The following is a 111,755-nucleotide window of genomic DNA, read 5'->3' as shown; positions in this document are numbered from 1 at the left end:
GGCGTGGCGTGGCCCGCGGCGCGAAGGTTTTCCGACAGCCTCTCGATGTCCTTCGCGGTCCCCGGCGCGTACGCGTCATCGTTGTCTGGATCGCCGGCTGGCTCGGCGTCGCCGTAGCGGCCGTCATATGTCTTCATGCGCTCGGCGCGTTCTTCGTCGGTCATCTGTCGGCCTTTCCGGGTTCTCACGTGGTAAATGTGAGCGTACGCCTGGTTTGGATCATCGACGTTGTGATGGTCCAGACAGGAACTTCTCAGCCCGTTGAAGGCTCTGGCATCTCTCCGGTCACCAGGTAGACGACCCGGCGGGCGACCGACACGGCTGGTCGGCGAACCGCGTATAGAACCGGTCGAGCTCGGCGGCCATGAGTTGTCAGCCAGTGGGCACTCGACGTGCCGAGCGATGGTGATCGGCCAGAGACTCAAGCGGCCCGGCCGAATCCGCGGGTGCCGATGATGACCAACGCGGCGTGCGTGTACGGGTGGACCAGCTCGGCCCTCAGCTGGAGAGGCACACGAACGGCCGTCCCGATCACGGTCACGGTAGTGGAGCGCGGTCCCGTCGACCCGAGGTCACGAATGGCATGGGCCTCATGGTTTCAACGGGGAAGTGCGTGCCTGCTTTCGCGACCCAGGGGAGGGTGGCAGTACCTGGGAGGTGGTGAAGCTCTTTTTCCTGCCACGACACGGGTAGTGCTCACTCGTGGCGCCGTCGGCTCCGCCGTATCTGATGCGTTTGACCTACCGCTGTTTGCGTCGCGCGATTGGCGCGGTCGTAGGGGAAGGCTCGTCATTTTCCAGTCGAAGACAGAGTGCACTGAGCACGCGATCGGCCGTCTCAAGATCGGCGATCGTGATGTCAGCGCCCAGTTCGTTCGCCCATTTGGCTTGACGGCGGTCGATATTCGCGTACGCCGTTCGACCGGTCGAGGTCAACTGCACGACTGGCGAGCGGCGGTGATCGGCGTTGGGTAAGAGCTCGACAAGTTTCTGCTCGGCAAGGCGCCGTACTGTGGCGTGCACACTTTGCCTGGTCAAGCCCATGCGTCGAGCGATCTGCGCGACGGTAAGGGATCGGCCCGCCAAGGCGATCGCGCCGAGGACCTGCCAACGTGCGGGCGTGAGCGACTCGCGGCGCGCGATCCGATCACCTGCGGCCAGTATCAGCCCATGCGTACGGAACAGCGTCAGGACAAGGCGAGTGGTCGCCTCTCCTGCAGATGTCCGACTCGCATCGTCCACCGAGCCATCCTCGCACTTCGGGAAGCATATCGTCAAGGTCATGACAAATTGTCAGGGCGCTGACTATACTCATCCAGGATCGGGGCCGACTGAAGGAGCGTCATGATCACGTTGGATGGCTTCGATGGCGCGTTGCCGCTGCCCGCGCAACTCGATGCGCTTGACATCGATCAGCTCGGCGGAGCCGTGACCGTTGTCAACGTCTTCGTCGCGCCCGAAGGCAAAAAGGAGGAGGTGGTTGCCGCCTGGACCCTCGATGCCAAGATAATGCAAGCCCAGCAAGGCTACGTACGGGCACAGCTGTATTCTGCTCCCGGAGATAGCCCGGTCCTGGTCAACGTCGCGGTGTGGGAATCCGCGGCCGCGCTCGCGACAGCGATAAACAACATCGAGTTCCGGCAGACGTTGGCCCGCTATCCAGACGGCACGATTTCCCATCCGCAAATGGTGCAGCCGGTCGCGATTCCGGGTGTTTGTGGGACGTAACTCCACACAGGACGGGAAACCTGATGGGCCGACTGCCCACTGAGCCACGGCCACCCGGAGCAGCCGACCGTGACAGTGCAGACATCGGCCGCCCTCGACGGCATAGACGCATAGTGCAGTTGGTGGCACAGGCAGTTTGATCCACCACCAAAACTGCCATCAGCGATCCGCACGAGATCCGTACGATCTTCAATTTTCCGGCGCTCATCACCGACCGGTCGCTGCCCGCCACGCGCGACCACGGCCGCCGCTGGATCGGCGGTTCCGTCGGCCAATGGGTCGAGGAACTGACCGGCAACATGAATGGTCCAGCGCTTGGTAGCTGAGCGACTCTGACCGCACGGGAGGTTACTCGTTACAGCTTCTTGAAATAGCGAGCAACCGGCAGTTGAGTGAATCCGGCTTGTTCGTAGAGTCGGCGGGCAGGAGCGTGTCCGTCGTCGCCGCCGGTCTCCACCATCGCCACCCGCATGCCGCTGTTCTTGATCTGGTCCAGCGCGAAGGACGTCAACAAGCCTCCGACACCGGTGTGCTGGTGGCTGGGGTCGACGGCCAGCATCGAGATCTCGCCTATGCCAGCGTCGTGGTGTTGCGTGACGGCGACGAAGCCGATGACGGACGCATTGGCATCAGCGACCCACACCTGCTGGTCAGCCGAACGACACACATTGATCACAGCTTCCCGTTGACTGACGCGCCAGTCGGGGTGGAGCCGTGTATAGACGCCCGAGGATTCCAGGACCTTTGCCAGCGAAGCGAAGACCGGCGCCCAGGCGCGGAGCGACAGCGCGATCACCGCTTCCTGGTCACCATCGTCGAACGCCCGGATCACGGGTTGCATCCCGCCATGATGGCAGGCGGGGCGTGCCCGCGTGGGCGAGGGGGAGATCGAGGCGGTCCCACCTACCGGCCGTGTCTCTCGGTCCGTGTGCTCATCGCTAGCTCAAACTCCTGGACCGTCCGGCCAGTCTGGGAGGCCGATGATTGCGGGCCAGGGGGCTGTCGTCGTTACGAGGAAGCAACATCAGCGCCGGGATCGGGATCGCGGTGAGCAGAGCTGTCGGCGCGTACGAAATGACCAAACTGATCAGCAACGCGCGCGGGGCGAATGCCGAGCGGGGCGCTCCAGCGGCGACCGTTGTCGCCCGTGAGCGGCGTTGCGTCACGGCCTCGGGGACAGGCAGTTCGGCGTCACGAACTGCCGCCCAGATTTCGTCGTCGACACTTTGTCGCGGGTGAAAGCCTGTTGCTCTTCTCGCCGCGTCACCATACGGCTTCGAGGGGACGATCTAATGAGAAGTCTGCCGCGATCGGTCGTCGTCGCGCTGTCCGTGGCCGCGTTGCTGTTCGTGGTCCAGCAGAAGATCAACATGGCGCGCAGCACCGACGAGCCGACCTGGAGCGACTTCCGAGACGTCGTCAACACCGGCGTTGGTGACCGGCCCGGCATGCCAAACATTCGGTGGCTGCCGGGCGGCAGCTAATCATGAGCTACGAATACTGTGGGGCCGGCAACTGTGCGCCTATCGCGTCACCAGTTCCACCTTCGTCGCCGACGGTTGCACCGGGCTGGAGCAACCCGATTCGGGGGACTGCTGACAACGAGGGCGTGTTGCAGCTCGCCGCGGTCCGGGATGGTGAGAGTTGCCGGCAGCGTCGTCGGACATCCCGTGACCATGGTTTTTGGTAACGAACAACATGTTTTCTCTCGGTCAACCAGTGATTCGATCGAACATCGATGGTGGGATCCGGACACCGGCGACCATCATGACACGTGGGTGACCAGCGCCGCGGCCGCGGATCCAGCGGCACTCCTCGACGGCCAGCAACAACACATTTTCTGGACTGACACCAACGGATCCTTGCGGCACAAATGGTGGCAGCCCAGCAGGGAGCCAGGGAATCCGCGCCGTAGGAGGCGCGGATTCCCTGGACATGCCGCGTTCGTCAGGCCGCGTAGATCCGGAACGAATGGATCTTGTCATTCATGTCCGGTCCGACGTTGGGCACGTCGCCGAAGTACATCTTGCTGGTGCCGCCGTAGTTGTCACTGCTGTACGCCTCGGTGGTGTGGCAGTTGTTCCACACCCTGAAGGAGGAGATCACCTCGTTCCACGGCCAGCCGATGCTGGCGATGCCGTAGCCGGTGCTGTCGCAGGGACCGCCGTCGGCCCGGATCTCGGTGCTGCCGGGGCCGTAGTTCACCTGGTTGTAGAGCGTCATTATCAGCGTCTTGCCGCCGTCCGCGGCGGCCGCCCGCAGCCTGCCGGGGCTGTCGGCGCAGACGTACGACCTGACCCTGGAGGCGGCCTCGCCGGCTTTGATCGGCGCGATGGTGACCGAGCAATACGCGCCATGGCCGGCGGCGTGTGCCGGGGCCGCCATAGCCGCGTTCGCGCTGAGCGCGCAGATCCCCGCGACGGCCGCGCTGAGCAGCCGCCGACCGGTTGGGTTGGCGATCATTCCGATCCTCCGTCCACGACGTAGCGGAAAACGACCTTCACGAAGATCGTGCCGCCGCTGCGCGCGTTGAAGGTGCAGCCGCCGTTCGCCTGTTCGTTGGTGCCAATCGGGTTGCGCGGAAAGGTCCAGTGCCACCGGTAATCGAGTGGGATGTCACCGTGGTGGTCGTGCGCGTCGTGCGTCCCGTTGGCGAACTGGTCGATCGTGCAGGACATGTGGCCGGTGCCCGCTGCCTGCAGCGCACTGCTCATCGTGAACGAGAACGCGACCGGCAGCTCCTGCTGGCCGTTGGCCTGGTAGGAAACCTGCGCGGTGAATCGTCCGTTGTTGTCGGTCAGGTCGACGTTTGTGTTGTCCGGGTAGAAAATCTTGCTGCCGTAGTCGCCGGAAGCCGCCGCGGCCGGTGAAACCAGGCCGATGATCAGCGCCGCCGCCATCGCGAGCACCGACGTCACGCGCAGCAGGCGACCTTTCTTGTCCGTCATATGTTTCTCCTCAAAATGCGAAGGCTGTCGCCCTCGGGGCGGCCGGGTCAGGCCGGTGACCGGGTACGGAAGGAATTGATCTGGTCGTTCATCGCCGGACCGACGTTGGCGACATTGCCGTTGTAGGTCTGGCTGCGACCGCCGTAATTCGTACCGGTGTAGGCGGTGGTGGTATAACAGTCGTTCCACACCTTGAACGAGGAGATGGCGTTGCCCCAGGTGAATCCGAAGGGGCCGGCGCTGACGTCGGAGATGCCGTATCCCTGCCCGTCGCACGGCGCGCTGCCCTGCGCCCGAATGTCCGTGCTGTCGCCGTTGTAGTTGTCGTCCTTGTACCAGGTCATGATGAGGATCCGGGTGTCTTTCGCGGTCGCCGGACTCGCCGAGCATTCGCGTGAAACCACCTTGGAAGTGGACTCGCCGGCGGCGATCGGGGCGAGCACGATGGTGCAATGTTTGGTGGCGGTGGTGCTTGCCGACGCGGTGGCGGGTGAGGCGAGTCCACCGGCGGCAATCAGTGCGACGGTGCCGGCACCGACAAGCGCGATTGCGAAGCGCTTTCGTTGCATTGAGATTCCTTTCCGGAAATGATCCTTTGCCGGAAAGACGCTACCTACTTATGTAGATACGAACCAGGAACATTTGCTGGCAGTTCTTCCTGTTGCCAGTTTTTTCCCGGTGTAAGCCGAACGTTTCGATAGCATATAGCAAATTCAAACGTCAGGAGTTACGCTGCGTGATGACGGGTTGTCGAGGGTGGAACACTGTTCCTGATGTCGCTCCGCTCACGGCCGTCTAATCAGCGGTTCAGCTGCGGAAGGTCACAGCCGGCGACAGACACTGCCTGGCGTGCTGCCGCAGACGTAGAGCCGCGGCGGCGAAACAGGCCCGGCTCGGCCGCGAGCGACCCGGGTTGCCATCAAATGGCAAATGTCTGGACAGCCGCCGGGCGTGACCTATCAGATCGTCGCGTGGATGAATCGCTTTCGGGACACCGGCGCCCTACTGAATCTGGCCAAGACGGCTGGGGCCGCGCTGGATCCGTATTTTGCCGGCGTACCGTCGTCAATCTCGGACATCTGGAACTATCTGTGGGCGTACCGTGCCGACATCGTTTCCGCGAACCGGCGCGACATCGGATACGACAACCAGGCCGGTCGTGCCGCCCTGCGACACATGAAGGCAGGTTCGTCGTTGGACTGGAACCTGGTACGCCAGGTGAGCGGTTCGGTTCTCGATCGTCTGCCAGCCTGGCTGGCTGTGCGGCAGCGCCGATATACCCTGTCCGATCCTGGCTGACGGCGAGGACGACAACTGCGGCGTGTCCGGTGCCGGCGGTCTTTGTAGGTGTTGGTCGGGTAGACCGCAGCCGGCCGCCAAGATCAGCACCGTGGTGGCCACCGCCGACGTTGTCAATGTGCACGTTCTCATTCTGAGACGCTCCTCAACCAATACAGCCATGTCCGGCCGACGAATCGGCCCTTGTTCCGCCGCCCCGAATCGGCGCCTGCCGCGGCAGCGGGGACGACGTCGACTACGTACGCGGGTCTCTCGGTTTTCTCGTTCGCTGCCGTCAGAATGCTGATCGACCGCGCTAGCTTGGCGCTAGCGCGGACTGCGAACCGGCCGGCGCATCAAACGAGTTGGATGGGCAAGAGGATTTCTCCCAAGCCGAGTCAGGGTTGTTATGGTTGAAGTGATCATTTGCCGGCAAAAGGTTGTTCGCTCACTCGGCATGCACGTACGCAGCATTGAGGTGATGGACCTGCCGGACCGGTTCTCGCGGCGGGCACGAAGGACAAGCTCGGCGACCATTCCGCCGGCCATGACCTCAGCAATACACTCCGCTATCAGCTACGCGGCAAATTTTGGGAGAAGGTCGACCAAAGCGAGAACGCCGGTGTTGATGACTAGGCTTGGTGGACCGTGCCGTCGTCGCATACGGCGTACACCGTGATCCGCAAGGCGTTGCGGACATGGGTGGGAACACGTAACGCCGCTCGTACGAAACGCACATCATCGGGGTGGATGAGATCTGTCCGCCGACAGCTCCGTCAGCACCCACACTGGCCCGGGGGCGGGTGCAGGCCGTATGTCCCGCGCGCGAAAATGGGGGCTGGGCAAGCCCAGGTGGACCGGGTCCGCCGGTCGGCGATCGCGGATTCGATCGTGACCACCGGCCATTCCTCAGCGCGAGGTCACCGGCCGTACGCGCGCAGGAAAAGCTCGGCCGTGTCCTTGGCGATCGTCCGGATCTCGTCGTCGGTGAGTGGCTGACTGCCGTAAAGCGAGCGGACGCGAGCATGCGCGGCCAGCAGCGTGGTGAAGTGGCTGGCGGCCAATGCCGGGTCTGGTACGGCAAGGTCGCCACGTCGGTCGCAGGTGGCGAAGTAGTCGGCCATCGCATCGTCCAGATGCACTTGTGTGTCGTCGCCGTCGCGCCAATAGCGCTGCAGCTGCGGATGGTGCCCGTGCTCCGCGATGGTGAGGCGATGTAGTGCCGCGACCTCGGGGGCGAGGAGGGCACGTACCAACCGCTCGCCGGTCGCGGGCAGGTCGGCCGTCACGTCGCCGGTGTCGACGATGAGGCCGGCGCCGCCGTCGGCGCCAAGTCCGGCGGCCGCTCTGGCGTGATCGACCGCGGCCAGGAACAGTCCCTCCTTGCTGGCGAAATGCTTGTAGAGGGTCTCTTTGCCGACGCCGGCGCCGGTGGCGATCGCCGCCACGCTGGCCCGCGCGTAGCCGTCGCGGAGAAAGATCCGCGTCGCCGCTCGCAGGATCGCCTCGTGCTTGACCGACGACCGTCGATCCGTGTCGCGCACCGCCATGCCGGCAGCCTAACAGTTGTTCGAACCGAACCGTTCGGTCTAGAATCGAAAAGCAGAACCGAACCGTTCGGTTCGGATTGAGAGAGGTGCCATGAGACCGTCGATGGAACGTCTGGATCCGGGCCTGGTCCGGCTCGCTTTGGTACTCATGTTGGGAAGCGTGGCGATCGGCCTGGACATGACGGTCGTATTGGTCGCGCTGCCGTCGCTGACCACCCAGTTCGGAGCGACCGCGGCGACGATCCAGTGGGTGACGACCGGCTACGTACTGGCGTTGACCGCCGTGGTGCCGTTGTCCGGATGGCTGGTGGGCCGTTTCGGTGCGCGTACGTCGTGGCTCGTGGCGCTCGCGGTCTTCCTTGCCGGCTCACTGCTGTGCGGGCTCGCCTGGTCGATCGACGCCCTGATCGCCTGCCGCGTCGTGCAGGGCCTCGGCGGTGGGCTGTTGATGCCGCTGGTGCGTACGATCCTCGCGCAGGCCGCCGGACCGGCGCGGATGGGACGAGCGATGGTCTTCGTCGCGGTCCCCGGCAGTCTGACACCGACGCTGGGACCGGTACTTGGCGGCGTCGCCGTCGGAACACTCGGATGGCGCTGGGTTTTCGTCCTGCAGGTCCCGTTGTGCCTGATCGCGCTGCTGCTCGCCTGGCGTACGGTCCCGGTCAATCGCGCGACCGTCAGTGGCGTGCGGTTGGACGCCACCGGACTCGCGCTGCTGTCATCGGGCCTGGTCGCGCTTGTCTATGGACTGTCCGACAGCGGCAACAACGGCTTCACCGTCGCCTCGGTCTGCGGTGCGGTCCTCGGGGTTGGTCTGCTGGTCGGATACGCGTGTCATGCCTTGCGTACCACCACTCGGCCCATCATCGACCTGCGGTTGCTGCGCTATCGATCCTTCGCCGCGTCCAGCGCTCTGCTGTTCCTGCTTGGCGGCTCCCTGTTCGGCTCGTTCTTCCTGTTGCCGCTGTACTTCCAACAGGCTCGTGGTGTCGGCACGCTGGAGACCGGTTTCCTACTGGTCCCCCTCGGCCTCGGGATGGCCGTGTCGATGACGTACGCCGGACGCCTGATCGACCGCATCGGCACGGACAAGCCGGTCGTCGTCTGCGGGATGCTGATCACCGCCGCGGGCCTGGCGCCGTACGTGGCCGCCGGCCCGAACCTCAGCCTGTATTTCCTCGCCGGAGCACTGCTGGTCGTCGGCCTCGGTGTCGGCGCCGTCATGCTGGCCGCGATGACAGCCACCTATCGTGGCGTACCCGACCGGCACACGGCCGCCGCGACGAGCGCCAGTCGCATCGCACAGCAGATCGGCCAGGTCATCGGCACCGCGCTGCTCGCGTTCACCCTCCAACGCGGGATCAGCACGGCCGAACAGACCACCGCCTTCCACGTCGCATTCGGCTGCGCGCTCGGACTCAGCGCTCTCGCCTTCATCCCGGCCATGCTTTTCCCGCAAGTGGGGGAAAAGAAGGTCCAGCAGCCGGCCGGCGCCGTACGCCGCTGACGCCTGGCGACTCACCATCCGAAAGGCTCGCGGTTTTCTCCCATCACCTACTTGCGCTCCTCCAGGCCGGTCACTGAGATGACGGTCCAGGTCGTGGTGTCGCATCAAGGATTGCACCAACCATGAGTCCCACAGAAATGCGACGAGTGGACTTCGCGGTGTGCCGGTAGGTGGCGAAAAGGGTCCACTCAATGGGACCCACAGAAGCACTGCGACAGCCCACGCGATCACGACCCAGGACCTGCCATGCGGCTGCGGCACTCCGGCACCGACCCAACAACGCCAGCCTCCTTCGCGGCGATCCTGCTGATGATCAACAAAGCGGGGAACAAAGGAAACCAGTAACGGTCCGATGACGGAAACCGATGTTTCCTTGCCGCTGGCCAGGTATCGAATTCGGCATCTCCCGACTGGACAGACCGCGGGCGAGTGACGGTCATGAGCTGGTTGCGCGGATGTTGTTGTGGTGTCCCCAGGCCGCTGCCTCGAGTCGGGTGGTGAGCGAGAGCTTGGCCAGGATGTGGGATACGTGGACGCCGGCGGTCTTGGTCGAGATGAACAGGTGCTCGCCGATCTGCCGGTTGCTGAACCCGGCGGTGAGCAGCCGCAGGACCTCCAACTCGCGGTCGGTGAGACCCGCCGGGTTGCTCGGCTTGGGGGTGGCGGCGACTGCCAGTCTGGCCCGCTTGGCCAGCCGGTCGATGTCGGCCAGAAGTGGTCGTGCGGCAAGTGTCGTGGCGATCGTCGCCGCCTCGGTCAGGTAGTCGTCTGCCGCGGTCCGGCGGCGGGCCGACAAGGCCGCTCGGGCGGCGGCGGTCAATGTCTCGGCGAGAGTGTAGGGCTGGTCCAGCTCGCGCCAGGCGGCGATGGCTGCCACCCAGGCGTCGTGTCCCGTGAGGTGGGCTGCCACGGTGACGGCGTACGCCTGTTGTAGGCGACCGCTGACCTGCAGTCGACGGCTCCAGTCGGCGAGCGCGTCACGAAGCCGGCGGGTGTGCTGCCGGCGGGTCAGCGCCTGAATGCCGGCGAGCAGCAGCGGCCAGCCATATCGCGGACTTTCGCTCAGATCGTGGGTTGTGGTGGCGTGTTCGATGATCGCCGCGGCGGCTGCGCGGTCATCGTTGGCGTTGGCGAGGCGGCACTCCAGCAGATCCGGTTCCAGGCAGGACTCCACCCCTCTCACCTGGCCGCGCATGGCGGCTCTGGCCTGCTCGGCGATGGCGGCGACCTGCTCGACGCGACCGCGTCGAAGCCCGATGGTCGCCTGGTTGAGGTGCAGGTAGGCGCGATAGAGCGGTGGTGGCGCGAGCGCCAACGCTGCGTGGTTGATACGACTGGCGTCGTCCCATTGGCCGAGAGATAGCAGCGACTCCGTGAGATTCGGTGTCAGCAGGGTCCCTCGGGTGCGAGCCAACCCCAGCTCGTCGGCCAGCGTGATCCCGGTACGCGCGATCCGCGCCGCCGCGGCGTGCTCTCCGGCGGCTTCCAACGCGTCTGAGGCCGTTGCCGCGACCAGCAGGCGCGTGTCGTGCGCACCGGCGTCTTCGGCCGCGGCGGTTGCTCTGGAGAACAACCTGGCGGCCGTGGACAGTTCAGCGTCTCGTGCGGCGAGCGCGCCAAGGGTGAGCAGGGCTTCGGCTTCTGCCTGCCGATCGCTGATCTGCTGCGCGATAGCCAACGCCTGCTTGGCGTGGTCCTGCGCTTCGGCGGACCGACGCTGGTTGCGTTCGACAGTTGCCATCGCCGCCAGCACTCTCGCGCGTACCGGCATCGCCGGCTCCAACCGCAGTGCGTTTCGTAGGTCCGGCAGGGGATCCTCGCCACCGCGATCGGCCAGCTCCGCACGGATGACCAGCATGGACGCCGCACGATCGGGTTGGCGGATCTCGGTGAGCGCCGCGGTGGTCATGGCGAAACCGCCGGCCACCTCGCCGGCGCTCAGCGCGGCCGCGGCGGCCGTCTCCATGACCGTGACCCGGTCGCTCGGCCATGGGTTCGGCCGTGGTCGCGGCAGGTGATGCCACAGCTGAAGGAGCCGGCACAGCATTCGGAACTGTTCGGCATAGGCGTACGCGCGTCGCGCCGACTCCGCCGCGTGCCATGCGGCCTCCGCCGCACGCGCGTGTTCGCCGGCGGCCGACCAGTGGTGCGCGATCGCGGCTGGTGCATCGTGACCGGATGCCAGCCGCGGGTTAGCCGCGATGGCCTCGGCGCAGCGGCGATGCAGGCGAGCGCGCTCACCGGGCAACAGGCTGCCGTACACGGCTTCGCGGATCAGCTCGTGCCTGAACGCGTATCCGTCCTCGACGACCAGGAAGTGGCGCCGGCGTACCAGTGGCCGCAGCGCCGCCTCCAAGGACAGGTCGTCCATGCCCTCCCCAGCGGCGACGGCGGCTAACAGGTCGTGGTGAACCGGGCTGCCCGCCACGGCCGCCGCGCGTACGATCCGCCGGCTCTGTTCGCCAAGCCGGTCGACATCGCCGAGAAGCAGGTGTCCCAGCGATCCGGCGGGTGCCTCGGTCGCCGCGACGAGCGCCTCGATGAACAGCGGATTTCCCTCGCTACGCTGAAAAATCCGGTCGATGGTCGGCGAGTCGGGTGGCTGCCCCAGCAGCTCGCCGACCTGCTGGCCGACCGCGGCTCGATCCAAGCCGGCCAGCGTGATCTGCCGGACTCGTTCGTTGCCGTGCGCGACCGACCACAACGGATGCGCGGCGTCGACCTCGTCGGGTCGGTACGTCCCCAGCAGCAGCAGACCCGGCGTGCTCAGGTTGTCCGCGAGAAAGGTCGACAACTCGCTGGTCGACCGGTCGGCGCGATGCAGGTTCTCCAGCAGGACGAGCAGCGGTCGGTCCGCCGCCCGGTGCTCAAGCAACGTCAACACGTCCTCGTACAACCACGCACGACCCAGCCCCGGATCCAGGTCCGGTCGCGGGTCGGGCTGACCCGCCTCTCGCGCGATTTCCGGCAAGAGCCGCGCGAGGCCGCGGGTGCCGCGTTCGGGCAGCGACGCGGTCGCCTCCGCCACGCCGACCGCGCGTACCAACCGGCGCAGCACCGGGATGAAAGGTTCGTACGGCAGCCGGTCAGGGCCGAAATCACGGCATGCACCCTCGACCACCAGCACCTCGTCGCCGAGATCGCCGATGAACTCGCGTACCAGCCGGGTCTTGCCGATGCCGGCCGGCCCGGCGACCAGGACGACGACAGCCGCTTGGGCCGCGGCAGCGTAGGCGGCCCGCAGTTCGGCGCGCTCGTCTTCGCGTCCGATCAGCCTCGTCGTCACCAGTCGATGATGCATCGCCGGATAGGGACTTTGCCCAATGTGTCGCCGGCGGCGGGATGTGAGGCTATGGAGGTGTCTGAACAGGTTGTGGAACCGGCGAGGCCGCTGCTGCACGTCCGGATGGTGTTGCTGCTGACGATGATCGTCACCGCGATGGCCAGCTTCTACCTGCTGCTGTCGGTGGTGCCGCTGTACGGATCGACGTACGGCACAGGTGTCGCCGGTATGTCGACCGCGACGATGATGCTGGGAACCGTCCTGGTCGAGCTCATCGCTCCGGCCGTACTGAGCCGCCTCGGTCCGCGCACGTCCATCCTGATCGGCGTTGGCCTGCTCGGTGTTCCGGCGCTCGCGCTGACCATCACGCTCGACGGTGTCGCCGGTCTGGTCCTTCTGCTGGTGGTCTGCCTAGCACGGGGAGGTGGGTTGGGGATCGTGGTGGTGGCCGGCGCGGCGCTCGCCGCCGAACTCGCGCCGGCCGGCCGGCGCACCGAAAGCATCGGGCTTTACGGGTTGGCGTCGGCGGTTCCGTCCATCGTGGCGTTGCCACTGGGCCTGTGGGCCGTGCCGCAGATCGGCTACGTGACACTGTTCATCGCCGCCGCGGTGGTGGCCGTACCCGCCCTGTTCGCCGCCGCGGGCCTGCCGTCGACGACCACGACACCCGAACGCCACGCAGGTGTCGCCAGCGCACTGCTGGTCGGCGGCCTGGCCAGGCCGGCGATCGTCTTCGCCGCCACGACGCTGGCCGCCGGCGTGTGCGTCACGTTCCTGCCGTTGGCAGTGCCGGCCGACCAGCGGCACTGGGCCGCTGCCGGCTTGTTTGCCCAGTCGATCGCGACGCCACTGGCGCGTTGGTGGGCCGGCCGGTACGGCGACCGCGTCGGCGCCGGCCGGCTGCTGTGGCCGGCCCTGATCGCATCCGCGGTCGGCATCGCGGCCTTGTGCTGGACCGGTTCACCGGTCGCCGTCATCGCCGGGATGTGCGTCTTCGGGATCGGCTTCGGAGTCGCGCAGAACGTCACCCTGGCCCTGATGTACGAGCGGGTGCCCCGCGAGCAGTACGGCCGGGCGAGCGCGCTGTGGAACCTGGCGTTCGATGGTGGCATGGGGCTAGGTGCGGCCGGTTTTGGCACCGTGGTTGCCTTTTCCGGCTATCCGGGTGCGTTCGCCATCACCGCGGCGGCCGTTTTCGCCGCGCTGTTCCCGGCATTGCTGGACCTACGGAGGAAATGATGTCTGTCGTACGCGACGCGGTGGAACGCCTCGTCCGCATTCCCAGCGTCGACGGCGCCGCGGTCGTGCAATCGGCCCAGCTGACCGCCGACCTGTTCGGCGCCGCCGGCGCGGCCGAGGTCGACATCGTCGCTGCCGGCGGTGCGCCAGCGGTCATCGCGCATTTCCCCGGCCCGCCGGAGAGCCGCAGAGTTTTGTTGTACGCACACCACGACGTGCAACCGGCGGGTGACGGTTGGCGTACACCACCGTTCGTTCCCACCGAGATCGACGGCCGGCTGTACGGAAGAGGCACCGCCGACGACAAGGGTGGCATTGCCGTCCATCTGGCCGCACTACACGCCCACGGTGGACGGCCGCCGGTGACCGTCACCGTTCTCGTCGAAGGCGAGGAGGAAACCGGATCGCCGACACTGCCCCGGCTCCTTCGCGAACACCGCGACCGGCTGGCCGCCGACCTGGTCGTCCTGGCAGACGGCGACAACTGGGAAACCGGTCGACCGGCACTGACCGTCGGACTGCGTGGCCTGGTCGACTGCACAGTCTCGGTCCGTACGCTCGCCGCGAACGTCCACAGCGGAATGTACGGCGGTGTCGCACCGGACGCCGTGACCACGCTGTGCCGGCTGGTGGCAAGCTTTCATGACGACACCGGCCAGATCGCGATCGCCGGACTCAGCCGCGGATCGCTGCCAACGCTGGCGATCAGCGAGGACCGGATCCGCGCCGAGGCCGGAATCCTGCCTGGCATCCGACCAAGCGGACAAGGTCCGATCGCCGACCGACTGTGGAACCAGCCGGCGGTCAGCGTGCTGGACATCGACGCGCCGCCGGCCGGCAACGTCCTGCATGCCAGCGTACGCGCCAAAATCGGGCTGCGAGTGCCACCAGGCGGCAGCGCCGCCGCGGCGTACGCGGCGCTGCGGCGCCACATACTGGAACTCGCACCTGAAGCAGCGCGGATCCACCTCGAGCCGGGGGAATTCATCGAGCCGTACCAGCTCGACACCGCCGGCCCCGGCTACACGGCGGCGCGCACGGCGTTCGCCCAGGCATGGGGAACCCCGCCGGTACAGGTCGGGTCCGGCGGCTCGATCCCACTGGTCGCGCAGTTCGCCAACACGTATCCCGACGCGGAAATCATCGTCACCGGCGTCGCCGACCCGGCCTCCCATCCCCACGGGCCCAACGAAAGCGTCGAGCTCGACGACCTACAGAAGGCAGCCGCGGCCGAAACAGCGCTACTGACCGCGTTCGCCGTCTCCTAGGCACTGGCTGCCGATGGTCCACAGTCGTACGACGGGAACTGGACCACCGCAGTGGTCCGGAATTGGCTCGGTACCTCCGCCCCAAACGGTTTTATCCTGAGCACGTCGTTAACAGGGAGGACCGAGAATTATGCGCATTCTTTTGGCCGGCGCAACCGGTGTTGTCGGCCGTCGCCTGGTGCCGCTTCTGGTCGGCGCCGGCCATCAGGTCACGGGGTTGACCCGCCGACCGGCCGGCGCGCGGCAGCTCGTGGCGGCCGGCGCCCAAGCCGCGGTGGTGAACGTGTACGACCCGGACGCGCTGACAACCACGGTCCGGGCGGCGGCGCCTGAGGTGGTCATGCACCAACTTACGGATCTATCCAGCGGTGACACGAACGCGAACGCGGAAATACGCCGCCGCGGCACCCGAAACCTCGTCGACGCCGCGCTAGCCGCCGGTGTGACGCGAATGGTCGCACAAAGTATTTCGTGGGTGTACGAACCAGGATCAGAGCCGGCAGCCGAAGACACTCCGTTCGATCTTCATGCCGACGAACCACGCAGGACCACCGTTCGCGGCGTCGCCGTCCTGGAGGAGTCCGTGCGGCGGATGCCGGAATGGGTCCTGCTCCGCTACGGCCTGTTCTACGGTCCGGACACCTGGCACGCCGCGGACGGACGGCTGGCGACGCAGGCGCGTACGGGACAGCTGACGGCAACCGGTGATGTGTCGAGTTTCGTTCATGTCGACGACGCGGTGGCCGCCGCGATTGCGGCATTGAATTGGCCGACCGGCCCGGTGAATGTCTGCGACGACGAACCTGCCGCCGCGCTGGACTGGATGCCGGACTTCTGCCGCGCAGTGGGCGCGCCCGAGCCGCGCGCCGAACAGACCCGACAACCATGGGCGCGCGGGGCGGACAACCAGTACGCTCGCAAGAACCTGAACTGGACACCGAAATACCCGACCTGGCGCATTGGATTCAGCCATCTGTCCTGACAACGGGCATGCTGGCGCGGCGATGCGGCAGGTCAGTTCACCGCTGCGGGACCGATCCTCGGCGGCCGGCCCCGCTACTTTCGTTACCGGAATCGATGATCTGGTTGGGATAAGGGCGCACCTGTTCTGTTCAGTTGAACAGGTGGTAGGTATTTCGTAGCGGCTTCTGCTCGAAGTCCACATACTGTGGCGGAATGAATTCCGGTACGCCGTCGACGATCTGGACTTGCCAGTCGCCGTGGTGGATCTGCCGGTGGTGGGCCTCGCAGAGCAGTACGCAATTGTCGATGGAGGTGTCCCCGCCGTCGGCCCAATGGGTCACGTGGTGGGCTTTCGTCCAGCGTACGGGTCGGGTGCAGCCGATCATCGCGCAGCCGCGGTCACGCGCGATCAACGCTTTACGCAGCTCGTCGGTGACCAGCCGTTCGGTGCGGCCGACGTCCAATGCTTCGCTTTGGGTGCCGAGCACCAGGGGCGTGATGTCGCAGTCGCAGGCCAACCGCTGGGCGGCTTCGGGGCTGAGGACGGTGTTTTCGTACGCGCGGACTTGGCCGAGCTTGTCCCTCAGCATCTCCCAGGACAGCGTGATCGTCAGATGCGGACGCTCGCGGCCCTGGATCGGAAGCTTCTCGCTGTCCGCGATCAAATTCAGCGCATCGGCCAACGCATCGCCATTGCGCTCAGCGGCAGAGCGGCGGTCTTTGGTTTTGCCTTTGTCGTCGGTGCGCGGCTTGGCCAGCGGGGACAGGAGTCCCTGCATCAGGCTGCCAGTCTCGGCATCAAGACTGCCCCGAAAGGCGAGCCGACCGTCGGTGCCGGTTCGCAGATACAGCTCTGAATCAGGCGGTGTGGGATCACGTGGCCGCGGTGAAGCAGTTCCTACCGCCGGCGTCATCGCAGACCAACTCGGCAGGTCGCCTCGGTGGCCGGTTCCAAAGGCGAACGCGCATATGCCTGGGCCTGGGGCGGCACCGTCAGCCCTCGCCATTTTCTGCTGATACGCAAGCATCTGGACACCGATGAACTGGCCTACCACTGCTGCTCCGAGCCCGACTCCGCCGACACCATATATCGGCCCAGCGCACAGCTCCGCGAGCAGATCGTCAAGCCGACGCCCGAATCCTTCGTTTGAGCTCGTCATCTCCCCAGATCCGCGCGACCTGACTATAAGCGGGATAGCAGTGTTTGATCGTGGGTTGCGCTAGCTCCCCTCGGAGGCGGGCGGCGGCCCGGCGGTCAGTCGCTCCCGGACCTGCGCCATGCGCTCGGCCGAGTCGTGCGGCATCTCCCACCGGGTCTCCAGCCACCAGGTGCACCCGGCCTCGGCCCAGGGGCGGACCGTGGCAGCGGCTGCGGCCGGGTCACTCGCGGGTGTCTCGCCCTCGGCCACCATGTCGAACCCGGGCCCGGCTCCGTGTTCGGTCAGCCAGGCCCGCACCGCCCGCGCGTCGTCAGGGCCCGCGGACCGGCTGTCCAGCTGGTATTGCGGGATGATCCCGTCGCAGCGCAGCACCCGGCGCATCGATCGAGGCCGCGGCCACGCCCCGATCACCCAGATCGGGACCGGATCCTGGACCGGCCGGGCCGCACGCGCCAGGTCGACCGTGCCTTCCTGATAGACGTAGTGCCGGCCCTGAAAGCTGCGCCCGCCCGCCCACAGCTCGCGGATCAGATCGATGCCCTCATCCATCCGCTCGGCCCGGCCGCGCAGATCGGTGACCTCGCCCATGGTCGGCATGCCCTCGTCCAACGCACCGAGCCCGACGCCCAGGATCGCTCGCCCGCCAGACAGCTGGTCGAGCGTGGCCACCTGGCTGGCCAGCTTCCACGGGCGGCGCCACGGCAGCGGCGTGACCATCGTGCCGAGCCTGATCCGACTGGTACGCGCCGCGACCGCAGCCAACAGCCCCCACGGGTCGACGCCGTAGCCGGTCTCCCACACGAAGACGCCGTCCCAGCCCGCCTCCTCGGCCAGCAACGCCTGCTCCAACTGCTGCGTCGCCGTCCCACCAGGCAACACCGCGGCAAAGCGCACAGCACACCTCCGGAAGTAACCCGCCCTCACTTCGCGCCACGAAGATCTACCACGAGGCACTGACAATCAGCCGTGATACGCAGCCGTCGCTGCCTTCCACGTAGACCGTCATCACCTCGACGGCGATCGGCCGGTGACGGTGGAGATCACGCTCACCCGCGGCCGGACCGGCTGGTCGGCACCGGAGGCGTGATCCCGAGGTCGTGACTGTCGCGCCGCGGCACCCTGTGGCAGGTCGGCGCTAACAGCTTGGTACGGACGGATCGCTGCGTGCCGTTCGGCGCCAGTTGCCGAGGATGACTGCCATGATCAGCGTTGTCATCAGCGCGTCGCCGGTGTGCAGGAAATACAGCCCCAGCGGGTAGTGCTCGTGCAGGACGGAACCGGCGATCGCCATTGCCTGGAATCCCAGCCACACCACCATTGCGACCCGCAACGCGGCCGGGACGGTGGTGGCGCCGGCCCAGCGCAACAGGTACGCCAAGGCGAGAGCCACGATGAGGTTTCGCACGTACTGACCGGCGATCTCACCGGCGCCAGGCGGGCTGGCGCTCCCCGGATCGAGGCCTCGCAGCGAGGCCCAGACGCCGCCCAGCGCGATGTAGTACACGGCGCTGCAGACCAGCGTCACCAGCGCGGCCACACCCGCCGCGAGATAGTTGATCCTGACCGGACCGGCCAGCTGTTGCAGAGTCATGATGTCATCCCTTGTTTTGGCTCAACTGAGCGGAAATAGCTGGCCGGCGCCGCCAGTTGCCGAGGATCAGGGCCATCAGCAGTGTCATGATCAGCGCGTCGCCGGAGTGCAGGAGATAGAGCCCGACCGGATATTGCTCGTGCAGCACGGAGCCGGCGATGGCCATGGCCTGGAAGCCGCCCCACACCACCAGGCCAACTCGCAGCGCGCCGGCCGTGCTGTCGATCCGGGACCATTTCAGCAGGTACGCCAGCGCCAGTGCGATCACCAGATTCTGCAGGCACTGGAGGAAAATCTCGGTGCCGGAAGGCCGGCTGGCGGAGCCGCGCAGCGACAGCCAGACGGCACTGAACGCGACATAGTAAACGGAGCTGGTGACCAATGTGGCAGCAGCGGCCACCAGTACGGCCCAGTAGTTGATTGGTGTCTTCGAGTGGTTCACCGCCGCACCTGCTCGACGATCACGAGCCGGTTGCCGTCGCGGTCGCGGAAGCCGAACATCGGCGGCACGCCATCCCACTGCAGCAGCTCGTCGACGTCGACCCCGTGCTCGACCAGGCCCCGATGCGCGGCTGGAGCGTCGGTCGCGGTGATCCTGATCCCGGTGTCCACGCCGGCCGGCGTGTCCTCGCTGGCTGGTACGAGCGCGATGGTCGTCGCCGACTGAGCCGGGCCGACGGTGATCCACCTGCCGCCGATCTGTCCGAGTGGCACGTCCATGTGCTTCTGGAACCCCAGCACCTCGACGTAGAAGCTCAGCGCGCGCTCCTGGTCGGTGACAGGTACGGCGACCGTGGGGATGGCGGTCAGGTCGAAGTCGGTCATCTTGTCCTCCAAGGGTTGGTAGTTGTTCTCGTCTGGGACGTAGTAGCCGTACGCCGGTTCTCGACATGCCTCGGCAAGGTTGTGGAAAGGTGGCCGGGTGGAGCTTCGGGAAATCGAGATCTTCCTGGTGCTGGCCGATGAGCTGCATTTCGGCCGGACCGCGGGTCGTCTGTTCCTGTCCTCGGCCCGGATCAGCCAGACGGTACGAGCGCTGGAGGCGCGGGTCGGTGGCCGGCTGTTCGAGCGGACCAGCCGGCAGGTCCGGCTGACCCCGCTGGGTGAGCAGCTGCGCGGCCGGCTTCGGCCGGCGTACGACCAGATCCACGAGGCCTTCGCGGCGGTCCGGGTGGCGGCCGCCGGCGTCACCGGCGAGCTGCGGATCAGCCTGCTCACCCTCGCCGCCGGCGGACCGGCGTTCGCGGAGATCGTCCGGGGCTTCGAGCAGGACAATCCCGGCTGCAAGGTGGTCGTCTACGAGGCTTTTCCCGGCGAGGCCCTCAACCGGCTGCGCCGCGGTGAGCTCGATCTGGTGGCCCACTGGCTGCCGCTGGCGCAGCCGGACCTCACCGTCGGCCCGGTGATCGCACACGACGAGCGGGCACTCGCGGTCAGGACCGGCCACCCACTGGCCGAGCGTGGCTGGGCCACCGTGGAGGACCTCGCCGATCACGCCGTCGTCGACGCCACCGAGACGCTGCCGGCCGAAACCGGCGAGGTGCTCTATCCGTCGCGTACGCCGAGCGGCCGGATGATCCCGCGGCGCCAGCCGGAGGGCCGGATGGCCGAGGTGCTGTCGCTGGTGGCCCGCGGCGCGATCGTCCATCCGACGGTCGCGTCTCTTCCGCTCTATTACTCGCATCCTGGCGTGACGACAATCCCGCTGCGGGACGCTCCGGCGCTGGAGAGCGCGCTCGTGTGGGTCAGCGACAGGTCCAACGCGGCCGTACGCGCGTTCGCCGCCGCGGCGGCGAAGGTCACCGATCAGGGCTGATCGCACGACGACTCCAACGCACTGCCGGCGACCGGCTCGCCGAGCCGCAGCACCAGCCACACCCGGGCCCGGTCGCGAAGGATGGCCGGGTCGGCCACCGGGTCGCCGTCCACGACCAGCAGATCCGCGTATTTTCCCGGCCGTACGGTGCCGACCTGCCGGTCGATCCCGAGTGCGCGCGCGGCCATACCGGTCGCCGCGGTGAGCGCTTCCGGCGCGGTCAGCCCGTGGTGGACCATCCTCTGCAGCTCAAGCCCGACATCGCCGAACGGTTGCCAGTCATGGCCGAGCGCGATCGGTACGCCGGCCGCGCTGGCGGCCTTGAGCGTACGGTCGGCCTCGTCCAGATTGCGGTGTGCGAGCTCGGTCAGCGGCGGGGTCCACCGATCTGATCGCTCTTGGTCGAGGCCGGCGACTCCGTAGAAACACGACAATGTCGGCACCAGCACCTGCCCAGCGGCCGCCATCGCGTCCAGCAGGTCCGGCCGCTGTCCGAGGTACATGCCGTGCTCGACCGTGTCGACGCCGAGCTCTATGGCCAGCTCGGTGCCGGCGAGTCCCTCGGCGTGTGCCGCGACGCGATAGCCGAGCCGGTGCGCCTCGTCGACGGCGGCCGCCAGCTCGGCTCTGGTCAACTGCGCCGGCACCGGGTCCTCCAGCTCGACCGAACGCGCACCGGTCGACATCACCTTGACGAAGTCCGCGCCGCGCCGCAGTTGCTCGCGTACGGCCTTGCGGACGTCGTCAGGTCCATCGGCTTCTCGATACATGCCGTCGAAGAACCGGCCGCCGGGGCTGGTCGCGGACACGATCCGGCCGCAGGTCAGCAGCCGTGGACCGGCGAAGGCGCCATAGCGCATCGCCTGCCGCGCGACCATGACCTCGTCACCGTAGGAGCCGACGTCCCGCAATGTCGTGACGCCCATCCGCAGCGTCTCGCGCAACCTCGCGGCCACGAAATGCGCTGTCACACCGGGCAAGCCCGGCTCGGCGCCGTCGGCGAGCGCTGGCGGCTCGGCGTACACGTGCGCGTGCGCGTCGACCAGACCGGGCATCAGCGTACGGCCGGCCAAATCCACCGCTTCGGCGCCGGCCGGCACCCCGTCGCCGCGGCGGCCAACTCGTACGATCACGCCATCTTCGATCAGCACACCGGCGCCAGTACGCGGCGGCGCGCCGGTGCCGTCGAACAACGTCGCGTTGGTCAGCCACCACCGGCGAGGCCGCCGCGCCGGCTCGGCGAGCAGGGCGGCCAGTCGGCTGGATACGAAGGTCATTTGTCGGTCCTGTCGGCGCGGTTTGCCTACGCGTCAAAGACTCGTCCCGCGCGCGGCGGCGAACAACGGTCGATCGCCTACCGCAGCGTTTAGCCTCACTTACCAATCGGCCTCGGCATCGCCACCAGGCACGCACATCCCGTCGGCTGGACGGATCGGTTCGTCAGAGCTTGACCAGGGTCTTACCGAGGTTTTCGCCGCGCAGCATGCCGCGGAACGCTTCGACGATGCTTTCGAATCCGTCGTAGACGGTTTCCTCTACGCGTACGCGACGACTCTGGATGTGGGGGACCAGAAATTCCTCGAACTCTTCACGCGCGTCCAGGTGCTCCCGCACGAGAAAACCCTCGATCCGCAGGCTTTTCCCGACCACGTCGAAAAGGTTGTACGGCGCCGCCGGCGGATCGGCCAGATTGTTGTACTGACCGACAGCGCCACACCAGGCGACCCGACCAAAATCACGCAGCGACTCGATGGCGGCTGTCAAATGCTCACCACCGACATTGTCGAAATAGACGTCAATGCCAGCCGGGGCCACCTTCGCCAACGACTCCACCAGATTCCCCGTTCGATAGTCGAAAGCCGCGTCAAAGCCGAGTTTGTCCGTCAGATAGGCGACCTTCGTCGCGGACCCGGCGCTGCCGACGATCCGCCCGGCGCCGAGCAGCCGCGCGATCTGGCCGACGGCCGTACCGACAGCACCGGCGGCCGCGGAAACGAACACGTCCTCGCCGGATTGCAGTCGCGCGATCCGGACCAGGCCCACGTACGCGGTCAGGCCGGTTCCGCCGAGCACCCCGAGATAGGCGCTCAGTGGCACGCCGTTCGCGGGCTGGATCACACGCGACTGCGCCGCGGTGACCAGCGAATGCGTGGCCCAGCCGTGCCGGTGGAAAACGATCGCGCCGTCCGGCAGGGAAGGCTCCCGGGAGGCGACGACGCGGCCCAGCGACCGGCCTTCCAGACCGGCGCCGAGCTCCCAGCCACCCCAGTCCATCAGCTCGCGCATGTACGGATCGACCGACAAATACAGGTTTTCCACCAACGCCTCGCCGTCGGCCGGCGACGGCAACGGTTTGACCTGGAAGGCGAAATCATCCGCCACCGGCGGACCGGACGGGCGGCGGACTTGGCGGACGGCGGTAAGCGTACGAGTCATGGCCGGAACGCTAAACAGCCGTCGACGCCACAACCAGCCGGCCGCTTCGATCAACGAACGACATTCCATGAACCCAGCTCATGGAACCTCGTACCATGACCGGCGTGGACCTGAACCCCGCCGAGCTGCGGCTCCTCATCGCCGTCGACCGCACCGGCAGCTTCACCGCCGCCGCGGCCGACCTCGGCATGACCCAATCCGCGGTGTCGCACGCCGTACAGGGCTGCGAGCGGCGGATCGGCGTCGTGCTGTTCGAGCGTGGCCGCAACGGCGCCAAGGCAACCGCCGCTGGTCAGCGCGCGCTCGTACACGCACGGCAGATCCTGCGCCAGCTTGACCTGCTCAGTGCCGAGGCGCGGGACGCGGCGGCGGGTACGGTCACCGGTCCGCTGCGGATCGCCGCCTTCCGCAGTGCTGCCGCGCACCTCCTGCCGCCGGCCCTGGAACGGCTGACGAACCGCTATCCGGGATTGAAGCCGCGCGTCCTGATCGTCCCGGAGTTGGGCCGTGGCACCGCCGGTGAGGTCGCCGACGGCCACGCCGACCTGGCCATCGCCACTCTCGCCGAGGACGCCGCGCTGCCGCCCGGCCTGCTCGCCGGTGACCTCCTGCGCGAGCCATACCTGCTGGTTCATCCGGCCGGCCACCCCGCGCCGCGTACGCTGCCGCTGATCGACTGGGTGGAAAACTGCTCGTCCTACACCCGCGCCTGGTGGGCCAGGCAGGACTGGCTGCCGCCGGTCACCCTCGACGTGGCCGACGACGGCGTCGCGCTCTCGATGGTGGGGCAGGGCATCGGCATGGCGATTTTGCCGGAGATGACACTGAAAACCCCGGTGCCCAACATCACCGTCGAACAGCTCGGCGACCGGCCACCGACCCGCCGGATCGTGCATGTCACGACACCGGCCACCCGCAGCTCACTGGCCGTACGCGAGCTCATCAGGGAACTCAGGCGACCACGCCCATCACCCGCGCTCGAGTCAACGACAACCGCGTAGCGCCACGATGTGCGTGCCGGCGTGAACGCATGAGCGTGGCTCATGGAAGGTCGATGATCTATCGGCGCCGCCGTCTGCTCCGGCCGGAGTGCAGGATTTAGTGTCCGCGCCATGGAGCTTGGACGGATAGGTCTTTGGCACGGAAGCTCAGCGGCAGGCGCGGCCGCGGACATCGAACGGCTTGGTTTCGGCGCGTTGTGGATCGGGGGCGCTGACGGTGCGCTGAGCGAGGTCGCCGCGGCCCTGGCGGTCACCTCACGGCTGGTCGTCGCGACTGGGATCGTCAACATCTGGCGGCAGCCTGCGCGGACCGCGGCGGTGGCGTACCACCAGGTCACCCAGCGGCATCCTGGCCGGGTGCTGCTCGGCATCGGTGCCGGACACCGCGAGTCGGTCGATGCGTACGAGCGGCCCTACGATGCGCTTTCCGGCTATCTGGACGTCCTCGACGCCGCCGAGGTGCCGCGCGGCCATCGCGTTTTGGCGGCGCTTGGACCAAAAGTCACCCGGCTGGCGGCGGAGCGTACGGCCGGCGCGCATCCATTCCTCACGACTCCGGAACACACCGCGCGCGCTCGGGACGTTCTCGGCGATCGCCTGCTCGCGCCCGAGCAGAAGGTCATCCTGGAAACGGATGCCGGCAAGGCCCGCGCGATCGGCCGGGAGGCGCTGGCCTTCTATCTGACGCGGGAGAACTACCGCGCGAACCTGCTTCGGCTCGGCTTCGACGAGGACGACCTGGCCGGCGGCGGCAGCGACCGGTTGTTCGACGCCACCATCGCCTGGGGTGACATGGACACGATCGCCGGACGTGTCCAGGCGCACCTCGATGCGGGCGCCGATCATGTAGCGATAAACGTGTTGACGGGCACGGAGGATCTGCCGCGGAAGGAATGGCGCGAGCTGGCCGAGCTGCGGTGAGGCCCTCGGTGCGGCCTGGCTGGGCCGGGTCGATCTCATCGTCTGTACCTACTAGTATGTAAAGTATGACATCGTACGGACCCTCATCCGGTAACCTGCTCTCCGCCGCCACCAACCCCGACCTCGCCGGTGCGTACGCGGCGCTCGAATCCTTCTATTACGCGCTCAACCAGCGTGATCTTGAGGTGTTGAGCGCCGTCTGGTCGGACGATCCGGAGGCTCAGTTGAACAATCCGCTCGGCGGCATCCTGCGAGGTGGCCAGGCGATCGCCGAGCTCTATCGGAAGATCTTCGAGGGGCCGGTGAGGTTGACGGTCACGTTTGGCGACTTTCTGACGTACTCGGGGACTGGACACGCCGTGTTCGCTGGTCGCGAGACGGGACACTATGACACCGGATCGTCGAAGGTGCCGCTGGCTATCCGGACGAGTCGGTATTTTCGCTACGACGAGGTCAGCGGTCGGTGGAGGCAGTTTCATCACCACGGCAGCATCGATGCGCCCGCCGAGTTGGCGCGGTATCAGCAGGCCGTGACCGGCGGGTAGTGGCGCGGTGCCGGATGGCACGGTGTCACCGCCAGGAATGGGGAAATTCGTACGGTTCGCCGCAGAGATAGGTGTTGACGGCGTTGACCGCGGCCAGCAGCAATGGGCCGGTCCGTGCATCGTTCGCACCGAGGCGTTCGACGTTCATCGACACTGTGATCTGTCGCCGGCCGGTCGGGTCGGAGAAGGCCATCGTCTTTAACCCGACGGTCTGGCCGGTCCCGCCCCAGAAGTCGCCGCAGGTCAGCCCGGCCGCCTCCAGTCCCAGACCGTACCGGGGAAAGACCGGTGCGGCTTTCGGGTTTGGTATGCCGTCCCGTATCTGAGCCAACGCACCCGGTGGAATCAGCCGTCCGGCGAACAGGGCGTGGAAGAAACCTGTTGATGTCGCGACCGCTGGAAATCACCCCGAAGGCGGCCCATTCGAAGGACGGGTCGATGCAACGGATCGGCGAACTCCGGCGCGGCCATGTAGTCGGCGAGCCCGCCGGTGTGATTCATCAACTGGCGCACGGTGATCCGGTCCGCGCGGGCGACGATCCCCGGCTGCCAACGACCGACCGGCTGGTCGAGATCGAGCCGCCGGCCGGCCGCCAGTTGCAGTACGACCGTCGAGACCATCGCCTTGGTCAGGCTCGCTGCCCGGAACCTGGCCTCGCGCGGCACAGGCGCCGCCGTATCGATATCGGCGACACCGCTCGTGACCGTCCAGGACCGGCCGGAATCTTCCACCCGAGCCAGCGCGCCGGGCGTACCGGCAGCGACCATCGCGTCCAACGCGCGCTGAACATCACCCAGCTTTTCGCCTGCGAGCGCGGCATTTGGCTGAACAACCGCCACCCGCCCCGACCACCACGGCCACAGCTGCCGCGACCCTCACCGTGATTCTTGTTCGCATCAGTCAAGCCTGGACGATCAGCCGATCGCTCCCCAGCTACTCAGGTATGGACCAGAGTCACCCTGCGGTCGTATCGGAACGCTCCCGCGGGTACAGCAACATGGCCCGTTTGTCATGGGGGACATTCCGGATGGTCGTATTTGTGGATTGAGCCATCGGCATGCTGGCCCTAGCGAAGCTCGCCGAGGAAGGAAAGCTTCGCCCCACCATCGCCGCGGTTTCCCACTGGCGCAAGCCGCTGACGCACACCGACTCGGCGAAACCAACCGTACAGCTGGAAAAATCGTCCTCGATACGCTCAGATAGCGGCGCCAGCCATGACCAGGCGTCTGGATCCCCGAGATAAGTGACGAATTTCGGACTCGGGACACTAGCCGGCTGGGTGGTCGAGCCAGGGTCCGGACAGGATGGAGCGTGCCGGTCCTGGCCCGGCCCGCCAGCACATGAACCCACCGGTCGGCGTGGCGCCGGGCGGCAGCGGCAGCGCTATGCCGTCGCCGGGCGCGAGGTCGAAGACGCCGACCGGCACCGGCCCCAGTTGGTCGGGTGCGAGAAAGCGCCGGCCGCCGTCGGCCGTCTCGTCGTCGCGCCAGACCCGCGCCCAGTAACCAGGTGTGTCCGGATCGAGGAGCAGCAACGAAATGGGTGCGGTGCCGAGCCCGCGGATCGCCAGGTTGCCTTCGGCGACGCCGATTTCCACGGCCGAGACAGGGTGCGCCAACGCGTCCTTGGCGGCGTCTGCCAGCGCGGACTCCAGCAACGGATCGAGCGAGTCGGGTGACACGTAGCGGCTGGCGCCGTCGCCGACGCTCAGCTGACGCAGGACCGCTCCGGGCGCAAGCATGGCGTTCTCCGGGAGAAAACTCGCCGAGGCCGCCCAGGCAGCGAGAGAGTCCGCCACCGACCGGCTGAGTCGACCGGCGAAACTTCCCAGCCGTACGGGCGGATTCTGCGGCAGCGACGCGGCGGTCAGCAGGTCGACGGTGAGGGCGCCACCTTCTGCGACCAGCGCGGAGAACGCGACGGCCGGCGTACCGCCGTGGATCTGGAACCCGATCGGGTAGGTCACACCCATGAGAACGCCGGCTCCCCTGGACGAAGGTTGCTGTTCACGGCCGCCAGGATATTCATCACGTGACGTTTCAGTGCCGGGCCTCCCGATCCCATCACGCTGTTGACGTTCGTGTATCGCGTGGTGCCGGCGCTGTCGGTCGATGGTACGGCGTTGGGATCGCTGGCCGCGGGGCTGCCGACGGTGGTCAGGTAATGCGCGGCGTTGAGGTTGTACTCGTCCGCGTTTCCGATCAGGTGCCCAAACTCGTGGATCGGTGCGGTGGCGACCGCGGTGGCCTGCCCCGGCTGGTTGACCGGGTCCGGTACGAACCAGTTGGTCGCGTTGAGGTTCGGCCAGACCCACGCGCCGGAGTGCACGGTGACCGGGTTTGGACCGGAGTTTCCGAGGTTGGCGTGGAACCGCAGCGGAATCGTCCGCTGCCCGTTCTGCATCTGGAACTGGTTGTCCCACGCCCCCAGGATGTTCGACCGCCAGGTGGCGATCGCGGACGGCAGCAGTTCCGCCGCCCGCGCGTCGCCGCTGGCCGGCGTCAGGGCAATCCCGACGTCGACCTCGACCCGGTCCCGCCAGTAGCTCATCGTGTAGCGCGAGTCGAGGTTGAAGTTCATCGCCACGAACGGGCTCGTGGTCGGCCCGGCCTGCAGCGTTTCGGTGATGTGGGGGCTTTGGTCGGCACGGGCGATCTCACCGGCCAGCGCCCGCCGTACTTCGTCGTTGTTGAGCTCGGTGACAAGATCGTTCGCTCCCGCGTACGCGCGAACGCTGACCAACTGCGCGTCGGCGAGCCGGCGCAGGTAGTCGCGAGTCGCGACGGCCGACGTGGCCGCCGCATTGAGAAATCCACGGATGACCGGATCGGTGACCGCGTTTCTCGCGACGACCGCGCGTGCCAACGGGATGAGCGGCGCGCCTTTCGCGATCATCCAGCCGCGCCACTGAGCCCATTCACCGCCCAGATTGAGGACCAACTGGGCGAGTTGGTCGTTATTGCAAAGTGAGCACGCCATCGTACGGACCGGGACGCTGGCGAACACCGCGACTTTCTGCGCGGCGTCCGTCGTGGCCGCGACCTTTGCCTCGACCTGTGCCAGGGAGGCGCCTTCGTCGGCCATCCACTCGAGCTTGCGGGTCAGATTGTCCGGGAAAAGAATGTCGACCAGCTCGGCCATCGTCTCGTTCGTGCAGACGTCGGTCCAGAACGACCGCCACGCGTCGCCGCCGACGATGGCGCGGTCGCCCGCTGAGGCGTCAGTGAGCAGTTTTCGCAGCTTCGCGAGCGTCAGGGACATCAGCGCGCTCGCCTCACCACGAACCCAGGTGAGCTGGGTGGGCAGGTCGAAATGCAGGTCCGCCACCGCCTCGATGATGGTCTCGTTGGAGCAGACAGACAGGAAGAACGATTTCCACCTGGCGTTCTTGAGCATGTCGCGCTGCGCCTGCGGCGCGTCGGTCACGGCTTTCTTGATCTCGGAATAGTTGATGCCGCTGGTCATGAAGGCCGCCTTCTGCAGCCAGTCGAGCTTGACCGGCAGTTCGGCGCCCAGCTTGTCGACCGCACGGCGCATTTCGGCGAAATTGAACACACCGGCGAGCCGGTCGCGATATCCGACGACAATCGTGTGTTTGTCCGGGTCGGAGAGCTTTCCGAGCAGCTCGATAAGCTCTTCCTCGGGGGTGTTGAAGCGGTCGATCAGCTCGTCGACCTGCGCGATCGTGGCCGTCGCCGTTCCTGTCGCGCGTTGGATGGCCAGCGTGGTCGCGGCATTTCCGGCATGGCGCTGCATGTGGAGAATGTCGCTGCGCCACGAGGCGGCCGGTTTCCCGGTGGTGGCGGTGTGCTGTCGCGGTGACTCGGCTGAGGACGTCACATGTTCGCTCGGTGGCATTCGCATTGTTCCGCCCATTTCTTGGCGCCGGTGCGTGCGCAAGCTCAGATCATAGTCGGAAAGCCGAGCCGGAAGAGGCGCTGTGAGCTGCCCTTTCGGCCCTCAGGCCGGGCCGACCGTACGCCCCGCCGGGGCAGCTGTTGCCCGTGACCTCAAGGCGTCCGAAGGGACCGTGCGACGGCCACCATCGCGGCGGCGGCGGGATTGTCGTTACGGCGAGAGCGTACGAGTACGAGATCGATCGGTGGCAGGTCGTGGATCGGCACGTACGCGATGTCGTCGCGGTGCGCGATTTCGGCCAGAGACCCGACGGTGGCATGGGTGAAGTGGCCGAGCGCGATCTGTCCGAGAAACTCGGCCAGAGACGTAAAAATCCCGTGGTCGCGCGGGATGGGGACGTTGTCGCTCGTGGCGGGTGGAAGAAACAGGTCGCCGATGGAACTGCCGCCGAGCTCGAAGGTTTTCCAGTTTCCGACCTCGAGAACCGAGATGGACGAGCGGCCGGCGAGTGGGCTGTCGGCGGACATCGCGGCGACCCGCCGCTGCCGGTCGATCGCCGGGCCCTCCACGATGTCGGTGTCGGCCGAGCCGGTCCGCCAGGTGACCATGACATCGACCGTGCCGTCGCGCACCGGTCGATAGAAATCGTTGGAATCTAACGACAACTCCACCAGCTCGACGGTGAGGTCGGGCCGGTCGCGTTGTGTGGCGCGGATCAGCCGGGTCAGCGCGGCACCTCCGGTCGTCGGGAAGAACCCGAGGCGCACCTCGTTGGCCGCGGTCCGGCGGACCGTCTCGGCGGCGGCGAGCAGGCCGGCGTACGCGGGCTCCGCCTCGGCCAGGAAACGGCGTCCGAGCGGGGTCAGCCGTACCCGCCGGCTGGTTCGCTCGAACAGTGCCGCGCCGAGCTCTCGTTCCAGTGCCGAGAGCTGCTTGCTGACCCGTGACTGCGACAGGTGCAGCCGGTCGGCGGTCCGGCCGAAATGCAACTCCTCGGCCAGCGCCAGTGCGATCCGCACCTGTTCCAGCTCCACGACTCCCCGCCCGAACGATTCCGCTGAGGAATCGATCGTTGCACAGGACGGCCTTGATCGGCTGACGCCACGCACCGAAGGTGGAGCCGTCACAGTTTGTCCGTCCTGGAGGAAATCTGTTGCACGCCACCTCACTCACCGCAAAAGCGGCCCTGGTCACCGGCGCGTCCCGCGGAATCGGCCGGGCCATCGCGCTCGGACTGGCGGCGCAGGGCTCGTCGGTCGCGGTCGCCTATCGCAAAAACGACGTCCAGGCCGCCGAAGTGGTGCGTACGATCACCGAATCCGGCGGCATGGCCGTGTCGCTGCAGGCAGACCTGAGCCAACTCGACGAGATCGACCGGCTTTTCCATCAGGCAGAGGCAAACCTGGGGCCACTGGACATCGTCGTCGCCAATGCCGCGGACGCGGTCGTCAAACCGTTCACGGAATGCACCGAGGCCGACTACGACCGGATCTTCGACACCAACGCCAAAGGCGTTTTCTTCACGCTCCAGCAAGCCGCCCGCCGGCTGCGCGACGGTGGCCGCATCATCGTCACCTCCACCGGCGGCACCAAGATGTTCTTCACCGACACGTCGCTCTATCTCGGCAGCAAAGGTGCGGTCGAGCAGTTCGTACGCGTGCTGTCGCGAGAGGTGGCCACCCGCGCCATCACGGTCAACGCGGTTTCTCCCGGCTTCACCGACACCGACCTGCTGCCTGACCGTGACCGTACGATGGCCGCGGAGCTGTCCCCGTTCGGCCGGATCGGCACCCCGGCCGAGGTCGCCGAGGTGGCCGTTTTCCTGGCCAGCGACGCCGCGCGCTGGGTCACCGGCCAGAACATCGGCGCCGGCGGCGGTGTTTTCTAAGAGGCCGCGCAAATAGGGGAGCGAGTCTCTAAGCGATTGGACACCGATCTTTGCGGCCGGTAGCTTTGCGGTGGACCGTGACACCGCCAGAGGAGGTGAGACCCATGAACGTTGTACGCACGTGGGTGCTCCCTTTCGGGTCACGGGCCGGCGACTGACGTAGGTGTCGCGGAGCGCCTCGACCAACGGGCACTCCGAAAGGCAACACCCATGGACATTTTCGATGTGATCGTCGCCGGTTGCGGGCCAACCGGCGCGATGCTGGCGGCCGAGCTGCGGCTGCACGACGTGCGGGTCCTGGTCCTGGAAAAGGAGACCGAGCCGGTGTCGTTCATCCGCGTACCCGCTCTGCACATGCGCAGCCTCGAGCTGATGGCGATGCGGGGACTGCTGGATCGCTTTCTTGAGCGGGGGAGGCGACGGCCGCTCGGCGGCATTTTCGCCGCCATCGGCGCGCCCGCGCCGGAAAACCTGGACTCCGCGTACGCCTTCATGCTCGGCATCCCGCAGCCGATCGCCGAGCGGCTGCTCGAAGAACACGCGCTCGAGCTTGGCGCGCAGGTCCGGCGCGGCCGTACGGTGACCGGTTTCGAGCAGGACGCGGACGGCGTGACCGTCGAGCTGGCCGGCGGCGAGAAGCTGCGATCGCGTTACCTGGTCGGCTGCGACGGCGGCCGCAGCTCGGTGCGCAAGCTGCTCGGCGTCGGCTTTCCCGGCGAGCCCTCGCGCAACGAGACGTTGATGGGGGAGATGAAAGTCAGCGCGCCGGGGGAGGAAATCGCCGCCAAGGTGGCCGACATCCGCGAGACCCACAAGGGATTCTGGCTCAGGTCGTTTGGCGGGGAGATCTACAGCGTTGTCGTCCCCGCTGTGGATTTCACCGAGGATCGTACGGAACCGCCGACGCTCGACGATGTCAGGCGGGGGTTGCGCGCCATCGCCGGGACTGATTTCGGCGTACATTCTCCACGCTGGCTGTCCCGCTTTGGCGATGCCACCCGGCTGGCCGACAGCTATCGAGTCGGCCGCGTGCTGTTGGCCGGCGACGCGGCGCATATCCATCCGCCGACCGGCGGTCAGGGCATGAACCTCGGCATCCAGGATGCGGTCAACCTCGGCTGGAAGCTGGCCGCGCAGGTCCGCGGCACGGCGCCGCCGACGCTGCTGGACACCTACCAGCTCGAACGGCGGCCGGTCGCCGCGGACGTACTGGACAACACTCGCGCGCAGGCCGAACTGATGTCCACCGAGCCAGGCGCGCGGGCCGTACGCAGACTGCTCACCGCGCTGATGGACTTCGACGAGGTGAACCGCTATCTGATCGAGAAGGTCACTGCGATCGGTGTTCGCTATGACTTCGGCGCCGGTCCCGATCTGCTCGGCCGCCGGATTCCGGACATCGAAACAAAAAAGGGCCGCCTCTACGACCAGCTGCGCCGCGGCCGCGGCATGGTCGTCGACCGCACCGACCGGCTGACCGCCGGCGGCTGGTCGGACCGTGTCGACTATCTGGCGGATCCGACGGCGACACTGGATGCGCCGGCTGCTCTGATCCGTCCTGACGGCTACGTCGGCTGGATAGGCGACGAGCAGCAGGACCTCGACGACCAACTCGCCCGCTGGTTCGGCGCACCTGACGTTCCACGGCGAGAGGGCTGACGCGGGGCCGGTGGCGTCGGAAATGACGCCACCGGCCCGATCCCCGTGTCAGTATCCGCCAAGGGAATACGCGATGAAACCGAGATTGGGGTCCTCGGCCTGTGGCCACACGAGCTTGCTGATCCCGGTGCAGTGCTGACCGGACCAGAAACGTGCCATGTATTCGGTGCCGTTGCCGGCGGACGCACCCACCCCGATCGAGTGGTCTTGGAAGTCGTAGCAGTCACCCGACGCGATGGGGTTCGAGGCACCACTGACATCGCCGCGGAAGTCGGTGAAGTGATACCAGCAAACGAGCGCACCGCAGTGCGGTGTCGTCTTGCCAGAGTGGTTGGACGCGGATGTCGGCGCCGCCGTACGAGCGTGATGGGACGCGAGCGCCGGGACCGAGGTCAAAGCCATCGCCGAGGCGGTCAACGCGGCAACGGTCGCGGCACGAATAATTTGTCGAATCACTGCGAAACCTTTCCAGAACCTGATAGTTGTCACCAAAAAGCTGAGTCTGTGGCGCGATATCCACATCGTCAGGTATGGAAAAGGTAAATCTCGTCAATCCGGAGTGTCCAGTTACGGATGTCAGGATTTTCGCAGTGGTCCAAACCGGTTTTACTCCAGCGGCGCCGGCAGCGGGATCTCGCGGAAGTGATCGCCGTCCGTGGTCGTCCACACCTTGTTGGTGCCCAGCGGCCCCCTGCCGGCCCAGGCGAAATTGCCGAGCACGCATGCGCCGGTCAGGGTCCGCCAGATTCCGCTCGCCTTGACCGGGTCGACGGAGGTGAAGGTGGCGCCGTGGTCGTGGCTGACTTGTACGCCGCCATGAGGGTGGCCGCGGTTGAGCCCGATCCCCAGCAGCGTCCCATCCGCGAGAGCGCACACGTCTCCTTGAGAGGTGAGTGCGTCGGTGGCGGCTGGCTCCCAGTTTTTGCCGCCGTCCAACGAGCGGACCACCATCGATCCCTCGACATCGTGGTCCATCACGACGTACACGTATCTTCCGTTGACCGCGACGGAAAAACTACCTTGCGAGTACGGCAGCTGGCGCCACGATCGTCCGCCGTCCAGGCTGTAGTTCAGGTGTGGTCCGTCCGCGTTGAACCAGAGCTGCTCCGCGCTGTGAATCAGGTAGTTGGGGCTGTCCAGGACCGCGTACGCCCTGACCGGCGTGTTCAACACCTCGTGCGGCACTCCGGTGGTGGGGTCGATCGCCACCAGGCAGGCTCGGTCGCAGCTGCGCGCCAGCGGCCAACCCGCTGGTACGGCCTGGATCGGCGCTCCTGGCTTCAGGCCCGAGGGCGGTGCGAGGATCGTACGCGCGGTCGACGGCTCGCCTCTGTGCCAGGTCTGTCCACCGTCCTTGGTGAGGTAGGTGCCGATCAACACGGTCTTCGGGCCGAGCACCAGCGGTTGATACTTGCCGAGGTCGGCGAGCAGCTGGCTCGGCAGCTTGTGTGCCTGCCAGTGCTCGCCGGCGTCGGCGGTCTCGGCCAGTGCGTAGCGCTTGTCCTTCAGCTCGACGACGGCGTACGCGCGCGTCTCGTCGACCGGCAGGAACGACCGCGACTTCCGGCTGCCGACCAGGGCGGCGGCCACTGTCGACGGCCTGTTGTTGTCGGAGGTGATCGGCGCGGGGTGCCAGCCGCCGGCCAGGCTGACCACCGTGACGAGCGCGGCCGCTGCCGCGGCGATCGCCGCCGTACCGGCCGCCATGCCGGCCCTGCGCCGGGCCTGCAACCGCCGGCCGCGCCGGTCGATGAGGGTCAGGTCAGGAGCACCGGCGGCCGCGCCGACCTCCGTACGCACCTGGTCGATCGCCGCCGCCACGTCCGGCCGCAGCTCGTCGCCGGTCTCGTCGACCAGCTGTGCCATTGCCGCGCGGCCGCGGTGCAGCCGTGACTTGACCGTACCCACCGAGACTCCAAGCGCCCTCGCGATCTCCTCGATCGAGTGGTCTGCGAAATAGAACCTGACCAGCACCTCTCGCTGTGCCGCCGGAATTTGCGCGAGCGCGCGCAGCAGTGCGACCCGATCCGGCGATGGCGGCAAAGCCGTGGACACGTCGGTCGCCGCGAGGTCCAGCCGGCGCGCCAACCGCAGCCTGCGCCGCCACCAGGTGCGGACGACGTTGCGTGCCACGGTGTGCAGATAGGCTTCCGGGTTGTCCGCCGCCAGCACGCGCGACCGGCGGGCCATCGCACGCGCGAACGCCTCCTGTACGGCGTCCTGCGCCTCGTTCAGGTCGCCGGCCAGCGGATAGATCGCCACCACCAGTCGCGAGTAGGACGCTTTGAAGATGTCCTCGAGGCTGTCGGCGGCAGGTATCAGCTCGTCGGAGCGAGCTCCATCGGTCGTGGTCATACTGCCTCGAGTGTCGCTCGGCCGGAAAGGTTCCGAAACACTCGGTGTGATCGATACGGCGGGTCAGTGGCCCGACCGTTCGCGGATGATTTCCTCGACATTTTGCGGCAGGGTCGTCTGGAAGTCCTGCAGCCGGGCCCATTCCGGGGTGATGGTGATCTTCACCATCCGCGGATAGAGCATCCGTACGCCGGCCTCCCACTGCTCCATCTCCGCCGCCGGCACGATTTTCCGGGACGCCGCGACGTACTCGTCCGGGACACCGTCGACGATCTCGGTACGTGCGGTGCCGCGGACCAGCAGCACGCGCGGCGGGTAGCCTTCGGTGTCGATGGTCAGGGCGACCTTCGGATATTTCTGCAACGCCGGATACTTCTTCGCGTTCGTGGTCGTGCAGACGACGAACGCCGAGCCGGTCCACTCGAACGAGACCGGCACGACCCGCGGGAATCCGTCCGTACCGGCGAAGGCGAGCCGCGCCGGAATGTGCGAGTTGATCAGCTCCTGGGACACCGGCTTGGCCAGCTCGTCCAGGATCTTCTGCTGTTCCATGTCCTTCTCCCATCGTTGGTTGCCCCTGGGACGGAGCCGGCGCCACGTTCTCGACATCCGGCGACGAGGAAAATGGCGGAGCCGACAATCGGGACCTTTCAGCTGAACCCCGAGCCGCGCCGGATGCGATAGAAACAACCGTGGCGCCGATCCGGGTTTTCCTGTTGGACGACCACGAGGTGGTGCGTCGTGTGTCCACGGCGCCAGAATCCGCGACAACAAGAACTAACCGTGACGCGCGGGTCACGTCGGGTCGACGCTGCTGAGTTGACGAACGGCGGTCGCGAGGTCGGCGCGAGTGGCGGTGGCCGCGAAACCGAGGCGCAGATGGGCGGCCGGTGGCTCGGTGGGGAAAAACCGGCGGCCGGCGCTGACCGCGACACCGCGTTGCCGCGCGGCGTCTGCGACCGCCTGGCAGTCGGCGCCGGCCGGCAGGCTCACCCACAGGTGCAGTCCGCCGGCCGGCATCGCGGTGATCGACCAGTCCGGCAGCTCGGCGGCGATCGCGGCGGCCAACGCCTGCCGGCGATCGCGCAGCTCGGTCGCGAGCGTACGCACATGCCGGTCCCACGCCGGTGAGCTGAGCAGCTCCAGCGCGGCTTCCTGGAGTGGCCGCGCAACGAAAAAGTCGTCCACCAGGCGTACGGCGCGGAGCCGTTCCAGCACCGGACCGCGGGCGATCAGGGCGCCGATCCGCAGGCTCGGCGCGGCCGGCTTTGTCAACGATGTCAGGTAAACCACCGTGCCGTCCCGGTCGTCTGCCAACAGCGGCCGCGGGGTTGTGCTGGAATGGCTGAGAAAACGCGCGAAGTCATCCTCCAGCACGAACGCGCCGGCAGCTCTGGCCACCTCGACGACCTGGCGGCGGCGGTCCGTCGACAACACGAAGCCGGCCGGATTTTGATACGTGGGCTGGCAATAGAACAGTCGGGCGCCGGTCATGGCGAAGGCGTCGGCCAACAGGTCCGGTCGTACGCCGTCGCCATCCACCGGCACCGGCACCGGTCGCAGTCCGGCGGCGCGGGCCGCGGCGAGCGCGCCGGGGTAGGTCGGCGACTCGACCAGCACCGGTGCGCCAGGCGCGACGATCCCGCGGAACGCCATCGACAGCGAGCTTTGGCCGCCAGCGGTGATCATCACCTCGTCCGGGCTGACTTCTCCCGCCATGCCGGCGAAAATCGCGCGCAAGGCGGCGATTCCGTTGCTCGGCGCGCGATCCCAGGCGTCCGGCCGGCGCGCGGCGCGGGCCAATGCGGCGGCGAGCGCGCGGGTCGGCTGCAGTGACCGGTGCAGATAGCCGCCGTCCAGCGCGATCGTCCCCTCCGGCGGCGGTCCGAGCGAGCCGGTGTCGACCGCGCGGTCGGCCAGCGCGACCGTCTGCCAACCGGTGTCCGGTGCGTCCGCGGCGCGCGTACGCACCGAGACGTACGTGCCGCTGCCGGGCCGCGTCACCACCACACCCTCGGCGCTGAGCTGCGCGATCGCCCGCGACACCGTGACCGGGCTGACGTTGTGCCGGCGGATCAGCTCGCGGCTGCTCGGCAGCCGGTCTCCCGGAGCCAGTCGCGCCACCGTCTCGCGGAGAGTGGTCAACAGATCTCCAGAAGTGCTACTCTCTGTCATGAGAGAACATGATAGCGCTACTGTGGTAGCTGACGAACTGCTACTGAACGTCGGCACCCTGCGAGCCGACACGCCGGGTTGCGCCGAGGTGATCCACTTCAACAACGCCGGCTGCGGGCTGATGCCGACGCCGGTGCTGACCGCGATGCTCAAACATCTCAACCTGGAGGCCCGCATCGGCGGTTACGAGGCGTCCGCCGCGCAGGTCGACGCGGTCCACGACTTCTACCAGCAGACGGCCGCACTCCTCAACGCCAAAGCCGAGAACATCGCCTTCGCCAGCAGTGCGACGCACGCGTACTCGACCGCGCTGTCGGCGATCCCGTTCGCACCCGACGACGTCATCCTGACCACGCGCAACGACTTCATCTCCAACCAGATCGCGTTTTTGTCGCTGCGCAAGAGATTCGGCGTACGGGTGGTGCACGCTCCGGACGCGCCGGAGGGCGGTGTCGACGTGCCGGCGATGGCCGTGCTGATGCGCGAGCTCCGGCCGCGGCTGGTCGCCGCGACGCACATCCCGACCAATTCCGGGCTGGTGCAGCCGGTCGCCGAGATCGGCCGGCACTGCCGCGAGCTCGACCTGCTCTATCTGGTCGACGCGTGCCAGTCGGTCGGCCAGTTTCCCATCGATGTCGAGGAAATCGGCTGCGACCTGCTCACCTCCACCTGCCGGAAGTTTCTCCGCGGTCCACGCGGCAGCGGGTTTCTGTTCGTCGCCGACCGGGTTCTCGCCGGCGGATACGAGCCGCTGTTCATCGACATGTACGGCGCGCGGTGGATCTCGCCGGGTGAGTACGCGCCCGTCGCCACCGCCGCGCGGTTCGAGGACTGGGAATTTCCGTACGCCGCGCTGCTCGGCTGTGCCGCCGCCGTCAGGTATGCGCGCGACGTCGGGCTCGCCGGGATTTCGCACCGCGCGACCCGGCTCGGCCAGCGGCTGCGCGACGGCTTGGCGGCGATCCCCGGCGTACGCGTCTACGACCGCGGACCGGAACTGGCCGCCACCGTCACGTTTTCCCTCGACGGCTGGAAACCGCAGCCGGTCAAGGCGGCGCTGGACCGCCGGTCGGTCAACTCGGCGTTGAGCTTCCGCGAGTTCGCGCAGTTCGACTTCGGCGACAAGGAGGTCGACTGGTGCCTGCGGCTTTCGCCGCATTACTACAACACCGAAAGCGAGGTCGACAGGGTCGTCGCGGCCGTCGGTGAGCTGTGACGCATCGGCTCGCCTGGCGGTTTTCGTCGTCGGTGCGGCGAAATCCGCCAGGCGCGCGCGTACGGCTATCCGGCGGTGAGGTTGCTTGGCTTTTGCTTGTCCCACAGCCAGATCTGGAAGAACTGCGTCAGGTCCTGGCCGGAAACGCGCTCGGCGAGCGATACGAATTCAGCGGTCGTCACGTTGCCGTGGCGGTGCTGGCTCGTCCAGGTGCGCAGCAGTTTGAAGAACAGGTCGTCGCCGATCCGGTGACGCAACGCGGCCAATGTCATGCCGCCGCGTTGGTAGACAGCATTGGAAAACATCGTGTCGCGCTGTGGATCCGCGATCGACTGGTTCCAGAACGCGTTGCTGGCCGGGATCCGGTTGAAGGTCGCCTGCGCGGAGTCCCAGGTCGACGGTCCGCCGATGTGTTCGTTCCACAGCGATCCGGCGAATGTCGCGAATCCCTCGTTGAGCCAGATGTGTCGCCAGTCGGCCACGCTGAGGCTGTCGCCGAACCACTGGTGACCGAGCTCGTGCGAAATGGTGCCGGTGCTCGCGGCGAAGCCGTACAGCGGCCGGGTCTGCGTTTCGAGGGAGAAACCGACCTCCGGCACGTTGTCGACGATGGCGCCGGTCGAGCTGAACGGATAAGGTCCGAACTTCTGTGACCAGAAGTCGGTCACGTCGGCGGTGGTGCCCCGAATTCGGTCTGCGTTGCTGGCAAGTGTCGGGTCGACGGCGTCGGTCTGCCGGATTCCGGAGGGCGTACGCCCGGTGGTGATGTCCCATTTGCCGATGTCGATGGTCGCCAGGTAGCTGGCCATCGGACTGGTTTCGTGCCACACGTACGTTTTGTGGCCACCGCGAGCGAACGCGCCGAGGAAGTCGCCATTCGCGACGACCTGCCGGTCGGACGGGACGGTGATGCGGTAGGTGTAGGTCGCTTTCCGGCTCGGATGGTCGTCGGAGGGATACCAGGTGCTGGCGGCGTTTGGCTCGCAGCCGACGAAAGCGCCGTCGTCGGTGTAGAGCCAGCCGTACGGCGAGCCGAAGACGATCGGCGAGCCGACGATGGTCTTGGGCGAGCCGTTGTAGCTGACCGAAACCAGGAACGGCGCCCGGTCGACCAGGCCGGACCGCGGCGTGATCACCAGTTCCTGCCCGTCCCGGGTGAAACTCGCGGCCCGGCCGTTCACGCGTACGGACCGGACGTTGAGGCCCTGCAGGTCAAGGTCGAAGGACGACAGGTTTTGGGTGGCCACCGCCAAAAGGGTGGCGGTGCCGGACAGTTGGTGATCCGCCGGCTCGTAGGCGAGGTTGAGATCATAATGAACAGGCCGGTAACCGCCGTTGCCTTCCAACGGAAAATACGGGTCGCCGACGCCGGCGGCGCCGGCGGTGAATGGCGAGGACGCCGCCGCCGGGCTCGCCACCCCCAATGTGAGCGCGGCGGCGACCGCTGCGATGCCAACCTTGGTTCTGTTACGCACGCGCACCTCCGAAATCGACCAGTCCAGGCCGGCGATGTCTGTCGGCGAGGCTTCGGCGTCCAATCTGCCACAGGACCGGCGCGTTTGGCGTAATTAACTGAATAGCGCGTGAAGGCGGGACGCGTGCGCGCCCCGCCTTCGGCTATTTTGGTTCTCAGCAGGGGCCGTTGACCCACTGGTTGGAGGAGACCTTGTCGCTGAGCTCCGGATAGTGCGAGATTCCCCAGCCCTTGTCGATGCACACGTGCAGCGTGTTGGTGTTGTAGTTGACGTCCTGATAGATGATCACCGAGGTCAGGCTGGTGCCGGTGCCGTTGTTGTACCAGGACGACGACTGGTCGTCGATCCAGCTGTTCGAGGTCTGCGACCAACGCGGGTTGCTGTAGACGAAGTATGCGACTCTGCCGCCGAAGAAAGCGTCCTTGTAGGCACACAGTGCGCCGCCGTGTCCGGCGCACCCGTTCGGCGCGCCGCTGTTCCACCAGGTGATGCCGGCCGGAGCCGCGGCGGCGGCCGGCGTTGCTGTCATCGCCAGCGCGGCCACGCCGGTGAGCGCGGCGGCCGCGAGCGTACGGGATCGGGGCATGACGGATCCTTTCGTCGAGGTGCGGTGCACCTGTGGGTTGTTGCCGAAGAAATCAGCCGTTTTCCGCGACAACGGCCAACGCGTGAGCGACCAGCGTGCGATAGGTTGCGATGTCGTCGTGGTATTTCGCTTGTACGGCCGCGAGGTGACGAGCCTGGAGTCTGCGTCCGACCGCCGGCAGCCCGGTCTGGCGCATGCAGGTCGCGTCGGTCACCGCGATCCGTGTTTCGGCGCGCCGCGCGTCCTGTTTCGGCAGGTGGTCGTAGAGTCTGGCGGCGGCGTCCTCGGCGGCACCGGTGTCGGCGTACGAAAAGCCGCCGACACGCATGCAGGCCCGCCATTTTGCCAGTGTCGACACGAAAACCGGGTCGTGCGTGACGGCAAGGTAGGCCAGTGGCGCCAGGTTGGTGACAAGGTTGTGGACGCGCCCCCACCGCGCCAAATCGCCATAGAGCCGGCGTCGCGCGTCGGACCGGCAGCCGTCGGTGTTGGTGAAGACCTGTCCCATTCCCGGCACGTCGACCGTGACCCGGCGGCGTCCACTGCCGCCAAGCGCGATTTCGTACGCGTGCTGGCGGCTCGGCGACAGTCGCTGGAAAACCTCAGTATTGGGATCGGCGGCTGGCTGCGACGCCGCCCCCAGCCCGTATCCGTTTTTCGCCGCTGCCGCCACATCGTCGTTTCCAAACGTGAACGTGGTCGCCGGCCCGGTCGGAGGGGTAATCTGGGGGACCACGTATGGAAATCCCTGTGCGATCATGCATCCGGCGACCAGCCGCTCCTCTGCCTGCGCGAGTTGGCCAAGCTGCATCCTGGTCGGCGCCGGCGGCACCGCCGGAGCGGCAGCGGAAAACGCACAACCCACCACAACGGCTATCGCGCCGCCGGTCAGCGCCGATCCGATGACGACAGCACGCAGCGATTTCCTCATATGCGACTCCGACCATTTCCGTGCTGCCCCGCCAGGCACCGTAATAGCCCCAATCCACCCCGCGACACGAGTTTTCACCAGGCTTGAAACATAGAGGTCAGGACAGCATTCGTCGGCTCTCGGTAAAACCGCGGTAATTGTTTGCTTGCACGTGTCGTCCCGGTAGGTGGCGAGAAGGTCCAATATGTGGGATCAAAGGCACGTGGAGCGCTAAACGTCTGACTTGTAAGGTTCACGGATGGTGTTGTGACTGCTCGCCTGGCCGGCGTCGGCTCCAGGAATGCCAATTGTCCAGTTTGATGTCTTGTTAAACAAGTATTACGCAGCCGAGCCGCCTCACCTGCATTGTCAGCCACACCAGCACCACACCAGCCGCCGCTGAATGTTTGCAAGGCCCCCATGCGTGCGTCAGACGCACGTAAGGAGGCCCTGCTATCAAACACAAACCGGCAGGACAGACATTTAGCGCTGCAGAGGCAGTAATTGGCATCCAGACCAACGGGTTGCTCGTACGCTGCTGGCCGAGCAGAATCCGGGGCTTGGCGGCACCGGGACCTACGGCGGCGCGGACAGCTACTGGTATGGCCGGTCCGCCGGTTTCAACGCCGAACTGCGCGGGCGCGTACGCGAGGCACACCGCCGGCTCGGTTTGGCGCGCCGCAACGGAAAGTGGAATATCGAGGTCAAAGGCGCAGGTGTTGCGGGAGGCGGTCGACGAGGCCGGCCCAGTTGTGGACCGGTGTCACCGCGATCGGTTCCCTGGCCCAGAAAAACCGCGTCGAGGGTGCCGTTTTCGCCACACCGCACGGACCTGTCGCGGTGCGCGCCACGACGGTGGTCGATGCCACCGGCGATGGCGACATCGCGGCGTTCGCCGGCGCGGAATACGATCACGCCGCCGGTCCGATGTGGTTTTCGCTGGCACAGTTTGCCGGGCCCGGGCGTACGCGGAACAACTTCGGCCGGGCCGTCGACACCTCCGACGTCGAGGACGTCACGCGCGCCGTGGTCGCCGGCCGGCGCCGCGGCACCGATCTGCACGACCACGGATTTTACGTCGCCAGCAGGCAAAGCCGGCACGTCCGCGGCGACGTGACGGGTCACCGTCACCGACCAGCTGACCGGCCGGCGCTGGCCGGACGTGATCAACGTGCATGTCAGCAACCACGACATCAAGGGGCCGAGTGAAGCGGTGTGGCCGCTGGTCGGCCTGGTGCCGCCGACGCTGCTGATCGAGATGCCCTACGGCGCACTGCTTCCGGCCGGGATGGACGGCATTTTGGTCGCTGGCAAGGCGATCTCGGCGACCCATGACGGCCTGGCGGCGGCGATCGGCCCGTCATCCCGCCGGCTGGATGTCGCCGCGCTGCAACGCCGCCTCGGTGAGCTGCCACGGCCGGACGCCGGCAGGTCGATGGATGCCGAGGAACTTGTTGAGGCGGTCGCGCGAAACGCGCCGCTCTCGCGCTACAACGACCTGGACTATCGCGAAAGCCACGGCATTCCGTTCGTCGAGGCCGTGCTGCGTGCCGACACCACTGAGTCGCTGCGAGCCGCCGCCGGCCGGCGCACGGGGGAGTCGCGGACGGTTCTTGCCCAAGCTCTCGCGCTGCGCGGTGATCCGCTCGGCATCGACATCATCGTTGAAAAACTCAACCACGTGCTCGACACCGGCCAGCTGCCACGCCAGTCTTCGGCCGTACGCAACGCACAACTCGCTCCAGATCATGCCGCCGTGCCCGAGGCCGCCCACCTGCTCTACACACTTGCCTTTGCGCGTATGCACGAATCCGTGCCGGTCTGGGAGCGTGTGGTGGGCCTGGTCAAACCGTCGTACGACGCGATGTGGGATAGCGAAGCGGGGATTTTTGGCTATGTGGGGGCAATCCGCGCGGGCGCGGCACGACTGGCGGCGCCAGCGGCAGTGCCGCTGTTGAGACATCTCCATGCCGCCGGCTGCCTTCATGGGCAGCACCGGGCCGAATTCGAGCCGGACATCGTCCGCGCCGCCTCCAGCTCGTTCTGTGCGTCGGTGCTGTCGTTGGTGAGCACCATGTGGCGGCCGGCCAGCCGGAGCGCCTTCTCGATGCCGACGGCCAGGTTGGCGTAGAACGGGTTGCCGAGGTCGCAGACCAGCACTCCGATCGCGCGGCTGGTGCCTTGCCGCAGGTTGCGCGCGTTGGCGTCCGGCACATAGCCGATCCGCGCGGCGGCGGCCAGTACGCGGCGGCGTACGTCCTCCGCCGCGTATCCGGAGCCGTTCAGGGCTCGCGAAACGGTCGATGGCGAGACGCCGGCGGCTTTGGCGACGTCCTGCACGGTGGCGCGGCGGAGGCCCTCCGGCTTCACTGGTGTCCGGTCCGGACGTGCGTTCTCGGCATGGACACACAGTAAAGGCGGTCAGTTGGCCGCGGCGAGCGCGTGTGTCGCCTCGTCGTACATCGGGACGGTGTCGCCGAGACCAACGATCTCAAGCGCGCGGCGTACGACCGTCGACGGCACCACGCGCAGGCCGATGCCTTTCTCGGCGAGCCGCCGCTGGCCGTCGATGAGCGCGGCGATGGCGGTGGAGGAGAAGAACGCGACGAGGCTGAGGTCGAGGACGACGACCGCGACACCGGCGTCGACCTGATCGATGTGGTCGGCCAGGGTCGGTGCGGTGAGCATGTCGACCTCACCGACGACCGACAGAAGGACCGCGTCGTCGAGCCGGTGGACTCGTACGTTGAACGCGGCGTCTGGCACCGGATCGCGGCCGATCATCCTTCGACCCTCCTCGTACGGTTACGCCGCGACCAGCTCGCTGGCGGCGCAGCGTGGACAGTGATGGTGCGGCTGCGTCGTCCAGCCGGCCTCGCGCGCCGACGCGACGAGCGCGTCCAGGTCATAGCCGGTCGCGTCGAAGCACTCGTACGCCGAGCCGCAGCCGTCACATTCCAGGATGTGGAACGGGAGATCCCCGGGAATCTGGGAAATCCGGCTGGCCACCGATGACCTCCGTCAGGCGTCGATCTGTTTCGCGGTGCCGTGGCTGATCGCGATCTTGCGCGGTTTTGCCTTTTCCGCGACCGGGATGCGCAGCGTCAGCACGCCGGCGTCGTAATGCGCCTGGATGTTGTCGGTGTCCAGCGTCTCGCCGAGGAACAGCTGCCGGGAGAACACGCCGAGCGGCCGCTCGGCGACCTGCATCTCGACGTTGTCGCCGACCGGTGCCGGCCGACGCTCGGCCTTGACGGTGAGCACGTTGCGCTCGACGTTGAGCTCGATCGCGTCCGGCGCGACACCGGGAAGGTCGAACGCGACCACGAACTCCTCGCCGGAACGGTAAGCGTCCATCGGCATGGCGTTGGGCCGCGACCACGTGCCTGACGTGCCAAGGACCTGCTGTGTCAGTCGGTCGAGCTCGCGGAACGGATCGGTGCGCATCAACATGGGGCCACCTCCTCTTTCGTTCTTCGGCTTGTCAATGCGCTGTGACTCCGTTGTAACATGTCATCGGATCGCTGACAAGTGCAGTGTCGCCGGAAGGATGACATCAATGGAAGGCGACTTCGAACGCGTACGGACCATCGCCGCGACGCGGGCCGAGCGGCTCAGCGCGGAGCAGGTGCTGTCGGCTTTGGTGCTGCTGCGGCGGTTACGCAGCCAGTTGGCCGAGTGGGAGCCGCACCTGATCGCCGCCGCGCGTGAGCTCGGGACCAGCTGGGCCGACCTCGCGCCGGCGTTGGGGGTGGCCAGCCGGCAGGCCGCCGAGCGCCGCTATCTGCGGTTGCGGCCCGGCGCCGGTGACACCGGCGAACAGCGGGTCGTCGCGCAGCGCGACCTGCGCGCCGGAGATCGCGCGGTTTCGGCGTGGGCCCGGGAAAACGCGGCACAGCTGCGGACGCTGGCCGGCCAGGTCGGCGCCGCCGGGGTGCTGAGCGTGTCACATGCGCTCGGCGACGACGACCCCACGACTTTGCTGCATCCACTGGCAGCCGCGCGGGCGCAGCTCGGCGCCTCGCATCCCGACCTGGCCAGGCAGATCGACGAGATCTCCGAGCGTACGCACCAAATCCGCCGCGACACGCAGGCCCGTAGGGACTCTTCTCGTTAGAGGTCGCTCCGCTATCCGCGCGTAGCGGTCAGGTGCCAGATCGGAATGCGCAGCCGGCCCTGGTCGTCGGTCACCGGCTCGGTCGCGCCGCCGAAGTCCGGAAACATGTCGTTGAGGAGCCCGGCAAACTGCTCCGGCGTGAACGCGACGGTGTAATGCTCGCGGCGCAATGAGTCGATCGTCCAGTGCTTGCCGACCGTCGTACGCAGATTTTCCTCCGTGACGGCCATGTCCAGCGGCAGGCCGCCGATTCCTTCTTCGGTGAAGCAGAAGATGTGCAGCCGCGCGCCAGGCACGGTCGCGCGGTGCAACGCGGCGACATAGTCGTGGCGCTGCTCGACCGCGAGGCAGTGATAGAGCGCGCTGTCGATCACCGTGCCAAACTGTCCATCGTAACCGTCCAGCCGCGTGGCGTCGGCGACCGCGAAGCGTACGTTGAGGCCGCGCTCGGCCGCTTTCTCCTGGTTTCGCGCCACCACCTCCGCCGCGCCGTCGACGCCGGTCACGCGATATCCCTTGGAAGCGAGGAAAAGCGAGTTTTCGCCGAGGCCGCAGCCGGCGTCGAGCACCTCGCCGCTGATCTGTCCGGCCGCCTCGGTCTCGACCAGTGCCGGCTGCGGACCGCCGATGTCCCACGGCATGACCGCGAATCCGGCGACGCCTTGGACAGGTGAGTCACCGCGATAGAACGCGTCGAAATCCAGGTCGCGGAGGAGGACTTTGCCGTTGTCGGTCATAGGTGGCTCCTAGAGTCGAGATCGTCTCTTAAGCGAGCCTAGGACGATGCGATAAGATACACAAGTGTACCGTACGAGCGATCCGGGATGGTGACGGTGAGACCGACCGAGCTGACCACGCAACGGCGTCGTGGCACCAGCCTGGAAGCCGCGATCCACGCCGCGGTGTTCGAGGAGTTGGCGGAGGCCGGTCATGGTGGCCTCACGCTGGAAAAAGTCGCCGCACGCGCGCGTACGAGCAGGTCGTCGCTCTATCGCCGGTGGTCGTCGCTCGACGAGTTGATCCTCGCTGCGATCCAGAACGCGTTGCCGGACCTGCCGACGCCGGCGGACGACGGCGACATCCGCGCCGAGCTGGTCGGCGTGCTGGACAAGATGGCGCAGGCGCTGGCTGGCCCGGTCGGGCGCGCGCTTGCGTCCATCCTCACCGACCTGACCCGCTCGACGACGCTGCATGCCGCTGTACGCGAGAAAATCATCGCACCGCGGCTGCGCGCGGTGCACGCCATCCTGGAGCGAGCCGCGAGCCGGGGAGAGATCCGGCCAGGTGCCGCCACGCCGTTCGTCGTGCAGGCCGGACCGTCCATCGTCGTGCAGAACGTGCTTCTCCAGGGCCTGCGTCTGTCCACAAAGGACATCGAGGACATCGTCGACCAGGTCGTGCTGCCGGCGCTCAGGCCCTGATCAGTGCGGCTCGCCGCGAAGTTTGCGGTGGACGACCCAGCCGAGGTCGACCAGCGCGATGGCTGCGAAAACGAACAGAACGATGGCGATCCAGGCAGGGACGTGCAGCACGACGGCCGCGATGCCGCCGCCGAGGCAGACCACCAAGCCAAAGCTGGCGAGCCAAATGCGCAGCGTCAGCGCGCTGTACGCGGGCGGAGCGCCGCCGATGCCGGCGGTCGGGTCGTGATAGTCCGGCAGGCCACGCTGGTATTCGGCTCTGCTGCGTTTTCGGCCTCGCATGAGCCAGGCATACCCGGCTGACCGGCGGCTAATCGGCGCGGCGATAGTGCGCGACCGTCGCCGTGATCGCGGCGGCGACGACGCTGACGACGGCGAGGACCGTCACCGTCGGCTGGCCGCCGTGCTGGAAGTCGGCGAACAGCAGGATCCCCAGGTTGAGCAGCCAGTGGAGGATGCCGGCGATCGGCAGTGACCACCAGCCGCTGCCTTCGGTGAGTACGCCGAATATCACCGAAACGGCGACCGTGGTCACCACGAACGTGGCCAGGAAAGCGAATCCGAAGCGGTAGTACTGGACGTGCCAGCTGCCCCAGAGCACGCCGACCACCACGCTCGAAACCAGAGTCGGCCAGCGTACGCGCAGATGCCGCTGCAGAAACGATCGCCAGCCAAGCTCCTCACCACACGCGCCGGCGAGCTGAAGAACCGCCAGGAGGCCAAACGCGGTGATGTTGGGCACCCTGACCGGATGACCGATGGCGGTCGCCACTTCCACGTAACCGAAGAACAACAGCGTGAGAATGGCCGCGCCGACGACGATTCGGCGGGCCACGGTCGTGAGCGAGACCGTGGCCGGCGTGAGCGTCGACGGTCGCCGCAGCGCGGCCGCCAGACCGACCGCGGCGAGCATCCCAATGGTGGGGCCAAACTGTGCCAGCGTGAGCAGGTCGGGGGACAGGCCGAGGAGCGGTTGCGCGATCACGAGGCCGGCCGAGCCGATCCAGGTGACGACCACGAAAACGACTGTGCCTGGCCAAAACGCCGATTTCCGGGCGACCAGTCGAGCGGCCAGGGCGGGATTTACCTTGGACAACTGAGGATCTCTTCTCTCACCGTGATGTGCCGGCGAATCTACCTTCCTCAGCGAGCTTTTCGTCGTGACGTACGCACTTCTACGTATCCGCCGCGCCGAAGCCGAAAGCGCTTGAGAACTCCGGAGTTTCGTCCAACCAGGACAAATACCAGTCGCGAAAGTCGGGGCCGGGCCGCAGTCCGCCATCGCTGACCCGGTCGTCGAACCACACCTGGCCGGCGGACCGACCGCAGACCGCCAGCCGCACGTATGCGCCGCAGCCGAAGTGGACGATGGCGACGGACCCGGTGATCCAGCGGTCGTGCCAGTATTCCTCGTCCGGCACCAGGTTTGCCGCGTCGGTGTTCGGATTCCAGAATCCGGTGTGCGGGAACGGAGTCGCGAGAAACCCCGGTGTGTACGGTTGGCCGCCAGGTGCGGCAACCTCCGCCCAGTCGATCATGCCGTAATAGGGACCGGCGCCGCCACTCCCGAGGCTGGTCAGGAAAGTCCGGTATGCCGTCGGCAGCCGGATGTCGTGGAGGCGCTCGAAAACGCCGATTTCGGCGGCGGCGACCGGTGCGTTCAGCCGATAACGATGGCTGGCGGCCCCGAAGCGTTCGCGCGCCGGATCCGCCGCTGCCATCGCGGCGAGTTTTGCCTTCACGTGGTCGATATCCCATCCACCGCTGGTCTCGCGCACACCTGGACGATAACGCGGGTACGCACTTCTGCGTATCGTCACCGAGCACGCCCGCCCGGTTTTCGTGAGAAGGTGAGACCTATGACTGTGGATCCGGCCGCGTTCGAGGCGATCGAGGACGACTGGAACGAGGCGATGGTCGCCAACGACGCCGACCGCATCGCCGCCTTCATGACCGACGACTGGGCCCTGGTGACCGAGCATGGCATCACCTCTGCCGAGCAGTTCCTGGCAAACATCAGGTCCGGCACCCTGCGCCATCTGAGGATGGCCTCGACCGGACGGCCGCGAGTGGCTGTGTACGGCGACGCGGCGGTGTTCAGCGTGCGGGTGGTCAGCACCGCGAGCTTCGCCGGTCAGCGGTTCGACGCGGACGAATGGACGACCGACGTGTTCGTACGGCGTGGCGACAAATGGCTGTGCGCCTCGACGCAACTCACGCCGGCTCTCGACGCGTACGACCAGGGTTCGCAGACGTGATGGACCTCGACCGTGACTTCCATTGGCGAGGACGACGTGTCGCCTGGACCACGGCCGGATCCGGTCCCGCCGTGGTGTTCTGCCACGGCACGCCGTTTTCCAGCCAGCTGTGGAAACCGTTCGCCGAAGCGCTGAGCCGCGACCACACCGTCCATCTCTGGGACATGCCAGGTTATGGACGGTCGTCGAAGCGACCGGACCAGCCGACCGACTTCGGCGCGCAGGCCGAGGCTTTCGCCGCGTTGTTGGAACATTGGCAGCTGGAGGAGCCACCGCACGTCGTGGCGCACGATTTCGGCGGAGCGGTCTCGCTGCGCACTCACCTTGTCCACGGTGTCGACTTCGCGTCGCTGATGCTGGTGGACGTTGTCGCGATCCCGCCAAGCGGTTCGCCGTTCTTTCGGTTCGTACAGGAGAATCCGCGGCTGCTCGGACAGCTTCCCGGCTATGTACATCGTGCGCTGGTCCGGGCGTATGTCGACAACGCGGCCTATCGTGATCTGGACGACGACGTCCTTTCGTCGTTGTCCGATCCGTGGACCGGAGACGAAGGCCAACCCGCGTTCTATCAACAAATCGCCGAATACGACGAGTCGTTCCTGGCCGAAAACGAACGGCGCCTGCCGGACATCACGATCCCAGTGCGCGTTGTGTGGGGTGAAAACGACCCGTGGATTCCGGTCGAGCGCGCGCATCGGCTGCAGGCCCTGATCCCCGGCGCCGAGCTGCGCACTGTCGCCGAGGCCGGACACCTGATTCACTTCGACGCGCCGATAGCGCTGATGGACGAGCTGCGGGCCTGGCTGGAGTCTCACTGACCGGCGTCGCGTTCGGTTTCCTGAAGCCGCCGCCACTTTGCCATCGACTGGCTGATTTCCTCGCGGAGAAAGGCAAAGAACCGGCGGGTCTCGTCCAGCCGCTGCCCGGCCGGAGAGTTCGGGCCCAGCACTGCGACGCCGTCGGCCGCTCCGGCCTGCACCTGCACCAGCACCGGATCGGACTGGCTGACGAAATGGCTCCAGGTGTGCTCGTGGATCCGGCAGAAGTCGTGCCGGCTGCCCGGCTCGCGACCGCGTACGACCAGCCGCACCTGCACCAGGTATTTGACCGCTCCGGAGATCGCCGGCGCGCCGACGCCCAGCCGCTCGGCGAGCTCGGCCGCCGACAGCGCGCCGGAGTCGGTGACCATCAGCGCGGCGTACACGCGCGCTGCCATCCGCGGCATGCCGGACTCGACCATGATCTGCGCGAACCGTTCCCGGAAGGCGGCGACGGCGCCATCGTCCGCTCGCGTCACCCGAAGCTCCTCTCGCCGTGTCGTCTTCAGTTTACGTCCTTCAAACATTTCACGAAATTCATGAAGTCATAGTAGTCTGGTCGGTGTGGACACCGATCTCGTCGGAGTGCAGAAGACGCTCAGCCCCGTGCTCAGGGCCAAAGCGCTGGACAACCGGTTGCCGGACCCGATCCTCGGCGACACCTACGCCGAGCAGGCGATGCGCCGCCTCGACCCCGACTACGACAAACGCAGGTTTGGTACCAGCCAGCTGGGTCTCGTCGCGGTCGTACGCGCGAAGGCCCACGACGACTGGGCGCGGGCCTTTCTCGCCGGTCATGCCGACGCGGTGGTGCTGCACCTCGGCTGTGGCCTGGACGCCAGGGTCTATCGGATCGACCCTCCCGGCACGGTCGACTGGTATGACGTGGACTATCCGTCGGTCATCGAGCTGCGGCAAAGCGTCCTTCCGCCGCGCGAGCACTACACACTGATCGGCTCCAGCGTCACCGACCTGGACTGGCTCGACCGTGTCCCGCGTGGCCGGCCGGCGCTGATGGTCGCCGAGGGACTGGTGCCATACCTGACCGAGACCGACCTGCGGCGCCTGCTGACCGGCGTCGTCGACGCGTTTCCGACCGGTCAGATCCAGTTCGACACGGTGTCGGCGTGGGCTTGGCGTACCTCGAAATGGGACCCCACGCTGCGTCGTTACGGTGCGCGGTTTCACTGTGGTTTCGACGATCCCGCCGCGCTGGCCGGCTGGCACCCGCGGCTGGAATACGTCGACGAGGCGCCGATGAACGACTCGCCGCTGCTGATGGCCAAGGCGCCGGCGAACGTACGCCGCACGTACCGCGTGTTGAACCTGCTGCCGGGCATGAAACGGTCGACTCGGATCGTGCGCTTCCGGTTTTGATCATCCGCCGGACTCCGGGACCGTCGTCCCTGGCCACCTTCGCCGTACGGTCCGAGACTCCGCGGGCCGGACAACGATCGTCGCGTGCCCGACCCGGCCGGTGTCGGGTGCACGCGACGGATCAGTTCGTCCGTTCGCGGACGTCCGTGCCCTGTTCGGCGAACGCCTTGAAGTCCTGCATGTGCCGCAGCGACTGCTTGCGGAAGGAGCCGGGCATCAGACGCCCCACGAGCCGCATCAGCAACCCGTCGAACCGGAACTCGCTCTCGCTCTCCCACAGGGTCGTGTCCGGACCCGCATCGATCAGCCGGTCGCGCTGGGCCTGCCACATGCCCTGGCCGACGATCTCGCGGTCGTAGTGCACGACGACCGAACTGGGAATGGCGTGCAGATCCGCGGGTTCCAGGCGTGTGATGGTCTCGGTGGCCTCCATCCTCTGCTTGCCCATTTGAAACACGACCCGCGAGGTGGTGCCGAGCTGGCCGTGCACCCCATTCACCGGTTCGTGCAGCACCAGGCCCCGCAGCCACTTCGGCAGGTGCTCGGGGTCGGAGACCAGTTGGACCACCTTCTCCCGCGGCAGGTCGATCTCGATCGAGGTGGTGTACTTCATCGCACGCTACTTCCGGGGGTGTAGAACGCGGTGGTGGCCTCGACCGCGGCCGCTACCTGATCCGGATCGCCGCCGGCGGCCAGGTGAGCCTCGCCCCATCCAACAGCGCTACGCCGAACGAACTCGCGCCCCTCGGGCAGGGTCCGGAACTCCTCGTGGTCGAGGGTGTCTCCGTCGGCCAGGTGCCGGGCCAGGGCGAGGAGATGCAGGTCCCAGCCCACACCGCCGGCACCGGGGCCGTAGGTCGGGAACATGGGCTCGCCGACGGCCGCCGCATGGACCAGTTCCAGCTCGGTGTCCCCGGCTGGGCCGGGGGACAGGCGCACCTCGACCTCGCTCGTACCCGGCCACTCGTCGGCGTCCGGTCCGAACAGCCAGGACACCCGCAGCCGCCGCGGCGGGTCACACTGGAGGATCTCCCCGTGCTCACCGCCGTCCAGCGCGAACGACCCGCCAAGGCGCAGGTCCCCGGTGACCGACCTCAGCCAGCGGCCCAGTCGCTCGGGCTCGGTGATGGCGCCCCACACCTCGTCGACCGGCGCGTCGTAGCGACGGCGCAACTCCATCGTGTACGCGTCGCCGGCGGGCAGGGTCGCTGTGCCCATCCTCCGGCGCGCAGCGGCCAGTTCGTCAAGTACGTCCTTCATGTCATGTTCCTTTCTCTGGCGGATCGGCCTCACCCGCATCGGTGCTGTGCCGGGTCGGCCGGCGGGGTGGGCCACTTGCGGTCCGGGATGCACGCCTGCCGCGAGCCAGCTCGGTTGCCAGGGCATCGAGCCGCTGATTCCAGAGCCCGCGAAACCGGTCCAACCACATGTCAACCTCGCTCAGCTGCGTGGCGTCGACGGCATAGAACCGGCGGGCCCCCTCGGCCCGGACCGACGCGAACCCGTTCTCACGCAGAACGCGCAGATGCTGGGAGACAGCCGGCTGGGACAACGAGAACTCGGCCCGTATCACGTCCGTGATCGCGCCGGAGGTCAGCTCGCCGTCGGCGAGTAGCTCGAGAATGCGCCGGCGCACCGGGTCACCCAGGATGTCGAACGCGTGCACGAACAGAATCGTACCAGCCGCGTCTTATATAAGTCGATGCCGGTATCCCGAGCGGCGAGTTCCCGTGTCAGCAAGCAGCCAGTGTTGATCGGGGTCACCGAGGCGCTCAGCGGCCTGACCGCGGTGGCGTTTGTGGATGCGCGATTCGGCGGATTTCTTCCGCGGCGCCAAAACCGCCTGACGTCGGCCCCGCGTGTAGGGGAATTGACGCTGTTCTGAAAACGACGAAGGCGTGCTCACCGAGCACGCCTAGGCAAAGAAGACGTGCTCCAACCGTTGCGGCATGAGAATCAGGTCAGCCGCGACGATGGGGGTCTGGGGGCTCCGCCCCCAGTGTGATGACGGTGATCGAATCGCTGGAAGGCGTGCCCGCCGACCGGGCGAAGCCTTCGATCGAGTGCGCCGTCAGGGACTCGAACCCCAAACCCGCTGGTTAAGAGCCAGCTGCTCTGCCAATTGAGCTAACGGCGCATGCATCCGGACCTGTCCGGTGCCGGTGATCAGTTACGATAGCAGCCTCTGCGGATGGCTGGGACGAGGGGGTTGCGACAACCTCGGGGCCTGGTCGTACGTCTTAGGAACTAGAGGCAGTTCAACGACTTGCCTGGCACAGCGGAGTGCCGCCGGAGTCCGGCCACCCCGCTGCCGGCCGGACGAGCGCTCGTGTAGTTACATAGCTTCGAGCATCGGTCTAGATCGGGGTTTTCATGCGAGGACTCAACCGCTGGATGACGGTCGCGGTGGCGTGTGTGGCGGCCGGCACGCTGGTGTTGAGCGGCTGTTCCAAGCCGTCCACCGATGGTGACACGAAGCCGGCCGCCGGCAACCAGACGGCGCCGAAGGCGGCTCCGGCCAACCTGACGATCAGCCCGGCCACCGGTGCGGCGAAGGTGAGCACCAGGCCGAGTGTGAAGGTCACCACCGACGGCAAACTGTCCAAGGTCGAGGTGACCGACGCGGCCGGCAAGCCGGTGGCCGGCCAGTTGGCCGCCGACCAGGGGACGTGGCGGCCGGACAACCAGCTGTCGTACGACTCCAAATACAAGGTGACCGCGACGGCGGCCAACAAGGACGGCGCGGAGAGCACGGCGACGTCGGATTTCACCACGATGGGTCAGCCGGGCAAGACCAACGGCGTCGACTTCGCGGTGGACAGCGGCACGGTCGGTGTCGCGCTGCCGATCATCCTGCACTTCACCTACTCGGTGCCGGAGAGCATGCGCAAGGCGATCCAGGACGCCATCCAGATCCGGACCTCGCAGCCGGTCGAAGGCGCGTGGAAGTGGTGGAGTTCCGACGAGCTGCACTTCCGCACCAAGGACTACTGGCAGCCGGGCACGAAGATCCAGGTCAAGGCGGCCATCGGCGGCATCGACATGGGCAACGGCCGCTATGGCAAGCGGGACCGTACGGCCACCATGACGGTGGGATCGAAGGTCAACATGGAGGTCGACAACAAGACCCACAAGGCCCTGGTCTACCAGGACGGCAAGCTGATCAAGACGCTGCCCGCCTCGCTCGGCAAGCGCAGCACGCCGTCGTCCTCCGGCATCATGGTCGTGCAGGAGAAGCGGCAGGTCGTCGTGATGGACTCGTGCACCTTCGGCGTCTGCAAGGGGCAGCCTGGTTACTATCGCGAGACGGTCTACTGGGACGTTCGTTACACCGACGGCGGCGAGTTCGTCCACGCCGCGCCGTGGTCGGTCGACGACCAGGGCAACAGCAACGTCTCGCACGGCTGCGTCAACCTGAGCACGTCCAACGCGAAGTGGTTCTTCCAGCTGGCCAAGCCGGGCGACATCGTGCACATCGTCAACACCAACGCCAAAGTCAAGCCCGGCGACGGCTGGACCGACTGGGAACTGAGCTGGGACACCATCTCCAAGAGCGGCGTCGTCACCACCACGCAACTCTGAGGTTACGGGGCCGGTGCATCCGGCCCCTCTTTTACGTCCGCTGCCAGATGTCCGGTTTGATGTCTTGTTTAACAAGTATTACGCAGTCAGGCCACCTCATCTGCATTGTCAGCCACACGAGTCACACCAGCACCGCGCCGGCCGCCACTGAATGTTCGCATGGCCCCCTTACGTGCGTCAGACGCACGTAAGGAGGCCTTACCACCACAACGCAAACCGGCAAGGCGAACATTTAGCGCTACAGCAAAGATCACCGGCTCCACCCGACGGGTTGCTTCCCAAACGTCGGCTGGCAAGCCCGGAAAACCCAGCCCCGCCACAAACCGCCGCCCGCACCCCCCAACGCACACCGATTGGCGGCCACGCGCCCCCTCCCTTGAGGTCGCCCTCCGCGCAGGAGCGCCCGCCGCGCAGGCGAAAACCGCTACCTCCCCAACGCAACAAACAGGAGACCCAGCCATCTCTCAACGCAACAACCAGGAACCCAACACCCCTCACCGCAACAACCATGAAGACCCATCCAACGCAACAACCAACCCCCACTCTGTCCACACACCAAAACGGCCGACCCACGAGAGGATCGGCCGTACGCGCGGATGATGGGGTGACTGATGGGACTTGAACCCACGACACCCGGGACCACAACCCGGTGCTCTACCAGCTGAGCTACAGCCACCACGTGCGATGAACGATGTCCATCATAGACAGCCTACGCATCGGTATTTTCAGCCGGGGCCGCCATGTCGGCGACGACCTGTGCGGCGATCGCCTTGGCGGTGTCCACGTCGGGTCCCGGCTGCGGTACGAACACGGCGCGGCGATAGTACGCGAGCTCGCGGATGCTCTCCTTGATGTCGGCCAGCGCGCGGTGCGAGAGGCCTTTCTCCGGCTGGCCGTAGTAGACCCGCGGATACCACCGGCGGCACAGCTCCTTGATCGAGGAGACGTCGACCATCCGGTAGTGCAGGTGCGCGTCCAGGTCGGGCATGTAGCGCGCGATGAAGCCGCGGTCGGTGGCGATGGAGTTGCCGCACAGCGGCGCGCTGCCGGCGTCCGGTACGTGCTGGCGTACATAGTCCAGCACCTGCTTCTCCGCCTCGGCCAGGGTGACCGCGGAGGCGCGTACCTCCTCGGTCAGCCCGGACTTCTCGTGCATCTGCTTGACGACGTCGACCATGCCGTCCAGCGCCTCGTCGTCGGCGTGGATCACCACGTCGACACCGTCGCCGAGGACGGTCAGCTCCGAGTCGGTCACCAGAGCGGCGACCTCGATGAGGAGGTCGTGCTCGGTGTCCAGCCCGGTCATCTCACAGTCGATCCACACCAGCCGGTCATTCACGCGGGAGAGCCTACGTTCCATCTCCGGCGCCGACCGAGCCGACCCGCGAGTTTTTTGGTCAGAGATCGTTTTCTCCTGATATGTCGATGACTAGTTTCGCACCGGTTCGACCGGTTTGGCGGCCCTTTCGTCGTACGCCTGCCGCGAGCTGAGGATCTCGGCCATGTGCCGCTCGGCCCACAGTCCCACCGCGGTCAGCAGGCCGGCGGCGTCGGCGCCGAGCTCGGTCAGCTCGTACTCCACGCGCGGCGGCACCGTCGGATAGACCGTACGCGTCACCAGGCCGTCACGCTCCAACGCTCGGAGGTTCTGCGTGAGCACCTTCTGCGTGAGGCCGACCAGTTGGCGCCGCAGCTCGTTGAACCGCATCGGTCCGCCGTGCTTGCGCAGGGCCGCGGTGACCAGCACGGTCCACTTGTTGGCCAGCACCTCCAGGCCGGTACGTGCCGGGCAGCCGGCGAGGTATTGCTGGACCATGGTGGTATCCATAAGGTACCTGGATATCAACAAGGTGCCTTCTTCACAAGAGTGACCGTGCCACGCAGGATCGATCCGTCTGAGTTCTCGCCGAAAGGGATGGATCGTGCGTGCGATAAGTCAGCGGACCTTCGGTGGCCCGGAAGTGCTGGAGCTGGTGGAAAAAGACCGGCCGGAGCCGGGTGCGGGGGAGGTGTTGGTACGCGTCGAGGCGGCCGGCGTGAATCCGGCCGACTACAAGATCAGGTCGGGTGCGATCCCGATTTTCGGTCCGCCGCCGTTCGTGCTCGGCCTGGACGTGTCCGGTGTGGTGGCCGGAGGCGCCGGGTTCGCCGTCGGCGACGAGGTTTACGGCCTGCCGTTTCCGAAAGCCGGTGCGTACGCGGAATATCTGACCGCGCCGGCCGAAACGCTCGCGTTGAAGCCGAAGACCATCGACCACACCGCCGCCGCTGGCCTGCCGACCGCCGCGTTGACCTGCTGGCAGGCCTTCGAGCTCGCCTCGGTGAGCGCCGGCCAGCGCGTGCTGGTGCAGGCCGGCGCCGGTGGCCTCGGCCACCTCGGCATCCAGCTGGCCAAGCTGCGCGGCGCGTACGTCATCGCCACGGCGCGCGCGGTCAACCATGACTTCGTCCGCGGATTCGGTGCCGATGAGGTGATCGACTACACCGAGACGGACATCGGCACGCTCCGCGACATCGATGTGGTGCTGGAAAACGCTGGCGGAGAGGCGGCCGTACGCTCGTTGCGTACGGTGAAACGCGGCGGCTGGTTCCTCGGCATCGCCGGTCCGGACATCGGTGTCAGCGAAGAAGAAGCGGTCGCGCGCGGCGTGCGGTTTTCCGACTTCCACGTCGCGCCGTCGGCCGAGGATCTGGCGGCCATCGCGACGCTCGTGGACGACGGCAAGCTGCGTGTGCACGTCGAGCACGTGCTTCCGTTGGCTGAGGCGGCAAAAGCGCACGAGCTGCTGGAAACCAACCGGACCCGTGGAAAGATCATCCTTGCCGGCTAGCGATGCCTCGCAGTGCGGCACGCATTTTCGCCGGATCGGCCCCGAAAAACTCGTTGTCCAGGTCGCGGGCGATCGCCGTCGCCTTGCGGACCAGTGCTCGGCCGGTGGCAGTGAGCGAAAGCCGCACGGCGCGTGCGTCGCCGCTGTCCTGGCGGCGTACGAGCAGGTCGCGCTCCTCCAGCGCGCGGACGATTTTCGAGGTCATCATCCGGTCGGCGCCGGCCTGCTCGGCGACCGCCTGCTGCGTCGGCGGACCGCTCGTGTGTTCCAGCCAACCGGCCGATGCGAGCAGCATGAACTGGGTTGGGGTGAGACCGAGCGGACGCAGTCGCGCGTCGAGCTCGGCCCGCCACACCAGCGCCGCGTGGTGCAGCCAGAACCCCGGCGACAGCAGCGGTCCGGATTCCTCGGTCATGCCGCGGCCTTTTCCAGTGCGGCAAAGGTCTTCAGCATGTCGGCGCGGATCTTACGGCCGAAGTAAAAGCGAAACAGCGGTGTGAGTGGTCCGCGTACGTGCACCGTCTTGCGGCACAGCACTTTGTCGCCGACCTGCTCGAAGGTGTTGTCGCCGGAGAGTTTTCCGCCTGGCAGCGGACATTCCGACGACCATTTCCGCCGTTCGACGACCTCGGTGATGGTCCAGTCGGTGGCCGGACCGCCGCGCGGCTTGGACCATCCGGTCGTGCCAGCGGCGAACGGTCCGTCCAGGCGTGCGGCCTCCTCGTGCGGATCCCAGGCCGGCCAGTTGGCGACATCGGTCACCACGCGCCAGATCGTGGTGAGGTCGCCGTCAATGGCCGCCTCGGCGCTGATCGTGTACATCGCGTCCTCCTTGTTGTCGCGACAACATTAACAGTTGTCGCGACAACAAGGCAAGGCTCAGGCCGGACGGGACAATGACAAGGCGAAACGCGCGTCCGGGTCCTGCCACCATGCGACCAGCTCGAAGCCGGCAGCGGCGAGCTCGGCGGTGATGCCGGCTTTCCGGAACTTCGCGGAGATCTCGGTACGGATCTGTTCGCCGGCGGCGACCGAGATGTCGAGATCCAGGCCGCCGATGCGTACGCGCTGGTCGCGCTGCGACCGCAGGCGCATCTCGATCCACTCCGGGCCGGCGTCCCAGACCGCCACGTGCTCATACGCGTCGAGATCGAAGTCGGCGTCGAGGTCGCGGTTGATCACCCGCAGCACGTTCTTGTTGAACTCCGCGGTCACGCCGGCCGCGTCGTCGTACGCCGGCACCAGCACCGCCGGATCGATGACCAGGCCGGTGCCGAGCAGGAACATGTCGTTTGGCCCCATGCCGCCGCGAATGCCGGCCAGGAACTCGGCCCGCTGAGCCGGCGTCAGGTTGCCGATGGTGCCGCCGAGGAACGCGACGATCCGCCGCTCGGCGTCGGGCAGGTGATCCAGATGTTTCTCGAAGTCGGCGATCAGGCCGTGGATCTCCAGCCGCGGATACGTCGTCAGCAGCGCCTCGCTGGCCGGGATGAGCGCGCCAGGGCTGACATCGACCGGCACATATCGCCGCAGCGTGCCGGCTTTGTCCAGCGCGTCAAGCAAAAGCCGGGTCTTCTCCGACGAACCCGAGCCCAGCTCGACGAGCGTGTCGGCCGGGCACGCCGCGGCCACATCGCCGGAGTGCGTACGCAGCAACTCGCGTTCTGTTCGCGTCGGGTAATACTCGGCCAGCTCGGTGATCTGGTCGAAAAGCTTGCTGCCGCGCTCGTCGTAGAACCACTTCGGCGGCAGTGTTTTCGGCGTGCCACCGAGGCCGGCGCGTACGTCCGCGGCCAGCGCCTTCGCGAGGTGGTCGTCCGGCAGGTGGCTGTCCAATACAAAACGTGTCAAGGAAGTTTCCCCTTTAAGAGAGAGCCGACAGCGTGACGCCGGCCGGTGACGCGGTGAGTACGGTCGCGTCCGGCACTTCTGTCCACTGTGGAGTGTCGTCGTACGGCTCGGAGGCCACGACGACGAAATCCTCGCCTTTGAGGTAGTAGAGCGACTCACCCCAGCGGGTCGCGGCGATCCGCTGACCGTCGGTGAGCAGCAGGTTGAGACGACCGGTGGTCGTGGCGCGTACGTCGTTGACGACCGCCGCCAACGCATCGCCGAGATCCGCGCCGGCACGCAGGTGTTGCCGCACGAGCGCCCACAAAACCGCCGAGTCGATGGGTGCGTCCAGGGTCAGCAGCTCGGCCACCGGCAGCGTCGACGCCGGCTTTTCCAGCGAAGCCGGCCATCCGTGCACGATCCCGTTGTGGCTGAACAACCACGAGCCGAAAGCGAACGGCGCGCAGGCGCCGTCGGACACCGGCATGCCTTCCGACGCCGACCGTACGGCCGCGAGCACCGCGCTGGACCGCAGCGACAGGGCCAAAGCCGGAAACGAGGTGTCCGTCCACAGTGGAACGGAGCGCCGATAGCGGCCGACGGTGTCAGCGGCGTACCAACCGACACCGAAACCGTCGGCGTTGACGGTCGCGGTGCCGAGTACGCGCCGTGGCGCCCACGCTTGCCGGTGCAGCCCGAAAGCCGGCTCCAGCAGCAAGGACGAGACGGTGACCGGCGGTCCGACGTATGCCAGATGGCGGCACACCGGTCAACGCACCTCGTCGATCGTGGCCGTACGCGCACACCGGATGCCGGTGAAGATCTGCCGCCGGATCGGGAAATCCCAGTTGCGGAACGTCGACCGGCAGGCCGAGACGTCGGTGCCGAACGATCCGCCGCGCAGCACGCGGTAGTCGTCGCCGAAGAACACCTGCGAATACTCCGGATACGGAAACACCGAGAATCCGGGATATCCATGGAACGTCGTCGAGGTCCATTCCCACACGTCGCCGATCAGCTGCTGCACGCCAAAGGCGGACGCGCCGAGCGGATACGCGCCGACCGGCGCCGGCCGCAGATGCGTCTGGCCGAGGTTGGCGTGCGCGGCGGTCGGATCGTCGTCACCCCACGGAAAACGCCGCGACCGGTCCTCGACCGGGTCGTGCCGCGCGGCTTTCTCCCACTCCGCTTCGGTCGGCAATCGCTTGCCGGCCCACGCCGCGTACGCTTCGGCCTCGTAGAAGCAGACGTGCAGCACCGGCTCGTCGGCCGGCACCGGCTCGACGTGTCCGAACCGGCGGCGCAGCCACCGCTCGCCGTCGCGTTTCCAGAACAGCGGCGCGAAAAGCGCGGCCTCCTGACGGTGTTTCCAGCCTTCGGCCGACCACCAGCGCGGGTCGTCGTAGCCGCCGGCGGCGATGAAGGTCATGTATTCGCCGTTGGTGACTGGGAAAGTGTCGATCCAGAAGTCCGGCACGTCGACCTGGTGCGCCGGCCGTTCGTTGTCCAGGGCCCACGGCTCGACGCTGGTGCCCATCGTGAACGGACCGCCGGGGATCAGCACCTCGGCCGGATACGAGTGCGCGCCACCGCCGGTCGGCTGCGGCGGCGCCGGCGCGGCCAGCACCGGCTCGCCGGCGCGGAGCTGGTGCGTGGCCAGCATCGTCTCGTCGTGCTGCTGTTCGTGCTGCACGATCATGCCGAACGCGAAGCCGGAGCGCACCAGCCGCCGCTCGCTCTCCTCGCCGACATCCGTACGGTCCAACACGTCCAGCACCTTGGTGCGTACGTCACCGAGATAGCCGCGCGCCTCGGACGGACCGAGCAGCGGCAGCGCGGGACGGTCGGCGCGCGCGTTCTGGAACGCGTCGTAGAGGTGGTCGACGTCCTCGCGCACCGGCTCGCGGCCGCCGACGTCGCGGACCAGCCAGAGCTCCTCCTGGTTGCCAACGTGCGCGAGGTCCCAGACCAGCGGCGACATCAGCGGCGAGTGCTGCGCGGTCAGGTCGTTCTCGTCGACGGCGTCGGTGAGCAGTCGCGTACGCGCGCGGCTGCGGTCGAGCTGGTCGGCGATCTGTTGCTTGAGGTCGTGCGTCACTGCGAGGCCTCCAACATGTGAACATCGTCGGCGGGGGATCGGCCCCGGACGGTGTAGGTCTGGAAGAAGTCCTCGACGCGGGCGATCACGCTCGGCTCGGAGGTCGTCCGGCGAAGCGCGCCGATGGCGGCGTCGAGGATGGCGACCGCGGCCGTACGCATGGCCGGGTCGGACAGCCCGTGTCGCGCCGCGTCCGACCACAGGCCGGCCACCGACTCGGCGGCGCCGGCCGCGATGTCGGCCGCGATCGGGTCGTCGAGCAGCGCGGACAGGACGGCGAGCGGGACGATCCAGCCGTCGCCTGGCTGCGCGTCCAGATAGCGCACCTCAAGGTGCCTGCCGCGCGGCCGTACCGGTGGAAACAGCGTGCTCAGGTGATAGTCGAGGTCGTCGTACGTCGGCGCTGGCGAGTGCTTGCCGGCGATCCACTCGGCGAAGGTGAGGTCGCTCGGCGGAGTCCAGTCGGGGCCGTCCCGGCGGATGCACAACACCTGCGCGTCGAGTGCGTAGTGCGCGTATCCGCGCGCCGGATCGAGGTCAAAGTCAGGCAATCCGGTACGGCCCGGGTCGGCGCCGGTCCACAGCTTGCGGCGGGTCGACTTCCAGCCGGTGTCGGCGCCGGCCAGCCGCGGTGAGTTGGCGAAGGCGGCGATCAGCGGCGGTCCGATGAGGTGGAGCAGCCACCAGCGCTCGCGTGCGTTGAGACCGGTGTCGACGCAGATCTGTACGGCAGCCGTCGCGCACATGCCACCGACACCGTCGTCGCCGAAGGTGTCGAAGTGTTTGTTCATCGCGGCATAGCGCGGCTGCCGCAGGATGCGGCGCGGTGATCGGTGCCGGTCGGTGGCCGAGGGGGAAGGCTCCAGGCCCGCGTCGCGGAGCAGGCCGAGCAGGTGGTCGGCGTCGGCGGTGGTGGCGGCCATGCACTCGGCGAGCCCGGGATGCGGCTGCGTGCTGAGCTCGATCTGGCCGCCTGGCTCGACCGTGACGGTCGAACCGCGGGGGAGGGGTCGGTGGGGACTGTCGGGAGAGAGCGAGGTCGGGGTGTGAGGCCCCAGTGCGGCGACGAGGTCCGCCGGCTCGATCGCCGCGCTCGGACATCGGCTGTGGTGCAGGATCCACTCCAGCTCGATGCCCAACAACGCCGGTGGTCCGGTCTTGAAACAGGTGGAGGCGACGTAGACCTCGGCGTCGGTGATGCGAGAAACCGTACGGTTTCGCAACGTCGGGGTCGCCGCATCCGGATGGATGAGGTCAGTCATGCCGTCCACCCAAGCACACGGGTACGACAGTTGCTTGCTCGAAATCTGACAAGTTGGTGACGGATCACACGTCGCTGACGTGCGGCTCAAGATCGAGATGCATGATGCCGCCGTCGTACGCTGGCCATTCCGGCAGGCCGTCGGCGCGCGGCACGCCGGAGCGTACGAACGAGGTCCACGCCAGCTGGATCATCGCCGCGAGCTCGGCCGGATATTCGCCGGCGAGCATCGGCGCCTCGCGCCAGGCCTCCGGGTTGCCGAAGACGAACGGCAGCTCGAGGCAGTGGCAGGCGCCGTACGGACTGGCCGGCGGACACCAGTCGAACTCGTACGCGTAAACGGGTGCGCTTCGCGACGCGGCGAGCGCCTTGTATGCCTCGAAGACCGTGTTGCCGACGGCTGGCGAGAACGCGCGACCCTCGTCGCGGGTCGCGCCGATGAGGAGCTCCACGCCGGCCGCCGCGCCGGCGATCAGGTCGGCCGGTACGAACGCACCGTCGGCGACCAGGTGAAACGGCGGCTCGACCTCGCCTGGTTTGGCCAGCGTACGTTGGGCGGCCAGGATGCGCTCCGGTGACGCGTGCTCAAGGTCGGGCACCTCGCGGCGCAGCAGTCGACCGATGTTCTCCGCTTTGTCGATCGGCGCCGGCGGCAGGCCGAACGGACCGCTCTGCAGGATCGCTCGGTGGAAAAGGCCGTCGAACTCCGGTCCGGCCATGATCGCGAGCGTGCTCAGCGCGCCAGCCGACTGGCCGGCAACCGTGACCGCCGCCGGATCGCCGCCGAAGGCCGCGATGTTGTCGCGTACCCACCGCAGCGCGGCCACCATGTCGCGTAAACCCAGATTGCCTTCTGGATAAAGGAAACCGAGGGCCGACAGCCGGTAGTTCAGGGTCACCACGAGGATGTCGCCGTTGGTGGCGAGGGCGGTGCCGTCGTACCATGGCGCGCTGCCGGCGCCGCTGGAGAAGCCGCCGCCGTGGATCCACACCAGCACCGGCTTGTGCGAGCCGCCTGGCGTCCAGACGTTGACCGACAGGCAGTCCTCGCTCTGGCCGGCGCCGGTTCGCAGCGGTCCCATGACGCTTTCCAGCCGCGACGGTCCTTGCGGCGCGATCGGGCCTGGCTCGGCGGCGTCGCGTACACCGGTCCATGGCGTCACCGGCTGCGGTCGTTGGAACCGTTGCGCGGTAGCGTACGGGATGCCGAGGAATTTCCCGTTGTGGCCGCGTACTTTTCCTGAGGTCGTCTCGACGATCACGGTCGCTCCTGGAAGACGATGTTGGCGCCGAATGCGTGGACGAAGAATCCATTGTCCAGCGGACGTACGTCGAAGCCGTTTCCTTCGATGAGCGCGCGAGCCGGGCTGAGGTCGGTGACGGTGACGGTCTGTGCCGCCACGTACGGCAGCACCGGCGCGGTCTGGCCGGGCAGCAGATCGTCCAAAGTGGACACCGGGGCGATCCGCAGCTGGCCGAGCCGCAGCTGGAAAACTCGCCGCTCGTCTTCTTGCACGTCGAGCAAGGTGCGATAGCGGTCCAGGTAGTGGTCCAGCTCGACGTCGGCCACGACGAGCAGGACTCCGGACAGCTCGACGGCGCCGTTCTCGTGTTTCATGAACGGTGGCTGGAAAATCATCGACCGATCGCCGATCTCGCCGAAGCCGAGCGCTCCCTCCGGCGCGCCGTTCAGGTCCATCCGTACGGCTCGGGCGCGCACCTTCGCGATTCCTTGCGGCGTCTGGACGTCGCGCTCCATGGCAAGGACGCCGCTGGTCTCCATGCCGGCCTCGGTGAGCCGGCGGTCGACCGCATCCGCGTCCAGGCAACCAAAAATCTGTCCGCGCAGGCCTTCGTGCGCGGCCGCCAGCCGCCGTACGCCCCACTGGTCGCCGCCGTCCGGCTCGACGAGGCCGAGCAGCTCGACGTAGTTGTCGGCGAAGACCACGCATCTGTTGGCCGTGCCGAGTGGAGTCTTCGGCTCGCCCGGCCGTGCGTTGGCCAGGTGCCGCGACTCCGGCGAGACGGTGAAGCCGAGCCGCTCGTACGTCCGCGCCAGGCCGTCAAGGTCGGTGATCGTGACGACGACCGTGTGATCGACGCGATCGATATCTGTCATGTGCTATATCTTTACATTACTGTTAAGTAAATGACAACCGCCGGTTTGGTAGCGTCCGGAGTCCGGGGAGGGATGGATGAACGCCGAGCGACGGGGGCCAGGCCGGCCGACCGATCCCGATCTGGAGCGCCGCATCCTGGAGGCGGCACGTACGCGGCTCGCCATCAGCGGTTACGCGCGGATGACGATCGCCGAGGTGGCGACCGACGCCGGCGTGAGCCGGCCGACCGTCTACAAGCGGTGGCCGACGAAGGCCGAGCTGGTCAGCGCCGCGCTGCGCTATTCGCGAGCGACCGAGGAGGCGGCGCAGCGGCAGGTCGCCGAGCTGCCGCCGGTCGAGGCGATCCGCGCCATGCTGCGGATCTTCGCCGACGTGGTGGCACGGCCGGAAGGCATCGGCCTGTTCGCGAGCGTGCTGCTGGAGGACCGCTACACGCCTGGCCTGATGGACCAGCTGCGTGAGCACATCATCGAGCCGGGGCACCAGCAACTGGTCGCGGCGGTCGCGCGCGCACAGCGGGAAGGTGTGGTCGCCGCGAACCTCGACCTGGACAGCCTGGTGACGATGCTCTATGGCGCCGTACTCGTCGCGTACCTGCGCGAAGGCGCGGTGAGCCCGGCGACCGCGGACCGGTTGGTCGCCGCGATCTGGCCGGCGCTGGTGGCCGGCCAGACCGCGATCGATCAGCCGCCGTTGGACGGCCGGTAGCGGAAGGCCGGGTGGCGCTTGAGCCGCGGCATCGCGTTGGTGCCGGCGTCCGAGCCGTACAACGCGTCGTAGAACTGCCGGCCCATCACCGTACGCGCGTGAATGAGCGGATGCGTGGGGCCGAAGTTGGTGTCGTCGCCGTCCTTGGTGGCGAACAGCGAGTACGTGATCGCCGCCTGGCCGCTGGCGTTGAAGATGATGCCGGCCTCGTTGCGGCCGTTGTCCAGCCAGCCGGCCTTGGTCGCGATGTTGAGCCGCTCGTCGGTCGACATGTTGAGCCGGATGCCGTCGGTGAAGGCGATCGGCGAGCGGATGATGTTGAGCAGGTAGGCCGTCGACTTCTCCGACAGCAGCTTGCCGGTGACCAGCGCCTGCAGCAGGTCGTGCATCTCCTTCGGCGTGGTCTTGCCGAGATAGAACCGGTGCGGGTTGGACACCGGCACGACCTGGGTGTGCGGGAAGCCCTTGGCGACCATCGTGTCGTTGATCTCGGCGGACGTACACACCAGGCCACACAGCCGGACGGCGGTGTCGTCGGAGATGGTGAGCAGAGCGGCGAGCGCGTGGCCGACGGTGATGTTGCTCGGATAGGCGCCGTCGAGCCGGAAGATGCCGTCGCCGTCGGCGATCACGATGTCGGCGGTCACGTCGACCTTGGTGTCCAGCGTGAGGTTGCCTTTGTCCACCTTGTCCAGCACCGCGGTGGCGACCGCGAGCTTGTTCACGCTGTAGGCCTCGACCACGGTCGCCGAGTCGGCGTCGATCGCCTTCTCCAGCGTGCCGTCGGTGTTGGCGACCGAGATGTAGCTGTGCCAGCTGCCGCCACAGGCAGCGACAGCGCCGTCGTAGGAGGCCTTGACCATCGCGGCGACGGTCTTCGGGTCGCGTCCGGCGGCGGTGACACCGTACGCGGTGCCACCGGTCGCGAGCACGGTCCCGACCGCACCGGCGGTGCCGAGCCGCAGCGCGGCACGACGGCTGATATTTGGCATCGTTGCCTCCCGTGAAGTGATGTTGCGCTAAAGCCTGCCAGATGAGGGCCAGTGAGCAGCCGGGGCTCGCCTAGGATCGGCGCATGGGTCCGAGATTTGACCGCGCGCACACCGCTGACCTGATGCGTTTCCTGACGGCCAGCCCCTCGCCGTACCACGCGGTCGCCGCCGCGGCGGCCATGCTGGAGGCGGCCGGTTTCCGGCCGGTTGTCGAGACCGACACGTTTCCCACCGAGCCGGGCGGTCGCTATCTGTTCCGCGGCGGCACGCTGATCGCCTGGTGGCTGCCCGACGGCGCGCCGCCGTACGCGCCGTTCCGGATCATCGGCTCGCACACCGACTCGCCCAACCTGAGGGTCAAGCCGCGGCCGGACACCGGTCGGGTCGGCTGGCGGCAGGTCGCCGTCGAGGTCTACGGCGGACCGCTGTGGAACTCCTGGCTCGATCGCGACCTCGGCCTGTCCGGCCGCCTCGCGCTCGCCGACGGCTCGCACCGGCTGGTGCACATCGACCAGCCGTTCCTGCGCATCCCGCAGCTGGCCATCCACCTCAACCGGTCCACCAACGAGGGTCTGACGTTGGACCCGCAGACGCACCTGTCACCGGTGTGGGGGCTCGGCACGCCGACCGACGGTGAGCTGATCGGATACGTCGCCAAGCACGCCGGGGTGGCGGCCGACGAGGTGCTCGGCTGGGACCTGATGACCCACGACGTACAACCGCCGGCCCTGCTCGGCCGCGACGGCGAGCTGCTGGCCGCCGGGCGGATGGACAACCTCGTCTCCGTACACGCCAGCGCCGCCGCCCTCGCCGCCGTCGCCGGCTCGGCCACCGACTTCGTACCGGTGCTGGTCGCCAACGACCACGAGGAAATCGGCAGCCAGTCCGACACCGGCGCCGACGGACCCCTGCTGCTCACCGTCCTGCGCCGCGTGATCCACAGCCGCGGCGGATCGTACGACGACGCCGCCCGCGCCCTTGCCGCGTCGCAATGCCTGTCCGTCGACATGGGCCACGCCGTACATCCCAACTATGCCGAGAAACACGACCCCGACCACCATCCCCTGCCCAACGGTGGACCGATCCTGAAGGTCAACGCCAACCAGCGCTACACCACCGACGCTTCGGGTCGTGCCCTTTTCATATCACTGTGTGAAAAAGCCGGCGTACCATGGCAGGTTTTCGTGTCCAACAACCGTCAACCCTGCGGCAGCACGATCGGACCGCTCACCGCCAGCGTGACCGGAATTCGTACCGTCGATATCGGGATTCCCGCGCTGTCGATGCACTCGGCCCGGGAACTCTGCGGCGCCGACGATCCGCATCAGTTGGCTTCGGTTTTGGCTGCCTTCTACGAAGAGTGAGAGTGGTTGGGTAGGTGGGATTGGGTTTTCTGAGTGTTGCGTTTTGGGGGTGGTTGGGTTTTCGCCTGCGCGGGGTTTCGCTGTTGGGTGCCGCGGGTGCGGTTTCGTACGTGGTGTGGTCCGGTTTGTGTGGCTGGGGCGCCGGCGGTGCCGTGGTGTCCCGGTGGGTGGCGTGAAGGTCCACTATGTGGGATCCGGAGGCATGTGGAGCGCTAAATGTCCGGCTTGTGGGGGTCGCGGATGGCGTGAATGTCGAGTTACTAGCGTTGGACGCAAGAAACAAGGCCTTCACGCCGTCGCGATCGCCTGAGGCTGTGACGGGTGTGACTACTGAGGTTGATAATGCTGTTGTGACTGCCGGCCGGCCGAAAATGTCCGCTTTGATGCCTTGTTTAACAAGTATTACGCAGCCGAGCCGCCTCACCCGCATTGCCAGCCACAGTAGCCACATCAGCACCACCCCGGCCGCTGTGATGGCATGCATGCCGACGGGTTGTTTCCAATAGGTGACCGAGCAAGCCCAGAAAACCCAGCCCCACCCACAACCGCCGCCCGCACCCCCAATGCACACCGATTGGCGTCCCGCCCCCCTCCCTGAGGTCGCTCGCCGCGTAGGCGCGCCCGCCGCGCAGGCGAAAACCACCCACCCACGCAACAAAGGAGAGACGCAACGCAACAAAGAAAGACGGGACCATCTCTCCAACGCACCAACCAGAAACCCACCCCTCTCACGCAACAAACGGACGATGCCCCAACACGCCACCAGTTGGCCCCCCACCACCGCTGCCACGCACCCCTTCACTAATGATGAAACGCACTGGCCGCCGCACGCCCTCCACCACTCAACACCGGCAAAATCCGCTCAAGATCACTGATCAACTCATCCCCAAGCGCAGCCGAAAACCCATTCCGTACGACCACCCGCAGCACCGCCAAATCCGTACGATTTTCCGGAAAGGTGTACGCCGGCAGCTGCCATCCTCGTTCCCGCAGCCGTTGCGACACATCGAAAACGCTGAACGAGTCGACGCTGTCCTTGGTGGTGAACGCAAAAACCGGCAGATGGTCGCCGCGGGTCAGCAGTCGGAACGGGCCGAGATCGGCGATACGCCGCGCCAGGTCCATGGCGATGTCCCGCGACGCCTGCTGGACCGTACGGTAGCCTTCCCGGCCGAGTCGCAAGAACATGTAATATTGCGCGGCGACCTGCGCACCTGGTCGCGAGAAGTTCAGCGCGAAGGTCGGCATTTCGCCGCCGAGGTAGTTGACCCGGAAGACCAGTTCGTCCGGCAGTGCGGCACGGTCGCGCCAGATGGCCCAGCCGACGCCAGGGTAAACCAGGCCGTACTTGTGGCCGGAGGTGTTGATCGACGCGACCCGCGGCAGCCGGAAATCCCAGACCAGGCCGGGATCCAGGAAGGGCGCGATCATGCCGCCGGACGCGCCGTCGACGTGCAGCGGGATGTCGAGGCCGGTGCGTGCCTGCAAGTCGTCGAGCGCGGCGGCCAGCTCGGCGATCGGTTCGTAGCTGCCGTCGAAGGTCGAGCCGAGAATGCCGACAACGCCGATGGTGTTCTCGTCGCAGCGCTGGACCGCTTCCTCCGGAGAGATGGTGAAGCGGTCGCCTTCCATCGGTACGAAACGCGGCTCGACTTCCCAGTAGTTGCAGAATTTTTCCCAACATACCTGGACGTTGATCCCCATGACCAGGTTGGGCCGGCCGCTGCGGCCAAGCTTCATCCAGCGTCTTTTCAGCGCCATCCCGGCGAGCATGCAGGCCTCGGATGATCCGGTGGTGGAACAGCCCACCGCATTTCGCGGATCGGGTGCGTTCCACAGGTCGGCGAGGATGGTGACGCATCGCTGCTCGAGCTCGGCGGTCAGCGGATATTCGTCCTTGTCGATCATGTTCTTGTCGGCGGACTCGGCCATCAGCCGGGCGGCCTGCGGCTCCATCCAGGTGGTCACGAAGGTCGCCAGGTTGAGCTTGGCGTTTCCATCCAGGATGAGCGTGTCGTGCACCAGTTGGTACGCGATGTCCGCCGGCACCGGTCCGTCGCCGATCCGGTCGTATGGCAACGTTATTTTCTCGCCAAGAGCCGGTATCACCTCGGTCAGGATCGGATTTGCCATGTGCCGTGTCGAATCCGGTCCGGGCCGACCCCTGTGCAGCGCCATTTCCGCGTCCTTCCTGACGATTATGGCGCTAGCCTGCCACGGCTCACCCGGATCTGCTCGCGGAGGCGTAAAGCAGCGCGCTGATCGTCGTGCTGCTGACGATCTCACCGCGTCCGATCAGCGCCGGCACGTCGGCGAGCGCGATCCATTCAACCCGCTCGGCCTCGTACGGATCGGTCGGCTCACCAACGTGAACCGCGTTGGAAGCAAAGAAAATATGGTGGACGGAGTCGGTGATGCCGGCGGACGGCTGGAGTGTGAGCAGCGGTCGCAGCCCGACCGGCCGCCAGCCGGTCTCCTCCTCGGCCTCGCGCGCCGCCGCCCGCAGCGGATCCTCCCCGGGCTCGACCATGCCGATCGGGATTTCCCAACCCCACACGTCGGTGATGAACCGGTGGCGCCACAGCAACAGCACCTCGCCGCGGTCGTTGGCGATGACTGTGCCGGCGCCGGCGGCCGTCCGGATCAGCCGGTGCGACAGGCGTTTTCCGTCTGGCAGCTCGACATCGGCGAGCCGGATGTCGAGCCATTCGTCGGCGTAGAGCTCTTGCTCGGAACGCACCGTCCATCGCACGGCGAGATTCTAGTGTCCCGAGTTTCGGACTCGAGACACTAGCCCAGGTGTTTCATGCTGAAGGTGTGACACCGGCTTGAAATGCACGGAAGTGCCTGTCCTGTAAGGGAAGCTGGGCTTGTCGAAGGTCCAGTGTTCGCTGACGGGAAGGCACTCCGTAGATGGAGAGTGGCAAGCGTGGTCGGCGGGTCAAGGTTGATGGGTCGGGTAAGGGGCTGGTGTCGCACGCCGGCGCGAAGACGGTGACCGGAATCGAGGTGCTGCGGGATCGTGGCACGTTGTTTGGGCAGGTTGCCTCGATGCCGACCGCCTGGCGGCTGCTGGAACGTATCGACGGCCAGCACCTGGCGGCGGTGGCCGTGGCCCGGGCGGCAGCGCGGGAGCAGGCGTGGGCAGCCGGTGCTGGCCCGGACCTGACCGCGGAGTTGATCATCGACGCTGACGCGACCATCGCGGTCGCCCATTCGGACAAGGAAAACGCGGCCGCTACCTGGAAACATACCTGGGGTTTCCATCCGTTGATGACGTTTCTGGATCGGCCGGAAATCGCGGGTGGGGAGGCATTGGCGGCCATCCTGCGTCCGGGCAACGCGGGCTCCAACACCGCCGCCGACCACGTCGAACTCCTGAAACTGACGTTGGCCGCGTTGCCCGAGGCGGCCCGGCCCCCCGATGATCCGGATGGGCCGCGGGTGCTGATGCGCACCGACTCGGCCGGGGCCAGCAAGATCTTCGCCGCCGAACTGCGCCGCGCCGGAGTCGGATTCTCTCTCGGGTTCACCGTCGATGACCGCGTCAATCTTGCTGTGGAGACCTCGCTGCATTCCCGCAATGGCGGAAAGAGCCGACGCTGGAAGCGGAGACACGCCCTAGAGGTCGACCGTCTCTCCTGGCTTGAGCGGCCGGATGTCCGCGCCGGCCCGCTCCGCCTCATACTCCAGCCAGCCGCCCACGATCCGCTCCATGCCGATCTGCGACACGTACGCGTCGTGGATCGCGTATGCGCGTGGCGGTGCGATTTCTCGCAGGTAGGCGACCATTTCGGCGCCTTTGAGCCATGGCGCGTCGCACGGGAGCAGCAGCGTCGACACGCGATCTTCCGGCACGGTGAGCGAGTCGCCCGGATGAAAAACCTCGCCATCGACGAGAAAACCGCAGTTGGCCGCGATGTCGTCGTCAGGATGGCCGGCGGCGTGCCATTCTCCGTGGACCCGCACGTCGAAACCGGCGGCGGTGAACCGGTCGCCGGCGCCGATCCGCTCGATGGCCAGCTCCGGATAGCTTTCCGCGACCGCGGCGTTGGCATAGACGCGCAGCTCCGGATTGCCGGCCATCGCGCGGCCGACCCGCTCGGCGTCGAGGTGGTCGTCGTGCTCGTGGGTGATGAGAACGGCGTCGACGCCGTCCAGCGCGTCCGTTTCCTGGCTGAAAATGCCGGGATCGATCACGATCACCCGATCGTCTTTTTCCAGCCGTACGCAGGCATGTCCGAGTTTGGTCAGCTTCACCTGCCGATCATGGCACGGCGAGCCAATCCGCGACGGTCTTCGCGGCGTCCGGAGTGGAGGCGATCGCGGCGGCGAGCAACATGCGGCCCTGCCACGGACTCAGGTCCACACCGAAAAGCGCGCCCGCCTCGGCCAGCGACGCGCCGCCTCCGCCGCCGTAGAGCGGCGCCACCGGTCCACTGTGGACACGTGAGCAGACGAGTACGGCGACGCCGTCGGCGACGGCTTGTCGTACGGCTTCCAGGATTTCCGGATTCGCGTTGCCAGCACCGAAAGCCGCGAGCACGAGACCTCTCGCGCCGGCCGCCAACGCCGCGTCGAAAAGGGTGGTGTCGGCGCCGAGATAGAGCGGAATCACGTCGACGCGCGGGATCGCCGAGTCGGCGGTGATCGGCAGCGCCGGTGGCCGCGCCGGCGCGGTCAGCGGAATGATCCGGCCGGCGGCGACGCGCAATGCCGGTCCGCGGCCGGGCGCGTCGAAGCCGTGCGTGCTGAGCGTGTCGACCTTGCGGACGCCGCGGGCCGCGTACGCATGACCGTCGAAACACAGCAGGACCCCGCGCTCGCGAGCGGCCGGATGGGCGGCGAGCGCGACCGCGTCGGACAGGTTGGCCGGCCCGTCGGCGGCCGGGTCGTCGAGCGTACGCTGCGCGCCGGTGAACACGATCGGCCGCGGATCGCCGTGACCGAGCGAGATCAGGAACGAGACTTCCTCCATCGTGTCGGTGCCGTGTGTGACGACGATGCCGGCCACCTCCGGGTCGGCCAGTGCCTGGTCGATGTGCCGTCGCAGCGTACGCAACTCCTCGGACCGCCAGGCGAAACTCGCGATCGTGGCGACGTCGCGCACCGACACCCGCACGTCGTCGGGCAGCGCGGTGTTGGTGAGCAGCTCGGCACCGGTGGCGGCGGCATAGCGGCCGTTGGCGCCGGCGCGGCTCGCGATCGTGCCGCCGGTGGCGAGGAGTCGGATCTCAGGCATGTCTGCGATGGTAGGCACGTGAGGTGCGCCACTCGTGCCGACCGCCGGCCGTACCGGTGAGTAAGGATGACCGTCATGGCGGAACAGGACTGGACCGGCCGGACGATGGTGATGTCCGGTGGCAGCCGGGGAATCGGACTGGCGATCGCGGTCGCCGCCGGCCGGCGTGGCGCCAACGTCGTGCTGCTCGCGAAAACCGGCGAGCCGGATCCGCGGCTGCCCGGCACCGTGCACACCGCCGCCGCCGAGATCGAGGAGGCCGGCGGGCAGGCGCACGCGGTGGTCGGTGACGTACGCCGTGAGGAAGACGTGCAGCGCGCCGTCGACGAGGCTGTCGAGCGTTTCGGCGGCGTCGACTTCTGCGTCAACAACGCGAGCGCGATCAACCTGCTCGGCACGGTCGAGCTGCCGGTGAAGCGGTTCGACCTGATGCAGCAGATCAACGTACGCGGCACGTTTCTGCTGACCCGCGCGTGTGTGCCGCACATGCGCGGCACGACCAATCCGCACATCCTGACGCTGTCGCCGCCGGTCGGCCTGAAACCGGAGTGGCTGGGCGGTCATCCGGCTTACACGCTGTCGAAATACGGCATGAGCCTGCTGACGCTGGGCTGGGCCGAGGAGTTCCGCGGTGACGGGATCGCCGCCAACTGCCTGTGGCCGCGCACGATCATCGCCACCGCGGCGGTGCAGAACCTGCTCGGCGGCGACGAGGCGATGGCCCGCGCGCGTACGCCGGACATCGTCGCGGACGCGGCCGTGGAAATCCTGTCGCGGCCGTCGACCGAGGCCACCGGCAACACCTACATCGACACCGACGTGCTCGCCGAGGCCGGTGTCACCGACCTGTCGAAGTATGGCGGCGGGCCGGACCTGGCTCCGGACATCTTCGTGGAAAATTGACCTCGCTGACGGAAAAACAGCCCGACCGGCGGACCCGGTGGTTGCGTGGCGCGCTGGTCCTGGCCGGTGTTTTGTTGCTGGCGGCCAATCTGCGCGCGCCGCTGACAGCGGTCGGGCCGGTGCTGCCCTGGCTGTCCGCCGACACCGGCCTGACGACGAATTCTCTCGGCCTGCTCAACGCGACGCCGCTGGTCGCTTTCGGCCTGTCATCGGTGCCGTTGGCGGCGATCGGCCGTCGTTACGGCGTGGAGCGCGTACTCGGAATCGCCCTGATCGTCCTCATCGCCGGCCTGTTGTTACGGTCGACGCCGTCGGTGATCGCGTTGTTCGCCGGCACTTTGGTGCTGAGCGTGGCGATCTCGGCCGGCAACGTGCTGTTGCCGAGCGTCGTGAAGCACCATTTTCCGGCCGAGATCACGTTGGTGACCGGCATCTACGCGGCGACGATGTCCGGTGTGGCGGCGATCGGATCCGGTGTTTCCGCCCCGATCGCGGCATCCGCCGGCGGCTGGCGGTTGGCGTTGGCCTGCTGGGCCGGGATCGCTGTTCTGGCTCTGTTGCTGTGGATCCCGCAGTGGCGAGGTGGTGAGGCCGGCTCCAGCTCGGCCGGGCATCAGGCACGTACGCCGTGGCGGTCGGCGCTTGCCTGGCAGGTCACCCTGTTCATGGGCCTGCAGTCGTTTGGGTTCTATGTCTGCATCGGCTGGCTGCCGACTCTGCTGACCGACTCCGGTTACTCTCCCGTGCAGGCCGGGTTCCTGGTCTTCCTCTACCAGGCGGTGTCACTCGCCACGTACATCGGCGGTCCTTTGCTGCTGCGGAAAATGCGCAGCCAACGCGCTTTCGCCAGCGGCGTGGCACTGGCCGCCGTCGTCGGTTACGTTGGCCTGATCTTCGCGCCGTCCCTGGCCGCACTCTGGGTCAGCATCTCCGGCCTCGGTGCCGGTGGCTGTCTCGTCGTCGCGCTCTCCTTCTTCAGCCTCCGCGCCGCCAACCCAGCCGGCGCGGCGGCTCTTTCTGGCATGGCTCAGTCCATCGGCTATCTCATCGCTGCTGTCGGGCCACTGATTTTTGGTGCGCTACATGTGGTTTCCGGAGGGTGGACGGTGCCACTGATGGCGCTAATTGTCGTTACGTTGGTTTGCGCGGTCTTCGGGGTTTTCGCCGGCCGGGACCGCACGGTCTAGGTGGCAGCGACACGCCCCAAACGGCACACCCGGCTCCGGCTTTCCCAGCACTATGCCTTGCCGGCCACGACGTTGCCGTCGGCGACGTGTACGTCCACAGTGGACAGTGGTCGCGCGGCTGGCCCCTGCAGGACCTTGCCGGTGGTCGCGTCGAACTGTGAGCCGTGGCACGGGCAGTTCAGCTGTTTGCCGACCGGCGCGACCGTGCACCCCATGTGGGTGCAGGTGGCGCTGAAGGCCACGGCGGTGCCGGCGGTCGGTTGCGCGACGATGACCGTACGGCCGTCCGGGGTCTTGGTGGAGATGGCCTGGCCGACCGGGATGTCCGAAAGTTTCGCCAGCGCCTGTCCGCCGCCGCTGCCGCCACCTGAGCTGTTGGCCGCGCCGGTCGGTTCCGGTGCGCCGCCGGTGGTGGGCGGGCTGGACGGGGTGGTGGTGCCGCCGCCGCAGGCGGTGAGTACGGCGCTGCTGCCGACCGCCAGCGCGGTGCCGGCGATCATCCTGCGGCGGGAGAACTCGAAGTCGGACATCACTCTGCCTCTCGGATTGGTAGAGCCTCTCGGTTGGTACGCCTACCGCCGTACACACGAAACCGGGACGCGGATGGTTCAGCTGAACCGTTTGTAACCGCCGTCCGTATCCTTAGGCATGACAAGGACGCGAGCGGAATCGGCCGCCTTCCACACAGCGGACAACGTCGTGCGCGGGGTGACCGTGGCGGCCGTACTCATGTCGGCGGACGTGCATCTGGCTCTGTATTTTGCCGGTTTCGCCGGCATTCCGGCGGTCGGACCGCTGTTCGTGGTCAACGCGGTGGCCGGCCTGGTGATCGGGGTCGCGATGTTGGTGTGGCGACACTGGCTGCCGGCCTTCATCGCGTTCGGCTTCAACGCGGTCAGCCTGGTGGCGTTGTACGTGTCGACCACGGTGGGGTTGTTCGGGTTCCGCGAGACCGGCGCCGGGTCGCAGGAGACGATCAGCGTGGTGGCCGAGGTGATCGGACTCGTCGGCGCGCTCGCACTTCTCGTCCTGAGATGGCAGCGCGCGCGTGCATTGGTCCGCGCATGAGCCGATAATGCGTGCGAGGCCGAGGAGTGATGTGGGATCGAGCGATGAAGTCGATCTGATGAGAGCGCTGCACGCCGAGCACGGCTCCGCGCTCTGGTCGTACGCGCTGCGGATCACCGGCGACCGCGGCCGCGCCGAGGACGTGATGCAGGAGACGATGCTGCGGGCCTGGCGCAACCCGCAGGTGCTCGACCAGACACGCGGTTCGGCGCGCGCGTGGCTGTTCACGGTGGCGCGCCGGATCGTGATAGACGAGTGGCGTTCGCGGCGCAACCGCGACGAGATCGCCACCGCCGAGGTGCCGGAGGTCCCGATCGAGGACCAGACGGACAAGGCACTGCAGTCGTGGTTGGTGGCCGACGCGATCAACCAGCTGCCGAAGGCACATCGAGAGGTCCTGTTGGAGTGCTACTACCGCGGACATTCCGTCGCGGAAGCCGCACACCGGCTCGGAATCCCTGAGGGGACAGTGAAATCTCGCACGCATTACGCGTTGCGGGCGTTACGGTTGGCACTGCAGGAAATGGGGGTGAGCGGATGAGTACGCACGACGAGTTCGCCACCTTCGACGCCGCCTACGTGTTGGGGGCCTTGTCGTCCACCGACCGGCGCGCGTACGAACAACATCTGGCCGAATGCGACATCTGCGCCAAGGCGGTGCAGGAGCTGGCCGGCATGCCGGGCATGCTCGCCGGCGTACCGGTCTCGGCGGTGGAGTCCTCGGGCTTCCAGGAGCCGGAGCCGGCGCAGGTGTTGCCGCTGCTGCTGAGAAAGGTGTCCCGCGACCGGCGAAAGCGCGTCTGGTGGTTCGGTGGTCTCACCGCGACCGCGGCCGCGCTGCTGGTCGTGCTGGTGCTGGTGATCGGCGTGACGATCCCGAATCTGCAGGACGGACCGCCGCAGGCGCAGGGGGTCGCGATGGAGCCGGTCGGCGACTCGCCGATCCGCGCCACCGTGCAGCTGACCAACTACGACTGGGGCACCGAGATCCGGATGCACTGCAGCGAGGGGACCGGCCGGAAATACCCGGCCGGCTGGTACAAACTGACGGTGACCGACCGCCGCGGTCGCACCGACCAGGTCGGCAGCTGGACCGCCAAGCCAGGCCAGGAGATCACCAACGTGGTCGCGCCGACCTGGCTGACCACCACCGACATCTCCTCGGTGGACGTACGCAACGCCACCGACCGGATCCTGCTGCACCTGAGCCTGTAGCAGGACCCGGCCAGGGGACCGGCGACGCCATGGCACCTTCCAAGCCGGTCCGCAGCCGATGGCTGGAAGGACATCACCTGGTCGCTGCACTGCCCGACGATGACCCGGATGGGCAGCTCTCGGAGCAGGACCCAGCCGTCGGGCGTCCAGTGGCGCGGAACCAGTCACCAACCCAGAGGTTGAAGCTCAAGTCAAAAGGTCACCCTCGCGGTGGTTCGAGGCGCCACTGCTGGCAGGTGTTGGGACCGGTCGCCCAGTACGGCCAGACGTCCACTGTGGACCCGGCGGCCGCCGAGCAGCCGGCCACGTCGAGCGCCAGGCCGGTCTGCCGGTTGCTGATCCGGTATGACCCGTCGCCGACCGCGTCGAAATACCAGGACTGGCAACGCAAACCCCAGTGGGTGTCCACTGTGGACCCCTTGGCCGTCGAGCAGCCCTTGACGGCCAGCGGCTGGCCGGTGGCGGCTGAGGTGATGGCGTACGAGCCGAAACCGTCCGGCCGCACGAACCACTGCTGACAGCGGTCGCCGGTGTACGCGCCGGTGTTCACCGATGGGCAGCTTTGCAGCGCGTTGGGTTTGCTGTTTTGCGGTGTCAACCGATAGAAACCCGGCCGGATCGGTGTCGCGCCGGGGTCACCCGACGGCAGCGCGAGCGACTGCCACGACGCCGCCGGCGTGCCGAAGTTTGGCGTACCGTCGGCGTTCCACTCCACCTTCTGTACGCGCGTCGAGCGCTCGCCGCCGCAGTTTCCGCGCACCGAGCCGTCGCTGGAGGTCACCGCGTGATAGGCGTTCCACACCTCGCGGCCATCCGGCGAGCTGAAGAAACTGTTGTGTCCCGGACCGAAAACCCAGTGCGCGTCGTTGCGGGTGAAGACCGGCGTCGACTTCTTCCAGGCCGCCGGGTCGAGCGGGTTGCTGCCGACGTAGGTCAGCATCGCCAGCGCGTAATCCGGTGACTCACAGGCGCTGACCGAAAACACGACGAAGAGTTTTCCGTTGTGCCGCAACACGTACGGTCCCTCGTTCACCGGCCGGATGTGCGTCTCCCACGGATTGGTCGGCCGGGAGATCTCCACCGGCGGCTCGACCGCCGTCCACGGGTTGGTCAGCTTCGCGATCACGATGCTGTTGACGTCGAGGTTGTCGGCCTTGGAATAGAGCAGGTAGAGCGACCCGTCCGGTTGCTGGAGAATCGTGCCGTCGATGGAGAACTTTCCGGACGACACCTGGCCTTTGTAGTGATATGTGCCGAGCGGGTCGTCGGTGTCGGCCTCGATGACGTGCATGTTGTGGTGGTCGATGATGCCGTCGTCGGCGGTGTAGTACACATACCATTTGCCGTTGATCCGGTGCAGTTCCGGAGCCCAGATGTTGCAGCAGCGGCTCGGCGCGTCGGCGGAGCCGGTCCAGACGCGGTGCGGCGTGGCCGCGCTGAGGCCGGTGATCGATGCCGACCGGATGATCGAGATGCCGTCGCCTTCGGTGCGCAGCAGGTAGTAATAGCCGCCGGTGAAGCTGATCTGCGGATCGGCGGCGTTCAGCACGACCGGATTGCGGAACGTGCCGCGGCTGTGTGCCGCCGCCGGCGCCGGCGGGGTGACCAGAGTGGCCGCCAGCAAGGCGGCCATCACGTACGCGAGCAGTCTCATGCAGGCCTCCGACCTCGGGTTGTACAACGTTGTATCGCATTGGCGGCGGCGAGTAAACGTTTTCCGAGACCAGTGGTGCCCGAAAGCTAGTCGACCGGCGGTTCGCCGGCGGTCGTACGGTCCGCGTGGTCACTGTTCGCTAACAATGCGAAGGATTCGTCCAAAGCGGCGGCAATGTCCAGCTTTGGTTGGCGGCGTTTGGCGAACGCCACGGCCAAAAACACGCCGAGTGCGGCGCCGGTGATGGTACGCACCTCGGCCGAGTCGGCGTCGTCGCCGGTGCGGTGCGCGATCGCCGTCGCCAACAGGTCCATGCGCGCGGTGATCGTCGCCAGGGACGCGGCCCACAGTTCCGGCACCGCGACGACCAGTGCGAGCTGGCTGTCGAGCAGCTCCGGCGAGGTGTGGCTGGCGAACGCCGTGCGGAATGCGACGCGGAGTGCGGCAAGTGGCGGCAGCTGTGCGGGCTGCGACTGGAAAAGCTCGATCAGCGGCGCGAAGTCGCCGAATGCCACCAGATCTTCCTTTGTCGCGAAATAGCGGAAAACCGTGCTCGGTGAGACCTCCGCGGCGGCCGCGATCTGCTCCATCGTCGTCTCCGCATAGCCCTGGTCGGCGAACAGACGCACGGCCTGGCGCTGGATTTCGGCCTTGGTACGTGCCTTCTTCAGCTCGCGGAGGCCGGTCACAGCGGCACCACCGTCCGCACCTTGCCGCCGACGGACCGCTCCGGCGGCTCGTCGGCCATGACGACCTTCACCGCGGCCAGTCCGCGCTCGGCGAGGAAACGGCTCACCGCGGTCTGCACCTGCGACACGGCGTCGCCGCGCAGCCGGATGCGGACCGTGTCCGGCGCGGTCTGGACGATCTGGTAGAGCCGTACGCCAGGAGTGGCATCGACCAGCGTGGTGAGCGCGAGCGGCGGGATCGTCACGGAATTGCCGGTGGCGTCGGCGAAAGTCAACACGTTGGCGGCGCGGCCGCGGACGCGCAGCGCCGGCAGGGGATTGCCGCATTCGCAGCGGTCCGGCCGGAAAAGCGCGCTGTCGCCGAGGTCATAGCGCAGGATCGGCTGGACGTGGTTGGCCAGGTTGCTGATGAGTACGGTGTGCGACTGGACTCCTGGCGGCACCGGCTCGTAGTTTTCGTCCACCGGCTCGACAATCGCCCAGTCGGTGTTGACGTGATACCAGCCGTGAGCGCAGCCGTCGGTCAGGTAGGGACACTCGGTGCAGCCGTACGTGTCGCGTACTTTCGCTTGGAACGCCGCGGACATCCGCTCGCGGCTTGGCACGGCCTCGCCGGCAGGCTCGACCAACACCGGCGAGATGTGCAGCCGCCCGGCCTCCTGCTCGGCCGCCAGCGACGCCATCAGGCTGCCGTATCCCATCAGGATCGCCGGCTGGAACTCGTTGAGCGCGGCGACCAGCTCCGGCAGCGGATCGTGCACCGAGAACAGCCGCACCATCCGCCGGGCGAGCCAGTTGGCGCGCAGGTGGCCGATGCCGGCACTCACCATGAAATGCCCGCCGGTCGCCGCCACCACCGCCAGCCGGCCGCCGCGCGCGACGATTTTCGCCAGGTCGCCGGCATCCAGCCAGCCGGCCATCATCGCCGAGCTGCGCGCCAGATTGACCGCCACGTCCTGCTTGTCCTTGACGAAAATCCCCGGACTGCCGGTGGTGCCGGAGGTGGTCGCCACCGTGTACGTGCCAAGGAACGGTGTGCCCGCCAGCTCCGGATCCCTGACGAACTCGCTGACCTTGGCCAGCGTCACCGCCGGATCGGTGACCCACTCGTCGAAGTGCTCCATCAGCAGCTTCTTGTTGGTCACCGCCGGTCGCTCGCGATAGACGGCGGAGTGCTCGCGCGCGTACGCCTCGAGCTCTCGCAACCGGCGTTGTTGCAGCTCGGCCATCGCCGCCGGACCGGCCTTCCGGACACGCCTCATCTCGGTACGCACATCTGACAGCGTACTGCCAACTGACAGTTCACTGTCAATATCAGTCTTGACCAGAGGCTGGCTGGCGAGTAGTCCCAACAGCATTACTTGCCTCAGGAGTCCGGTTTGCCCGTTCTCGCTGTCGACGAGCTTTGCTTGAGTACGTTCGCGCCGGGGCTGCCGCTTACGCGACGCAACCATTCACCCAAGTTGTACGGCGCGGGCCGGAGGCTCATCGATCGCGCGTTCTAGACGAAGTGTCCAGCGTTAGACGCTCTGTCTAGAGTCGCCAATGAGGGAACCTGGCGACGGCGGCATCCGATCGCGCGCCGCGGCTGGCGCTACTGGCGGTAGGACTCGACCTCGGAGACCGGACGCACCTCGGCCTCGTCCGGGTCCTGGTTGAACTCGGCGCGGGCCCGGCGCTGGCGGAGCAGGTCCCAGCACTGGTCGAGCTGCTCCTCGATCTGCTTGAGCCGGCTCTGCGTGTCCGCGTCCGCGCCCTGGCCGACCGCGGTGCGGCGCAGCTCGTGCTCCTCGGCGATCAGCTCGTCGATCCGGCCGATGATGCCGCCGTCCACATCACTCATTGCGCTCTCCTTCTTACAGAACGGCGTCCAGCTCGCCGAGGCGAGTGGTCAGCCGCAGGTTTTCCGAATAGTCCACCGGGCACGCGATCACCGACACGCCGTCGTCGGCCAGTGCCTTGCGCAGCGTCGGCAACAGCTCGCCGGCGGAGCCGATCCGATAGCCCTTCGCGCCGAAACTTCCGGCATATCGCACGACATCCGGGTTGCCGAACGCGACATTGCTGTGTTTTCCGAGCTCCAGGTCCATCTTCCACTCGATCAGGCCATAGCCGTTGTCCTCCCAGACCAGCACCACCAGCGGGATGTTCTCGCGTACGGCCGTCTCGATTTCCTGGGAATGCATGAGAAAAGCGCCGTCGCCGACGGCCGCCAACACCTTGGTCTGCGGCCTGGCCAGCCGTACGCCGAGCGCTCCTGGCAACGCGAAGCCCATCGTGGACAGGCCGTTGGAGATCAGGCAGGTGTTGGGCGCGTACGTCGGATAGAGCCGCGCCATCCACATCTTCAGCGCACCGGTGTCGACCAGCACCACGTCGTCGCGGCCGAGCGCGGCGCGTGTGTCGGCGACAATTCGTTGCGGTGCCAGCGGAAACCGGTCGTCAGCCTCGCCGCGCCGCAGTTCCTCGTCCAGCAACGCGCGCACCCGCGGCGGCGGACAGGTCGGTGGCTGATAGCCGTCCAACTGGGCCGCGAGTGCGTCCAGCGACGAACTGAGGTCGCCTTCGATGCCGACGTCGATCGAGTAATGCGCGTCGACCTCGGCCGGAAAGCGGTGGATGTGGATGATGTTCTTGTCCGCCTGCGGATTGATCCGCACCGGGTCGAACTCCTGCAGCTCATAGCCGACCGCGATGACCAGATCGGCGTCGTCGAACCCGAAGTTGACATAGTCGTGCCGCATGAATCCGATCGTGCCGATCGCGTACGGATGGTCGTCCGGCACGACGCCTTTGCCGTGGAAACTCGTGGCGACCGGCACGCCGAACCGGTCGGCGAACGCTGCCAACGCCTTGCCGGCGTCGTTACGCGCGGCGCCATGGCCGGCCAGGATGATCGGCTTTTTGGCCTGACGAAACAGATCGGCGGCACGCCGCAGCTGCGCCGGCGACGGAGCCTCGGCGCGTACGACATTGCGCGGCAACGGTTTCAGCCCCGGCTCGGCGGCGGCTTCGTCGACATCTTCCGGAATGGCAAGGTAAACCGCGCCGGGGCGCTCGGTTTCGGCGACCTTGAAGGCCTTGCGGAACATCTCCGGGATGGCACGCGGCGACGGCATGCTCGCCGACCATTTGGTGATCGGCGCGAACATCGACACCAGGTCCACGAACTGGTGCGACTCCTTGTAGTCGCGGTCATGGCCGACCTGCGCGGACAGCGCGACCACCGGCGTGCTGTTGGTGGTCGCGTCGGCGACGCCCAGCTGCAGGTTGATCGCGCCTGGTCCGAGGGTCGCCGACATCACACCGGCCGAGCCGGTGACCCGGCCGTACATCTCGGCCATGAAGGAGGCGGCCTGCTCGTGTCGCGTGAGGACATAGCGGATGCCGGACGCGTCCAATGCCTGGGTGAAATGGATGTTCTCCTCGCCGGGAATGCCGAAGACGACGGTGACGCCTTCGGATTCCAGGCACTGGACCATCAGTTTGGCCGCGGTCGATGCGCTCACACAGCCGAACCTACCCGCAGTCAGCCGGTAAGCAGAACCGGCCGGATGTTGATCTTGCTCTGGTTGCTGAAGGCGTACTCCGCCTCCTCCAACGCGAACGTCTCGACGATCGGCCGTACGCCTTTGAGGACGGCGAAGTTGAGCGTGTCCTCGCTGTCGGCCGCGACGCCGCTGTACCAGCCGCCGACGTCGATCCGGTCGTTGGCCAGCGCGTGGCCGGTCACCTGGATCGGCTGCTGGCCCTCCAGCACGATCAGCCTGCCGTTCGGCCGCAGGCCGCTGACCAGGTCGGACTGCAGGTCCGCGTGGTCGACGGTGGCGAGGATGACGGCCGCGCCGCCGTGCCCGCGTACGGCCTCGCCGGCACTGCCTTCGTTGCTGTCGACGTATTCGTCGGCGCCAAGCCGGCGAGCCAGCTCCTCCTTCTCCCGGCCGCGGTTGATAGCGATGGTGCGAAACCCCATTTTGTCGGCGAACTGGATGGCCAGGTGGCCGACACCGCCGACACCTTGTACGGCGACCGTGTCACCGGGACGGGCCGGCGAGTGGCGCAGCGCGTTGAAGGCGGTGATGCCGCCGCACATCAGCGGCGCAACCTCGGCGAACTCCAGGCCGTCGGGGATGCGCGCGACGGCGTCCTGCGGCGCGACCATGTATTCGGCGTAGCCGCCGTCGTACGAGGTGCCCACGATGGTCCGGCCGACGCAGTTGGTGAAGTCGCCGCGCCGACAGAACTCGCAGGTCAGGTCGCTGCCGCCGGACCAGCCGACGCCGACACGGTCGCCAGCCTTCCACAGCCGTACGTCCTCGCCGACCGCGTCGACGACACCGGCGATCTCGTGGCCGGGCACGCGCGGCAGCTGGACGCCGAACAGGCCGAGCCGGGGGATCGCGTCGCCACCGCAGATGCCGCAGGCGGCGACCTTCACCCGCACCTGGTCGCGTTTCGGCTCCGGCACGTCCAGCTCGGTGACGACGAACGGCGCTCCGGCCGTCTGTGCTTGAACTGCTTTCATGAAACTCTCCTTCAATGCATTCCGCCATCGGCGACGATCTGCTGTCCGGTGATCAGGCCGCCGGCGTCGGAGGCCAGGAAAGCGGCGATCTCCGCCACGTCCCGCGCCGTGCCGAGCCGGCCGATCGGCACCATGTCGATCAGGCTCCGTTTGTATGCGTCGTTGGCCGGATCGGTGAAAATACCGGCTCCGTCGATCGGTCCTGGGACGATCGAGTTGGCGGTGACACCGCGATGGCCCAGCTCCAGCGCCAGCACGCGGACGAGATAGCCGGAAGCGACCTTGCTGGTGCCGTAAAGACCGACGCCTTCCTGTGGAACGGTCGTGGTGTTGGAGGAAATGTTGATGATGCGACCGTTGTCCGCGATCCGGCGCGCGGCCTCGCGCAGCACGAAGTACGGTCCCTTGGTGTTGATCAGGAAGAGCTGGTCGAAATCCTCCTCGGTCACCTCGGCGACCGGGATGTTGACCTTTTCCCTGCCGGCGTTGGCGACCACGATGTCGATGCCGCCGAATTCGTCGACGGCCTCGGCGAAAAGCCGCTGGATGTCGTCCACATTGGACACGTCGGCGCGTACGGTCAGCGCTTTGCTGGCGACCTCGTCGCGTACCTGGTCGGCGGCGGCCTTGTCCCGCGAATAGTTGATGACGACGTTGGCGCCCTGGGACGCGAGCTTGCCGACGATGGCGCGGCCGAGTCCTTTCGACGAACCGGTGACCAACGCGGTTTTTCCTTCGAGCGACATGTATTCATGATCCGGCGGTGACGACCGATGCGGAAACAACGATTCTCGGGGACCGCGACAAGCGGACGTTGTGGCAAGATTGCGGCGTGGATCTGAGTCTGCGGCTCGTGGACGCGCTTCTCGCGGTGGCCGAGGAGGGCAGCATGACCCGCGCGGCCAGCCGGCTCAGCATGACGCAACAGGCGGTCAGCGGACAGATCCGCCAGCTCGAGCGGATCGTCGGCACGCCACTGCTGCGCAGGCACGCGCAAGGCGTCGAGCTGACCCCGGCCGGCGAGGTGGTGGCCAAGCAGGGGGCCGCGCTGGTGGAGGCGGCCGAGACCATGCTGAGCGAGGCACGTCTGGTCGGCGAGGGCCGCTCCGGCCGGCTGCGGATCGCGTTCAAAGCCCAGAGCACGGCGCATTTCCTGCCGGATGTGGAAACCGCGATGCGCAAGGACGCGCCGGACATCGTGATCGAACCGCTGGCCATGAACACGCTGCCGGACGAGTTGGCGTCGCTGGCCAGCGGTGCCGCCGACGCCGCGTTCCTGTGGCTGCCGATCGGCGACGACCCGCGCTTCACCTGTCATGTGCTGATCGACGAGCCGCGGATGGTCGCGCTGCACCCGGACCATCCGCTGGCCGGTCGCGGCGAGCTGAGCATCGCCGACCTCGCCGACGAGCCGATCGTCGGACCGCGCCATGGCATGCCGGAGGCGGTCGTACGGTTCTGGTTCATCGATCCGCGGCCGGACGGCCGTGGCGCGGTCGTCGGCCCGGAGGGGCGTACGCCGGAGGAGTGCCTGCAGCTGGTCGCCGCCGGCCGCGGCAGCTGGATCGCGCCGGCCTCCACCGCCACCTACTTCCCGTATCCGCGACTGACCTGGCTGCCGCTGATCGATGCGGCGCCGCTGCAGCTCGCGCTGGCCTGGCCACTGCACAGCGCCAATCCGCTGCTTTCGTTGCTGCTCAAGGAAAGTCGCCGGGTCGTACGACCCTGTCAGCTAGCGTAGCCGGCTGAGGAGCGCGGCCAGCGCCGGATTGCGGTCGCGCGTACGCCAGGCCATCCACCACTCGTAGGCCGGCGCCGGCTCGAGCGGCACGCGGCGCAGCATCGGCACGTCGCCGAGATCCCAGTCGGCTCCGAGCACGGTCACCAGCTCCGGTCTGTCCGCCATGACCGCGAGTCCGTCGCGCAGGCTCAGGTTGGCCTCGCCGACCTGGTACGGAATGCCGGCGTTTTGGGCGTACTCATGGAAAAACCGCTCCAGCTCGGGAACGACCGAGAGGTCGGGAAACCACAGGCCGGTGGCGCGCAGGTCGTCGACCGTGCAGACCTCCAGTGACGCCAGCCGGTTGTCGACGTGGACGAGCGCGGCCATCGGCTCCTCGCAGAGCCTGGCGAAAGTCAGCACGCCGTCCGGCTGCGCCGACGCCGCGCCGACGAAGGCGAGATCGAGCTCGCCGCGGCGCAGCGCGGTGAGCGCGTGCTGGTCGTTGCGGCGCATGCTGTACGAGATCGCCGCCTCGCTGCCGATCTCGCGGACCATCCGCATCGGCGGATGCACCTGGCCCCACACGTCGACGCGCAGCGGCGGCAGGCTCGCGCGTACCGCCTTCGCGGCGGCGTCGGCGATCGCCAGCAGGTCGCGCGCGTATGGCAGAAACCGCTCTCCGGCCGGCGTGAGCGCGACCGACCGTACGGTCCTGGTGAACAGCTCGGCGCCGACCACCTGCTCCAGCCGCTTGACCCGCTTCGACAGCGCCTGCTGCGTGAGGAACAGCCGGGCCGCCGCGTGGCCGAAGTGCAGCTGGTCGGCGACCGCGACGAACGCTCGCACCTGGCCGAGATCGACGTCCACTCGACAACCATAGGTTGTCACTGCCGCCAGATGGCTGTTGGCCAGCGGATACTTATGGCGATTGGATCGTCGACATGATGACTGGAACCGCGGCCGGAGTGCCGTATCTCGCTTTGCCGCCGCACGACACCGGCGACAACCCCAGCCTGATCGTCGGCTGGCACCTCTCCGATCCACCGCGTACCGAGGCCGCGATGGCCGCCGCGCTGCCGATGGCGCAGCTGCCGGCCTGGCGGGTCTACTTCGGCCTGCCGCTGCACGGCAGCCGGCTGCCGGCCGGCGGCCACGACGAGGTCATGCGGCTCGCGTACGAGGACGCGGTCGTCAACAACTACGGCGCGATGGTCGAGCAGGCGGTCGCGGAGTTTCCGGCCGCGCTGGCCGCCGTACGCTCGCAGCTCGGTGTCGACGAGCGGCCGATCGGCATGTTCGGTGGATCGTCCGGCTCCGGTGTCGCCATGCTTTCCTTGCTGGAGACCGATGTCGAGGTGTCCGCCTTGGCCGTCGTGAGTCCGATGGTGCAGTTGGCCTCGATCGTCGCGGCCAACGAGAAGTTGTTCGGCGTCACGTACGACTGGCACGACACCGCGCGGAAGATCGCGGCGCGCTGGGATCTGCTCGCGCGCGCCGCGGAGTTCGGGCCGAAGGCGGCCGCCGTACGGATCATCGTGGGGGAGAAGGACACGCCGGCGGTCACCGAGCCGGCCGAGAAGCTGTGGCAGACGCTCAGCCGCGACGTACTCCCGGCTGACCGGGTCTCGCTGGTGACCATCCCCGGCATGGCCCACGCGCTGGCCGAACCGCCTGGTGACGACGCCGCCCCACAGACCGCCGACGCCGCCCGGGTCGAGGCCGCGATGACCGAATGGTTCGCTCGCTGGATGAAATAGTTGTATGATGCATATGTTGTCCATGACAAGCATCATGGAAGGCGGTGTCGGTGATGGTCGTGGAGATCATGAGCGACGCACTGGTGGCGCTGGCGCTGGCCCTGTCGACCCTGGCCGTCGGCCTCGGCCTGCTGGCGATGTTCGTGCCGGCCACGTTCGGCAGATGCGGCGGCTGCGGCCGTACGGCCGTGAGCACGCTGCATCCCGACACCCCGGTGCGGCTGTGCGTGCATTGCTGGACCAGGGCGGCGCGCAGCCAGCACACCCTCCATCCGCATCTGCCGTCCTGAGCCCTGGTGTAGCCCTGGTCTAGTCCTGATCCAGTCCTGGGAGTCATGGACCTATACGGCCAAATGCGTGCGGTCGGGGGCGTGAGGTGGGGGGTGCGTCTTCTGAGTGGTGCGGTGGAGTTGGGGGTCGGGGGTGCGTTGGGGTGGCTGCGGTTTCTGTTGGTTGCGTTGGGGAGGTGGTCGGGTCTCCTGGTTGCTGAGTTGGGTGGGTGGTTGGGTTTTCTGGGTGTTGCGGTGGAGAAGTGGTTGCGTCTCTTGGTTGTTGCGTCAGGGGGTGGTTGGGTTTTTCGCCTGCGCGGCGGGCGCTCCTGCGCGGAGGGCGACCTCAAGGGAGGGGGCGCGTGGATGCCAATCGGTGTGCATAGGGGTGCGGGCGGCGGTTGCGTGCGGGGTCGGGTCTTCCGGGGCTTGCTCGTTCTCCCCGTCGGCGCCCTGAAGGGAACCACATTTTCGGAGGGGCCGCCGAGCTTGGGTGGGTGGTTGCGTCAGGTGGGCGGCGGCCCCTCCGAAAATGTGGTTGGCTGCGCCCGCCGACGGGGAGAACGAGCACGCCAGGTCACGTGTGGGAAGCAACCCGTCGGGATGGACGCCAAACGATCGTGCTGGGGCGGCTGACTGCGTAATACTTGTTTAACAAGACATCAAAACGGACATCTGTTGCAGTCGAACGGTCACAACAGCATTATCAGCCTCAGTAGTCACACCCGTCACAGCCTCCAGTGATCGCGGCGGCGTGAAAGCCTTGTTTCTTGCGTCCAACGCTAGTAACTCGACATTCATGCCATCCGCGACCCTCACAAGCCGGACATTAGCGCTCCACACGCCTTCGAATCCCACGTACTGGACCTTCTCGCCACCTGCCGAGAGGCCATGGCCCTCTGGCGGACCGCCTGACAAAACCCGACCACCTCCAACGGGGCGACCTTGGTAGCGTCCGGCGCGTGTGGCTGACCGAGGCTTTGTACGCGCGTCCTGACGGCTCGTTCGCGGTTGCGGACATCGAGGTGGAAGGCGGCACGATCGCGCAGATCGCGCCGCCTGCACATCGTGCCGGGGCGGTGGACTGCTCGGCGCGAGTGGTGATTCCTGGGCTGGTCAACGGCCACTTTCACAGCCAGACATCGCTGTTGCGCGGCCTGGACGACGGTCTGGAGCTGTTCGACTGGTTCGGTGACAGCGCGGCCGGGCGGCGGCAGGGGGAGATCGGGGCGTGGCTGGATGATCCGTCCAATGTGGACGAGGTGGCGGCGGTCGTACGCCACGAGTATGTCGAGCTGCTGCGGCAAGGCGTGACGTTCGTCGGTGACTCGGGGTGTTCGGAGTTGTCGCCGGCGGTGCTGGCCGCGGCCGGTGACGCGGCTGGGTTGCGGGTGGTGCCGCAGGCGTACGACGACTGGATCGAGCGGCTGGACGACCGCGAGCGCTACACAGTCAACATCGAGCCGGAGGAAGATCTCACGCCAGCCGCTCTCGACCGGGCCAGTGCGTACGACGGCGTCAGATTTGCCATGCATTGCTTGGAAAGCCGCCAGCGCCGCGAGATCGTCGAGAAAAACTGGGGGATGTCGACCGTACGGCTGCTGGCCGAGCGCGACCTGCTGGCCGGCACGATTCTGTTCCACGCCTGTGAAATCGACGCCGACGACCTGGCGCTGATCGTCTCGAGTGGCGCGTCGATCATGCATTGTCCGGTCTCCAACCTGGCCATCCATGGCAAGGCGCCGGCGGTGCCCGAGTGGGTGCGCGCCGGCGCGACGATCGGCCTTGGTACGGACTGGGGTGACCTGGACATGTGGTCGACGATCCGCACGGCGTATCTCCTGGTCCGGACCAGCCGCGCCGAGGTCCTGCGGATGGCCACTCGTGGCGGAGCGCTCGGCTATGGGCGCGACGACCTCGGCGAGATCGCCGTCGGTCGAGCTGCTGACCTGGTCTTTCTCGACACGGAGCGGCTCCGGCCGTACGAGGAGCGGACCATCGCTTTCGCGATCTTCGCCGCCGGCGGTCCGGCGCGCGATGTCATGGTCGGCGGCGACTGGGTCATACGCGACGGCGTGCCGACACGCATCGACGCCGGTGCCGTTCTCGCCGACTACCGGCGGATCTGCACCTCGCTGGGGCTGCGCTAGCTGGCCTCGTACGTCTGGTCGAAGCCCAGCCACCACGCCTGTTCCGGCAGCTCACCGGCGGCAGCGGCAAACGCGCGCAACGCCTCGGTGGCGCCGCTGCGCTGCTCCGCTGGCATGGCCGCGACCAGCTTGCGTACGGCGACGCGCCGCTGCTCCAGCACCTGCCGCACGAGCGCCTGACCTTCCGGCCGCAGCGACACCACCAGCGACCGGCGGTCGCCAGGTGGCGCGGTGCGGTCGACCAGGTCGGCGCGTACCAGCCGCTCGATCAGCCGGGTCGCGGTCGACGGCGCCACGCCGAGCTCGGAGGCCAGCGCGCTGACGCGTTGAGGACCGCGACTGGCCAACACGACGAGCGCGCGATATTGCGTCAGCGTCACGTCGGCGTCGACCTCGGCCACCGACCGCGCCGCGACCGCCACCAGCGCGCGGCTGGCGAGCACCAACGCGTCGACAAGCGCCTCAGGTTCATGCATGGACACATTATTGCAGGCTCTTAACGTTGCCATGTGCAACAGTTGCGCGTATGGTTCTGGACGAACGACCAAGTCGATCGTCCAAACGAGGTCAGATGGTGGAGACGACAGCGGACCGCGGCCGGGAGGTGCGCCGCCGCTTGCTCAACGCGGCGACCGAGCTGATCGGTGAGCGCGGCTGGATGGCGGTGAGTACGCGCGTGCTGGCGGAGCGAGCCCAGGTGACGCCAGGAGTGGTGCACTATCACTTTCCGTCGGTCTCGGCGTTGCTACGCGAGGCCGCGATCGGTGCGTTGCGTGAGCTGCTGACCGGCTTCGCGCCGGCACTGGCCGACGCGCGTACGGCTGAGGAGGGCCTGCGGCTCATGCTGTCCGCGCTCGACGCCTACAGCGGCACCGATCCGGCGTCTCTGCTGGTCACCGAGACCTATCTGGCCGCGACGCGGGACGCCGAGCTGCGCGCCGCGATGACCGAGGTGATCACCGAGTTTCGCCGGGGCGTGGCCGACTGGCTCGCCGGCTGTGCGCAACCCGATCCGGAGGAGACCGCGTCCGTGCTGGTCGCGGCGCTGGACGGCATCATGCTGCACCGCCTGCTCAACCCGGACCTGACCACCGCCGCGGCGACGACTGTCCTGACCCGCGTCCTGAGAGGAGCACAGTCATGCGAGTAGTGATCTGCGGAGCCGGGATCGCCGGCCTGGCGATGGCGCAGCGGATCCACAGCCACGGGTGGGATGTCGTGGTGGTGGAGCGGTCGCCGGGCCCACGCGAGCAGGGTTACATGATCGACTTCTTCGGTCTCGGCTACGACGCGGCCGAGACGATGGGGGTGCTGCCGCGGCTGCAGGAACTCGGCTACTACCTGCCGGAGGCGACCTTCGTCGACGAGACCGGCCGGCGGCGCGCCGGCATCTCGTTCAAGAGTTTCATCCGCTACACCAACGGCCGGATGCTCTCGATCATGCGGCCGGACCTGGAGCTCGCGCTGCGCGAGAAGGTCATCGGCCAGGTCGACCTGCGCTTCGGCGTGTCCGTCACCGACATCGCCGACTTCGGCGAAGGCGTACGCGTCACGCTGTCCGACGGCGCCGCGGTGGAGGCCGACCTGCTGGTCGGCGCCGACGGCATCCACTCGACCGTACGGCGGCAGGTCTTCGGCGACGGTTTCCTGCGCTATCTCGGGTTTCACACCGCCGCGTACACCTTCACCGACGCGCGTCTTCACAAGCTGATCGGCGACCGCTTCATCATGACCGACACGACCAACCGGCAGATGGGGTTCTATTCGCTGCGCGACGGCCGGGTCGCGATCTTCGCGGTGCACCGTACGCCCGACCCGACGCTGCCGGCCGATCCGGGCGAGGAGATCCAGCGGACCTACGGATCGCTCGGCTGGATCGTGCCGGACGCGGTCGCCAGCTGCCCACCGCCCGACCGCGTCTACTACGACCAGGTCGCGCAGGCGATCGTGCCGCGGTGGAGCCGCGGCCGGGTCGTGCTGCTCGGCGACGCCTGCCAGGCGGTCTCGCTGCTCGCCGGCCAGGGAGCCACGCTGGCCATCGCCGGTGCGTACGTGCTCGGAGAACACCTCGCGCGCGCCACCACGATCAGGGACGCGCTCGACGGCTACGAGCAGCAGTGGCGGCCGGTCGTCACCGAGAAACAACGCGTCGGCCGCAACACCGCCGAGTGGTTCCTGCCGTCGACTCGCGGTCGCCTTTTCGCGCGCCGGCTGGCGATGCGGACGGCCCGGCTGCCGCTGCTCGACGCGGCGTACGCGGCGTCGCTGGCCGGCCGCGCCGACCCGTCGCTGGACGAGCTGACACCTCGACTTGACGGTCAGCGTCTGCAGGCGTGAAGTCGTACGTGTCAGGTCCCAACTACGGGAGGACGACCGTGCCGATCGCCACCATCAACCCGGCCACCGGGGAGACGCTGAAAACCTTCGACGCGCACACCGCCGCGCAGATCGACGAGGCGATCGCGCGAGCGTACGACCGGTGGCGCGGCTATCGGTCGACGACCTTCGCCGAGCGCGCCGGCTGGATGCGCGCGGCCGCCGACCTGCTGGAGGCGGAAAAGGACGACATCGCGCGCACGATGACCACGGAAATGGGGAAAACCCTGGCCGCCGCGCAGGCAGAGGCATTGAAGTGCGCGAAAGGCATGCGGTTTTATGCCGATCATGCCGAGGAATTCCTCGCCGACGAGCCGGCCGACGCCTCGGCGGTCGGCGCCAAGCAGGCATACGGCCATTATCAGCCGCTCGGTGTCGTACTCGCCGTCATGCCGTGGAATTTCCCGCTGTGGCAGGTGATCCGGTTCGCCGCGCCGGCGCTGATGGCCGGCAACGTCGGGCTGCTCAAGCACGCGTCCAACGTGCCGCAAACCGCGGTATATCTGGAAGACCTGTTCAAACGTGCCGGTTTTCCGTCCGGCTGCTTCCAAACGCTGCTGATCTCCTCCGGCCAGGTCGAGCAGGTGCTGCGCGATCACCGCGTGGCCGCGGCGACGCTGACCGGCAGCGAGCCGGCCGGCCGCTCGGTGGCCGCGATCGCCGGCGACGAGATCAAGAAAACGGTGCTGGAGCTCGGCGGCAGCGACGCGTACGTCGTGATGCCGTCCGCCGACCTGGAAAAAGCCGCCACGGTGGCGGTGACCGCGCGCGTACAGAACAACGGCCAGTCGTGCATCGCCGCGAAGCGTTTTATCGTGCACGCCGACGCGTACGACGAGTTCAGCCGGCTTTTCGTGGAAAAGATGAAGGCTTTGAAGGTGGGCGATCCGACGCAGTCGGACACCGATGTCGGTCCACTGGCGACCGAGCAGGGCCGTAACGACGTGGAGGAGTTGGTCGACGAGGCGGTGAAACAAGGCGCGCAGGTGCTCTGCGGCGGCGCGCGGCCAGAGGGAGCTGGCTGGTTCTATCCGCCGACCGTGATCACCGCGATCACGCCGGACATGCGTATCTATCTCGAAGAAGTCTTCGGACCGGTCGCCTCGCTCTACAAGGTCGCCAGCATCGACGAGGCGATTTCCGTTGCCAACGCGACGAGTTTCGGTCTCGGGTCCAACGCGTGGACGACCGATCCGGCCGAGCAGAAGCGTTTTGTCGAGGAGCTGGAAGCCGGCGCCGTGTTCGTCAACGGCATGACCACGTCGTATCCGGAGCTGCCTTTCGGCGGCATCAAACGATCCGGCTATGGCCGCGAGCTGTCCGCGCACGGCATCCGCGAGTTCTGCAACCTCAAGTCCGTCTGGGTCGGCTGACGGGTCAACGGTGGGGACGACGCAGGCGTACGGCCAGGGCCGCTGAGCCGAGCGCGAGGCCGCCGGCCACCAGGAACACGGCCGGATAGCCGAGGGCCGGCACGGCGACAGCGGCCAGGCCGACGCCGGCGAGCCCGGCGAACGCCTTCGCGCTGTAGACCACGCCGTTGATCTCCAGCGTGTTCCGCTCGCCGAAGTAATCCTTGGTGAGACTGGCAAAAAGCGGATAGAACGCACCACCACCCACTCCGGCCAGCACAGCCGCGGCAAACAGCAGCGGGCGGATGCCGGCGCTCGCGGCGGCGGCGAACAGCAGTTGGCCGAAGCCGAGCGTGGCCAGCACGAACACGAGCGTACGGCTGCGGCCGAGGTGGTTCGAGACGCGGATCGCGAGCGCGCGACCGGCGCCGTTCAACCCGATGAGCAGTGCCACGCCGGTGGCGATCAGCACCGGTCCGAGACCGGTCCACATCGCGTACGTGACGAAGAAGGTCACGTTGAACAGGGACACCGCTCCGGCGCAGAACAGCAACACGTACATGATCGGCAGAGCGCCGGTCCGCATCGCCTCGCGCGGCGTGAACTGCCGCACGGCCGGCGGGTTCTTGACGCGACCGGGGTTGAGCCGGTTGTCCAGGGCCCATTTCTGCGGGTCGAGGTGCGGCGGCCACCAATGCGCCGGCGGATCGCGCAGCAGCAGAGCGGCGGCGAGGACGACCACGCCGATGATGACACCGGTGACGCCGAGGTGCGTGCCGAGGTTGTCCGGCCGCATGCCGAGGACGTACGCGACGGCGAACGGCACCGAGCCGTACGCGAACGCGCCGGTCACCGTGCTGACCCTCGCGGCCGACTTTTCCGGATACCACTTGGAAGCCGTCGACGTGCAGCCAGCGTAGACGAGCCCGGCGCCGATGCCGCTCAGCACCGAATAGCCGAGCACGGCCGCGCCGATCGTGTTGCGCGTGGCCAGCGCGAGCGGTCCGAGCGCGCACAGCGCGGCGCCCAGGAGCATGATCGTCCGCGGTCCGACGACGCCGCGTTCGCGCAGATACGCGGTCGGCAGGCCGACACCGGCCTGGCAGACGGTCCACAGCGCGAGCAGCCAGAAGGCCTGCGCCGGCGGCCAGCCGTGTGCCGCCACGAGAGCGGGGACGGCGGTGCCGAAGCCATACTGCAGCACGCCGACCGAGGCCATCGCGGCTGCCGGCAACCACAGCATCCACCTGCGCGAATGCCCGATCAGCCGGGTCGCGGACGGGCCGACCCGATAGCGCCGGCCCCAACAGTCGTAGACCTCGCGGACCAGGCCCGGCGGTGTCTCGGTGGTCGCGCTCATGCCTGCCTCCTCGACAATGGTTACGCCATACTGTATGCAATCTACCAGAACGATGTGACCGTGACCACATCTAGACGTCGAGAAATTGAATACTGCATACTGTCGACCTGTTCTGGATCGAAGGAGCGCCCGTGGACCTGTACGAACACCAGGCGAAAGACCTGCTCGAACGGCACGGCGTGCCGGTGGTGCCAGGTGAGGTGGTGAGCGTGGCGGCGGATGCCGGACCGGCCGCCGAGCGGCTGGGCGGCCGGGTCGTCGTCAAGGCACAGGTGAAAACCGGTGGTCGTGGCAAGGCCGGTGGTGTCAAGCTGGCCGCCGATCCGGCCGACGCGGTCGCGAAGGCCGGCGACATCCTCGGCATGGACATCAAGGGCCACACCGTCCACGAGGTGCTGATCGGCGCCGCCCGCGAGGTGGCAGAGGAATATTACGTCTCCTTTCTCCTCGACCGCTCCAACCGCACTTTCCTTGCCATGGCGTCGATCTCCGGCGGCATGGACATCGAGGAGGTGGCCGCGACCCGCCCGGAGGCACTGGTCCGCCGACCGGTGTCCACTGTGGACATCGACACGGCGCGCGACATCGTCGCGGCGGCAGCCTTTCCGGTGGCGGTGGCCGACCAGGTCGCCGAGGTGCTGGTGAAGCTGTGGGACAGCTTCGTCGCGGAGGACGCGACGCTGGTCGAGATCAATCCGCTGGTATGCGACGCGGACGGCCGGATCGTCGCGCTGGACAGCAAGATCACGCTCGACGACAACGCCTCCTTCCGTCACGACCACTCGGCGTTTCACGACACGGCGGCGACCGATCCCTTGGAAGCAAAGGCAAAAGCGCTCGACCTCAACTATGTCAAGCTCGACGGTCAGGTCGGCATCATCGGCAACGGTGCCGGCCTGGTGATGTCCACATTGGACGTCGTCGCCTACGCGGGCGTACGGCCGGCGAACTTTCTCGACATCGGCGGCGGTGCGTCGGCGAAGGTGATGGCCGACGGGCTGTCCGTCGTCCTTGGTGATCCGGACGTACGCAGCGTCTTCGTCAACGTCTTCGGCGGCATCACCGCGTGCGACGCGGTCGCCGACGGCATCGTCCAGGCATTGCGGATTCTCGGCGCGGAGGCGACGAAACCGTTGGTCGTACGCCTCGACGGCAACAACGTCGTCGCCGGCCGGCACATCCTCGCCGAGGCAAACCATCCGCTCGTGACCGTTGTCGACACCATGGACGACGCGGCCGCCAAAGCCGCCGAGCTGGCAGGAGTGTGACCGTGGCGATTTTCCTCGACCGGGACAGCCGGGTCATCGTGCAGGGGATCACCGGCTCGGAAGGCCTGAAGCACACCGCACGCATGCTGCGCGCCGGCACGACCATCGTCGGCGGTGTGAATCCCCGTAAGGCGGGCCAAAAACTCGACTTCGACGGCACCTCCGTGGCGGTTTTCGGCACGGTCACCGAGGCGATCGCCGAGACCGGCGCGAACACCACGGTCATCCTGGTGCCGCCGAAGTTCTGCAAGGACGCGGTCATCGAGGCGATCGACGCGGCGATCGGCCTGGCGGTCGTGATCACCGAAGGCGTTCCGGTGCACGACTCGGCATCCTTCTGGGCGCACGCCGTCGACGCCGGCAACAAGACACGGATCATCGGGCCGAACTGTCCCGGCATCGTCAGCCCTGGAAAGTCCAACGCCGGCATCATTCCGGCCGACATCACCGGTCCCGGACCCATCGGCCTGGTCTCGAAATCCGGCACGCTGACCTACCAGCTGATGTACGAGCTGCGCGACATCGGCTTTTCCACCGCCATCGGCATCGGTGGCGATCCGGTGATCGGCACGACACACATCGACGCGTTGCAGGCTTTCCAGGACGATCCGGAGACGACCTCGATCGTGATGATCGGGGAGATCGGCGGTGACGCGGAAGAGCGCGCAGGCGCGTACATCCAGCAGCACATCACCAAGCCGGTCGTCGGCTATGTCGCCGGTTTCACCGCTCCAGAAGGCAAAACCATGGGCCATGCCGGTGCGATCGTGTCCGGCTCGTCCGGCACCGCGCAGGCCAAGAAGGACGCGCTCGAAGCCGCCGGCGTACGGGTCGGCAAGACGCCGAGCGAAACCGCGCGGCTGCTTCGTGAGATCAGTTAGGAGCCACATGGCGATCAGCTTCGACGTCAACCTTTCCATCCTCTTCACCGAGATTCCGCTGCTGGAGCGACCGGCGGCAGCCGCGGCAGCCGGCTTTTCAGCCGTAGAGCTGTGGTGGCCGTTCGCCACTCCGGTGCCGGCCGACGGCGATCTCGACGCGCTGCAGCGGGCGATCCAGGACGCCGGTGTCCGCCTGGTCGGCCTCAACTTCGATGCCGGCGACATGGCGCGTGGCGAGCGCGGCCTGCTGTCCCGGCCGGCGCAAAGCGACCGGTTCGTCGCCAACATCGACGTGGCGGTCGGCTTCGCCGAGCGGCTCGGCTGCACGATTCTCAATGCCCTGTACGGAAACCGCGACGCCGACGCCGACCCGGTGCGGCAGGACGAGCTCGCCGCGGAAAACCTCGCCAAGGCGGCCAGCGCGGCAGCGAGAACCGGCGCCACCGTCGTTGTCGAGGCGTTGAACTCGTACGAGAGCCCGCACTATCCGATCACCTCCTCGCGCGGCGCGATCGCGGTGATCGACCGCGTACGCAAGGAAAGCGGCGTCGACAACATCTCGTTCCTGGCCGATTTCTATCACCTGCACCGGATGGGGGAGGAGCCGCTGGAGTTGGTCGACCGGCTGTCCGCGCGGTTCGGCCATGTGCAGATCGCCGACGTGCCCGGCCGCGGCCAGCCCGGCACCGGCACGATCCCGTACGGCGAGGTCCTGGGGCGGCTGGAGAAATCCGGCTATGCCGGCCAGGTCGGCCTGGAATACAAGCCGGTCGGTCCGAGCGCGGCAAGTTTCGGCTGGCTGAAGGAGATCGCCTCATGAGCACTGTCGGTTTCATCGGCCTCGGCATCATGGGCGCGCCAATGTCCGGTCACCTGGTACGCGCCGGCCATCGGGTGATCGGCTTCGACGTGGCCGAGACCGGGCCGCGAAAGCTGCGCAAGGCCGGCGGCGAGACGGCCGGCAGCATTGTCGAGGCGGTCAGCGGCGCCGATGTCGTCATCACGATGCTGCCGGACTGGCCGCAGGTCGAAGCGGTGGCGTTCGGCCCGGACGGCGTGCTGGACAACGTGAAACCCGGCGCGCTCTACATCGACATGAGCACGATCCGGCCGGAGACCTCGAAAAAGGTCGCGGAGGCCGGGCACACCCGCGGAGTGCGGGTCCTGGATGCCCCCGTCAGCGGCGGCGAGAAAGGCGCGGTTGACGGGGTGCTCTCCATCATGGTCGGCGGCAGTGCCGACGATGTCGAGAGCGCCAAACCCTTTCTCGAGGCGGTCGGCAAAACGATCGTCCACGTTGGGCCGCACGGCGCCGGGCAAATGGTGAAGGCGGCCAACCAGCTCGTCGTCGGCGGCACGTACGCGCTGGTCGCCGAGGCGATCGTGCTGCTGGAGGCGGCCGGCGTGGACGCCGGCACCGGCCTGGACGTGCTGGCCGGCGGCCTCGCGGCCAGCAGGATCCTCGACCTGAAGCGGAAAACCATGGTGGAGCGGCAGTTCGCGCCGGGCTTCCGGATCGACCTGCATCACAAGGACATGGGGATCGTGCTGGCCGCGGCACGCGAGTCGGAGGTCGCGCTGCCGATGGCCGCGCAGGTCGCGCAGCTGCTCTCGGCCGCGCGCCAGCAGGGCTTCGGCGACCTCGACCACTCGGCTTTGTTGAAGGTGCTCGAAAATCTCAACCGGAAGGCCAGCCTGTGAAGCGAGTTCCCTGCATGGAGGCGGCCGTCGCGGTGCTGGAGTCCGAAGGCGTCGAGACCGTCTTCGGCATCCCCGGCGCGGCGATCCTGCCGTTGTACGCCGCGTTGCGGACCAGCTCGATCAAGCACATCACCGTGCGGCACGAGGAAGGAGGCACCCACGCGGCCGACGGATGGTCGCGCGCGACCGGGAAAGTCGGCGTCTGCATCGGCACGTCCGGACCGGCCGGCACGAACATGATCACCGGCCTCTACACCGCGTTGGCCGACTCGATCCCGATGATCTGCATCACCGGCCAGGCGCCGCGCGCCAAGCTGCACCAGGAGGCCTTCCAGGCGGTCGACATCGTGGAGATCGCCAGGCCGGTGACGAAATGGGCCGTACAGCTGAAGGAACCGGCGCAGGCGCCGTGGGTCTTCCGCGAGGCGTTCCGGATCGCCCAGTCCGGCCGGCCCGGACCGGTGCTGATCGATCTGCCGCTGGACGTGCAGCGCGGCACGTGCCTGTATGACTCCACAGTGGATGGTCCGCTGCCGATCGAGGTGCCGGAGCCGCAGCCGGCGGCCGTACGCGCCGCCGTGGAGATGTTGCTGCAGGCCGAAAAGCCGCTCATCCTCGCCGGTGGTGGCGTGATCATCGCCAACGCCACCGACGAGCTGCGTAATTTGGCCGAGCGGCTGCAGATCCCGGTCCAGACGACGCTGATGGGCAAAGGTGCCTTCCCCGAGGACCATCCGCTTTTCGCCGGCATGGCGGGGATCCAGACACAGACCAGGTGGGGAAACGCGGCCTTCCTGGAAAGCGACCTGGTGCTCGCGATCGGCGCGCGTTTCGGCGACCGGCACACCGGTGACCTGGACACCTACCGGAAGGGCCGTAAGTTCATCCACGTCGACATCGAGCCGACGCAGATCGGCAAGGTTTTCGAGCCGGATCTCGGCGTCGTCGGCCACGCGCGCTCGACCCTGGCCGCGATGGCCTTCCAGGCACAGGAAATCTCACCGCCGCGCCGGTCCGGTCAGTGGACCGAGCGGGTCGAGGAGCTGCGCGACACGCTCGTACGCCGCGACGACTTCGACGACACTCCGATCAAGCCGCCGCGGGTTTTCCGTGAGATCAACGAGTTTTTCCCGGCAGAGACCACCTTCGTGACCGCTATCGGCCTCTACCAGATCTGGTCGGGCCAGTTCCAGCGTACGTTCCTGCCGCGCCGTTATCTGGTCTGCGGCCAGGCCGGCCCGCTCGGCTGGGAGGTGCCGGCGGCGATGGGGGTGAAGTGCGCGCATCCGGAACGTACGGTGGTCGCCGTCGCCGGCGACTATTCCTTCCAGTTCCTGATGGAGGAGGTCGCGGTCGCCGCGCAGTACCGGATCCCGTTCGTGATCGTCATGATCAACAACGAGTATCTCGGGCTGATCCGGCAGAGCGAGATCCCCTACGACATGAACTTCGCCGTCGACCTGCATTACGGCGAGGGCGGCATCGACCACGTGAAGGTCATGGACGCGTTCGGCTGTCCGGCGCGGCGGGTCGAGCGGCCGGAGGACATCGCCGGCGCGCTCGCCTGGGCCACCGCCGAGTCCGAGCGCGTACAACTGCCGGTTTTGGTGGAAGTCATGGTGGAACGCGAGGCGAACGCCGCGATGGGTCCGTCACTGGACGCGATCGTCGAGTACGAACCCGTGCCCGATCTGGCGCCGATCGGCCAAAAGGCCTCGTAACGAGGCTTAACTTTCTCCGGCAACCCTCTGGACATCGAGTGTGGTCTGGGCCACGATGAGCCTAGGCATACGGTATGCAATCTACAACCGGACAGGCGGTCCCCGGGGCTTAGCTCGGTCCCGAACCGCACGCCCCAGAACGTACGAGGAGATGAACCAGCGATGGCGCAGACAGCGACCGGCGCGGCCAACGACGCGGAGCCGGCCCAGCCCGAGACCATCTCGGGTGGTCACCTGGTAGCGAAAGCGCTCAAGGCCGAGGGTGTGGACACGATCTTCACCCTGTGCGGCGGACACATCATCGACATCTACGACGGCTGCGTCGACGAAGGCATCGAGGTCATCGACGTGCGGCACGAGCAGGTCGCCGCGCACGCCGCCGACGGTTATGCGCGCGTGACCGGAAAACCCGGCTGCGCGGTCGTCACCGCCGGCCCCGGCACCACCGACGCGGTGACCGGTGTGGCCAACGCTTTCCGTGCGGAGAGCCCGATGTTGCTGATCGGTGGCCAGGGAGCCCTCACCCAGCACAAAATGGGCTCACTGCAGGACCTGCCGCACGTCGACATGATGAACCCGATCACCAAGTTCGCCGCGACCGTGCCGCACACCGCGCGCGTCGCGGACATGGTGACGATGGCTTTCCGCGAGTGCTATCTCGGTGCGCCCGGCCCGTCTTTCCTTGAGATCCCCCGCGATGTGCTCGACGCGAAGGTGCCGCTGGAGTCGGCGCGCATCCCGGCGGCCGGCCATTATCGCGCGTCCACCCGCGGCGCCGGCGACCCGGCCGCGATCGAGAAGCTCGCGGATCTGCTCGTACACGCCAAAAAACCGGCGATCCTGCTCGGCAGCCAGGTGTGGACCACCCGCGGCACCGACGCGGCCATCGAGTTGGTGCGTACGCTCAACATCCCGGCGTTCATGAACGGCGCCGGCCGCGGCACGTTGCCACCCGGCGACCCGCACCACTTCCAGCTGGCCCGCCGCTATGCCTTCAACAACGCCGATGTCATCGTCATCGTCGGCACGCCGTTCGACTTCCGGATGGGTTACGGCCGGCGGCTGTCGAAGGACGCCACGGTCGTCCAGATCGACCTGGATTACCGTACGGTCGGGAAAAACCGCGACATCGACCTGGGCATCGTCGGCGACGCCGGGCTGGTGCTGGCATCGGTGACGCAGGCGGCGTCCGGACGCGAGGACAACGGCGCGACCGGCCGGAAAGCCTGGCTGGAGGAGTTGCTCGGCGTCGAGGAACAGGCCAGGCAGAAGCGGCTGGCGCAGCTGCACTCGGATGCCAGCCCCATCCACCCTTACCGGCTCGTCCACGAAATCAACGAATTCCTCACCGAGGACTCGATCTACATCGGCGATGGCGGCGACATCGTCACCTTCTCCGGCCAGGTCGTGCAGCCCAAGTCGCCCGGCCACTGGATGGACCCGGGCCCGCTCGGCACGCTCGGCGTCGGCATTCCGTTCGTACTGGCGGCAAAACACGCCCGGCCGGACAAGGAGGTCGTCGCGCTGTTCGGCGACGGAGCGTTCAGCCTCACCGGCTGGGACTTCGAAACCCTCGTCCGCTACAACCTGCCTTTCGTCGGGATCGTCGGCAACAACTCGTCGATGAACCAGATCCGCTATGGCCAGGCGCAGAAGTACGGCCTGGAGCGCGAGCGGGTCGGCAACACACTCGGCGACGTTCATTACGACAAGTTCGCGCAGATGCTCGGTGGTTACGGCGAGGAAGTGCGCGACCCCAAGGACATCGGGCCGGCACTGCGCCGGGCCCGCGAGTCCGGCAAGCCGTCCCTGATCAACGTCTGGGTCGACCCCGACGCGTACGCGCCGGGGACGATGAACCAGACCATGTACAAGTAGGTCGGAGGGCCAACATGGGTAAAGCGCTCGAAGGCGTACGCGTCCTGGACATGACGCATGTCCAAAGTGGACCGTCCTCCACCCAGCTGCTCGCCTGGCTGGGCGCCGACGTGGTCAAGCTGGAGGCGCCGGGCCGCGGTGACATCACCCGCCAGCAGCTGCGCGACAAACCCGGCGTGGACAGCCTGTATTTCACCATGCTCAACTGCAACAAGCGCAGCATCACGCTCAACATGAAAAGCGACCAGGGCAAGGACGTCTTCGTCGACCTGGTGAAGAGTTCCGACATCCTGGTGGAAAACTTCGGGCCCGGCGTGGTCGACCGGTTCGGCTTCAGCTGGGAGCGGCTGCGGGAGATCAACCCGCGGCTGATCTATGCCTCGATCAAGGGTTTCGGCCCCGGCCGCTACGCCAATTTCAAGGCGTACGAGGTGATCGCGCAGGCGATGGGTGGCTCGATGAGCACGACCGGTTTCGCCGACGGCCCGCCGACCGCGACCGGCGCGCAGATCGGCGACTCCGGCACCGGCATCCACCTGGTCGCCGCGATTCTCGCGGCGCTCTACCAGCGGACGAACACCGGCCGCGGCCAGCGCGTACAGGTGGCGATGCAGGACGCCGTCCTGAACCTGTGCCGGGTGAAACTGCGTGACCAGCAACGGATCATGGCCGGTCCGCTCAACGAGTATCCGACGCCCAACACCGGCACCGAGGTGCCGCGCTCGGGCAACGCGTCCGGCGGCGGCCAGCCGGGCTGGGCGGTGAAATGCGCGCCGGGCGGGCCAAACGACTACATCTACGTCATCATCCAGCCGCCCGGCTGGAAGCCGCTGGCCGAGCTGATCGGCCGCCCGGACCTGGTCGATGACCCGCAGTGGGCCACGCCGGAGGCACGGCTTTCCAAGCTGGACAAGGTGTTCGCGCTGGTGGAGGAGTGGACCGAGCGGCACACCAAGTGGGAGGTCATGGAAAAGCTCAACGCGCATGACATCCCGTGCGGTCCGATCCTGTCCACCAGCGAGCTGATCGAGGACGCCACGCTGGCCGGCCTCGGCACCGTGGTGGAGGTGGAGCATCCAGAACGCGGCACCTTCAAGACCGTTGGCAGCCCGCTGAAACTCTCCGACTCTCCGGTCGAGGTCGAGCGTTCGCCGTTGCTCGGCGAGCACAACGACGAGGTGCTTGGCGCTCTGGGCTACAGCGCCGACAAACTCACCGAGCTCCGCGCCGCCGGTGTCATCTGATCGCTCAACGAGGAGAATTCTCAGTGTCTGACAAAGCAGCCGTGCAGGCGGTGCTCGACGCGGCGGCGGCCGAGGGACGTGACTCGCTCACCGCGGTCGAAGGCAAGAAGGTCTGCGACGCATACGGCATCCCCACACCGTCGGAAGGCCTTGCCACGTCGGAAAACGAGGCGGTGGCGCTGGCCGCCGGCATCGGCTTTCCGGTCGTACTGAAGATCGTGTCGCCGGACATCCTGCACAAGACCGAGGCCGGCGGTGTGCTGGTCGGCCGGTCAAGTGCGGAGCAGGTGGCCGAGGGCTATCGGACGATCATCGCCAACGCCAAGGCGTACAACGCCGACGCGCACATCGTCGGCGTACAGGTGCAGCAGCAGCTGACCACCGGGCCCGACGTACAAGAGGTCATCGTCGGTGCCACCACTGACAAAACCTTCGGCAAGATCGTCGCGTTCGGTCTCGGCGGCGTCCTGGTCGAGGTGCTCAAGGACGTCACCTTCCGGCTCGCGCCGACGTCCAGCGACGAGGCGCTTTCGATGATCGATGGCATCAAGGCCGCGCAGATCCTGGGCGGCGTACGCGGCGCGCAACCGGTCGACAAGGCCGCGCTGGCGACCGTCATCGAGCGGGTTTCGCAGCTGGTGACCGACTTTCCGCAACTGTCCGAAGTGGACCTCAACCCGGTGCTGGCCACTCCGAGTGGCGCGACCGCCGTGGACGTACGGATCCTGGTCGACCCGGCCGCGGCGAAGGAGCCGGAGCGGTTCACCCAGGAGCAGATCCTGGCGTCGATGAACCGGATCATGCACCCGGCCTCCGTCGCGGTCATCGGCGCGTCCAACGAGGCTGGCAAAATCGGCAACTCGGTGATGAAAAACCTGATCAACGGCGGCTATCAGGGCGAGATCCATCCGATCAACCCCAAGGCCAGCGAAGTCCTCGACCGCAAGGCGTTCCGGACGATCTCCGACGTGCCGGGCGAGGTGGACGTGGCGATCTTCGCCATTCCGGCGCAGTTCGTGCCGTCGGCGTTGGAGGAGGTCGGTGCCAAAGGTGTCGCCGGCGCGATCCTGATCCCGTCCGGATTCGGGGAAACCGGCAACCAGGAGCTGCAGGACGAGGTCGTCGCGGTCGCGCGCAAGCATGGCGTACGCATCCTCGGCCCGAACATCTACGGCTATTACTACACGCCGGAGAATCTCTGCGCGACGTTCTGCACGCCGTACGACGTGAAGGGCCAGGTGGCGCTTTCCTCGCAAAGCGGCGGAATCGGCATGGCCATCCTCGGCTTCAGCCGGTCGGCGCGGATGGGGGTCTCCTCGATCGTCGGCGTCGGCAACAAAGCCGACATCGACGAGGACGACCTGCTCACCTTCTTCGAGGCCGACGACAACACCGGCCTGATCGCGATGCACTTGGAGGATCTGAAGGACGGCCGATCGTTCGCCGAGACCGCGCAGCGCGTCTCGAAGAAAAAGCCAGTCGTGGTGCTGAAAGCCGGTCGTACGGCGCAGGGCGCCAAGGCGGCGAGCTCGCACACCGGCGCGCTGGCCGGAAACGACAAGGTTTACGACGACATTCTGCGGCAGAGCGGCGTGATCCGCGCTCCCGGCCTGAACGACATGCTCGAATACGCGCGCGGCATTCCGCTTCTGCCGGCGCCCAAAGGTGAGAACGTCGTCATCATCACCGGCGCCGGCGGCTCGGGTGTGCTGCTTTCGGATGCCTGTGTGGACAACGACCTGCGGCTCATGCAGATCCCCGACGACCTGGACAAGGCTTTCCGCGCGTTCATTCCGCCGTTCGGCGCGGCCGGAAACCCGGTGGACATCACCGGTGGTGAGCCGCCGTCCACGTATCGCAGCACCATCGCTCTCGGTTTGGAGGACGAGCGTATCCACTCGCTCATTCTCGGTTATTGGCACACGATCGTGACGCCGCCGATGGTGTTCGCGAAGCTGGTCGCCGAGGTGGTCGAGGAGTTCCGCGCCAAGGGGATCCACAAGCCGGTGGTGGCGTCGCTGTCCGGTGACGTGGAGGTGGAGGAGGCCAGCGACTACCTGTACCAGCACGGTGTCGTCGCCTACCCGTACACCACCGAAAAGCCAGTGGCAGTCCTGGGTGCCAAGTATCGTTGGGCACGCGCCGCCGGGCTGCTGTAAACGCGGCCACGATCCGGGGAGAGAGGAGGCATTCGAAGAACAGTCCCAAACACCGGAGAGAAAGGGCGCATATGAGCAGTGCGGCAGCAACTTTCCAGGAAATCACCGATCACAACGGCCGCGTCTATCGAGTCGGCGAGAGCCCCAGGGACATCATGGGCCGGTCACGCGGTTGGATGGTGTGGCTGCCCTGGCTCGCGATGATGGCCGTCAGCGTCTTCGAGTACGGTTGGGGAGCCGCAGAGCAGACGCTGGAGAAATCGTACGGTTGGACCCTCGGCGACACCTTCTGGCTCGCCAGCATCTGGGCCGTTTTCCAGGCGGCGGTGGCCTTTCCAGCCGGCCGCCTGCGGGAGAAGAACGTCATCTCGGCCCGCACCGCGATGCTGGCCGGCGCGGTGTGCAGCGGCATCGGCTATTTCACCATCGCCAACAGCAGCAACCTGGTCCTGGCCTTTCTCGGCTATTCGGTGCTCGGCGGCATCGGTGCCGGTCTGGTCTACGCGACCTGCATCAACATGGTCGGCAAGTGGTTCCCGGAAAAACGCGGTGCGCGTACCGGATTCGTGAACGGTGGCTTCGCCTACGGCGCGGTGCCGTTCATCTACATCTTCAGCTACGTGTTCAACCCGGGTGACTTCTCGATCGTGCTCAACCTGGTCGGGCTCTACATGCTGGTCGCCGTGGTGGTCTGCGGATTTTTCTTCAAGGATCCGCCGAAGAACTGGTGGCCGAGCGAGGTCGACCCGCTGGCGTGGGCCAGCGACCACGGAAAGAACAGGAGCCTGGCGAAAAACCCGCCGGCGGTGCGGCAGTTCTCGCCGATGCAGGCGATCCGCACCGGCATGCTGCCGCTGATGTGGCTGTGCCTGGTCATCATCGGCGGGGTGTCATTGTTTGGCATCAACTTCGAGGTGCCGTTTGCGAAAGTCAGTGGTTTCGGTCCGTTCGTGGTCGCCTCGTCGGCAGGCATCCTGTCGATCGTGAACGGCACCGGCCGGGCTCTGGTCGGCTGGTTGTCCGACCGGTTGGGCCGTAAGCAGACCCTCACGCTGGTCCTGCTGATCGCGGCGGCCGCACAGTTCGGCGTGCTGTGGGCCGGCTCGATTCACAACCTGTGGCTGTTCATGTTCTTCGCCTTCGTGACCGGCTTCGGCAGCGGTGCGTTCTATCCGCTGTTTGCCGCTCTGGTGCCAGATTACTTTGGCGAAAACAACAACGCCACAAACTATGGCCTAGTTTACAGTGCCAAACTCTTCGGCGGCATCGGCGGCGGCGGCATCGCGGCCGGCGTGATCGTCGCCTGGGGTTACACCGGCGCCTATCTGCTGGCCGGCGGAATCGCGATCGTCGCCGCGGTGCTGACGCTGTTCCTGCGGCAGCCGGGACGAAAGCGCGGGATCATCGAGGATCTCACCACGCCACCGGCAGCGGCGTCGGAGGCCGCGGTTTCCGGGCACACCAGCCGGTTGGCCGGATCCGACTAGAACTGGCAAGGATTTCTACCCGCCTTCGCCGGGGACGGCAGCCAACCGTCCTCGGCGACGACTCCCCGACCAACTGGTGCTCGCGGCGGCAACCGGGGCACCGAGCTCCGCCGGCGGCAACCGGTGGGGCGTAGCAAGGCGAAATGAGACAACATGAGCGTAGCGACAGGCGGTTTCCGAGAGGTTACCGACCAAAACGGCCGGGTGTATCGCATCGGTGAGACACCTCACGACATCATGCGGCGGCCGCGGTGGCTGATGGTGTGGCTGCCCTGGCTGGGCATGCTCGGCATCAGCATTTCCGAGTACGCCTTCGGAGCAGCCGAGGAAACCCTGCACAAGTCACACGGCTGGGCCTCGATCCACATTTTCTGGATGCTTGGTGTGTGGGTCTTCTTTCAGGCGGCAACCGCGTATCCGGCCGGCCGGCTGCGGGAAAGCGGCAAGCTGTCGGCGCGCAACGCGATGCTGCTCGGCGCGCTTTTCGCGTTTTTCGGCTATCTCGCGCTCTCCCACGCACCGCACGTCATCTTCGCGTACATCGGCTTCGGCATGTTCGGCGGCATCGGAGCCGGCCTGGTCTACGCGACCTGCGTGAACATGGTCGGCAAGTGGTATCCGGAACGGCGCGGCGGCAAGACCGGTTTCGTCAACGGTGCGTTCGCGTACGGCTCGGTGCCGTTCGTCTATCTCTTCACCTCGGCCATGGACGTGAGCAACTACACCGTCATCCTGGACCTGGTGGGTCTGTACGTCCTCGCCGCCGTCGGCATCAGCGGCTTTTTCTTCAAGGACCCGCCGAAAAACTGGTGGCCGGCGCACGTCGACCCGCTGAAGCTGCAGGCCGATCCGCGGGCCACCCGGTCACTGCTGAAAAACCCGCCGGCGGTCAAGCAGTTCACCCCGCGTGAGGCGATCCGGCAGCCGGTGCTGCCGCTGATGTGGCTGTGCCTGCTGATGACCTCCGGCATCAACATCTTCGGCATCGCGTTCCAGGTGCCGTTCGGCAAGGAAATGGGCTTCGCGGCGGCCATCGCGGCCACCGGCGCGAGCCTGAAGGCGATCGTCAACGGCACCGGCCGAGGCGTGATCGGCTGGATCTCCGACCGATACGGCCGCAGACAGACACTGGTGTTCGTCTGTGTCGTACTCGGCTCGGCGCAGTTTTTGTTGCTGTGGGCCGGCATGGCGCACAACCTGGTGTTCTTCCTGATCTTCTCGATGATCTCCGGCTTCGGCGGCGGCGCGATCTTCCCGCTGTTCGCGGCCATGACCGCCGACTATTTCGGGGAGAACAACAATGCCAGCAACTACGGCATGGTCTACAGCGGAAAGGTGATCAGCGGCTTGTTCGGCTCCGGCATGGGAGCCGTGGTCGTCGGCGCCTGGGGTTATCCGGGCGCGTTCGTGATGGCCGGTTCGATCGGCATCGTCGCCGGCGTACTGGCGCTGTTCCTGCGCCAGCCCGGCCGTAAAAGTCCGCACAAGGTGTTGGTGACCGCCGATCCGAAGCCGGTCAGCAGAGAGGTCGTCGACGACCCGGCCTAATGCGTTTGAGCCCGCTCCTCGTGGTAAGCCTGCCGCGTACGCTCGGCGTGCTGGTGCATGATCCTGCTCGCCGACTCGGCGTCGCCGGCCGCGATGGCCTTGATCAGGTCAGCGTGTTCGGTCCAGGCATCCTTGCCACGGGGACGGGCGATCGGCGTGTAGTACCAGCGGACGCGCCGGTCGACGGTGGCGATCATCTCGGCCAGCACCTTGTTACCGGAAAGGCTGGTGATGAAGGCATGCAGGTTGGCGTTCGCGGCCACCAGACCCTCGGTGTCCGCGGCGGCGAGCGCGTCGAGGCCGACCTGCTGCAGCTCCCACAACTGTTTCACGTCGTCCGGCGTCGCATGTGACGCCGCGAGCTGAGCCGAATGCGTCTCCAGAACGGACCGTACGCTCAGCAGCTGGTCGGCCTCCTCGTCGGTCGGGGTGTGCACGAACGCACCCTGCGCCGGCCGCAGGTCGACCCATCCCTCGGTCTGCAGCCGCTGCAGCGCCTCGCGTACCGGCTGGCGGCTGACGCCGAGATATTCGGCCAGCTCCAGCTCGACCAGGTGCTGGCCCGGCTTGAGGGTCTGGTTGACGATGAGCTCGATCAGCGCGTCGTAGACCGCCTGTCGCAGCGGAGCGGGTCGTTCGACCCGGCGTGCGGCCGCTCCGTCCCCGAGCAGGCGGCTGCGGCCCCCTGGCCGGGGAGTGGCGGTGGGTAAGCCGCTGGACGGCTGTGTCATCGCAGCACCTCTCCGAGACGTTGTGTCGGTATTTCGCAAAAGCCAAGCTCCTTGAGCGTACAGGTTTTCGTATGCAAAAGACATTGGCCTCACGGTCGCGGACAATTTACCTACCAAACCCTTGACTGGATTCTGTAGATCGTATGCAATCTTACTTTGGCCACCCTGCAGAACGGGGTATGACATGAAAGTCGCAGTCCTCGGCGCCGGTGCGATCGGCGCGTACGTCGGTGCCGCCCTGCATCGCGCCGGCGTCGAAGTCCATCTGGTCGCCCGCGGGCCACACCTGGTCGCACTCCAGGACCACGGGGTGTATGTCAAGAGTCCGCGCGGCGACTTCCACGCGCATCCGTACGCCACCGCCGATCCCAACGAGGTCGGGCCGGTCGACTTCGTTTTCCTCGGCCTGAAGGCACATTCGTACGCGACCGCCGGCAAGCTGTTGGCGCCGCTGCTCGGCCCGCGTACGGCCGTGGTGGCGGCGCAGAACGGCATCCCGTGGTGGTATTTCCACGGCCTGAAAGGACATCGGCTGGAGAATCACCGGATTTCCGCGGTGGATCCCGGCGGCGCGACCAGCGCGGTGATCCCGGTCTGGCGCGCGATCGGCTGCGTTGTCTACTGTTCCACCGAAATCGAGGCGCCCGGCGTGATCCGGCACCTGGAAGGCACCCGGTTTTCCATCGGTGAGCCGGATGGCAGCATCTCGCAGCGGTGCCTGGCATTCAGCGAGGCGATGGTGGCCGGCGGCCTGAAATGCCCGGTGGAGCCCAACCTGCGCGACGACATCTGGGTCAAGCTGATGGGAAACGTGGCGTTCAACCCGCTGAGCGCGCTGACCCGCGCGACGATGAAGGAAATCTGCGCGCACGAACACACTCGTGACCTGGTCGCGCGGATGATGGCCGAGACCGTCGCGATCGCGCGTGCGGCCGGCAGCAACCCGCAGGTCTCCATCGACCGGCGGATCGCCGGCGCGGAGAAAGTGGGGAACCACAAGACATCCATGCTGCAGGACCTGGAGGCCGGCAAGGCGATGGAGACCGACGCCATCATCGGCGCCGTGGTCGAGATCGCTGAGCTGCTCGGCATCCCGGCGCCGACGCTGCGCAACGTGAACGCCGCGATCACTTTGCTGGCGCGAAAAGCCGTCGAGCCACCAGTGGTCGCGGCCAGCTGAGACGACCCTGTCAGCGCGTGCCGGTGTCGACCCCACTCGACGGCCGGGCCGCGCTGACAGGGTTCCGATCGAAGGTGGGCCTCCGGAACGTCACCTTCGCGCGGGTTGTCAGATGGTGGGACGGCGGTCGGACCAGGGTTGCGCGGCCTCCAGTTGTGAGGCGACGCGCAGAAGCACGTCCTCCCGGCCGTACGCGGCGACCAGTTGTACGCCGATCGGCAGGCCGGTTTCGGTCCAGTGCATGGGCAAACTGATCGCAGGCTGGCCGGTTGTGTTGAACGACGGGGTGAACGGTACGAACTGGCCGCTGCGCATCATCGGCGCCATCGGCTCGGCCGGGTCGTTGGCGAT

Annotated in this window: 116 protein-coding genes, 2 tRNA genes and 4 pseudogenes (2 of these 122 cut by a window edge); 52 read left to right on the top strand and 70 right to left on the bottom strand. The window is 67.2% G+C overall.

Translation table 11 applies throughout. The features are described 5' to 3' along the window. Together GNX95_RS14045 and GNX95_RS14040 are read right to left on the bottom strand one after the other, a co-directional pair. A protein-coding gene (locus tag GNX95_RS14045) for a hypothetical protein (protein ID WP_163507520.1) crosses the window boundary here: on the bottom strand, positions 1-164 show its 5' portion. It extends 34 nt beyond the left edge of the window; the window shows 164 of its 198 coding nt (coding positions 1-164); it begins with the start codon at positions 162-164; the stop codon falls past the left edge of the window. A gap of 576 nt (positions 165-740) precedes the next feature. Further along, on the bottom strand, positions 741-1,241 hold the full coding sequence (locus GNX95_RS14040) for a MarR family winged helix-turn-helix transcriptional regulator (RefSeq protein WP_163507519.1): 501 nt from the start codon (positions 1,239-1,241) through the stop codon (positions 741-743). A gap of 102 nt (positions 1,242-1,343) precedes the next feature. Here GNX95_RS14040 and GNX95_RS14035 point away from each other — a divergent pair, with 102 nt between their 5' ends. Further along, a complete protein-coding gene (locus GNX95_RS14035; protein WP_163507518.1) occupies positions 1,344-1,727 on the top strand; it encodes an antibiotic biosynthesis monooxygenase family protein in 384 nt (127 codons plus the stop codon). A 355-nt stretch (positions 1,728-2,082) separates the two neighbouring features. On the opposite strand, the gene GNX95_RS14030 is transcribed toward GNX95_RS14035, so the two are convergent. Further along, positions 2,083-2,568 carry a GNAT family N-acetyltransferase gene (locus GNX95_RS14030; RefSeq protein ID WP_163507517.1) on the bottom strand — a complete coding sequence of 162 codons (486 nt, stop codon included), beginning with the start codon at positions 2,566-2,568 and terminating at the stop codon, positions 2,083-2,085. Positions 2,569-3,019: 451 nt separating this feature from the next. Here GNX95_RS14030 and GNX95_RS14025 point away from each other — a divergent pair, with 451 nt between their 5' ends. Next, complete coding sequence (locus tag GNX95_RS14025) at positions 3,020-3,211, top strand: hypothetical protein (protein WP_163507516.1); 192 nt, start codon at positions 3,020-3,022, stop codon at positions 3,209-3,211. 150 nt (positions 3,212-3,361) lie between these two features. Continuing rightward, positions 3,362-3,613 (top strand): annotated as a pseudogene (locus GNX95_RS44300) (hypothetical protein); the annotation flags it as partial. A 61-nt stretch (positions 3,614-3,674) separates the two neighbouring features. Here the strand turns inward: GNX95_RS44300 and GNX95_RS43165 are convergent. The 3 genes from GNX95_RS43165 to GNX95_RS14010 are packed head-to-tail and all read right to left on the bottom strand — an operon-like array spanning position 3,675 to position 5,244. Further along, positions 3,675-4,190 (bottom strand): hypothetical protein, encoded by a 516-nt coding sequence (locus GNX95_RS43165; RefSeq protein ID WP_246281592.1) that lies wholly within the window; start codon positions 4,188-4,190, stop codon positions 3,675-3,677. Continuing rightward, entirely contained in the window at positions 4,187-4,675 is a 489-nt protein-coding gene (locus GNX95_RS14015; protein WP_163507514.1) for a hypothetical protein, read from the bottom strand. Before GNX95_RS14015 ends, GNX95_RS43165 begins: the two co-directional genes overlap by 4 nt. 47 nt (positions 4,676-4,722) lie before the next feature. Continuing rightward, entirely contained in the window at positions 4,723-5,244 is a 522-nt protein-coding gene (locus tag GNX95_RS14010; RefSeq protein WP_163507513.1) for a hypothetical protein, read from the bottom strand. A gap of 382 nt (positions 5,245-5,626) precedes the next feature. On the opposite strand from GNX95_RS14010, the gene GNX95_RS14005 reads away from it, so the two are divergent. Further along, the gene (locus tag GNX95_RS14005) at positions 5,627-5,974 is read left to right on the top strand and encodes a hypothetical protein (protein WP_163507512.1); all 348 of its coding nucleotides are present in this window, start codon (positions 5,627-5,629) and stop codon (positions 5,972-5,974) included. 899 nt (positions 5,975-6,873) lie between these two features. Here the strand turns inward: GNX95_RS14005 and GNX95_RS14000 are convergent. Continuing rightward, positions 6,874-7,503 (bottom strand): TetR/AcrR family transcriptional regulator, encoded by a 630-nt coding sequence (locus GNX95_RS14000; RefSeq protein WP_163507511.1) that lies wholly within the window; start codon positions 7,501-7,503, stop codon positions 6,874-6,876. 103 nt (positions 7,504-7,606) lie between these two features. Here GNX95_RS14000 and GNX95_RS13995 point away from each other — a divergent pair, with 103 nt between their 5' ends. Then, positions 7,607-9,010, top strand: a complete 1,404-nt coding sequence (locus GNX95_RS13995) for a DHA2 family efflux MFS transporter permease subunit (protein ID WP_163507510.1) — start codon at positions 7,607-7,609, stop codon at positions 9,008-9,010. A 436-nt stretch (positions 9,011-9,446) separates the two neighbouring features. On the opposite strand, the gene GNX95_RS43805 is transcribed toward GNX95_RS13995, so the two are convergent. Continuing rightward, positions 9,447-12,296, bottom strand: a complete 2,850-nt coding sequence (locus GNX95_RS43805; protein ID WP_163507509.1) for a helix-turn-helix transcriptional regulator — start codon at positions 12,294-12,296, stop codon at positions 9,447-9,449. Positions 12,297-12,368: 72 nt separating this feature from the next. Between GNX95_RS43805 and GNX95_RS13985 the strand changes: the two genes are divergently transcribed. The 3 genes from GNX95_RS13985 to GNX95_RS13975 all read left to right on the top strand — a co-directional run bounded on the left by GNX95_RS13985 (position 12,369) and on the right by GNX95_RS13975 (position 15,782). Continuing rightward, a complete protein-coding gene (locus GNX95_RS13985) occupies positions 12,369-13,532 on the top strand; it encodes an MFS transporter (RefSeq protein ID WP_222853565.1) in 1,164 nt (387 codons plus the stop codon). Continuing rightward, the gene (locus GNX95_RS13980) at positions 13,532-14,800 is read left to right on the top strand and encodes a M20/M25/M40 family metallo-hydrolase (protein WP_246281591.1); all 1,269 of its coding nucleotides are present in this window, start codon (positions 13,532-13,534) and stop codon (positions 14,798-14,800) included. The genes GNX95_RS13985 and GNX95_RS13980 overlap by 1 nt, the downstream gene beginning before the upstream one ends. A gap of 130 nt (positions 14,801-14,930) precedes the next feature. After that, positions 14,931-15,782, top strand: a complete 852-nt coding sequence (locus GNX95_RS13975) for an NAD-dependent epimerase/dehydratase family protein (protein ID WP_163507507.1) — start codon at positions 14,931-14,933, stop codon at positions 15,780-15,782. A gap of 130 nt (positions 15,783-15,912) precedes the next feature. Here the strand turns inward: GNX95_RS13975 and GNX95_RS13970 are convergent, their stop codons facing one another. Beyond that, positions 15,913-16,677: an HNH endonuclease signature motif containing protein gene (locus GNX95_RS13970; protein WP_163507506.1), complete on the bottom strand. Its 765-nt coding sequence runs from the start codon at positions 16,675-16,677 to the stop codon at positions 15,913-15,915. A gap of 27 nt (positions 16,678-16,704) precedes the next feature. On the opposite strand from GNX95_RS13970, the gene GNX95_RS13965 reads away from it, so the two are divergent. After that, positions 16,705-16,914, top strand: coding sequence for a hypothetical protein (locus GNX95_RS13965; protein WP_163507505.1), 210 nt, complete (start codon positions 16,705-16,707; stop codon positions 16,912-16,914). Positions 16,915-16,983: 69 nt separating this feature from the next. Here the strand turns inward: GNX95_RS13965 and GNX95_RS13960 are convergent, their stop codons facing one another. From GNX95_RS13960 to GNX95_RS13945, 4 genes are all read right to left on the bottom strand, one after another. After that, the gene (locus GNX95_RS13960; protein ID WP_163507504.1) at positions 16,984-17,817 is read right to left on the bottom strand and encodes an LLM class flavin-dependent oxidoreductase; all 834 of its coding nucleotides are present in this window, start codon (positions 17,815-17,817) and stop codon (positions 16,984-16,986) included. Between the two features lie 241 nt (positions 17,818-18,058). Continuing rightward, complete coding sequence (locus GNX95_RS13955; protein WP_163507503.1) at positions 18,059-18,514, bottom strand: DUF1761 domain-containing protein; 456 nt, start codon at positions 18,512-18,514, stop codon at positions 18,059-18,061. A 4-nt stretch (positions 18,515-18,518) separates the two neighbouring features. Continuing rightward, complete coding sequence (locus GNX95_RS13950; RefSeq protein WP_163507502.1) at positions 18,519-18,956, bottom strand: DUF1761 domain-containing protein; 438 nt, start codon at positions 18,954-18,956, stop codon at positions 18,519-18,521. Continuing rightward, positions 18,953-19,339, bottom strand: coding sequence for a VOC family protein (locus GNX95_RS13945; protein ID WP_163507501.1), 387 nt, complete (start codon positions 19,337-19,339; stop codon positions 18,953-18,955). Before GNX95_RS13945 ends, GNX95_RS13950 begins: the two co-directional genes overlap by 4 nt. Before the next feature lie 97 nt (positions 19,340-19,436). On the opposite strand from GNX95_RS13945, the gene GNX95_RS13940 reads away from it, so the two are divergent. Beyond that, complete coding sequence (locus GNX95_RS13940) at positions 19,437-20,330, top strand: LysR family transcriptional regulator (protein ID WP_163507500.1); 894 nt, start codon at positions 19,437-19,439, stop codon at positions 20,328-20,330. Here GNX95_RS13940 and GNX95_RS13935 read toward each other — a convergent pair. Beyond that, entirely contained in the window at positions 20,321-21,607 is a 1,287-nt protein-coding gene (locus GNX95_RS13935) for an amidohydrolase family protein (protein WP_163507499.1), read from the bottom strand. The two genes, GNX95_RS13940 and GNX95_RS13935, sit on opposite strands and share 10 nt — an antisense overlap. A 163-nt stretch (positions 21,608-21,770) precedes the next feature. Further along, entirely contained in the window at positions 21,771-22,766 is a 996-nt protein-coding gene (locus GNX95_RS13930) for an NADP-dependent oxidoreductase (protein WP_163507498.1), read from the bottom strand. A 95-nt stretch (positions 22,767-22,861) separates the two neighbouring features. Here GNX95_RS13930 and GNX95_RS13925 point away from each other — a divergent pair, with 95 nt between their 5' ends. The 3 genes from GNX95_RS13925 to GNX95_RS13915 all read left to right on the top strand — a co-directional run bounded on the left by GNX95_RS13925 (position 22,862) and on the right by GNX95_RS13915 (position 25,233). Beyond that, positions 22,862-23,767: a LysR family transcriptional regulator gene (locus GNX95_RS13925; RefSeq protein ID WP_163507497.1), complete on the top strand. Its 906-nt coding sequence runs from the start codon at positions 22,862-22,864 to the stop codon at positions 23,765-23,767. A gap of 111 nt (positions 23,768-23,878) precedes the next feature. Beyond that, positions 23,879-24,688, top strand: coding sequence for an LLM class F420-dependent oxidoreductase (locus tag GNX95_RS13920; protein WP_163507496.1), 810 nt, complete (start codon positions 23,879-23,881; stop codon positions 24,686-24,688). A gap of 65 nt (positions 24,689-24,753) precedes the next feature. Further along, positions 24,754-25,233 carry a YybH family protein gene (locus tag GNX95_RS13915; protein ID WP_163507495.1) on the top strand — a complete coding sequence of 160 codons (480 nt, stop codon included), beginning with the start codon at positions 24,754-24,756 and terminating at the stop codon, positions 25,231-25,233. Positions 25,234-25,258: 25 nt separating this feature from the next. Here GNX95_RS13915 and GNX95_RS13910 read toward each other — a convergent pair whose 3' ends face one another. Then, complete coding sequence (locus GNX95_RS13910) at positions 25,259-25,564, bottom strand: hypothetical protein (protein ID WP_163507494.1); 306 nt, start codon at positions 25,562-25,564, stop codon at positions 25,259-25,261. Between the two features lie 14 nt (positions 25,565-25,578). Beyond that, positions 25,579-26,073, bottom strand: a complete 495-nt coding sequence (locus GNX95_RS13905; RefSeq protein ID WP_163507493.1) for a serine hydrolase domain-containing protein — start codon at positions 26,071-26,073, stop codon at positions 25,579-25,581. A 172-nt stretch (positions 26,074-26,245) separates the two neighbouring features. Here GNX95_RS13905 and GNX95_RS44295 point away from each other — a divergent pair, with 172 nt between their 5' ends. Further along, positions 26,246-26,437: a zinc-binding dehydrogenase gene (locus GNX95_RS44295; protein ID WP_222853564.1), complete on the top strand. Its 192-nt coding sequence runs from the start codon at positions 26,246-26,248 to the stop codon at positions 26,435-26,437. 64 nt (positions 26,438-26,501) lie between these two features. Here the strand turns inward: GNX95_RS44295 and GNX95_RS13895 are convergent, their stop codons facing one another. The 3 genes from GNX95_RS13895 to GNX95_RS13885 form a co-directional block, all read right to left on the bottom strand. After that, positions 26,502-27,206: a hypothetical protein gene (locus GNX95_RS13895; RefSeq protein WP_163507492.1), complete on the bottom strand. Its 705-nt coding sequence runs from the start codon at positions 27,204-27,206 to the stop codon at positions 26,502-26,504. Further along, the gene (locus GNX95_RS13890) at positions 27,197-29,074 is read right to left on the bottom strand and encodes a hypothetical protein (protein ID WP_163507491.1); all 1,878 of its coding nucleotides are present in this window, start codon (positions 29,072-29,074) and stop codon (positions 27,197-27,199) included. The genes GNX95_RS13895 and GNX95_RS13890 overlap by 10 nt, the downstream gene beginning before the upstream one ends. 170 nt (positions 29,075-29,244) lie before the next feature. Next, entirely contained in the window at positions 29,245-30,126 is an 882-nt protein-coding gene (locus GNX95_RS13885; protein WP_163507490.1) for a LysR family transcriptional regulator, read from the bottom strand. 119 nt (positions 30,127-30,245) lie between these two features. Between GNX95_RS13885 and GNX95_RS13880 the strand changes: the two genes are divergently transcribed. Beyond that, positions 30,246-30,980, top strand: a complete 735-nt coding sequence (locus tag GNX95_RS13880; RefSeq protein ID WP_163507489.1) for an SDR family oxidoreductase — start codon at positions 30,246-30,248, stop codon at positions 30,978-30,980. A 216-nt stretch (positions 30,981-31,196) separates the two neighbouring features. Then, a complete protein-coding gene (locus GNX95_RS13875) occupies positions 31,197-32,639 on the top strand; it encodes an FAD-dependent monooxygenase (RefSeq protein ID WP_222853671.1) in 1,443 nt (480 codons plus the stop codon). A gap of 48 nt (positions 32,640-32,687) precedes the next feature. On the opposite strand, the gene GNX95_RS13870 is transcribed toward GNX95_RS13875, so the two are convergent. The 4 genes from GNX95_RS13870 to GNX95_RS13855 all read right to left on the bottom strand — a co-directional run bounded on the left by GNX95_RS13870 (position 32,688) and on the right by GNX95_RS13855 (position 37,169). Beyond that, positions 32,688-33,095, bottom strand: coding sequence for a hypothetical protein (locus tag GNX95_RS13870; protein ID WP_163507487.1), 408 nt, complete (start codon positions 33,093-33,095; stop codon positions 32,688-32,690). Between the two features lie 150 nt (positions 33,096-33,245). Then, positions 33,246-34,994 (bottom strand): sigma-70 family RNA polymerase sigma factor, encoded by a 1,749-nt coding sequence (locus GNX95_RS13865; protein WP_163507486.1) that lies wholly within the window; start codon positions 34,992-34,994, stop codon positions 33,246-33,248. Positions 34,995-35,057: 63 nt separating this feature from the next. After that, complete coding sequence (locus GNX95_RS13860; protein ID WP_163507485.1) at positions 35,058-35,546, bottom strand: pyridoxamine 5'-phosphate oxidase family protein; 489 nt, start codon at positions 35,544-35,546, stop codon at positions 35,058-35,060. A gap of 243 nt (positions 35,547-35,789) precedes the next feature. Continuing rightward, positions 35,790-37,169, bottom strand: a complete 1,380-nt coding sequence (locus tag GNX95_RS13855; RefSeq protein WP_163507484.1) for an aminotransferase-like domain-containing protein — start codon at positions 37,167-37,169, stop codon at positions 35,790-35,792. A 22-nt stretch (positions 37,170-37,191) separates the two neighbouring features. Here GNX95_RS13855 and GNX95_RS13850 point away from each other — a divergent pair, with 22 nt between their 5' ends. Further along, positions 37,192-38,385: an aminotransferase class V-fold PLP-dependent enzyme gene (locus tag GNX95_RS13850; RefSeq protein WP_222853563.1), complete on the top strand. Its 1,194-nt coding sequence runs from the start codon at positions 37,192-37,194 to the stop codon at positions 38,383-38,385. Between the two features lie 65 nt (positions 38,386-38,450). Here the strand turns inward: GNX95_RS13850 and GNX95_RS13845 are convergent, their stop codons facing one another. From GNX95_RS13845 to GNX95_RS13835, 3 genes are all read right to left on the bottom strand, one after another. After that, positions 38,451-39,860: a M1 family metallopeptidase gene (locus GNX95_RS13845; protein WP_222853562.1), complete on the bottom strand. Its 1,410-nt coding sequence runs from the start codon at positions 39,858-39,860 to the stop codon at positions 38,451-38,453. Between the two features lie 154 nt (positions 39,861-40,014). Next, positions 40,015-40,446 (bottom strand): peptidase inhibitor family I36 protein, encoded by a 432-nt coding sequence (locus GNX95_RS13840; protein ID WP_163507482.1) that lies wholly within the window; start codon positions 40,444-40,446, stop codon positions 40,015-40,017. A 52-nt stretch (positions 40,447-40,498) separates the two neighbouring features. After that, on the bottom strand, positions 40,499-41,377 hold the full coding sequence (locus GNX95_RS13835; RefSeq protein WP_163507481.1) for a hypothetical protein: 879 nt from the start codon (positions 41,375-41,377) through the stop codon (positions 40,499-40,501). A 729-nt stretch (positions 41,378-42,106) separates the two neighbouring features. On the opposite strand from GNX95_RS13835, the gene GNX95_RS13830 reads away from it, so the two are divergent. Together GNX95_RS13830 and GNX95_RS44025 are read left to right on the top strand one after the other, a co-directional pair. Next, positions 42,107-42,565 carry an FAD-dependent oxidoreductase gene (locus GNX95_RS13830; protein ID WP_222853561.1) on the top strand — a complete coding sequence of 153 codons (459 nt, stop codon included), beginning with the start codon at positions 42,107-42,109 and terminating at the stop codon, positions 42,563-42,565. Next, positions 42,519-42,644 (top strand): annotated as a pseudogene (locus GNX95_RS44025) (hypothetical protein); the annotation flags it as partial. The gene GNX95_RS13830 and the pseudogene GNX95_RS44025, both read left to right, overlap by 47 nt. Before the next feature lie 695 nt (positions 42,645-43,339). Here GNX95_RS44025 and GNX95_RS44020 read toward each other — a convergent pair. Genes GNX95_RS44020 through GNX95_RS13805 form a run of 4 tightly spaced genes read right to left on the bottom strand, consistent with a single transcriptional unit; the run spans position 43,340 to position 44,809 of the window. Continuing rightward, positions 43,340-43,726, bottom strand: a complete 387-nt coding sequence (locus GNX95_RS44020; RefSeq protein WP_163507478.1) for a LacI family DNA-binding transcriptional regulator — start codon at positions 43,724-43,726, stop codon at positions 43,340-43,342. A 51-nt stretch (positions 43,727-43,777) separates the two neighbouring features. Then, positions 43,778-44,140 carry an STAS domain-containing protein gene (locus tag GNX95_RS13815; RefSeq protein WP_163507477.1) on the bottom strand — a complete coding sequence of 121 codons (363 nt, stop codon included), beginning with the start codon at positions 44,138-44,140 and terminating at the stop codon, positions 43,778-43,780. A 21-nt stretch (positions 44,141-44,161) separates the two neighbouring features. Further along, complete coding sequence (locus GNX95_RS13810; RefSeq protein WP_163507476.1) at positions 44,162-44,365, bottom strand: hypothetical protein; 204 nt, start codon at positions 44,363-44,365, stop codon at positions 44,162-44,164. A gap of 12 nt (positions 44,366-44,377) precedes the next feature. Then, positions 44,378-44,809 carry an Hsp20/alpha crystallin family protein gene (locus GNX95_RS13805; RefSeq protein WP_163507475.1) on the bottom strand — a complete coding sequence of 144 codons (432 nt, stop codon included), beginning with the start codon at positions 44,807-44,809 and terminating at the stop codon, positions 44,378-44,380. 106 nt (positions 44,810-44,915) lie between these two features. Between GNX95_RS13805 and GNX95_RS13800 the strand changes: the two genes are divergently transcribed. Then, on the top strand, positions 44,916-45,473 hold the full coding sequence (locus GNX95_RS13800; RefSeq protein WP_222853560.1) for a hypothetical protein: 558 nt from the start codon (positions 44,916-44,918) through the stop codon (positions 45,471-45,473). An 11-nt stretch (positions 45,474-45,484) separates the two neighbouring features. On the opposite strand, the gene GNX95_RS13795 is transcribed toward GNX95_RS13800, so the two are convergent. Further along, positions 45,485-46,210, bottom strand: coding sequence for a class I SAM-dependent methyltransferase (locus GNX95_RS13795; protein ID WP_163507473.1), 726 nt, complete (start codon positions 46,208-46,210; stop codon positions 45,485-45,487). A 96-nt stretch (positions 46,211-46,306) separates the two neighbouring features. On the opposite strand from GNX95_RS13795, the gene GNX95_RS13790 reads away from it, so the two are divergent. Then, complete coding sequence (locus tag GNX95_RS13790) at positions 46,307-46,894, top strand: TetR-like C-terminal domain-containing protein (RefSeq protein ID WP_163507472.1); 588 nt, start codon at positions 46,307-46,309, stop codon at positions 46,892-46,894. Here GNX95_RS13790 and GNX95_RS13785 read toward each other — a convergent pair whose 3' ends face one another. The 3 genes from GNX95_RS13785 to GNX95_RS13775 form a co-directional block, all read right to left on the bottom strand. After that, on the bottom strand, positions 46,895-47,176 hold the full coding sequence (locus GNX95_RS13785) for a DUF6343 family protein (protein WP_163507471.1): 282 nt from the start codon (positions 47,174-47,176) through the stop codon (positions 46,895-46,897). A 28-nt stretch (positions 47,177-47,204) separates the two neighbouring features. Continuing rightward, positions 47,205-47,912, bottom strand: coding sequence for a CPBP family intramembrane glutamic endopeptidase (locus GNX95_RS13780; protein ID WP_163507470.1), 708 nt, complete (start codon positions 47,910-47,912; stop codon positions 47,205-47,207). A gap of 157 nt (positions 47,913-48,069) precedes the next feature. Further along, the gene (locus tag GNX95_RS13775) at positions 48,070-48,672 is read right to left on the bottom strand and encodes an SMI1/KNR4 family protein (RefSeq protein ID WP_163507469.1); all 603 of its coding nucleotides are present in this window, start codon (positions 48,670-48,672) and stop codon (positions 48,070-48,072) included. Between the two features lie 81 nt (positions 48,673-48,753). Between GNX95_RS13775 and GNX95_RS13770 the strand changes: the two genes are divergently transcribed. Both GNX95_RS13770 and GNX95_RS13765 read left to right on the top strand, forming a co-directional pair. Further along, the gene (locus tag GNX95_RS13770) at positions 48,754-49,152 is read left to right on the top strand and encodes a nuclear transport factor 2 family protein (RefSeq protein WP_163507468.1); all 399 of its coding nucleotides are present in this window, start codon (positions 48,754-48,756) and stop codon (positions 49,150-49,152) included. Further along, entirely contained in the window at positions 49,152-49,970 is an 819-nt protein-coding gene (locus GNX95_RS13765; RefSeq protein WP_163508046.1) for an alpha/beta fold hydrolase, read from the top strand. Before GNX95_RS13770 ends, GNX95_RS13765 begins: the two co-directional genes overlap by 1 nt. On the opposite strand, the gene GNX95_RS13760 is transcribed toward GNX95_RS13765, so the two are convergent. Then, the gene (locus GNX95_RS13760; protein ID WP_163507467.1) at positions 49,964-50,449 is read right to left on the bottom strand and encodes a GbsR/MarR family transcriptional regulator; all 486 of its coding nucleotides are present in this window, start codon (positions 50,447-50,449) and stop codon (positions 49,964-49,966) included. The two genes, GNX95_RS13765 and GNX95_RS13760, sit on opposite strands and share 7 nt — an antisense overlap. Positions 50,450-50,534: 85 nt before the next feature. On the opposite strand from GNX95_RS13760, the gene GNX95_RS13755 reads away from it, so the two are divergent. Next, positions 50,535-51,347 carry a class I SAM-dependent methyltransferase gene (locus GNX95_RS13755; RefSeq protein WP_163507466.1) on the top strand — a complete coding sequence of 271 codons (813 nt, stop codon included), beginning with the start codon at positions 50,535-50,537 and terminating at the stop codon, positions 51,345-51,347. Positions 51,348-51,468: 121 nt separating this feature from the next. Here GNX95_RS13755 and GNX95_RS13750 read toward each other — a convergent pair whose 3' ends face one another. The 4 genes from GNX95_RS13750 to GNX95_RS13735 form a co-directional block, all read right to left on the bottom strand. Continuing rightward, positions 51,469-51,960, bottom strand: a complete 492-nt coding sequence (locus GNX95_RS13750) for an SRPBCC family protein (protein WP_163507465.1) — start codon at positions 51,958-51,960, stop codon at positions 51,469-51,471. Beyond that, positions 51,957-52,607 (bottom strand): SRPBCC domain-containing protein, encoded by a 651-nt coding sequence (locus GNX95_RS13745; RefSeq protein WP_163507464.1) that lies wholly within the window; start codon positions 52,605-52,607, stop codon positions 51,957-51,959. Before GNX95_RS13745 ends, GNX95_RS13750 begins: the two co-directional genes overlap by 4 nt. 1 nt (position 52,608) lies before the next feature. After that, the gene (locus GNX95_RS13740) at positions 52,609-53,013 is read right to left on the bottom strand and encodes an ArsR/SmtB family transcription factor (RefSeq protein ID WP_163507463.1); all 405 of its coding nucleotides are present in this window, start codon (positions 53,011-53,013) and stop codon (positions 52,609-52,611) included. 398 nt (positions 53,014-53,411) lie between these two features. Next, positions 53,412-53,484, bottom strand: a tRNA-Lys gene (locus GNX95_RS13735). A 257-nt stretch (positions 53,485-53,741) separates the two neighbouring features. On the opposite strand from GNX95_RS13735, the gene GNX95_RS13730 reads away from it, so the two are divergent. Then, on the top strand, positions 53,742-54,929 hold the full coding sequence (locus GNX95_RS13730; RefSeq protein ID WP_163507462.1) for a L,D-transpeptidase: 1,188 nt from the start codon (positions 53,742-53,744) through the stop codon (positions 54,927-54,929). 600 nt (positions 54,930-55,529) lie between these two features. Here the strand turns inward: GNX95_RS13730 and GNX95_RS13725 are convergent. The 3 genes from GNX95_RS13725 to GNX95_RS13715 all read right to left on the bottom strand — a co-directional run bounded on the left by GNX95_RS13725 (position 55,530) and on the right by GNX95_RS13715 (position 56,745). Beyond that, positions 55,530-55,605 (bottom strand) — tRNA-His (locus GNX95_RS13725). 33 nt (positions 55,606-55,638) lie between these two features. After that, entirely contained in the window at positions 55,639-56,268 is a 630-nt protein-coding gene (gene orn, locus GNX95_RS13720; RefSeq protein ID WP_163507461.1) for an oligoribonuclease, read from the bottom strand. 90 nt (positions 56,269-56,358) lie between these two features. After that, the gene (locus GNX95_RS13715) at positions 56,359-56,745 is read right to left on the bottom strand and encodes a winged helix-turn-helix transcriptional regulator (RefSeq protein ID WP_222853558.1); all 387 of its coding nucleotides are present in this window, start codon (positions 56,743-56,745) and stop codon (positions 56,359-56,361) included. A 106-nt stretch (positions 56,746-56,851) separates the two neighbouring features. On the opposite strand from GNX95_RS13715, the gene GNX95_RS13710 reads away from it, so the two are divergent. After that, positions 56,852-57,760 (top strand): NADP-dependent oxidoreductase, encoded by a 909-nt coding sequence (locus GNX95_RS13710; RefSeq protein ID WP_187369632.1) that lies wholly within the window; start codon positions 56,852-56,854, stop codon positions 57,758-57,760. On the opposite strand, the gene GNX95_RS13705 is transcribed toward GNX95_RS13710, so the two are convergent. The 8 genes from GNX95_RS13705 to GNX95_RS13670 all read right to left on the bottom strand — a co-directional run bounded on the left by GNX95_RS13705 (position 57,744) and on the right by GNX95_RS13670 (position 65,071). Next, complete coding sequence (locus GNX95_RS13705) at positions 57,744-58,175, bottom strand: MarR family winged helix-turn-helix transcriptional regulator (protein ID WP_163507459.1); 432 nt, start codon at positions 58,173-58,175, stop codon at positions 57,744-57,746. The genes GNX95_RS13710 and GNX95_RS13705 overlap by 17 nt on opposite strands. Then, entirely contained in the window at positions 58,172-58,582 is a 411-nt protein-coding gene (locus GNX95_RS13700; RefSeq protein WP_163507458.1) for an SRPBCC family protein, read from the bottom strand. Before GNX95_RS13700 ends, GNX95_RS13705 begins: the two co-directional genes overlap by 4 nt. Positions 58,583-58,639: 57 nt before the next feature. After that, positions 58,640-59,611 carry an L-histidine N(alpha)-methyltransferase gene (egtD, locus tag GNX95_RS13695; RefSeq protein ID WP_163507457.1) on the bottom strand — a complete coding sequence of 324 codons (972 nt, stop codon included), beginning with the start codon at positions 59,609-59,611 and terminating at the stop codon, positions 58,640-58,642. 13 nt (positions 59,612-59,624) lie between these two features. Continuing rightward, entirely contained in the window at positions 59,625-60,359 is a 735-nt protein-coding gene (gene egtC / locus GNX95_RS13690) for an ergothioneine biosynthesis protein EgtC (RefSeq protein WP_163507456.1), read from the bottom strand. 3 nt (positions 60,360-60,362) lie between these two features. Continuing rightward, positions 60,363-61,691, bottom strand: a complete 1,329-nt coding sequence (egtB, locus tag GNX95_RS13685) for an ergothioneine biosynthesis protein EgtB (RefSeq protein WP_163507455.1) — start codon at positions 61,689-61,691, stop codon at positions 60,363-60,365. Further along, a complete protein-coding gene (gene egtA / locus GNX95_RS13680; protein WP_163507454.1) occupies positions 61,688-62,953 on the bottom strand; it encodes an ergothioneine biosynthesis glutamate--cysteine ligase EgtA in 1,266 nt (421 codons plus the stop codon). The genes egtB and egtA overlap by 4 nt, the downstream gene beginning before the upstream one ends. A gap of 64 nt (positions 62,954-63,017) precedes the next feature. After that, complete coding sequence (locus GNX95_RS13675) at positions 63,018-64,214, bottom strand: carboxylesterase/lipase family protein (protein ID WP_222853557.1); 1,197 nt, start codon at positions 64,212-64,214, stop codon at positions 63,018-63,020. Then, positions 64,211-65,071 carry a VOC family protein gene (locus GNX95_RS13670; RefSeq protein ID WP_163507453.1) on the bottom strand — a complete coding sequence of 287 codons (861 nt, stop codon included), beginning with the start codon at positions 65,069-65,071 and terminating at the stop codon, positions 64,211-64,213. Before GNX95_RS13670 ends, GNX95_RS13675 begins: the two co-directional genes overlap by 4 nt. 76 nt (positions 65,072-65,147) lie before the next feature. On the opposite strand from GNX95_RS13670, the gene GNX95_RS13665 reads away from it, so the two are divergent. Then, complete coding sequence (locus tag GNX95_RS13665) at positions 65,148-65,780, top strand: TetR/AcrR family transcriptional regulator (RefSeq protein WP_163507452.1); 633 nt, start codon at positions 65,148-65,150, stop codon at positions 65,778-65,780. Here the strand turns inward: GNX95_RS13665 and GNX95_RS13660 are convergent. Beyond that, on the bottom strand, positions 65,756-66,772 hold the full coding sequence (locus GNX95_RS13660; RefSeq protein WP_163507451.1) for a serine hydrolase: 1,017 nt from the start codon (positions 66,770-66,772) through the stop codon (positions 65,756-65,758). The two genes, GNX95_RS13665 and GNX95_RS13660, sit on opposite strands and share 25 nt — an antisense overlap. A gap of 83 nt (positions 66,773-66,855) precedes the next feature. On the opposite strand from GNX95_RS13660, the gene GNX95_RS13655 reads away from it, so the two are divergent. Continuing rightward, complete coding sequence (locus tag GNX95_RS13655; protein ID WP_163507450.1) at positions 66,856-68,136, top strand: M18 family aminopeptidase; 1,281 nt, start codon at positions 66,856-66,858, stop codon at positions 68,134-68,136. A gap of 801 nt (positions 68,137-68,937) precedes the next feature. Here the strand turns inward: GNX95_RS13655 and gad are convergent. Further along, a complete protein-coding gene (gene gad, locus GNX95_RS13650; protein ID WP_163507449.1) occupies positions 68,938-70,314 on the bottom strand; it encodes a glutamate decarboxylase in 1,377 nt (458 codons plus the stop codon). 43 nt (positions 70,315-70,357) lie between these two features. Then, complete coding sequence (locus GNX95_RS13645; protein WP_163507448.1) at positions 70,358-70,888, bottom strand: NUDIX hydrolase; 531 nt, start codon at positions 70,886-70,888, stop codon at positions 70,358-70,360. 161 nt (positions 70,889-71,049) lie between these two features. On the opposite strand from GNX95_RS13645, the pseudogene GNX95_RS44290 reads away from it, so the two are divergent. Continuing rightward, positions 71,050-71,727: pseudogene (locus tag GNX95_RS44290) on the top strand (transposase); the annotation flags it as partial. A gap of 30 nt (positions 71,728-71,757) precedes the next feature. Here GNX95_RS44290 and GNX95_RS13635 read toward each other — a convergent pair. Further along, positions 71,758-72,396, bottom strand: coding sequence for an MBL fold metallo-hydrolase (locus GNX95_RS13635; RefSeq protein WP_163507447.1), 639 nt, complete (start codon positions 72,394-72,396; stop codon positions 71,758-71,760). Between the two features lie 7 nt (positions 72,397-72,403). Continuing rightward, complete coding sequence (locus GNX95_RS13630; protein ID WP_163507446.1) at positions 72,404-73,378, bottom strand: asparaginase; 975 nt, start codon at positions 73,376-73,378, stop codon at positions 72,404-72,406. 75 nt (positions 73,379-73,453) lie between these two features. Here GNX95_RS13630 and GNX95_RS13625 point away from each other — a divergent pair, with 75 nt between their 5' ends. Both GNX95_RS13625 and GNX95_RS13620 read left to right on the top strand, forming a co-directional pair. Beyond that, complete coding sequence (locus tag GNX95_RS13625) at positions 73,454-74,281, top strand: SDR family oxidoreductase (RefSeq protein WP_163507445.1); 828 nt, start codon at positions 73,454-73,456, stop codon at positions 74,279-74,281. Continuing rightward, complete coding sequence (locus GNX95_RS13620) at positions 74,278-75,468, top strand: MFS transporter (protein WP_163507444.1); 1,191 nt, start codon at positions 74,278-74,280, stop codon at positions 75,466-75,468. Before GNX95_RS13625 ends, GNX95_RS13620 begins: the two co-directional genes overlap by 4 nt. A gap of 50 nt (positions 75,469-75,518) precedes the next feature. On the opposite strand, the gene GNX95_RS13615 is transcribed toward GNX95_RS13620, so the two are convergent. Next, positions 75,519-75,998 (bottom strand): QcrA and Rieske domain-containing protein, encoded by a 480-nt coding sequence (locus GNX95_RS13615; protein ID WP_187369631.1) that lies wholly within the window; start codon positions 75,996-75,998, stop codon positions 75,519-75,521. Positions 75,999-76,116: 118 nt separating this feature from the next. Between GNX95_RS13615 and GNX95_RS13610 the strand changes: the two genes are divergently transcribed. Genes GNX95_RS13610 through GNX95_RS13600 form a run of 3 tightly spaced genes read left to right on the top strand, consistent with a single transcriptional unit; the run spans position 76,117 to position 77,751 of the window. Beyond that, the gene (locus GNX95_RS13610; RefSeq protein ID WP_163507443.1) at positions 76,117-76,536 is read left to right on the top strand and encodes a hypothetical protein; all 420 of its coding nucleotides are present in this window, start codon (positions 76,117-76,119) and stop codon (positions 76,534-76,536) included. Between the two features lie 7 nt (positions 76,537-76,543). After that, complete coding sequence (locus GNX95_RS13605; RefSeq protein WP_163507442.1) at positions 76,544-77,077, top strand: sigma-70 family RNA polymerase sigma factor; 534 nt, start codon at positions 76,544-76,546, stop codon at positions 77,075-77,077. Further along, on the top strand, positions 77,074-77,751 hold the full coding sequence (locus GNX95_RS13600; protein WP_163507441.1) for an anti-sigma factor family protein: 678 nt from the start codon (positions 77,074-77,076) through the stop codon (positions 77,749-77,751). The genes GNX95_RS13605 and GNX95_RS13600 overlap by 4 nt, the downstream gene beginning before the upstream one ends. A gap of 199 nt (positions 77,752-77,950) precedes the next feature. Here GNX95_RS13600 and GNX95_RS44285 read toward each other — a convergent pair whose 3' ends face one another. The 8 genes and pseudogenes from GNX95_RS44285 to GNX95_RS13565 all read right to left on the bottom strand — a co-directional run bounded on the left by GNX95_RS44285 (position 77,951) and on the right by GNX95_RS13565 (position 85,365). Then, a complete protein-coding gene (locus tag GNX95_RS44285) occupies positions 77,951-78,091 on the bottom strand; it encodes an RICIN domain-containing protein (RefSeq protein WP_425483896.1) in 141 nt (46 codons plus the stop codon). Between the two features lie 75 nt (positions 78,092-78,166). After that, positions 78,167-79,384 (bottom strand): annotated as a pseudogene (locus GNX95_RS13595) (family 43 glycosylhydrolase); the annotation flags it as partial. Positions 79,385-79,491: 107 nt separating this feature from the next. Then, complete coding sequence (locus tag GNX95_RS13590) at positions 79,492-80,094, bottom strand: TetR/AcrR family transcriptional regulator (RefSeq protein WP_163507439.1); 603 nt, start codon at positions 80,092-80,094, stop codon at positions 79,492-79,494. Continuing rightward, a complete protein-coding gene (locus GNX95_RS13585) occupies positions 80,091-81,356 on the bottom strand; it encodes a phenylacetate--CoA ligase family protein (protein WP_163507438.1) in 1,266 nt (421 codons plus the stop codon). Before GNX95_RS13585 ends, GNX95_RS13590 begins: the two co-directional genes overlap by 4 nt. A gap of 332 nt (positions 81,357-81,688) precedes the next feature. Beyond that, positions 81,689-81,937 (bottom strand): DUF2630 family protein, encoded by a 249-nt coding sequence (locus GNX95_RS13580; RefSeq protein WP_163507437.1) that lies wholly within the window; start codon positions 81,935-81,937, stop codon positions 81,689-81,691. A gap of 13 nt (positions 81,938-81,950) precedes the next feature. Continuing rightward, positions 81,951-83,603 carry an acetolactate synthase large subunit gene (locus tag GNX95_RS13575; protein ID WP_281356902.1) on the bottom strand — a complete coding sequence of 551 codons (1,653 nt, stop codon included), beginning with the start codon at positions 83,601-83,603 and terminating at the stop codon, positions 81,951-81,953. Between the two features lie 20 nt (positions 83,604-83,623). Then, positions 83,624-84,619 carry an alcohol dehydrogenase catalytic domain-containing protein gene (locus GNX95_RS13570; RefSeq protein WP_163507436.1) on the bottom strand — a complete coding sequence of 332 codons (996 nt, stop codon included), beginning with the start codon at positions 84,617-84,619 and terminating at the stop codon, positions 83,624-83,626. Positions 84,620-84,630: 11 nt separating this feature from the next. Further along, positions 84,631-85,365: an SDR family NAD(P)-dependent oxidoreductase gene (locus GNX95_RS13565; RefSeq protein WP_163507435.1), complete on the bottom strand. Its 735-nt coding sequence runs from the start codon at positions 85,363-85,365 to the stop codon at positions 84,631-84,633. Positions 85,366-85,451: 86 nt separating this feature from the next. Here GNX95_RS13565 and GNX95_RS13560 point away from each other — a divergent pair, with 86 nt between their 5' ends. Then, on the top strand, positions 85,452-86,360 hold the full coding sequence (locus GNX95_RS13560; protein ID WP_163507434.1) for a LysR family transcriptional regulator: 909 nt from the start codon (positions 85,452-85,454) through the stop codon (positions 86,358-86,360). On the opposite strand, the gene GNX95_RS13555 is transcribed toward GNX95_RS13560, so the two are convergent. After that, complete coding sequence (locus GNX95_RS13555; RefSeq protein ID WP_163507433.1) at positions 86,352-87,209, bottom strand: LysR family transcriptional regulator; 858 nt, start codon at positions 87,207-87,209, stop codon at positions 86,352-86,354. The two genes, GNX95_RS13560 and GNX95_RS13555, sit on opposite strands and share 9 nt — an antisense overlap. 74 nt (positions 87,210-87,283) lie before the next feature. Here GNX95_RS13555 and GNX95_RS13550 point away from each other — a divergent pair, with 74 nt between their 5' ends. From GNX95_RS13550 to GNX95_RS13540, 3 genes are all read left to right on the top strand, one after another. Continuing rightward, positions 87,284-88,099: an alpha/beta hydrolase family protein gene (locus GNX95_RS13550; protein ID WP_187369630.1), complete on the top strand. Its 816-nt coding sequence runs from the start codon at positions 87,284-87,286 to the stop codon at positions 88,097-88,099. Between the two features lie 50 nt (positions 88,100-88,149). After that, positions 88,150-88,389, top strand: a complete 240-nt coding sequence (locus tag GNX95_RS13545) for a hypothetical protein (protein WP_163507432.1) — start codon at positions 88,150-88,152, stop codon at positions 88,387-88,389. A 941-nt stretch (positions 88,390-89,330) separates the two neighbouring features. Continuing rightward, complete coding sequence (locus tag GNX95_RS13540; RefSeq protein WP_163507431.1) at positions 89,331-90,518, top strand: amidohydrolase family protein; 1,188 nt, start codon at positions 89,331-89,333, stop codon at positions 90,516-90,518. On the opposite strand, the gene GNX95_RS13535 is transcribed toward GNX95_RS13540, so the two are convergent. Continuing rightward, entirely contained in the window at positions 90,515-90,994 is a 480-nt protein-coding gene (locus GNX95_RS13535; RefSeq protein ID WP_163507430.1) for a MarR family winged helix-turn-helix transcriptional regulator, read from the bottom strand. The two genes, GNX95_RS13540 and GNX95_RS13535, sit on opposite strands and share 4 nt — an antisense overlap. A 95-nt stretch (positions 90,995-91,089) precedes the next feature. Here GNX95_RS13535 and GNX95_RS13530 point away from each other — a divergent pair, with 95 nt between their 5' ends. Genes GNX95_RS13530 through GNX95_RS13520 form a run of 3 tightly spaced genes read left to right on the top strand, consistent with a single transcriptional unit; the run spans position 91,090 to position 94,267 of the window. Further along, positions 91,090-91,668, top strand: coding sequence for a TetR/AcrR family transcriptional regulator (locus GNX95_RS13530; RefSeq protein ID WP_187369629.1), 579 nt, complete (start codon positions 91,090-91,092; stop codon positions 91,666-91,668). After that, positions 91,659-92,855, top strand: a complete 1,197-nt coding sequence (locus GNX95_RS13525) for an FAD-dependent monooxygenase (protein WP_163507429.1) — start codon at positions 91,659-91,661, stop codon at positions 92,853-92,855. The genes GNX95_RS13530 and GNX95_RS13525 overlap by 10 nt, the downstream gene beginning before the upstream one ends. 38 nt (positions 92,856-92,893) lie before the next feature. Further along, on the top strand, positions 92,894-94,267 hold the full coding sequence (locus tag GNX95_RS13520) for an NADP-dependent succinic semialdehyde dehydrogenase (protein ID WP_163508039.1): 1,374 nt from the start codon (positions 92,894-92,896) through the stop codon (positions 94,265-94,267). 4 nt (positions 94,268-94,271) lie between these two features. Here GNX95_RS13520 and GNX95_RS13515 read toward each other — a convergent pair whose 3' ends face one another. Beyond that, the gene (locus GNX95_RS13515; protein WP_163507428.1) at positions 94,272-95,606 is read right to left on the bottom strand and encodes an OFA family MFS transporter; all 1,335 of its coding nucleotides are present in this window, start codon (positions 95,604-95,606) and stop codon (positions 94,272-94,274) included. Between the two features lie 131 nt (positions 95,607-95,737). On the opposite strand from GNX95_RS13515, the gene sucC reads away from it, so the two are divergent. The 10 genes from sucC (at position 95,738) to GNX95_RS13465 (ending at position 109,493) form a co-directional block, all read left to right on the top strand. After that, positions 95,738-96,874, top strand: coding sequence for an ADP-forming succinate--CoA ligase subunit beta (gene sucC / locus GNX95_RS13510; RefSeq protein WP_163507427.1), 1,137 nt, complete (start codon positions 95,738-95,740; stop codon positions 96,872-96,874). Between the two features lie 2 nt (positions 96,875-96,876). Further along, positions 96,877-97,755, top strand: coding sequence for a succinate--CoA ligase subunit alpha (sucD, locus tag GNX95_RS13505; protein ID WP_163507426.1), 879 nt, complete (start codon positions 96,877-96,879; stop codon positions 97,753-97,755). Between the two features lie 7 nt (positions 97,756-97,762). After that, complete coding sequence (locus GNX95_RS13500) at positions 97,763-98,575, top strand: hydroxypyruvate isomerase family protein (protein WP_163507425.1); 813 nt, start codon at positions 97,763-97,765, stop codon at positions 98,573-98,575. Beyond that, a complete protein-coding gene (locus GNX95_RS13495) occupies positions 98,572-99,456 on the top strand; it encodes a 2-hydroxy-3-oxopropionate reductase (RefSeq protein ID WP_163507424.1) in 885 nt (294 codons plus the stop codon). Before GNX95_RS13500 ends, GNX95_RS13495 begins: the two co-directional genes overlap by 4 nt. Continuing rightward, positions 99,453-101,177 (top strand): glyoxylate carboligase, encoded by a 1,725-nt coding sequence (gene gcl, locus GNX95_RS13490; protein ID WP_281356901.1) that lies wholly within the window; start codon positions 99,453-99,455, stop codon positions 101,175-101,177. The genes GNX95_RS13495 and gcl overlap by 4 nt, the downstream gene beginning before the upstream one ends. Before the next feature lie 162 nt (positions 101,178-101,339). After that, entirely contained in the window at positions 101,340-103,055 is a 1,716-nt protein-coding gene (locus GNX95_RS13485) for a thiamine pyrophosphate-binding protein (protein ID WP_163507423.1), read from the top strand. Between the two features lie 14 nt (positions 103,056-103,069). Beyond that, the gene (gene frc, locus GNX95_RS13480) at positions 103,070-104,299 is read left to right on the top strand and encodes a formyl-CoA transferase (protein ID WP_163507422.1); all 1,230 of its coding nucleotides are present in this window, start codon (positions 103,070-103,072) and stop codon (positions 104,297-104,299) included. A gap of 23 nt (positions 104,300-104,322) precedes the next feature. Further along, the gene (locus tag GNX95_RS13475) at positions 104,323-106,458 is read left to right on the top strand and encodes an acetate--CoA ligase family protein (RefSeq protein WP_163507421.1); all 2,136 of its coding nucleotides are present in this window, start codon (positions 104,323-104,325) and stop codon (positions 106,456-106,458) included. A gap of 71 nt (positions 106,459-106,529) precedes the next feature. Continuing rightward, the gene (locus GNX95_RS13470; RefSeq protein WP_163507420.1) at positions 106,530-107,945 is read left to right on the top strand and encodes an OFA family MFS transporter; all 1,416 of its coding nucleotides are present in this window, start codon (positions 106,530-106,532) and stop codon (positions 107,943-107,945) included. A 153-nt stretch (positions 107,946-108,098) separates the two neighbouring features. Continuing rightward, positions 108,099-109,493, top strand: coding sequence for an OFA family MFS transporter (locus tag GNX95_RS13465; protein ID WP_163507419.1), 1,395 nt, complete (start codon positions 108,099-108,101; stop codon positions 109,491-109,493). Here the strand turns inward: GNX95_RS13465 and GNX95_RS13460 are convergent. Next, the gene (locus GNX95_RS13460; protein ID WP_163507418.1) at positions 109,490-110,224 is read right to left on the bottom strand and encodes a GntR family transcriptional regulator; all 735 of its coding nucleotides are present in this window, start codon (positions 110,222-110,224) and stop codon (positions 109,490-109,492) included. The two genes, GNX95_RS13465 and GNX95_RS13460, sit on opposite strands and share 4 nt — an antisense overlap. A 184-nt stretch (positions 110,225-110,408) precedes the next feature. Between GNX95_RS13460 and GNX95_RS13455 the strand changes: the two genes are divergently transcribed. Then, positions 110,409-111,404, top strand: a complete 996-nt coding sequence (locus GNX95_RS13455) for a 2-dehydropantoate 2-reductase (protein WP_163507417.1) — start codon at positions 110,409-110,411, stop codon at positions 111,402-111,404. Between the two features lie 108 nt (positions 111,405-111,512). On the opposite strand, the gene GNX95_RS13450 is transcribed toward GNX95_RS13455, so the two are convergent. Further along, positions 111,513-111,755: the final stretch of an amidase gene (locus GNX95_RS13450; RefSeq protein WP_163507416.1), read on the bottom strand. Its footprint extends 1,176 nt past the window's final position; 243 of the gene's 1,419 nt are visible here — the last part of the coding sequence; the start codon falls outside the window, past its right edge; it ends in the stop codon at positions 111,513-111,515.

The organism is Fodinicola acaciae (assembly GCF_010993745.1).
GTDB lineage: Bacteria > Actinomycetota > Actinomycetes > Mycobacteriales > HKI-0501 > Fodinicola > Fodinicola acaciae.
Note: the sequence above shows the minus strand (reverse complement) of the source record. Positions and strands in the feature narration are given on the sequence as shown.

Bases quoted from the DNA above. Each gene is read 5' to 3' on its own strand.
- GNX95_RS13750 (WP_163507465.1), bottom strand. From the start codon at position 51,960: ATGAAGTACACCACCTCGATCGAGATCGACCTGCCGCGGGAGAAGGTG.
- GNX95_RS13565 (WP_163507435.1), bottom strand. From the start codon at position 85,365: ATGTCGCTCGAAGGAAAAACCGCGTTGGTCACCGGTTCGTCGAAAGGA.
- GNX95_RS13785 (WP_163507471.1), bottom strand. From the start codon at position 47,176: ATGCGAGGCCGAAAACGCAGCAGAGCCGAATACCAGCGTGGCCTGCCG.
- GNX95_RS13460 (WP_163507418.1), bottom strand. From the start codon at position 110,224: ATGACACAGCCGTCCAGCGGCTTACCCACCGCCACTCCCCGGCCAGGG.
- GNX95_RS13700 (WP_163507458.1), bottom strand. From the start codon at position 58,582: ATGTACACGATCAGCGCCGAGGCGGCCATTGACGGCGACCTCACCACG.
- GNX95_RS13715 (WP_222853558.1), bottom strand. From the start codon at position 56,745: ATGGTCCAGCAATACCTCGCCGGCTGCCCGGCACGTACCGGCCTGGAG.
- GNX95_RS13855 (WP_163507484.1), bottom strand. From the start codon at position 37,169: ATGACAGAGAGTAGCACTTCTGGAGATCTGTTGACCACTCTCCGCGAG.
- GNX95_RS14030 (WP_163507517.1), bottom strand. From the start codon at position 2,568: ATGCAACCCGTGATCCGGGCGTTCGACGATGGTGACCAGGAAGCGGTG.
- GNX95_RS14000 (WP_163507511.1), bottom strand. From the start codon at position 7,503: ATGGCGGTGCGCGACACGGATCGACGGTCGTCGGTCAAGCACGAGGCG.
- GNX95_RS44295 (WP_222853564.1), top strand. From the start codon at position 26,246: ATGGGGGACATTCCGGATGGTCGTATTTGTGGATTGAGCCATCGGCAT.
- GNX95_RS13865 (WP_163507486.1), bottom strand. From the start codon at position 34,994: ATGACCACGACCGATGGAGCTCGCTCCGACGAGCTGATACCTGCCGCC.
- GNX95_RS13770 (WP_163507468.1), top strand. From the start codon at position 48,754: ATGACTGTGGATCCGGCCGCGTTCGAGGCGATCGAGGACGACTGGAAC.
- GNX95_RS13465 (WP_163507419.1), top strand. From the start codon at position 108,099: ATGAGCGTAGCGACAGGCGGTTTCCGAGAGGTTACCGACCAAAACGGC.
- GNX95_RS13530 (WP_187369629.1), top strand. From the start codon at position 91,090: ATGGTGGAGACGACAGCGGACCGCGGCCGGGAGGTGCGCCGCCGCTTG.
- GNX95_RS13485 (WP_163507423.1), top strand. From the start codon at position 101,340: ATGGCGCAGACAGCGACCGGCGCGGCCAACGACGCGGAGCCGGCCCAG.
- GNX95_RS13665 (WP_163507452.1), top strand. From the start codon at position 65,148: ATGAACGCCGAGCGACGGGGGCCAGGCCGGCCGACCGATCCCGATCTG.
- GNX95_RS13605 (WP_163507442.1), top strand. From the start codon at position 76,544: ATGCGTGCGAGGCCGAGGAGTGATGTGGGATCGAGCGATGAAGTCGAT.
- GNX95_RS13600 (WP_163507441.1), top strand. From the start codon at position 77,074: ATGAGTACGCACGACGAGTTCGCCACCTTCGACGCCGCCTACGTGTTG.
- GNX95_RS13860 (WP_163507485.1), bottom strand. From the start codon at position 35,546: ATGGAACAGCAGAAGATCCTGGACGAGCTGGCCAAGCCGGTGTCCCAG.
- GNX95_RS13915 (WP_163507495.1), top strand. From the start codon at position 24,754: ATGACATCGTACGGACCCTCATCCGGTAACCTGCTCTCCGCCGCCACC.
- GNX95_RS13925 (WP_163507497.1), top strand. From the start codon at position 22,862: ATGACCGGCGTGGACCTGAACCCCGCCGAGCTGCGGCTCCTCATCGCC.
- GNX95_RS13610 (WP_163507443.1), top strand. From the start codon at position 76,117: ATGACAAGGACGCGAGCGGAATCGGCCGCCTTCCACACAGCGGACAAC.
- GNX95_RS13500 (WP_163507425.1), top strand. From the start codon at position 97,763: ATGGCGATCAGCTTCGACGTCAACCTTTCCATCCTCTTCACCGAGATT.
- GNX95_RS13730 (WP_163507462.1), top strand. From the start codon at position 53,742: ATGACGGTCGCGGTGGCGTGTGTGGCGGCCGGCACGCTGGTGTTGAGC.
- GNX95_RS14010 (WP_163507513.1), bottom strand. From the start codon at position 5,244: ATGCAACGAAAGCGCTTCGCAATCGCGCTTGTCGGTGCCGGCACCGTC.
- GNX95_RS13995 (WP_163507510.1), top strand. From the start codon at position 7,607: ATGGAACGTCTGGATCCGGGCCTGGTCCGGCTCGCTTTGGTACTCATG.
- GNX95_RS13840 (WP_163507482.1), bottom strand. From the start codon at position 40,446: ATGCCCCGATCCCGTACGCTCGCGGCCGCCGCGCTCACCGGCGTGGCC.
- GNX95_RS14035 (WP_163507518.1), top strand. From the start codon at position 1,344: ATGATCACGTTGGATGGCTTCGATGGCGCGTTGCCGCTGCCCGCGCAA.
- GNX95_RS13815 (WP_163507477.1), bottom strand. From the start codon at position 44,140: ATGATCGGCCGCGATCCGGTGCCAGACGCCGCGTTCAACGTACGAGTC.
- GNX95_RS13800 (WP_222853560.1), top strand. From the start codon at position 44,916: ATGGAAGGCGACTTCGAACGCGTACGGACCATCGCCGCGACGCGGGCC.
- GNX95_RS13455 (WP_163507417.1), top strand. From the start codon at position 110,409: ATGAAAGTCGCAGTCCTCGGCGCCGGTGCGATCGGCGCGTACGTCGGT.
- GNX95_RS13535 (WP_163507430.1), bottom strand. From the start codon at position 90,994: ATGCATGAACCTGAGGCGCTTGTCGACGCGTTGGTGCTCGCCAGCCGC.
- GNX95_RS13895 (WP_163507492.1), bottom strand. From the start codon at position 27,206: ATGGGTGTGACCTACCCGATCGGGTTCCAGATCCACGGCGGTACGCCG.
- GNX95_RS13970 (WP_163507506.1), bottom strand. From the start codon at position 16,677: ATGACGCCGGCGGTAGGAACTGCTTCACCGCGGCCACGTGATCCCACA.
- GNX95_RS14015 (WP_163507514.1), bottom strand. From the start codon at position 4,675: ATGACGGACAAGAAAGGTCGCCTGCTGCGCGTGACGTCGGTGCTCGCG.
- GNX95_RS13495 (WP_163507424.1), top strand. From the start codon at position 98,572: ATGAGCACTGTCGGTTTCATCGGCCTCGGCATCATGGGCGCGCCAATG.
- GNX95_RS13660 (WP_163507451.1), bottom strand. From the start codon at position 66,772: ATGCCAAATATCAGCCGTCGTGCCGCGCTGCGGCTCGGCACCGCCGGT.
- GNX95_RS13470 (WP_163507420.1), top strand. From the start codon at position 106,530: ATGAGCAGTGCGGCAGCAACTTTCCAGGAAATCACCGATCACAACGGC.
- frc (WP_163507422.1), top strand. From the start codon at position 103,070: ATGGGTAAAGCGCTCGAAGGCGTACGCGTCCTGGACATGACGCATGTC.
- GNX95_RS13705 (WP_163507459.1), bottom strand. From the start codon at position 58,175: ATGACCGAGGAATCCGGACCGCTGCTGTCGCCGGGGTTCTGGCTGCAC.
- GNX95_RS13585 (WP_163507438.1), bottom strand. From the start codon at position 81,356: ATGAGGCGTGTCCGGAAGGCCGGTCCGGCGGCGATGGCCGAGCTGCAA.
- GNX95_RS13935 (WP_163507499.1), bottom strand. From the start codon at position 21,607: ATGACCTTCGTATCCAGCCGACTGGCCGCCCTGCTCGCCGAGCCGGCG.
- GNX95_RS13625 (WP_163507445.1), top strand. From the start codon at position 73,454: ATGGCGGAACAGGACTGGACCGGCCGGACGATGGTGATGTCCGGTGGC.
- egtA (WP_163507454.1), bottom strand. From the start codon at position 62,953: ATGACTGACCTCATCCATCCGGATGCGGCGACCCCGACGTTGCGAAAC.
- GNX95_RS13745 (WP_163507464.1), bottom strand. From the start codon at position 52,607: ATGAAGGACGTACTTGACGAACTGGCCGCTGCGCGCCGGAGGATGGGC.
- GNX95_RS13515 (WP_163507428.1), bottom strand. From the start codon at position 95,606: ATGAGCGCGACCACCGAGACACCGCCGGGCCTGGTCCGCGAGGTCTAC.
- GNX95_RS13920 (WP_163507496.1), top strand. From the start codon at position 23,879: ATGGAGCTTGGACGGATAGGTCTTTGGCACGGAAGCTCAGCGGCAGGC.
- GNX95_RS13630 (WP_163507446.1), bottom strand. From the start codon at position 73,378: ATGCCTGAGATCCGACTCCTCGCCACCGGCGGCACGATCGCGAGCCGC.
- GNX95_RS13765 (WP_163508046.1), top strand. From the start codon at position 49,152: ATGGACCTCGACCGTGACTTCCATTGGCGAGGACGACGTGTCGCCTGG.
- GNX95_RS13570 (WP_163507436.1), bottom strand. From the start codon at position 84,619: ATGAAAGCAGTTCAAGCACAGACGGCCGGAGCGCCGTTCGTCGTCACC.
- GNX95_RS13930 (WP_163507498.1), bottom strand. From the start codon at position 22,766: ATGACTCGTACGCTTACCGCCGTCCGCCAAGTCCGCCGCCCGTCCGGT.
- GNX95_RS13795 (WP_163507473.1), bottom strand. From the start codon at position 46,210: ATGACCGACAACGGCAAAGTCCTCCTCCGCGACCTGGATTTCGACGCG.
- GNX95_RS13805 (WP_163507475.1), bottom strand. From the start codon at position 44,809: ATGTTGATGCGCACCGATCCGTTCCGCGAGCTCGACCGACTGACACAG.
- GNX95_RS13580 (WP_163507437.1), bottom strand. From the start codon at position 81,937: ATGAGTGATGTGGACGGCGGCATCATCGGCCGGATCGACGAGCTGATC.
- GNX95_RS13975 (WP_163507507.1), top strand. From the start codon at position 14,931: ATGCGCATTCTTTTGGCCGGCGCAACCGGTGTTGTCGGCCGTCGCCTG.
- GNX95_RS13550 (WP_187369630.1), top strand. From the start codon at position 87,284: ATGATGACTGGAACCGCGGCCGGAGTGCCGTATCTCGCTTTGCCGCCG.
- GNX95_RS43165 (WP_246281592.1), bottom strand. From the start codon at position 4,190: ATGATCGCCAACCCAACCGGTCGGCGGCTGCTCAGCGCGGCCGTCGCG.
- GNX95_RS13615 (WP_187369631.1), bottom strand. From the start codon at position 75,998: ATGTCCGACTTCGAGTTCTCCCGCCGCAGGATGATCGCCGGCACCGCG.
- gad (WP_163507449.1), bottom strand. From the start codon at position 70,314: ATGGCGCTGCACAGGGGTCGGCCCGGACCGGATTCGACACGGCACATG.
- GNX95_RS13655 (WP_163507450.1), top strand. From the start codon at position 66,856: ATGGGTCCGAGATTTGACCGCGCGCACACCGCTGACCTGATGCGTTTC.
- GNX95_RS13835 (WP_163507481.1), bottom strand. From the start codon at position 41,377: ATGAGGAAATCGCTGCGTGCTGTCGTCATCGGATCGGCGCTGACCGGC.
- GNX95_RS13980 (WP_246281591.1), top strand. From the start codon at position 13,532: ATGTCTGTCGTACGCGACGCGGTGGAACGCCTCGTCCGCATTCCCAGC.
- GNX95_RS13670 (WP_163507453.1), bottom strand. From the start codon at position 65,071: ATGACAGATATCGATCGCGTCGATCACACGGTCGTCGTCACGATCACC.
- GNX95_RS13525 (WP_163507429.1), top strand. From the start codon at position 91,659: ATGCGAGTAGTGATCTGCGGAGCCGGGATCGCCGGCCTGGCGATGGCG.
- GNX95_RS13955 (WP_163507503.1), bottom strand. From the start codon at position 18,514: ATGACTCTGCAACAGCTGGCCGGTCCGGTCAGGATCAACTATCTCGCG.
- GNX95_RS13945 (WP_163507501.1), bottom strand. From the start codon at position 19,339: ATGACCGACTTCGACCTGACCGCCATCCCCACGGTCGCCGTACCTGTC.
- GNX95_RS14025 (WP_163507516.1), top strand. From the start codon at position 3,020: ATGAGAAGTCTGCCGCGATCGGTCGTCGTCGCGCTGTCCGTGGCCGCG.